Source organism: Bacillus sp. RHFS10 (genome assembly GCF_016757475.1).
Classification (GTDB): Bacteria; Bacillota; Bacilli; order Bacillales; family Bacillaceae; genus Bacillus; species Bacillus subtilis_G.
Window position 1 is genome coordinate 1 of record NZ_JAESPO010000004.1, and the last position, 114,495, is coordinate 114,495.

Below are 114,495 nucleotides of genomic sequence, written 5' to 3' on the forward strand. Positions count from 1 at the left end.
ATACCTAGCCAAGCAGGGCTAGGTATGTGGGAGCTCTTTTTCTGCTTTTGAAATCAGCTGAATATCTAAAGAAACATTACAAAACAAAAAAGCTTGTAGAAAAAACATCGTTTTCTCTACAAGCTGAAAGAGCCTTCCGGGCTCTTTCTTTTTTAGTCAAATAGCGTGTTTTTTTCTGGATGGCGCATAAAGTCAAACAGCATGCAAAGCTGTGAGGGTGTGTTTCGTTTTGGAGAAAGCGGCGGGAGCCTGTCCTCCGGAAAAAAAGCGGCATGGTTCGTCTCAATTCCCGTTTCCCCCTGCCCGCCCGTTATGCTGCATGCAATGAAAATTTTATAGTAATGATACGGCTGAGGCGGATGGGGATGCTTTTGGCTGTCCAACACGGCCAGCAATCGGGACGGTTCTGTATCGTACCCCGACTCTTCTTTGATTTCCTTGACCACGTTTTCAGCCGGTGATAAGCCAATCTCGCAAAACCCGCCCGGCAGTGACCACAGCTCATCATGCTTCTCCCGAACAAGCAAAATCTGATGATCTCGGAATACTGCGCCACGAACATCCGCTTTCGGTGTCGGATAGCCTTTCTCGCCCTTCCATAAATCAGTGATCACCTCAATTTCCGTTTGCGTGTAATCCGCCATCATCTCTGCGCTTAGCTTCATCAGCTCTTCGTACCTTTCCCTGTCATACACATCCTTTGAAAAAGCGAGTCCCGCCTGCGCGATCGCCCGAATCCGCAGCGCCCGTTCCAGCCATTTGGTTTGCACTTTATCACTCATCCTTTCACATTATTTTCCGCTATAAAAAAAGCACGTTTCCCACTGATGAAAACGTGCAACTGTAAATCTATTTCTAATCTAACTTCACCAAATAATCAATATTGTCCTTCACTCTCTCTTCAATATTACTGGTTGTGATATCAGCTAAAAACGGATTATATACCAGTGTGTAATGTTTTTGTTCCCCTTTAGGAATGACATAACTAAGTACACCTGTAACCTTTTTCCCTGATATTAGTGTTCCTCCCATAAGTATTCTGCCCTGCTCTTCTATAGAAAAAACTGGCCGGACTGATTGATCATTCTTGTCTTTTAAGTCTAACCCAGTGAAATTGTAGCTTATCGAGTCTTTCCCTATATTTTCTATCGTAACTTCTATAATGAGCCGTTCCTCATGATCTTTTATTGTTTTTGTCTTCGCATTTTCAGCCCCGCCAATATTCGTATATTCACCTTTTTGCACTCTATCAACTTTATTCACTGTAAAATTCGTATGTCCTGCTTTAAACGTTTCTCCTATTTTATGTATTTGATCATCTTGTTTAATCTTCGGCTCACCGTGTTTTTTCAATTCCTTATCAATTTCCTTTTTAAGCTCTTCTTCCGATTTTTTCTCTTTCGGTTTTTCTTTTACTGACGCATCGCTCGATTGGCTGCACGCGGAAAGCGCAAGCCCGATCGTCAGGGCAAATAATAGTATTAAGACTTTTTTCACGACTGTTCCCCCATCTAAAGTAATCGATTTCTATTATAATCAGATTTTACCTTTTCCTTACAGGTAATAAAGTAACAATTTTATTTATTTTATCTATTACCAACTGACTCTTTTCTAGTGTTTGAACATTTTTCACTAGTTCATTAGTCCTTTTCATCAAAAAAACCCGAGCTGGCAGCAGCCGGCTCGGGCAGGTAGTCAATCTCGCTTATTCATATCCCTTTTCTCTCTCGGTTCCTGTTGTTGTTTTTGGTGCTCCGGAGGCTGCGTCGTGCGTTCCATCTCCTTTGTATCTTGTCCCATTCCCTTTAAAAACGAGAAAAGCAGTGTAATTGATTTGTTGATTTCCGGGTCTTTGAGCGAACGAATGATATCGAAATAACCTGTTTTCTCTTCGCTGTCCTTCTGTTCCACCGCGTTTGCCACCCCCGCATTCACTTTCAAAATGAGGGGCTCCAGCTGTTTCACATCCAGCATGCCGAGCGTTCCAAACAGAAGAAGCAGATTTTTCAGCGTATTGGCCGTTTCCTCTGTATCTGCTTTTTTGACTAGGATATCAAGGACTTTATCCCCTTGGCCAAAAAGGCCGCGGAGCAATGGCAGGACGCCGCGCTCGTTCATGTGGCCGAGCATTTGCAGCGTTTCTAGAATGACTGCCTTATTTTCAACTAATGCATCTTCAATTTCTTTCATATCACGCTTACGCTGATCCTCTTCGGTTACTTGGATTTTCTGGATTTGTTTAATTGCTTTAGCCATTACGCCCAATCCCCCTTTTCACTGCGTCACCAGGGAAAATATAATCCTTCCGCGCCCATTTCTTTTGCACTTGCACACCGATTTGCGGCTGCGGGTTGCCGTTGCGGTGATTGATTTTAGGGAGCGGGTTGGTTCCGTCCCGTTTCAAAATTTCCATTTTGGCTGACGTTTCTTTGTATGCCGGCGTATCGGTATCCTTATCGGCATGGCTGCCTGTTAACAGGTTGATCGCTGCTTCCCCTGAATCGTTCATTGGCAAATATACTTCCTTCCCTTTGACACGATCAGTGATCAGGCATTTCACTTTGACATTTCCGAAAGGCGAGGTGAGTCTGACAAGTGTTCCATCCTGAATTCCCCGTTCTGCCGCTAGCTCAGGAGAAATTTCTAAGAATACTTCCGGTGTTTTCTCCGAAATCCCTTTTGATTTGTAGGTTAAGTTTCCTTCGTGGAAATGTTCTAAGAGCCGCCCATTGTTGACGTGGATATCATATTCCTCACCGAACTCATCAGGCTCCGTCCACTGAACAGGATAAAGAATGGCTTTGCCGTCCGGAAAAGGAAAGCGCTCTGTAAAGAGTAAAGGCGAATCCTTTCCATCGGCGCTTACAGGCCATTGAAGAGAATTGTAGCCTCGAAGACGTTCATAGGTAACACCGGCATAAATCGGCGACAGCATGGCTGCTTCCTCCATAATGTCACTAGGGTGTTCATAGCGCCAGCCAGCGCCAAGCTTATTGGCTACTTCCATAATAATTTGCCAATCAGGCTTTGATTCGCCCAACGGTTCAAACACCTGATACAATCGCTGAATACGACGTTCTGTGTTTGTGAAAGTACCCTCTTTTTCAAGGCTTGGGCTCGCAGGAAGAACAACATCGGCATACTCTGCTGTTCGTGAAAAGAAAATGTCCTGCACCACAAAGAAATCAAGCTTTTCATATGCGGCGTGCACATGATTGATGTTGGAATCAACCAGCCCCATTTCTTCCCCTTTTACATACATCGCTTTCAGCTGGCCGGAATGGATTTTTTCAATCATTTCGTGATTGGTCATGCCCGGCTCCTTCGGCATCGGCACCCCCCACGCCCGCTCGTATTTTTGGCGGACTTGTTCATCCGTTACATTTTCATAGCCAGGCAGTTTGTTAGGCATGCTTCCGAAGTCACTTGCCCCCTGCACGTTGTTATGACCGCGCAACGGATAAGAGCCTGTTCCCGGTTTTCCATAGTTTCCTGTCACAAGCAGCAGATTCGAGATCGCCGTGCTCGTGTCGCTTCCGCCAATATGCTGCGTCACACCCATCGCCCATAATGCACACACACTGTCAGCCTGACCGATCATCTCGGCCATTTCGATGAGAGTTTCTCGATCTATTCCGGTTTTCTCCTCGGCATATTCGAGTGTGTATGGCGCCAGGCTTTTTACGTATTCATCCCGTCCGTTCACTTTTTCTTGTAAAAAGCGTTCATCAGCCTTGCCGTTTTCAATCAAATATTTGGCGATGGCATTCAGCCAGACGATATCTGAACCCGCACGCGGCTGGACAAATAAATCAGAGCGCTCTGCCATTTCGTGTTTTCTGATATCCGCTACGATCACTTTCTGTCCTCTCAGCTTATGAGCCCGTTTAATGCGAGTGGACAAGACTGGATGGGACTCAGACGTATTCGAACCGATAATCAACACAAGGTCTGCTTGCGCGATATCTGTAATTGACCCTGAATCACCGCCATAGCCGACTGTTCGGAACAGGCCGGCAGTCGCAGGAGATTGACAATAGCGCGAGCAGTTGTCCACGTTATTTGTGCCGATGATCCCTCTTGCCAGTTTTTGCATGAGGTAGGATTCCTCGTTTGTACATTTAGAAGATGTAATAAAGGCAAGTGAATCAGAGCCAAACTCGTCTTTCAAATCGGTGAACTTGTTGGCGATCAGCGTTAACGCTTCCTCCCATTCCGCTTCCCGGAAATGGTCGCCTTCGCGGATCAGCGGCTTTGTCAGGCGCTCCTCGCTGTTTACGAAATCCCAGCCGAACTTTCCTTTTACACAAGTAGAAATGCCGTTGGCTGGCGCTTCCTCCTGCGGCTCCACTTTCAGAATGTCTCTTCCCTTTGTCCAGACATCAAAGCTGCAGCCCACGCCGCAGTATGTGCAGACGGTTTTCGTTTTCTTGATCCGTTCATCACGCATGGCGGATTCCATATCAGAAATGGCGAGAATCGAGCCGTACCCTGTTTCTACGCCTTTTGTGATCTCGATCATCGGACGGAGCGTTTCGTGATCAATGCCTGTTAAATATCCGGCTTCCCCTTCCATTCCTTTTTCCATCATCGCGTTACACGGACAGACCGTTGAACAGTGGCCGCATGACACACAAGACGACTCATTGATCGGCACATCGTTATCCCAAATGACGCGCGGGCGTTTCCGCTCCCAGTCAATGGTCAGGGTTTCAGTCACCTGAACGTCTTGGCAAGCTTCAACACAACGGCCGCACAAAATACATTGGTCTGGATCGTACCGGTAAAACGGATGAGATTCATCCTTATGATAAGGCTTATGGTCAAACGGGATGCTTTGGTGATTGACTTTCATTTCTTTCACCGTATTATGTATTTCACACCCCCCGTTGTTGTAATCGCAAACTGTACAATAAAGCTCATGATTATATAAAATCTTGTCCATCCCGATGACCTGCGCTTTTTTGACATCAGGCGAAAGCGTATCAATGACATCCCCATCCTTTACTTCAGCGGAGCACGATCTCTTTAGCTCACCATTGATGCTGACGATGCACGTATCACATGTTTCAATCGGCCCTAAGCTGGGATGATAGCAAACTTGCGGCACTTCAATCGAACTGTTGTTCAAAAGCTGCAGCAGCGTTTGATCTTCGGAGGCTTCCATTTCAACGCCGTTTATTGTGATTTTTTTCTGTTGAGCCATCTCCATTCCCCTTTCTTGCCAGTGTATATACCGAATTACCCATTTCTCTTCCCTTACAAGAGATCAATAAAACATACAAAACGCACTCAAATGTTTTAGCACATTCACACCGGGAAACGAGGTGGTAGATGAAAAAGGAGGGATATCATGAACAAAACAATGTCTGTTCTAACCGCGACAGCCGCACTGACAGCCTCTCTTTCCAGCTTTGGCGCAGCACCTTTTCCAACCCCTGTAAAGGCCGAAACTCAAGCAACAACGCTCTCCGAAGATACGAATCAATCCGCCGCCGAGCTTGTCAAAAACCTCTACAACACCGCCTACACAGGGGAAATGCCTCAGCAGGCGCAAGGCCTTACCATTAACAAAAGCACGAAAGGCGATGTCCATGCTAAATTAGGGGAACCGGAACGGCCGTCCGGAGGAGACAATCGGTTTGATTTATATCACTGGAATATGGGGAACCCGGGCTACGGATTTTCCTATCATCAAGACATGACCATTTCAGAAATCCGCTACTTTGGAACCGGCGTGGAACGGCAGCTGAATTTAGGAGGGGTTACCCCGGAAGTGCTGCGAAATGAATTAGGCGCCGCTAATCGAGTGTTAACCGTCCCGTTTACCGATGAAATAGATTATGTATATAATACAGGCCGATATGAACTCCATTTTGTAATTGGCAAGGACCAGACCGCCGACCATGTAAACCTTAAAGCGAAATAATCACATCATGCGGCTGTTCAGCCGCTTTTTTTATTGGACAAATAGAGGGTATATTCCTTACAATACATGGGAGTTGAAACAGAGACGGGGTATCAATTCTCAATGAAGCGAAATCGATGGATATATGCAGCTGTCACCATGATGATCATAGCGATGGGGCTGGGATCCAGAGCATTCTCAAGTGTTCTGCCGGATGCCGTCAATCCTTATCTGGGGGACTCGCTGTGGGCGGCCATGATCTATATGGGATGCGGGTTTCTATTTCGGAAAATGAAGACAATGATGACGGGCATGATCAGTCTTTCTTTCTGTTTTTTCATTGAAATCAGCCAGCTGTATCACTCAGATTGGATCGACCGGATCAGAGACACTTCTCTTGGCGGCCTTGTACTGGGGTACGGTTTTTTATGGAGCGATATCGAAGCGTATACGATCGGAATTGCACTCTGTGCAGCCATAGAACTGCTCGTCCTAGGAATCAAAGAGCGCCACAAAATGTGACGCTTTTTTCATATAGAAAACAACTTTTCATATTGCTCAAAGGTTTTTTCCATTACAAGATTCATCCTGATTTCCCCCTTGTTAAAAACATACGGTATGCCGCAGCGTAAGGGTCAACATGGAAAATTAAGCCCTTTTGCACTGTAAAATCATCCAAACCCGCCGATAGGTAAGGCATAGGAGGTGGAACGATGGATATTCCCGCTTTATCAGTTGCTATGCATCAAGCATCACTTGCCCAAAATGTTGATATCGCTTTAACGAAAAAAGTGTTGGACACGGCCCAGCAAAATGCCGATCAAACCTTAAAGATGATTCAGCATCCGACACTCGGACAAACCATTGATATAAAAGCTTAATCACACACCAAAGGCGGCCAAGGACTCCATCCTCCCGGCCGCCTTTATTGTTCACAAAAGAGCATGCATGTTTTGACTGTTCCTCCGTATGATGTATTGTTTGCCATATGAAGGAGGTTATTAAAAGACATGAAAAGATTGTTTACGAAAGCTTCATTGATATTATTCGCAGTTGTATTTATTTTCGCCGTCAAAGGGACGCCCGCCAACGCCGAAACCCATGCCTACGATGGAAAAAGCCCTTATTACAATGATTGTGCATCCAGCGGCTCTACAAAAAAATCCTCAAACTTAGTGAATGCCAACAATCAAGTCATCGGGGTGGTCGAGCTCAAATTCAGCAGTGCATGTAAAACGGCTTGGGCAAAAATCACGATGAATCATACATTGACGTCAGGCTATGAAGCAAATGCGGAGATTACCCGGAACACGGACGGAAAGAGATATAACTGTGATTCTGCAGGCGGCAATGGAAAAGCGGTGGCCGGCCAAAAATCTTGTTATACACCGATGGTATATGATTTGGATCCACGGACTTCTTACGCTTTCGGTAAGTATTCAGGACCGAATCTGAATGTTTGGGCCACTACAGGCTCTTACTAAAAAGAAAAAAGGCTGTCCAAACGGGCAATATCCGCGGCAGCCTTTTCGTATTAATTCGCTTCTCTTTGTTTTTTAACCTCTTCAAGCTGAGAGACCGTCACCAATTGATAGCCTTGATCGGTGAGCTTTTTGATAATTTCATCGGCCGCGTCAGCAGAGGTGCGGTAAATGTCGTGAATCAAGATGGTTCTTCCATCTCCCGCCTGACTCATGACCCGGTCAACGATTGTTTTTTTGTTGCGTTCTTTCCAATCTTCCGGGTCAATATCCCATAATGCGACATCCATTTTCAATTGACTCCGCAGCTCATCATTAATGCCGCCGTATGGAGGTCTTACAAGCGTCGGACGGTATCCGCTTATTTTTTCAATAATATCCTGCGTGTCGTTGATCTGCTTTAACGCTTCTTTTACTGAAAGCCTTGTGAGAAGCGGGTGGCTCCATGAATGGTTCCCCACCTCATGTCCTTCTTTCAGCATCCTTTTAAGCGTTTCCGGATAATATTGCACCCTGCTCCCGAGAACAAAAAACGTGGCATGCCCCTTATGTTGCTTCAAGGAGTCCAAAATTTGATTTGTTGTCGCAGGATTCGGGCCGTCATCGAAAGTAAGCGCAATGACTTTTTGATTTGGATCAACCGTTTCCTCTTTAGGCAATGAAATCACTTCATGCTTCGGCTTTTGCTCTTTGATTTTATTTTTGTTTTTTGCTTTATCAATATATTGTTCTTTCACAATGTCTTTCAAGAGGCTTTTCTTAATCGCAATCGATTGCTCCCCAAGATAGCCTGCTGCGACCTGATATGTATCGAAATAAAATTCGATATAATCTTGCTTGATGGCAAAGCGGCTGAAATTTTCTTTTTTCGGTGCCGTTCCTTCCTTTAACAGCGCTTCGTCAGCAGCAATGTCCTTATCTTTTTTCAGTTCATGATAAGCGATTAACGAAAGCTTATGTAAATAGTCAGCGTCCTCTTTGAAAATATCATCAATCGAAAGAAAAGCTTGTTTACTAAAATCATAGTTAAACGTTTTTTTCACGGTTTGCCCGTGTGCACCGCCGATATATTTATATTCATTAAATACAATCGCTACTGTCTGTTTGGCGTAATGGGCAATTTTATAATCAACATTTAATTCGTTGCGTTTTGTCGTATGCTCCTGATCAACGTCTTTTGTTTCCTTTTGAAATTGGCGAACCTCTTTCTCTGCGAAACTCTTTAATGCCGCATCCATTTTTTTATTTTTAAAAACTGGATAATTGACTGCGTAATTGAACGTTTTCCCGTCGTTCACAAGCGTTGCGATCTCCACGTTCCCATACTGAGAATCAGTTTTCACTTTAGTCATAACCGTTTCTTTTTGTAATGAATTATGGAAAAAGCCAATAAGGCCCGCCACACATACAACTGCTAATAAGATATGAAACCATTTGATTCTTTTTGCCAACAACCCAAATTCCTTCTTTCATAACCATTTCGATTTATCCTTATCAGTTAGAACTGTATCTTTTTAGAAATATTCTTGTAATATTACAGTAACATTTATTTCACATTTGTAATACTATGAGATTTAGTAGTTCTTGTCAATCCTTTTTCAGGGATTTCATCATAAAAAAATCGATTTCACGAATGTACATACACCCAACTCACACATCAAGAATATGGTAAAAGGAATAAAAAAAACATGGGAGGTTTTCCTCTTGGATTATCCTTTGAATGAACAGACATTTGAACAAATGACACCTTATGATGAAAGACAGCCTTATTATTATCCGCGCCCGAGACCGCCATTTTACCCGCCTTATTATTACCCTAGACCGTTCTATCCGTTTTATCCGCGTCCGCCTTACTATTACCCGCGCCCGAGACCGCGCCCACGACCGCCTTACTACCCTTGGTCCGGTTATGGCGGCGGTTTCGGCGGCGGATACGGAGGAGGTTACGGCGGAGGTTACGGCGGAGGTTACGGATACTAGGCGTCGTTTACCAAAATGGGGGCAGTCCAGCTCCCTATTTTTTTGTTTTAAAAATGACAATATCATGACAAATATAGGAAATGATTGTAATTCTCATAGCCGTCTTGTTACGATAACAATAGCATGCAGTTTTGGGGGAGGCGTCTATTTTTGGAGAATACAAGTGATTCTGCAGCTATATCTGAAACGAAATACATAAAACCTTCAAATCGGGTAACAATTTACGATTTTATCAAACTTGCAAAACCCGGCATTATCATATCAAACTCGATAGCAGCCTTCGGCGGATTTTGGATCGCATTTGCAAGCGCAGAAAAACCATTAACCGGAATGGCTTTTTTGATGACAATGGTGACAGCAATGTTTGGAACCGCGTTTGTTATGGCTTCCGGAACTGTCTATAACAACTATTTTGATCGGCATATGGACGCAAAAATGGCACGCACCCGCAGCAGAGCCTCGGTCACAGGGAAAATGCCGCCAGCTATGCTCTTAACGTATGGCTCTGTTTTAGGAATCACCGGTCTTGCGATGCTCTATTCCCTCAATCCATTAACTGCCCTTCTCGGACTGGCCGCTTTTATTTTTTATGCGATTATCTATACGATATGGGTGAAACGAACTTCTGTGTGGAGTACATTTGTCGGGAGCTTCCCCGGAGCTGCGCCGCCATTGATGGGGTATTGCGCGGTAACCGGAGACATCAGTATGACTGCAGTGCTGTTGTACGCGATCATGTTTCTGTGGCAGCCCCCGCATTTTTGGGCGATTGGGATCAGACGCAAAGAGGAGTATCGGGCAGCGGGCGTTCCGCTCTTGCCTGTTGTAAGAGGAAATCATGTAACAAAAATAAAAATGATTCAATATCTTGCAGTTTTGGTGCCGGTCACGTTATTATTTCCTTTTACTCTCGCCAGCGGCCATATCAGTCCATTTTATTTCTTAGCTGCCCTGGTTCTCGGAGGCATATGGATCAAAAAAAGCATCCAGGGATTCAAAACAGATGATGACGTGAAGTGGGCAAAGGATATGTTTGTCTACTCGCTCATTTATTTTTGCTTGCTGTTTTTGATTATGATGGTTGATTCATTTGTGATGTTTTTGATCAGATAATAGTTATGCAAAAAGAGTCACACATTAATGCGACTCTTTTTTGTTTGGAAACACAGCATCTAATAGAAATGTCATGATCAAAAACACAGCCATGCAAATCAAAAATCGTACGATCTCACTCAAAATCCAGCTATCAGCAATACGCATACCATCGGTTTCTCGTAGGCTTGCATATATTGAAAAAATCATGAGTATGTTTTTTAGGGTTTCTTTGTTCATGTCATACCATCGCTTTCTTGAAATGATTACTGTAATGCAAAAATAAAAGATGAGGCAAAATCCATCCGCTTAAAAACATATCCGCATCACTGCATGTTTTGATTGTATGAAATCCTTGTTGTTTCAGCCAGCCATTTGCAAAGTTCAGGCAAACAGATAAAAAACAATAGACACTTGTAAGACTTCTCCCTTTCTTAAAGGCTTTATTTCAGTTTAGATACAAATTTTACTTTCAGGCCTTATCCAAGGTTTACGAAACTTCTTGCTCGAACTACCGTATAGCTTATCAGGAGGGATCAAACGATGAAAGAGTATAAATTCGTAAGAGTTGAACTGAGTACGATGAGAAGAAGGCCTAAAGAAGACTACCAGCAAATCATCCATGACTATGCGAAAAGAGGCTGGACATTGATTCAGATTTTCGCTCCCAGTATCGATGGGTATGGAGCGGCTGCTTATTTTGAAATCATATTTGAAAGAGATGCGGAAAAAGCTTAGTCTATGTGTCTAAGCTTTTTTATTTACCCTTTGTATCCCAATCTCGTTGCGGGCCATCTATACAATTTCTGCAAATGCAGCATCACATGCTTTTGCTAAATCTCGCGGCGCTAGCTTTAGCTGCATACCGATTTTCCCTGCACTGACAATGATAAAATCAAATGTTTCAGCGGCCGCATCAATATAGGTCGGGAACCATTTTTTCATGCCAATTGGTGAGCAGCCGCCGCGAAGATAGCCAGTTACCCTTAATAGCTCCTTCATAGCAATCATGTCTATTTTCTTTTCACCTATTACCTTTGCCGCCTTTTTTACATCTAATTCCTTTGCAACAGGTACAACAAAGACGTAGTAATGATGGGCTCCCGCTGTTGCCACCAATGTTTTATATACATACTCCAAAGGATATCCGATTTTTTCCGAAACAGAGACGCCATCTACCGGCTGGCCCCCTTCTGTTTTGTAGCCTAATAACTCATAGGAGATGTTCTGCTGTTCGATCAGACGAACCGCATTCGTTTTTGCCATTTTTTTCGCCATCCTTTTCCCCCACTATCAAAAAAATTCCTGAATTCCTGTATGTCTACTTTATTACAGTCAATATAAATACTAACACTAGAGATATCCATATTCCACCAAGCTGCATGTCCAACTCCCAAAACACAGTCATTGTCCTCACACCTTTCGTTCTATTCTTAGTTAACATGAAATAAATCAGGAATGAACGAAATAAACCCACATACAATTTGTATGAATGTAAAATGAAGGAGTGGTTGCTTTGTATCCTTACTTTCATAGTCCTCCGTCAATTCCTTACTTTACACCTACTCATAACTCTCAGAGAAATCCAGACTTTACAGAAAGACAGCGAAGAAGACAAATCACATTGAATGTAGATGGCGTTGTACCACCCTCTTCCTATGAGGATCTCGGAGACGGGTTTTATTCTTACGCATGGACGAACCAACAGGTCATAAATCCGGGTGAATACCTTGTTTGCCACCTTGAAGGAAGGGATATAAAAGTGATGAATGGCGGGTTTACTTCACGCGATACTGCTCCATTGTATGCGATCGCAAGCTTTCCAAGGAGAAGAAACCAATGGGTTATTACGCTTCATAATCCTGTTCAAACCCAAAGAGCCATATCGCTTTATCTGATTGCGAAAAGGTGATACGAAATGTCCTCAAAAAGCATTCAGGTGGCTTAATGGTCCTTCTTGAAACGAACAGTTACGATAAGGATGAACCTTCTTGATACCGCATCTAAACGAGATCGGTGAATAACTTTTTATGAATCAACACCTTATTTCCGTAAGAATGGACAAAAGAATTTGACTCATGGATTATTTTAAAGAAGGATAATCAGGAAATTGTTAGAGGAACCATTTTTAGGTGACCATTTAAAACAATAAAAAAAGCAGGCATTCCGTCTGCTTTTTTGAAGGGCGTGTAAAGAGTTAAAACCCTTCCTCTAAACTGAGAGCGGGTTTAAACAATGATTTATGAAGTTTCCTTACTCATCTTTTTTATCTTTGTCGGTATCTTCAGGATCCTCAACTGGATCTTCGGGATCAGGGTCATTATCGTTTTCATCATCTTTATTGATGGTATCATCCTCGTCGACACCTGGAACGTTGTTATTGTCAGTATCTTGGTTGTTGCCGTTTTGATCTTGATCGTTCTCCTCGACGTCTGGAGCATTGTTATCATTATCATTATTATCTTGACCAGTATTACAGCCCATTAATACAAAACTGGATAGGAACAACGCACTTATGATTTGCAGCCATTTTTTCATATCCACCCTCCTTTCTTCTTTTTAATCCCTATCAGTTTGTCCAGCATGTTTACTTTCATTCGTTTGCATTCTTATATTTCTTTCTTTAAAACTAAGTAACGAAACAAATATTATGAAAGGACATGGCTCGAAGATGAATCATTTCCGATAGATAACTGTCCTTATCTGGCAATTATAGGAGCCAGCATAGCTAACAGCATGAGGGAGGGGGCTAAAATAAAGGGATCAGATCACTCCCTTTTAATTCAATCAAAAAACCCTTCAATTCGAAGAAGGGTTTTTCCATTCATCAACACCTTAGTCTGCTACAGTCAACAGTCAAGACCAGCATGAATTGGCGCACTTGTTATCTTGATCGTGTCATAGATGAGAGACGATACACTCTGCCTGCCCCTCCAGTTTAAATTCTCCAAACCCGTAAGGCAGCAACATATGATCTCCTTTTTTGAAGCGATTGACACTCCCATCGGAGATGATACGGCCTTCTCCTTCAATCACACTGACAAGAAGGAATGGTTTTTGCTGCTTTAAGCTTACATATCCTGATAAACTCCACTTTTCCACTGAAAAGTAAGCGCATTCAATAAACGTGGTTGTAAGCAAATCATCTGTTTGCTCATAATGAACAGATTGCCGATCTGGAATGGATGGAACCTCTATGACTTCTATGCTCTTTTCCAGATGAAGCTCTCGCATATTGCCTTCTGCATCTTTTCGCTCATAATCATATATTCTATACGTTGTATCTGAATTCTGCTGCGTCTCTAAAACGAGAATGCCTTTTCCAATCGCATGAACGGTACCGCTTGGCACATAGAAGAAATCCCCCGGCTTTACCTTTACGCGGCGCAAGAGCTCATCCCATTCTCCAACCTCTATCATCGAGATCAGTTCTTCCTTTGTTTTTGCATTGTGGCCGTAAATGATCTCTGCATCTTTCTCGCAATCAATGATGTACCAGCATTCAGTCTTTCCTAGCTCTCCGTTTTCACGTGTATTGGCAAAATCATCATTCGGATGCACCTGAACGGACAAGTCTTGGTCTGCATCTAATACTTTTGTAAGAAGAGGAAAACGGTCACCTTCAAGATGTCCGAATAAATATCTGTGATGCTCCCATAATTCGTTAAGTGTTAATCCCTTATACATTCCGTTTTGAACAACGCTTTGACCATTTTGATGCGCGGCAAAAGCCCAGCACTCCCCTGTTCGTTCTGACGGAATGTGATAGCCGAAATCAGCTAAAGCGGTGCCGCCCCAAATCCTCTCTTTGAAAACAGGCTTGAAAAATAACGGTTCAGTCATCATGAAAATCCCCCCGCGTTACACGATTTCATCCAACAGTTTGTATGCTTCTTCTGTTGTTTGCACGGAGAGCAGCCGCTTCCTATAGCTGTCATCCATTAGTTTCCGTGATAACATCTGCAATATTTTCAGATGCTGGTTCCCTCCGCTCTCTTTCGGTACAGCAATCATAAAGATTAATTTAGCATCTGATCCATCCAGGCTGTTCCAGCCAACACCTGATCGTTTGATCCCAAAGGCAACACTCGGCTTCCTGACCGCCTCAGACTTTCCGTGCGGAATCGCGATATTCATGCCAATCGCCGTTGTTCCTTGTTGCTCACGATTCAAAATGGCTTGTTTAAACCCGCTCTCTGAAAGCAGCATACCTCCGCGGGACAATGTTTGAATCATTTCATCAATGATGTCATCTCTCGTTTCCCCGGATAAATGTGGCTCTATCAACTCTGGACTGATAATGTCTGTCAGTTTTTTGATATCCGTCATCTCGGCTTCCGGGCTTTCAGCTTGAATTGGCCGCGGTATTTCTTTTGCTGCAGCAGCTTCACTTGGCGGTGCAGTTTCGCTGAGCACAGGGGACGCTCCCGTAATATCCTTTTTTAATACATTGACGAACAGAGCAGTGACAAGAGATCCTGCAATCACAGCAATAAAAAACATCATGACATGATCAACTGCACCAAGCACTGCAACGATAGGTCCGCCGTGCGCCACTCTGTCTCCCACATTGCCAATCATCGCTATGACAGAACCAGTCATAGAACCTGCCATAATACTTGGAATGACGCGAAGAGGATCCTGCGCCGCAAATGGAATCGCTCCTTCAGTGATGCCGAAGAGTCCCATCGTAAATGCCGCTTTCCCCATTTCTCTTTGCGGCGCCTCGAATTTTCTTTTTCCAAAAAACGTCGCGATGCCGAGGCCAATCGGCGGTATACAAATGGCAACTGCAATTGGGCCCATGATTTCGTAATTTCCCTCACCAATCATGGCCGACCCGAACAGAAATGCCACTTTGTTTACGGGGCCGCCCATATCAAATGAGATCATCGCGCCTAAAATCAATGCCAGAAGGATCGAGCTCGAACCTTGCATCCCCGCCAGCCAAACCGTTAAAGTTGTGAAAATTCGAGCTACAGGTGCGCCAATCAAAAACACAAACGCTAACCCTACAATCAGTGATGCAAACACCGGAATAATAATAATCGGCATGATCGGTTGGATTGCTTTTGGAACTTTTAATTTTTTGATCCCAAGTGCCGCGTATCCAGCCAAAAATCCGGCAATGATACCGCCGAGGAAACCGGCGCCGCTTGCGCTGTCATAAAAACTTCCAGCCGCTGCAATATATCCGCCAATCATTCCTGGCACAAGTCCCGGCTTATCAGCGATGCTATATGCGATATATCCGGCTAATATCGGGATCATGAATGAAAATGAAGCACTGCCGATCTGTTCAATCGTTTTCCAGAAGGAATCATCCGGAATAACTAATCCTTTAGGTGTTTTTTCGCCCCCAAGCGTTAATGCAACCGCTATCAATAATCCGCCGACGACAATGAAAGGAACCATAAAAGAAACGCCGTTCATTAAATGACGGTAAATCGGATTTTGCTTCTTCTCCTGTTGACTGCCGGATTCCGATTTTGAAGCGGAATGATAGACCGGTATATCCCCGCTAAGTGCTTTTCGAATCAATTCTTCCGGTTTGCGGATGCCGTCCTGAACCCCGACAGACAGCAGTTTTTTCCCTATAAACCGATCTTTGTTTACGGAGCGGTCTGCCGCAATAATGATCGCGTCTGCCTCCTGAATTTCCTCAGCGGTTAGCTCATTTTCTACCCCGATTCCGCCCTGGGTCTCAACTTTAATGCGAACGCCTAATCTATCAGCAGCTTTTTGCAGATTTTCCGCTGCCATATACGTATGGGCAATTCCATTCGGACAAGAGGTTATCGCTAACAGTTTCATATAAATCCTCCTTTAAACTATGAATCGTAAGATCTTGACTCAACTGTATACTGAAATCAGGCCGTAAAAATCGTTTTATTTTACCGTTAATTCCGGAAATAAAGGCATTTTTCGCTATAAACAAAAAAAGCAAGGTTTCAACCCTGCTTTTAATATTCCAAATGAGATAAAAATGTCATGACGTCTGTTTCTTTCGTCAGCTTCTGGACGATGGCCGGCTGCTCACTCAGGTATGAAAGCTCACTAAACAGCTGCTTTGTCATATTTTGATCCTCATGTTTGACAGCCAGCATAAAAACAAGCGATACTTTCTCATTTCCCCAATCAAGCGGCTCTTTTAATGTAGCAATTGCAATGGCTGATTGTTTAATGTATTTAGCGTTTGCATGAGGAATGGCTATGCCTGCCCCAATGTTTGTCGCCGCCATTTTTTCCCGCATAACCGCATGAACCGCATATTCCTTTTCAACATAGCCTTTCTCATACAAAGCTGTCGCCAGCTGTTCAATCAACTTGTAGCGGTGCTCTGCCTCTTGCTGCAAAAAAACCAAAAAAGGAGTCGTATTGTTCAGCATATGAAAGGTTTTTCGTTTTTGGCGGTGCGATTCCCCCAGCTGACGTATAAATGCACTTAATTTCTTCTCTTCACCAGGCTCTAAAAGCGGAGATACAACAACATGAGGGATCGTTACATGTTCCAGCGCAATGGTAGAAATGACAAGATCGATATCCTCATGCTTTTTTATATAGTCCTTTAAATCAGCCTTTGCAATACAGGCCATTACAGCGATTTGATGATATTTCCGTTCAATTTTTGTCCGCAGCAATTGAGACATTCCAATGCCCATGTGGCAGACGATAACCGCCTTTTTATGTGTCTCGCTGCTGTGGTGCAGCCGTTCGATCGCTGCCTGAAAATGCAGCGTCAAATATGCTGCCTCTTCCTCAGGGATATAAAGATCAAACGATTGATTGATGTCTTCCAGAACGTCAATGATCAGATGAAACAAATAAGGGTACATCTTTTTGATGTCATTGAGCATAGGATTTGATACAGAAAGATCGTAGCTCAGCCGTTGTAGCACAGTATTGAGATGAATGTTCAATCCGTTGACCAAATCCTGATCTTTATGAAAATCCAGCATTTTCAGCTCTGAAACACGATTGATTAAATGCCCTACAACCTTTGGAAGCACTGCATTTTCAAGGTTATTTGTCTCTTCTTTCTGTAATGGATAACGAACTTTCCCGCCCAATATATGTAATGTTAAATACACAGCTTCTTCTTCAGGAAAGCGGATGGCAAAAACCGGCTCAAGCCGTTGTAAACAAGCAAAAGTCCATTGGTATTCTTTCTTCTTTTTTACTGCCGCCAGTTCTCTTGGAGATATCGAGATCGGCTGCTTCAATTTGATTCGGCGGATCATTAACAATGTATGCAGCAGCAAACTCTCAAACGTCTCATCTGTGAAATAGAGAGAATGCTTTTTTTGTAATGATTTGATTTCTTTCATCACAAAATCGACTTCATGACGTAAGAACTTACTTTTAATAAATTGGCTAGTAAACTCCGTGTTATCAATCAAATCAGATATTCTTGCCAATGCTTTTCTTTTATTTTTTTCGTTCCCTTCAACCTTCAAACCAATCCGCTGCTTCGAAACCAACGTGATCTCATACCGCTTCAGCCACTCTTCTAGCGCACATAATTCCTTTTTAATGGAAGAGCGATTCACAAAATGCTGAGCGGCTATTTCTTTTGCGGAAACAGGCTTTGCATTCATTAATAAATCATAAGCAATATGCAGCATTCTCTCTTCATCGGTCCGCTGCCTAGAATGAAAATGTTCAGTATATAATTGTTGGCTTAACCAGGTCCTTTCCTGTTCTTCTATATTTAGATAGACACCAAATCCTGGCTTCCGAATGAGCTGCGCATGAGAATGTTCATTGAGATAATCCTCAATCGCTTTCAAATCATTCCTGATCGTTTTTTCAGAACACTGTACCCTGTCTGCGAAATCTTGCACAACTAAATAGTCATCAGGTTCAGATAACAACAGATACAAAATCTCTTTTTGTCTTGTATTCATGTATTTCATCTGTTTTTCTATCCTTCCTGTCAGTATCCACTTGAACAAATTAATAGTATAAGTATACTATAAATGAAACCGTTTACATCATAACGTAAAATGATAGAGTCAAAAGTTTCATTTTTTACCGAAGCTTCCGGAAAAAAGGTTTTTTTATGTTGTTAGAGGTTCTATGCTCCAGTACGTTACCCACTCCCCATTCCAATTTAATAGAACAAGAAACGAGACACGGTAATGGTCCACCTCTATCCTGCGCCTTAAAAACCTAATCATCGACTAAGTCAACGCAATAAAAAACGGCTAGAAACGTTGATATAACGTCTCTAACCGCCGTGTATGATTCCAACTGGCTCGAACCAGCGACTTCAACCCTGTCTGCCTTTTGAACAAGTATATTCGATTCTGACCAGCCCTATTAACTTCAAGGCCTATTGAATTGTACTTCTGATGACTTCTGAATGAAAATGATGAAAGTTGATAGCTTTAGACAACAACTGCCAACTTTATCTCTCTTTTTAAGAAGCCTTTTAATCATTCACATTGCTTTTCATTAACCATTCAACTTCCGTTAATTCCTGTTTTTGAACATCTTTTGTGTGTTTTTTCGTGAAATGGGCTTTAACAGCTTCTTCGTTTTCCCAAATCTCCCAAAGCATTATTTTGCGTTCCGATGGTTCAAGCGGATAAGCATGGAATGTGATACACCCTTCTTCTTTGTTCGTTTCTTCCTCAAGTTTTTTGAATTCCTTCATTATCTCACTAAGGTCTTTATCACTGATAATTTTTAAGCATGCCGTTATGTAATGCATCGAAATTCCCCCTCTTCACATTATTTTATGGCTTTTCATTATAACATTTTCTTGAAAATTATAATCTATAAATCATTAAACGACATTGGGAGCCTTTTAGACCAACTTTCTATAAATTCTAAAGCAGCTAAAGGGTACGTATCAGACGATTTGGTCCTTATTTATGCTTATTCTGACCTTTGTTTTGGCCCAAATAGAAAGATTTTTCAAAAAAATGATTCTATTAGAGGGTGCCCTTGGTGGTATAATATTAAATATATGTAAATAAAAGGAGGTATTCGATTGTCTGTTTCGGATTTAATCCCATATCATTACGTAACTACAGACATTAATCATTGGTATGTTGTAATAAAGCAGGGTCGAGTTGAGAAAGCAAAAGAAATGAAACAACAAGTTGAAAAAGAATTTGATATGATGGAGAAAAATGAAAAGGTAGCAGTCTATCTTCAGTTATTAAAGCTACGGCACGAAATAATGCTGTCTTATCTCGAGCCTGACTCTGTTAAAAATATAGATGGTGTTTATTCTGATCTCAAAAAGACACGGGAAAGTATGGCTCCTGAATCTCTTACGAATACAATTGAGTTCTATTATCACTTTTTCACCGGTATGTATCATTTCAGAACAAGAGATTTAGTTATTGCTTTAACATATTATCGAGAAGCTGAAAAATATCTTGATTTATTAGACGATAACGCAAATACAGATAAAGCAGAGTTCTATTTCAAAGTGTCAGAGGTCTATTACTATATGAAAGAGACTCATTTCTCCATGAATTATGCTCAGCGTGCATACTCTATATTTAAAGAGCAAAAAGACGCTCAGGGTCATCTTACATATGGCAAAGAAATGGTCCAATGTCAGTTTGTTATTTTTGGAAACTGGCTAGATAAAATGTGTTATGATGATGCTTTAAAAACAGCTAAAAAGGCTTTAAATGATGCTTTAAAAATAGGGGAACAACATTTAATTGGTTCAGCTCATTTTAATGTGGGTTTATGTTATAATAACCTTGAAGAACTTGACAATGCTGAGAAACATTTTCAAATCGCCTATGAAATCCATAGGGATCGCAAACACATTTATGAGTCTAAAGCGATTTTTAATCTAGCATATGTCAAAGCAAAGAAGAATGATTTAAAGGCTGCTTTAGAATTATACCAGGAAGGTCAGAAGGTTGCTGCCAGACACAACAACCAGGAAGTAACGGAGAAATTAAAACTGGTTAAAGGTCTTTATTTATCATTCGACTTACAAACACTTAGAGAAGTGTTCAAGTTCTTCAAAGATAAAAACCTTTATGGTGATATGGAAGAATACGCTGTTGCTGTTGCTGATTTTTTGACCAACAAAGAAGATAGACATGATGCGGTCGATTTTTATCAAATGGCAATTGAAGCACGCAAACAAATTCAAAGGGGGAAACATTTAAATGAAAAAATGTAAAATTGCAATTTGTTTAGCGCTCTTGCTTGGCATTGTTGGAGTATCTAGCGCTTCATACGCTCTTTCTGAGCAGTCCACTTATAAGGTCGCAGATAGAGCAGCAACTTAATATGATATTAAGAAAAAAACCCATTTTGGACTTTGAAGTGCACCCCAAATTTTAGACACAGTCTAAAATTTGGAGGTGCTTTTTCTTTTATTAACACATCTGTTCTTTAGTGAAGGAACATAACATATTCTTCCACTATACACTTTTGGTTCTGCTGGATAAGGAAAACATCATTGCTTATACCATTAGACATATTACGGATTGCTTAATTTTTATATAACTGTTTGAAACGGTTTTTCCGTCTGCGATAAATAAATAAGAGGTGAAATCAATGAATGGTATAGAATTTTTAGAATCCGTGTCGCAACTGGGACAAATAATTTTATTGTTCTCCGGCTACGCCCTTTATTGGAGATTAGGCAAATGAAACTTTTCTTAGGTCCTTTGTAATGTTCGGCATATTTGCATGGGCGCTTTCGTTTCTTGCATTGCATTTGTGGTAACAATCTTCTAAAGGAATTAGATGATTCGATTTAGACCAAATTTCTAAGTTAATGTTAATACTACAATACGGTTGCCTAAGAGCAACCGCAATTCTACTATTAGCTTAAACGTAAAAAGCACCTGTTTTCAGGTGCCCCAAACAACTATGATATTCTCCTCAATCTATTCGCGCCGAATCCACTGCTTTGGTATGTTTTGACGAGATCGCCCAATCGTACCGAAAAGCCCAAGATGCCGCTTCCCCTGTTCGTTCCACGTGGTACATCATACCATTTTCCGCTTAATTCCACCGCCCCACTCCAATCGTAACTCACTTCCCCTTCAAACACATTGGTCCAATTATGACCACTGCCGTTGTCGCTTAATCCTACCCACCAGATCTTATTGTTATCCAGGTGCCGGATGTAGTAAATGCCTCCATCGTCGCCTCGCCAGGTTCCTGTCAAATCGTACGCAGGTTGCCTCCAATGAGTTAGTATAGGTACCTGATTGTAGTACATAAGCAGCACTCCTCTATTGGAATTTTTATTCGTTACAGCATAAGTCCACAACAAACAGCTGGCTTTACCATCGAAGTCGTTGCCATGTAGTCGCGGCAATTCCACCGGTTACCTTGGTCAACCGGTCTCCACTACGGGCGACGACCAAGGTACCGCTTCCCCTGTTCGTTCCACGTGGTACATCCGCCCAATTTCCAGAGATCACCTCTGATCCAGTCTCATCAAACATCCGCATTCCATGAAACACGTGTGTCCAGTGTTGCCCCCTGCCATTGTCGCTAAAGCCTGCCCACCAGACATGGGGGTCATCATGCCGGATGTAGTACACTCCTCCATCGTTGCCTCGCCAGATTCCTGTCATATCCGTTTCCTGCCGAGTCGCTTGTGCATCAACAAAATACTCCCGATCATGCATATGCCTCCAATGAGTTAGCATAGGAACCTGATTGTAGTACATAAATAGCACTCCTCTATTGGAATTTTTTGGTTTTATACGTAACATATGCTGAAACAAAACAATTGAACCTAGGCAAATGCTGATTTAAGATTAGAAATCTCAATATGATCTGATTCGAATAGCAGGTAAAATGACATACATCGTATTGATCATTTCGCCCTTTAAAATCACATTATATTCTGCTTCTTCTTTTTCCCATGGTAAAATCTCGTTGGAACTATTCAAACGATAGGATATAAACATGAAAGTATTTGAAGCCAAGACGTTGCTTTCTGAAGCAGATAAACGTGCAAAAGAATACAAAGAATTAAGAAGTCAGATGGTCAATCTAAAAAAAGCCTTCAAAGCTGTAGCTGATTTAGATGACAGTGAGTTTTCCGGCAAAGGCGCCGATAATATTAAAGCATTTTATCAAGATCATGCCGGAGTTGCTGACAATTGGATTGATCTAATTGATATGAAAATTGCTTTTTTGGCAAGCATTTCAGGCGCTTTAGAGGACGCCAGCTTAGCCGATGCATACATAGAAGAATCCTTTTTAGAACATGAGCTGGCTAACGCCTACACAAAATCAAAATCTATTATGTCAGAACAAAAGAAAGCCATGAAGGATATCTTAAATGATATTGACGATGTCCTTCCGCTTGATTTGTTCTCGACAGAAAACTTCAAAGACGAACTCGCCGATGCCGAGAACCAACGCAAAAAAACCGTCAATAAAATAGACAGCGTGGACGAAGCACTTGTTACTGAATATGCCCAGTCAGAGCCTAACGAGCAATTCATCAAGAAGGACTTCCAAAAGCTTGAGGAATCCACAGGCAAAGGCAAAAATGCTTCCCCTATCCAGTACAATGCCAAAGCGTATCGAGAAAGTGACATACATAAGAAAAAAGGCGATATCTCGAAACAGACTGAAGCCTATTTGAAGATCAAGAAAGATGAAGCGAAAGAACGAGAAATCAAAGAGCTGAAAAAGAAGCTAGCTGACGGAGTGACGGATCCGGATGAATACTTAGACATTGCCAAGAAAGTCGGATATGAGAATCTAACCCCTGAACAGCTCCAATACGCAGTGCAGCTTGAACAAGCAAAACAGCTGAAGTCCGTCGGTGAAAGTATAATCAATGCCGGCAAGACAGTAATTGATTTCGTTGAGGGAGTTGATGATGGTATTGACGATGTGATTGACGATACCATATATGGCATTAAAGACTTGGCTGTGGGCGCATGGGAATATTCACAGCTCCCTATCGAACTGAAACTGACAAAAACAGTTACAACCATTTTGAGCGTACCTTCTTATTCTAAAATCATCTGGACAAACCTTGTCGACTCATGGAATGATAAAATGATAAATGGTAGTGCATACGAAAAAGGGCATTATATCAGTTATGTGCTAGGAAATATCGTTGGCACAAAAGGTGCGGGTTCCGCAGTGCAAACCACGACCAAATTTTCTAAAGTAGGTAAAGTGGTTGAAGCTGGAACAGCCGCTGCTCATGTCAATAAAGGGCTTTTAAAAGGAAAAGACTTTATTAATCCTTTATTAAAAAATAAATATGAACCTGCACTTGTAGGGATAGCTCAAGATATAGAGAATACCTACAATGTGAAAAATACATCTATATTAAAAAAAGAGATTCAATCAAAACAAGATCAATTCGTCCAAGCTGCACCATATACACATAAAGATGCATTCGGTAACACCGTCACAACCAACTTAAAAAATGGACATTTAAAAAATGATGTTCATCCTGTAACCGGAGTACCTTATGATAAAGATGGCTTCCCGATTTTCGAACCAGTTACCGAAGTAAAGATTGATAGATCATTATATCTACAGAAAGATACTGCACAATTTAAAAAAGCCACTGAACTATTACAGCAAGAAATTAATAAAAATCCAGAGTTAAAAAAACATTTTACAGAAATGCAGTTAAAGCAGATTTCAAAAGGCAAAAAACCAAAAGGTTTTACATGGCACCACCATCAAAATGAAGGTATAATGCAGCTAGTAGATGCAGATATTCATGGCAAGACAGGACATACTGGAGGAAGAAACATATGGTGCGGAGGTTCCAAATACAGATAAAAGGAGTTTATTAAAATGGTTGAATGGGATTTCGGAGAGCATCCTGTTAGTAACGAGGAAATTACTGAAGTAGAAAACATGTTACAAGTCAAGTTTCCAAAAGATTATTTAAAATATGTCAAAATCTATTCCGGTGCTACCCCCTCTCCCGAAACTTTTGATCTTGAAGATAGGGAAGGAATTGCATTCGGATACTTACATAGCTTCCATAAAGAAAGCGAGTCATACATAGTTAACGTTTCTAATCGTTATCGAGATGGTAGAATGCCCGCCAAAGTAATACCGATTGCGGATGATGTGTTTGGCAATGAAATCTGCTACGATTTTCGAAAAGTAATCAGTAGTCCTTCTATTGTTTTTTGGGATCATGAAATTGCATATGAAAATCCTGATGGAGCATTGAGTCATATATGTGATTCATTTACCGAGTTGGTTAATAAACTATACGAGGAATAACGGATAACTCCCTTCTCATTACGAGAAGGGATTCTCTTATTTTAATAGAGATTCAAGCTTCGCTTTCGTTTTCGGTCCAAATGCCGTCAGGATTTAGTCCATTCATCAACTTGAACCGTCTGCTGGTGTCGGCGATGAAAAAGGAGATAAAGCAAAGAAATATTATATACCTTTTAACGGAAACGAAGATACTTATAAATCCCTTTAAAACATTTAAATAAACAGGAAGTGTTAATATGACTTTATACGAAGAATGTCTAGAAGCTCTTGGAAATAACAAAGAAGTCCTCACTATTTCTGAGACACGTAAATATCATGAACAACTTGGCGAAAGTTTCCCCTTCACATCATGGGGAAGAATTAAATGGGATGAAGTAACTTCTCACAGATCTATTGATTACGCTGAAGATATTGATGAATGGTTAATTGAGAATAAAATAGATGATAAAACTGTTATTCTCCTTTGGGCTTACGGTGATTACCCAGCTGTAAAAACCAGCTTAGACAACGCCTTAAACGTAATTGATGATGTAACTGCTGTAGGTTCAGATACTTTCATGTTCAGCGAATCTGGTTATGTGATTGAATTTTTCCATGATTGAGATGTAACAATAGGAAAGGCAATATGAAAATATTAGCCCTTCTTAGTTAAGAGGATCAATATGAATTTAGAGAAAAAAATGGAAGCTATATTAATTAAAAGAAAAGAACTTAATCTTAATGATGACTATGGAATTCAAAAGAGTTGGGATGAAATAATTAAAGTGCTCTCAGAAAATGAGGAAAATACAATTAGCTATCTAGAAAATTGTAATAAAGAAGATTTATATTGGATCAGTGAAGTATTTGAAGATTTAGCTGAAAGTTTGCAAAGTAAAGAACTTATTCATTGTTTAAGAAAATTAGATGAAAAGTACCCTGACTTAGAAATGACAAACGATATTGATATAGCAGAAAGTTATATAGAATAGATACGTACCATTTCTCAGATTTGAAGTTAACATTTCTTGGTGGTGATAAGTAATGATTGAAATCAAAGTTTCTGATCCTGTGTTTAGATTCCTTGGTGGGTATTTCCATCAGGATATTGATTCTCCAGAATCAGCACTGGACGAATACTTAGAAGAGATTCCAAAAGAAGAGCAAGAAACTAATATAGTAGCATTAAAAGATTTTATTAACAGTGATTATACGGATGAAGAAAAGAATGATTTTATCGATGAAGCTGCTGACGGAGTGGACATTCTTAGTTACGGAGCATCTCCATTAGTATGGCTCGAACAAGTTATTCAAAAAATAGAAAAGAATATTGAAACTTTATAATCCATGAAACCTAGCACAAAAACAGAGTTGATTTTGAATTCCCCTTCAAAATCAACTCAAAAAATAATTTCGTCCCCAATTCGTCCCCAACTCGATGAATGATGACAAAATCAATAAATAAGCAAAGTAAAAAACCCTTGCTACGCAAGGGTTTAAGCTATGATTCCTACTGGGCTCGAACCAGCGACCTCTACCCTGTCAAGGACGAGACACGTATTCTGACTAATCTTTAACAATCCTAAATAATTGCCCAAACCCTTGTCATATCAGGCCTCATGGGATTTAGTTTCCTGATTGATATTTGTTGTTACCAAATGGTTTTTAAAGTTTTTGTGACTCCATGTGACACAAGAACATAGAGACTGCCTACATCTTATAGATACCTTCACTAAACGACTCATTCACTCTGATAGCGATAATATTACATTTAGATGTCCTCGAAAATGAAAGTCCATTTATGACTGCTCCCGTAATGAAAACAATGCGTTTAAAGCTTTATAATCTTTTTCTTCAAAAGAAACCGTAACTCTGTCTACTATCTCAGTGTCCGATAACATAAAGGTTGTTTGGCGAAATTTAATTTCTCTAGGCCCAATTATGTTAAGTATACAGTCAAGAACTTTAAAACAGTCGATATCTATCCCAATTTCTGAATGGTTTTTGACACTGACAATTATAAAGCCGTCGTTTTTTGTAAATCTTATTTTTTGAGGTGACATATTATGTCGCTTACAGTATGACTTAATAGCTGCTTTAAAGTAATCTTCCAAATCCATTGGTGCCCCTTCTTCTCTCCCCCTTGTGATAACAAAACACCCACCCATATTTTAACACACGGCATAAAAGACCCCCAGCTAAAGGGAGTCTAATTATATTTTGAATCACTTAAAAACGGGGAATATTTATTTTAATCTTCTTTTCCATAGCCATGACGTTTGAAAAATTTGCTTACCTTTATAATTCATAAAATAGTTATCAGATTTACGTGAATATTGACCTTTCTTAGCATTGAGCAACCTAAAGTCATACCTACTCCATGTAATCGTGGTTTTTACACTACTTATACTGCTAAGAATTCCAGCTGCAGCTGTTACAGCACCAGCCCTGCCAGCTGTTTTCATACAAGTTGCCAATAAAACACCGGCAAAAACTCCTACACTTGCGGAAATTCCATTGAAACTACCCTTGCTGACATTATAGCCTTCCCAATGATCTCTCAAAATTCCAGCAGATGTATCATTTTTATTAGCCAATTGCTCTACTGGTGATGAAGTTTGTTCAAAATTCACTACTTCTCCATTAACTTTAAGCTTATCGTTATTTTGGTCATATTGAATCTTGTCTGTTCTTTTCCCATCATTTACAATAATCTCGACTACATCATTAACAGTTCTTTCTGAAAAAGTGTATGTAGTTCCGTTATAATCTACAGACTCAGTATTATATGATGGTTCTACATTCTGGACAACTGAACTTGAAGCTTGAAGTTCTTTTGCATCTGAAACAGGACTAAAAATTGTAACAGCAGTCAACACAGCAACACTTGAAAGGACAATCTTTTTCATGATAAATTAAAACCTCCTTTTGTTATACATTTACAATTCTGGAGGTTTGTAGATTGAAATTCAACCCATTAATTGTATTTTAAGGAGAATTTAAACTAGGGGGGGTTATAATGACTAGTCTTACATTCAAACTTTTCCACTACACAACACTAGCATTGGTTCTTTTATTTATCATACTGGGCTTTACCTTAAAAGGAGTTTTCTTTTATTGGTCACTAATATTAGTCGGTCTTAATTATCTAATCAGAGGAATACTAACATCTAAATCAGAAAATAAAAAAAACGGAACGTTTATTACAGTTTGTGGAGCAATTATAATCCTTGCAGGTTTATTTAACTTATTAATCCGTTAGAAAGATAATGGTTCAGAGGGCGCTTAATTTTGAAACGCCCTTTTTTCATTCCTCAATTTTGCAGAGTGGACAGAGCTTCATCATGTATCTCTGTCTCATTCCCCATTTCTAGAGAAGCGATGGTTCATCATGAACTGTCGTTTGTTGTCTTCATTTATGTAAATAGATCATAACCATATATACTTAACCAAAGGGTCTGGTTGGAAAATTTAACCCAGAAAGAGAATAAAGTGTATGAGGCTAAAATAAACATCATTTATGCACTTCTTCAAGATAATCAAAACGAAACCATTGAGCAATGTTGGAGTTACATTCATTTCCTTCAAGAAAAGAATGACTTAGACAGTGTTCTTGATCTTTCCTTGATTATCTCTCAGTACTGCGAGGAGAAAGATTGTTATAAGGATGCTCTTGAATTTTCTAAGCGAGCTATTTTAGCCGAAAAGAAAATGAGGCAGTTGGAGGGAATAGGATGAAAAGATTAATACTTCGTGTGTCTGTTACAGCTATTATCTTAAGTGGGTTAGCTGCTGGCGCTAGTTTGTTTACTCAGTCAGACATTCAATTTAGTGAAAAACCAGTCGGAACTGATATTCAAATTGCAGAGAGACCAGTTGGAACTTAATAAGAAGTGAGGGGCATAAGATGACAAAAGGCGTTAAAATAACGTTATGGAGCATCCTAGCCGCATTCATCGTGTTAGCAATAATAGGAGTTGTATCTTATTATCAGACGCCGTCAGCGTAAGAAAGCATATCTCTAAAATACAGCCCTATAATGGGCTTTTTTTGTATTGGGTAAGAACTAAGCTACTAAGTGTGAGGTGAAAAAGATGAGCAAAGAAATAAATACAAAAGAACTTGATGAGGAACAAAAAGAGTGCTCAAAATGTTTGATAATGTATTAGAGGTTTATGAACAGCATGACGGTGAACCAGATATTAAGCCTGGTGTAACTTGCCCTTCATGTCTAAAATAATCAACTAATTATGTTTGTAACTGGAATGGGAACAAGCATGTACACTTTATTTGCGAGTGTGGCTGTCGAGTGCATCAATAAAAATTATAAAAATAAAACACTACCCTAATTAGGATAGTGTTTTATTCAGGCTGTCGAGAAAATCTCGACAGCCTTTATTTTTTTGCTTAAAATATCCATTCTCCTGTAATAAAATAAAAGAAAGACTTAAAAGGACGGTGTCTTTCTCATGTTCCATACAAGAAACTCTTCTCAAAACGCTGCCGACACTACCCTAATTAGGATAGTGTTTTATTTTTTTTGTTCAATACATCTTTTGCTTGATTTAACAGTGAACTCATCTGTCTGTGTTTTTGAACCTTGTCAAATATTAATTTTTCTTCCACTCCTAATTTTTTTAAAACCACAAAGATTAGAATTAATTTCATTCTATATATATTGAAAAATTTTTCAAAAGGTTCCTTTAAAATCATTGTTTTTTTAGACATATCATAATGAGTTAAATAATTTCTTGTTTCAACTGTTTTTTGAATAAATCGATCCCTATTTTCGCTATTTCCTATTAAAAAACTTTTAACTTCAGAAGACAATCCATTTATTAGTTCTTTTAATCTTTTCCCTAAGTTATATTCATTACCGTGTTTAAATTTACCTAAAAAGAACGACTTTACCTCTTCATTATCTATATTGTCCTCTATATACCGCTTTATTTTTTCTGCATTTTCAATATACAAATCCTGTTCAATAGTGTTTCCTTCGTAAAATCTCCTATGAAAAATCTCTAATGCTTGCACAGCGTTAATATACTTAGAATCAATATATAGATTTTCAAAATTATGCAAGTGAAATGTTAATATTGTTATTAATTTATCTTCTTTTTCAAACCAACTATTCATTATCTCTCCAAATTTTTCTTTTAAATCTTCATAATCAAAAAGAAACTGTACATTTCCTTTTTTCTTCTTTTTAACCTCTTTTATGCTTTCAAAATATTTGTATTCCAAGTATCTATTTTCTTCACTCTTAAATACTCTAAGTATAATATTTTCATCTGTTGTTGTATAATCAATTAATAAATTTAGAAATCCTTTAAATGAGCGTATAACTTTTAGAAACCAATCAATGTCTCTACTTTGTTCAGGTATTATTTTAAACCATGATGTATGTCTTGCCTTAACTTCTATATTGGATAAATAATCCATCCTTGTATTCCCCATAAAAGTTTCCTCAATAATGCTATTAAGACTTTCAATATTGTATTTCCGTGTTTCAGGGACGGAATATTCTATTTTATAGTAGTTGTCCCTTGGTATTCTTGTTTCTTCAAACACCTGTGGGGCTATCCACTGAGTTAAATAATCTGCATTATATAGAATGTTATCAAAGTTTTCCGGGAACTCTTCTGTATAATTACCTACAAGAAAGCTCCTTACACTATATGTTTCCCCAGGTATGCCAGGAGAAGGAGTTGAAGCACTAATTCTTGATAACACATTAATTTTAAAACTTTCCCCATTAACTGAAACCCCGTATATTTCATTGGGAACTTCTCTATCAAAATTGAAAAGGTCACCTTCATCACATAAAACACCAACTAATTCTAATGTAATACTTTCAGGAGTGTACTTTAATGTGCCAAATACTGAATCTTCCGGGATATCTTTCTTCCACCATTTCCCCATAATATCAAAAGTATCAATTCTACTTAGCTTCCTTACTTTCATGATATTAGCCCCCTTTTAATAATTTTTTCCTTAACTAATAATACATTATCAAGCATTATGAACCAGAAATAAACAAAAAAAAGCGTACTTTCCAATCGAAAAATGAATGGAAGTACACCACTGTTACCCAATATTAAAATTAAGCCCCTTGTTTTTGAGCCCATTTGTGATCTCTTTATAAACTAAGTTTGCTGTCTCTTTAGCATTGTTGGCTTCAGTTATTGTAAATTGGAGTTTTACATCATTATTAACCGTTGAGTTTTCAGTGTTATTGTTCACTATGGAATTTGGAACATTCGTCTTTATATTTGCATTTAGGTTTGGCAATCCAAGTTTCCCAGCTGCAAACGATACAGAACTTAGAATATCTTTGTACTTGCTTAGGTCGGGTTTAACTTGCTTCTCAGCTTCTAAATCACTATTAGATAGCTTACGTACTTCTTTTACAGCTTGAAGCATGTTCTCTGTATCTGTCTTATTTAAAATAAGTTCTTTGTCATGCAGGAATGCAAGCTTACCAGCACCTAAGCCTGTTCCAGTGTACCCGCCTGTATCAAATGACGATACTTTTTTACCGGTTGTGTTCCCCTTAACTACTGTGGAGAGGGCATTTGAAGCCTCTTTTAGCTTATCAATCAGGTTGTTTGAAATGCTCTTACCGATAGACTCCATATTGCTGTTAATAAACTTTGAAAACTCGTTCAATTGCTTGGTGATATCAGTTATCTTTCCATTCATGAGTTTGTCTTCAATCTTCTTAAATGCTCTTTCGTCATTCGTTAAATTGTCGTACTTATCATTTATGGCGTCCTGATCTTTTTCAAGCTGATCTTGTAGAGCTTCTTTCCGTTTTGTGTTGCTACGATCTTTAATGAATTCATCTAATGCTTCCTGTTGTTCTTGAAGCTGTTTTTCCAAGTCTTTGACTTGAGCTTTCGCTTCGTCAGAATCCACTGAAAGTTTATAAACTTTATCTTTGATATTTAGCTTCATCATCTTCTTTGTGGATTTCATCTATCTTATCTTGAGTAGGTTTTTGATGCGCTTCTAACTCAATATCATGCATTATATTAGAACCTGAAATCTTGCTGGATTACTGAGTCACGCCGGTAATCGAACTACATTCGATAGTATTGTTATTGCCATGCAACAATAAAATCAGTTGATAAGACAGCTTATCTTTTCAACAATTTGTCCTTAAAAAAGAGAGACGGTCAATAGATTTCGAAGCCAAAAAATCAAGTTCGCCAACAACTTGCAAATTTGATAATCCGACTTTATTAATGAAAAGTAAAAAACCCTTGCTACGCAAGGGTTTAAGCTATGATTCCGACTGGGCTCGAACCAGCGACCTCTACCCTGTCAAGGTAGCGCTCTCCCAGCTGAGCTACGGAATCATGATATGTATGTGTTACTGGGTATGTTGTTGTCTTTCTGACATGTTTTATTATATAACCTTCTCCTCTATTCGTCAACCGCTTTTTCAGAAAAACTTTTTTTCGGACTTGCTGTTCTGTTCCTCGGCTATTATAATATGTTTTAATTTTCTAACAATAGAGGTGATGGGGTTTTGCATTCTTTGATTTCTTCTGATGATGTTTGGGTATTGTGGGGGTTTATTGCGGTGTGGGCGGCAGTGAGCATCGGGCTGGAGCAGCGTTTTAAGTGGGCGTCCGCTGTGTCTGGCGCTATCATTGCGCTTGTAGGTGCTATGGTGTTTACAAATATAGGAGTGCTTCCTGTTGAGTCGCCTGTATATGATACTGTGTGGTCTTATGTGGTGCCGCTGGCGATTCCCCTTTTGCTGTTTCAGATCAATGTGCGGCAGATTTTTAAGGAAAGCAGGCGTTTGCTCTTTATTTTTCTGATTAGCTCTGCTGGCACTGTGCTTGGGAGCGTCTTCGCTTTTTTTCTTTTCAAACAGCATATTCCTTATCTCGATAAAATCGGCGGGATGATCAGCGCCTCTTATATCGGCGGCGGGGTCAACTTCGCGGCGATGGCGGCGAAATTTGAGACGCCTGGGGAATATGTGTCGGCTGCTGTTGTGGCTGATAATGTTATGATGGCGCTTTTGTTTTTTATCTTAATCAGTATTCCTGCGGTTAAATGGTTTCAGCGGCATTATGCTATGCCGTTTGAAGAAAAAGTACAAGCCGATGGAAAGAGCGGAAACAGTGCAGAAAGCTATTGGAAACGGAAGGACATTTCCTTAAAGGATATCGCTTTTAATGCCGGTGCTGCTTTTGCGCTTGTTGCAGTTAGCGTGAAGATTTCCAGCTTTTTCAAAAGCCTTTTTTCTCATCCTCTTTTGACCGGAACGCTTGGCGATCAGTATCTGATGCTCACGTCTTTAACTGTTCTTATCATTTTTCTATTCCCGCGTTTTTTTGAAAGGCTTAATGGATCTCAAGAGCTTGGAACCTTTTTGATATATTTGTTTTTTGTGGTGATCGGCATTCCTGCAGATCTGCGCTTAATCGTCACCAAGGCGCCTCTTATTCTCTTATTTGTCTTAGTTATTGCAATCATCAATGTAGCGGTTTCCTTAGCCGTCGGAAAATTGTTCCGCGTGCGGCTTGAAGAAATTTTGCTGGCTGTCAACGCTGCTGTCGGAGGGCCGACGACAGCGGCTGCGATGGCAATTGCCAAGGGGTGGCGGGAGCTTGTCGCCCCGATTATGCTTGTCGGTACACTCGGCTACTTAATTGGGAACTATGTCGGCACCTTTATGGGAAATTGGTTTTCTTCCTTTTTATAAAAAGGATATTTGCAGTTTCTTCAGAATAATGTAAGAGATATGCTGACATGAGAACGGAGAGATCACTGTATGTTAAAAGGAAAAAACATCTATGTAAGACCTTTAGAAGTAAAGGATGCGGAAGAAAATCTGCGGCTGCAAAGCGAAAATCGGGACTTTTTTGAACAGTTCTCCATGATTCGCGCGGACGATTACTATACGGTTGAGGGGCAAAGACAACGAATAAGCGAGTATCAGCAAAGACTGGAGAAAGATGAAGAGTATCATTTTGGCATTTTTACTGCGTCAGACGATACATTAATTGGGACGGTTTCGCTCTTTCAAATCATTCGCGGAGCGCTGCAAACGGCGTTCATCGGGTATTTTTTAGACAAAGCCCATAATGGAAAGGGCCTTATGACAGAGGCCGTCAGATTGATTGTTGATTTTGCGTTTCACGAATTGAAACTGCACCGTATTGAAGCCGGTGTGATGCCCCGCAATCTCGGGTCCATGCGTGTATTGGAAAAAGCGGGATTTCATAAAGAGGGCATCGCCCAAAAAAATGTGAAAATCAACGGCGTTTGGGAGGATCATCAAGTCCTCGCGATTCTGAATCCTGATGATGAACAATAAAAGAAGCCGGGCCATCCCCGGCTTCTTTTTTAACGAACCGCCACTGCCGCGATTTCTTTCAGCGCTTGTTCGAAATCACGTTCTAAATCGTCTGCGTTTTCGACACCGACACTAAGACGGAGCAGGCCGTCTGTGATGCCGCGTTTTTCCCGCTCTTCCTTAGGCATTGCCGCGTGAGACATCGTTGCCGGATAGGACAAAATCGATTCCACGGCGCCAAGGCTCACAGCAAAGACCGGAAGTGATACATTCTCTACTAACTTCTTAACGGCCTCTTTGCTTTCAAGCTCAAAAGATAGCACAGCCCCCGCTCCCGTTGACTGGCTTTTATGGGTTTCAGCGCCCGGGTGATCAGCCAGCCCCGGATAATAGACGCGTTTCACAGATGGATGTTTCTGAAAAAACTCCGCAAGCCGCTGCGCTGTTTGGCTTGCTTTCTCCAAACGGATCTGCAATGTTTTTAATCCGCGCAGCACAAGCCAGCAATCTTGCACGCCAAGGACGGCGCCGAACGCGTTTTGCAGCTTATACAGCTGTTTCCCAAGCTCTTCATCCTTGACAGCAGCCAGGCCTGAGAGCACATCGCTGTGCCCGCTCAGGAATTTTGTTGCGCTGTGAAGCACAATATCCACGCCGAGATCAAGCGGACGCTGCAGAGCAGGAGTCATGAAAGTATTGTCCAGAAAGGTCAAACAGCCGTTTTCTTTCGCAAGCTGAACAACCGCTTTAATATCAGTAATGCCAAGTGTCGGATTTGACGGTGTCTCCATATAAATGACCTTTGTATTCGGCTTGATATTCCGCGCCACTTCGTTAATATCAGTCATGTCGACAAACGTATGCTCAATGCCAAACCGGGTCAGCACCTCTGTTACCATGCGGAAGGTTCCGCCGTATACATCTTCTGTTACAAGAACATGGTCGCCCTGTGAGAGAAGTAAAAATGCTGTAGAGATCGCAGCCATGCCTGAACTGAAAGCAAATCCTCTCGTCCCTCCTTCAAGTGCGGCAATGGTTTCTTCGAGAGCTGTTCTTGTCGGCGTGCCTGAGCGGCTGTAGTCATATGCGCCGAACTCTTCAAATGAAGTTTGATGAAATGTCGATGCGTGCTGAATCGGCACACTGACCGCCCCGGTTGCGCCGTCTGTTTTAAATGGATTGTGCACGAGCTGGGTTTCCAGCGTCCAATTGTGATTACTCAAATGAAACAGCTCCCTCTTTAACGTGACATAACGCTTGTTTTACGTCTTCTTTTAAATCTTCCACATGTTCAATTCCGACCGAAAAGCGCAGCAGACGATTGCAGACCCCGTTTGCGATGCGGATCTCTTCAGGAATATCCATGTGCGTCTGTGTGGCAGGGTATGTAATAAAACTCTCCACCCCGCCGAGGCTTTCCGCAAAACAAATGGTCTTCAGCGCTTTTAAAAACGGGTTCACCCACTCTTCTTTTTGAAGACGGAAGGACAGCATGCCGCCTTTTCCCGGATACAGCACATCCGCAATTTCTTCCTGCTTTTCTAAAAACGCCGCTAACTCCTGCGCGTTTGTCTGGTGCTGGCGCATTCTGAGGCTGAGCGTCTTCATTCCTCTCATCAGAAGCCATGAATCAAACGGAGGCAGGACCGCGCCAATGGCATTTTGGTGTTGAAACATTTCCTCTCCAAGCTTTTCATCTTTCACAACGACAAGCCCCGCAAGCAGGTCGTTATGCCCGCCTAAATACTTGGTTGCGCTGTGAATCACAATGTCAGCCCCCAGCTCAAGCGGTCGCTGCAAGACCGGTGTATAAAATGTATTATCTACGATCAGCAGAAGACCGTGCTCTTTTGTCATCCGGGCGATTTTTTCAATGTCCGCCTCCTGCATGAGCGGATTTGTCGGTGTTTCCACAAACACCGCTTTTGTATTCGGCGTAATCTTAGAGCGTAAACAGTCTTCGTCGCTGAAATCATCATAATGAAAGGTCAAGCCGTATTTTTTCCATTCATTTTCAAACAATCGGTACGTGCCGCCATATAGGTCCGATGAAACGATCAGTTCATCTCCGCTTTTAAACAGCGCCATAATCGTTTGGATGGCTGCCATTCCCGAACTGAAGGCAAGCCCTCTCGCTCCGTTTTCTAAGCTGGCGATCGCGTCCTCCACAAGCTGGCGTGTCGGGTTTTTTGTGCGGACATAATCAAATCCGGTTGATTCTCCGATCCCTCTGTGGCGGTATGCTGTTGATAAATAAATAGGAGGACTCACCGTTCCCGTTGCTTCGTCGCTTCGGTTCCCGATTTGGGCTAATTTCGTTTCAACATGCTGTGACATATAGCAGACACCTTCCCTTTTCAAAATAAAAAACCCCTTCTTCATAAGAAGAAGGGGTTTAAACTTCTTCTTATCTTCCAAGCATAAAACGCTTGCTGGATTTAGCACCTTGGCGCTTTGCACATACGCAAAACAAGCCGGTTGCTGAGGTTTCTAAGGGCCAGTCCCTCCACCTCTCACGATAAGAAATATCGATTTCAATTTTCTGATTGTTTTATATTAACGCAATTCGCAGTTAATTTCAACACTTTTTTCTTCGGGTTCCGAACAGTTTAAAGAGAGAAATTTCTAATAATTCATGGTACAATAATGGAAAACGCAAGAAAGTCTAGTGATGTCCTGGAGGAATGCATTATGGCACCGAAAAACGGCACAGTGCAAGAAAAGAAAGTCTTTTCGAAAGAGCTTAACGAGGAAATGACCTTGCTCGTTTATCTGCCGTCCAACTACTCCCCTCTTTATAAATACCATGTCATTATCGCGCAGGACGGCCACGATTATTTCAGGCTGGGGAGAATTGGCAGACAGGTCGAGGAATTGCTGTCCAAACGGGAAATTGACCGGAGCATTATTATCGGTGTTCCTTATAAGGATGTTCATGAGCGCAGAAAAACCTACCATCCGGAAGGCTCTAAATTTTCGGCGTATAAACGGTTCATCGCCCATGAGCTCGTACCATTTGCGGATGACGAGTATCCTACCTATCAGGTCGGCTACGGACGAACGCTGATCGGGGACTCGCTGGGAGCGACCATATCTCTTATGACAGCGCTTGATTATCCGAATATGTTCGGAAACATCATCATGCAGTCTCCCTATGTTGACAAACATGTATTGGATGCCGTGAAGCAATCGGACAATATCGAACACCTCTCTATTTATCACCAAATCGGCACAAAAGAAACTGACGTCCACACGACAGACGGGAACATTCTGGACTTTACAGAACCGAACCGGGCGCTGAAACAGCTGCTGGAGAAGAAGCTTTCCGATTATGATTATGAGCCATTTGACGGAGACCACAAATGGACATACTGGCAGCCGCTTATCACGCCGGCGCTGAAAAAAATGCTTTAATACTATATCATACTTTATTTCCAGGAGGGACATAATATGAAATACGGAATCGTTTTATTTCCATCAAAAAAACTTCAAGACCTTGCGAACTCTTACAGAAAGCGCTATGATCCAAGCTATTCCCTGATCCCGCCCCATTTGACGCTGAGATCATCGCTTGAATTAACGGAGGAGAAAGCGGATCAGCTTGTATCACATCTGAGAAACATCGCGAAGGAGTCCCATCCGGTCGTTCTCAAATTGACAAAATACAGTTCATTTGCGCCTGTCAATAATGTCATTTACATCAAAGCAGAGCCGACGGAAGAATTAAAAACACTCAATGAAAAGCTATACACCGGTGTGCTGGCCGGTGAACAGGAATACGCTTTTGTCCCGCATGTGACGGTCGGCCAAAATCTTTCCGACGATGAGCATTCGGATGTACTGGGACAATTAAAAATGCAGGAAGTGTCGCATGAAGAAATCATTGATCGTTTCCATTTGCTTTATCAGCTTGAAAACGGATCATGGACAGTATATGAAACCTTTTTGCTAGGCAAAGGAGAATAGTGTTTGGAAGCAGTTATCGCAAAAAATGAAGAACAAATGAAAGACGCATTTTATGTAAGAGAAGAAGTTTTTATCAAAGAACAAAACGTACCTGCTGAAGAAGAAATTGACGAGCTTGAAAATGAATCGGAGCATATCGTCGTGTATGACGGCGAAAAGCCTGTCGGCGCCGGAAGATGGCGTATGAAGGACGGCTACGGCAAATTAGAGCGAATTTGCGTATTGAAAAGCCACCGCTCCTCCGGTGTCGGCGGCATCATTATGAAAGCTCTCGAAAAAGCGGCGGCAAACGGCGGCGCTTCGGGCTTCATTTTAAACGCGCAAACGCAGGCTGTGCCGTTTTACAAGAAACACGGGTATCGCGTGCTTTCTGAAAAAGAATTTCTCGATGCAGGCATTCCGCACTTACAAATGATGAAAGACTAAACAGCATCCGGGTCTATTTAGATCCGGATCTTTTTTTGCATAAAAAAAACCGTTCTCTGGATGTGAACGGTTTTTTATACATATCGATTAATATATGTGCCCATCCCTTTTTCTCGCAACCTCTTATAAAGAGAGCGCTTACGTTTCACCTCGTTTACTTTTCTTTCAGCGGCCGTTTGATTCTCCTGCTGCTTTTCCAGTTCCTTGTATACCCGCTGAAACGGGACATAGCTGATTTTTTCGGTTCCGGCGTAATCCTGCTTATATCCCATCGTTCTATTTGCATATTGAGCGTATTGCTGGTTTTGAATTTGACCTGCATATATCATACGATACCCACCCTTCTGCTATCTCTTTTCCCTTAAACTTACTTTTTGAAACACGTTTCTTTTGATATGATAGTCTTTGTCTGTAATGAACACCTTTTTTTGATTGGGAGGACCCCTTTTTGAAATGCGCCCGACTGAATGATCGAACGATACATTTACATACATATTCGAGAGAACATTATCAATTCCTCTTTGAAGAAGGAATAAAAGGACATTTATTTTGTTCTCATTGCGGAAAACCCGTTTTGTTAAGGCTCAACATCGCTGATCCGCCGGAGTTTATCCACCGCCAGCCAGGCCACTTTCCAGCATGTGAGGAGGCCTGCGAAACGAAGCCCGCTAAAGAGGAGAAAAAAGAAGAGTATCAGGAATCCGGTGTCTTTCGTTTGCCCAAGGGAAAAGCAATTGCTGCTGACTCGTCTCTTGCTGTCACGGAATGGCAGCGGCCGAGAAGCATTAAACCCAAAACACCATTTGTGCAAAAAACAATAGAACCTGATACGAGCCTTTTCCCGTCTGTCGGCTTGAACACGGATCAGCTGAAAGCTGTCACGGAAACGGAAGGCCCGCTGCTTGTGCTTGCAGGTGCGGGAAGCGGAAAAACACGCGTGCTGACGGCTCGTGCCGCCCACATGATCGAACACTTAGGCATACCGCCGGAAAACATGCTGCTTGTCACCTTTACGACAAAAGCTGTCGCCGAAATGAAAGAGCGGATGGCAAAGCAGTACGGATTACAGCCGGCAAAAGTCAGAAGACTTGTCACCGGAACATTCCACAGCTTATTTTATAAAATCTTATATCACGATGATCCTGCTAAATGGAACGGCGAGCATTTGCTGAAAATGGAGTGGCAGCGGGAACAATATATCAAAAAAGCACTCTATGAAGAAGGGATAGATGAAAAAGAGTTCCCCGTAGATCAGGCCTTGCAGCAAATCGGTTTTTGGAAAAACACATATGTGCCGAACGAACGCATCCCTTTGCAAGATGAGTGGGAAAAACAAGTCTATCGATTATATGAACATTATGAACGCCAGAAAAAAGAACACAACCAATTTGATTTTGATGACATGGCTTCTGCCTGCTACGAATTGTTTATCGATCGGCCGGGCCTTCTGGAACAGTATCAATCCCGGTTTACTTATATATTGATTGATGAGTTTCAGGACATTAACCCCGTTCAATATAAAATCATGCAAATGCTGGCAAGCCCGGAACAAAACCTGTGCTGTGTCGGGGACGACGATCAGTCCATCTACGCGTTTCGCGGAAGCAATCCATCTTTTATTCTTGATTTTCAGAAGGATTATCCCGGAGCGAAGACGATTTATTTAACCGCGAACTACAGGTCCACGCACCCGATCGTCTCCAGCGCTGATATCGTGGTGAAAAAGAACAAAAACAGGTATGCCAAAATGCTTGAAGCGGCGCGTGATGACGTCCAGGTCCCTATGCTGTTTTATCCTTATGACGAAGAGGAAGAGGCCACAATGGTCGTTTCCGATATCAAAGAAAAAATTCAAAACGGGGCAAATCCTGAAGACTTTGCGGTTCTCTACCGCACAAACAGCGGAGGCCGCGCCATATACGAAAGGCTTCATCATTCGTCAATTCCGTATACAGCTGACCGCGGCGTCCAATCGTTTTACAGCAGACGGATTGTCCGCCAGATTCTCGCATACTTGTACGCCAGCCAAAATGAGGATGATACTGAGGCGATTAAGCACTTGCTGCCCGCCTTGTTCTTAAAGCAGTCCGCTTTGAACACGCTGAAGGCGCTCTCGATTACCGAGGACTGTTCAATGATTAAAGCGCTGGCCAAACTGCCTGATCTGAAGCCGTTCCAGCTCAATAAAATCAAGAAGATCGTGCCACTTTTTGCAAGCATCCGCACGATGAAGCCGGTGGAAGCGATCACCTTCGCCGAAGGAAAAATGGGCTTCTCCGAGTATTTAAAAAAACGGGGAAATGAAGGCAACAAACTGGAAAAAGGCTCCGATGACCTGCGTGACATCAAGGTCGTCGCCAAAAAATTCAAATCAATTCCTGACTTTCTCGCCCACGTAGACCATATGAGGGCCGCTGAGAAAAACAAAACGGATGAAAACGGTGTTCAGCTGATGACCATTCACCGCTCAAAAGGCCTTGAATTCAAAACCGTTTACGTGATAGGCGCGGTAGACGGCTCGATACCGCACGATTTCTCATTAGAAACAGCGAGAAAAGGCGATGAAGCTCCCCTCGAGGAAGAAAGACGCCTTTTGTATGTAGCCATGACCCGGGCCAAACAGCACTTATATTTGTCTTGTCCCGCCAACAGGCGCGGCAAAACGGCCCACGGTTCAAGATTTTTGTATCCCTTATTACGGCAAGTAAGACAGCCCTTGCATAGCTAACAGCCCGGCAGATCACTGCCGGGTCTTTTCTGTAAAAAAGGCCCGCTGTCAAAAGTCAGCCAGGCCATCCGATTATTTATTATCCAGCATTTTAGAAATCGTCCCAAAATCAAGCTTTTCTTTACCGCTTGTAATGGACTGGACAATTTTATCCTCTAATTCTTTCGGCACGCGTCTGTTTGCCAGCTGTGCTACGCGGCTAATAACACTGCGTACTGTGTTTTCGTCTTTAAAATTGGCGTTTTGAAGAGAGCCGGCAAGATTCATAACATCCTGCATATTGACGCCTGTTTTCTTTTCGATGTTCTTAAAAAATTGATTATCCATAATGCGCCTCCTTTTGGCGGAGTAATACGGTATTATATGAACACTAATGAGTGATGTGCCTATCTTATTACATTTGTTTCCTCGAATGGTTTTCAGACTGCAAGGAAGCGCGGATTTCCCGCACTTCCTCTAAAGTTTTAGCAGAAATAAGATGCACCTACAATGATTAGGAGAATGAACAATACGACTAAAAGAACAAATGTTGAACCATAGCCGCCGCCGTAACCACCGGCATAACCGCCGCTATAGCCGCCACAGCCGCCGTAGCCGCCTCCGAATCCGTATCCAAAGCCCATAGATAAGCACCTCCTTTACTCTCTATACACTATGTGAGCCATTTGATTCGGCTTGGATATTCGCATAGGGCGTTTGCGGATTTACGATGGATCATACTGAGCCTGATTTTTTTGAAGTAACGATTCCGTTTTTTCAGCAAGCTCTTCAATCTCCTCTTCAAACGCCACACCGGCTTCATCAAATGCTTCCAAGTCTTTTCCGATGCTGCTCATGATATCTTCATGTTCTTTTTTCTTTTGTTCGTGAGGTTCATATCTTCTGTCTATCCATTTTTCGAACTCATCCATTGGTATCCCCCCACTCATGATATATGCTGAGCGAGACCGCTCCGTTAAAAAAACAAAAACCGGAGATCTCCGGTTTCGTTGTCAGGCTATTGAGGCTTTTTCTTTTTATTTCCGCACCCGCAGCCTTTCTTTTTGATCTTTTTTGATTGATATGATGAATCTGTATATGGAGTTTTTTGGGAAGGTTTATTGAATTGATTCATTTAGTTCCCTTCCTTTCCTTATGTCATATATGCTACTTTATGCGTATTCTGGCAGAAAGTTGCTGGTGATAGCGCCTCATTCTTGCAGCCATTTTGATACGAGTGTTTCTATAATGCCGGCAAGACCGGCTATCGCCAATAGTAAAATCAGCCACTGCGCCGCTTGAGGGAGCAAGGCCTGGCATAAAATCAAAAAGCCGGCGCACCACACGCCTGTACACCAATAGCAGCTCAGCAATTCACCAATAAACGCCCTTACCCCCGTTCCCTTAATCACGATATACGTTTCAATGTTCCCGTCCGCATCCTTTTCTTCCTTCTCTTCATGAAACAGGCTGCGAAGCGGCGCCATAATCGTATCAAACACCAGCAGCCGAGCGAGCCGGAAAACCGCAAGCGAAAGAAGAACAATTGTCAGCCCATTGATAACCACTTGTTCACTCCTTTCAACATCCCCTTTACATATATGCAAAAACCCTATACTTCATGAGTTGCATCTTGTCCCCATGAAATTTGGTTATTTTTCTTATTCCGCTCTGTACCCTTTTTGCATTATATAAAGTATGGATAAGAAAGGAGTGAAGGTTATGTCGATTGATGAAAAAGTTGCCTCCCTACAACCTGCAATATATGAGCAATTGACAAATGAATTTATTCAGCAGATTGAAATCATTGATTGCGAAAATATAATCATTGATACGACGCATCTTACATCCGCCCTTTCTATACAAGCGACACTATCGGCAATGCTCTTTTTGGCTATACAACTTGTCGTCACCGATGAAGACTTGGCTGATACAATCGCAAGCGAATTACTCATTCTTGACAAAAGTCAAATCAAAAAAAGAACAACAATAAAAATCATAAACAGCCGAAATATCAGAGTCACTCTTCTTTCAGATCAAACAATAACCTTTATTCAAATGTTAACTCAGGTAATCGACACTTTTCTCATTGCATCCGGCATCCTTTAACTCTTTCTTTTTCACAAACTACAAAACGAGGTGAAAACAAATGTCAGATAATGAAAAACTGAAAGAAGAACTTTCAAAACTTCCAGCGATGGATCCAATGACTAAAATGCTTGTAGACAATGTTCTGAAAAAGCATGGTGTTACAAAAGATAAAATGAAGAAATTATCGGATGAAGAAAAAGAAATGTTCTTGAAAATGCTCAACGATGTTAAAGAAAAAGCACAGGCTTTAGCAGATAATCAAAATAAAAATAAAACAGTTACAGAAAAAACGAACCAAAGAACCGAAAAACAAAATACCCGCAGAGAACAATTAATTCAGCAACTAAAGCAGAAACGCCAAAATAAAAAAGAACAATAAAAATAGTGATATGAACCAAGATGAATGCCCCAATCAAAATGAATCTATCTTTCATTTAATAAAAGTAAAAGAAAAGGAGGAATAAAAATGGAAAGCAGACCATATTCATGGGTAGCATTAGATCCAGACTGTGATCACCCAAGAGAAATAAAAGAAGAGAAAAAATGCGATGGTTGCTGTAACTTAAAAGGCTTCGGTTTTAATGACGCCTTTGTAGATCAAGATGTTATTCAAGCTCACCTCAACAGACAAATCTCTGAAGAAATGATTGTGATTAGAGACTCTTGCGATGTTAATGTTCAATCAGTTGATCAACAAGCATTAACTTCAGTATTTGTTTCTATCAATGCCTTAGTTGTCATCGTTACATTGGCAGTTATTACAGATGAGACGCTTGCTGAACTGGTTGCTCAAGATTTATTACAGCTTACAGAAAGTAAACAATTGAACCGTCAAAAGATTCTTATCGACAACTCACGCTGCGTAAACGTTACTACACTCGATCAAGATGCTGCGACCCTCGTTACAGTCTTAATCAATGCCCTTGTAGCAATTTTCGGAGTTTTGATTCTCATCTGATCTCTAAAAGCAGAGCTAAAAAACGCTCTGCTTTTTCTTATTTTCCAAGCATATGATGAATATATAGACGTTCACCCACACCAAGTGGGGCACCAGTACATATGTTGTTAAGGACTAAAGTCAAATACCCTATAAAGAAGGAGCTGAAATCAATGAGCTGCGGAAAAACCCATGGCCGGCATGAGAACTGTGTATGCGATGCAGTGGAAAAGATTTTAGCAGAGCAGGAGGCAGTTGAGGAACAGTGTCCTACTGGCTGCTATACAAACCTTTTGAATCCGACGATTGCAGGTAAAGACACAATTCCGTTTCTCTTGTTTGATAAAAAAGGCGGATTGTTCTCCACATTCGGAAACGTGGGGGGATTTGTGGATGATATGCAATGCTTTGAGTCCATTTTCTTCCGCGTTGAAAAATTATGCGATTGCTGCGCAACACTGTCTATTTTACGCCCGGTGGATGTCAAAGGCGATACCTTAAGCGTTTGCCACCCTTGCGACCCGGATTTCTTCGGGCTTGAAAAAACAGATTTTTGCATTGAAGTGGATCTCGGATGCTTCTGCGCCATTCAGTGCCTGTCGCCAGAGCTGGTTGACAGAACATCCCCTAACAGAGATAAAAAGCATCATCACAATGGATAAACACTTGTAAAGAGGAATCCCCTTCCAAACTCTATTACAGGTGCAAATTATTCAGCTGCTTCCGGCGTGAGGCAGCTGACTCTCCATCATTTCGCCAGTCTCAAGAAATTTATAAGGCAGGAGGGATAATAATATGAGCCAGAAAACATCAAGCTGCGTGCGTGAAGCTGTAGAAAATATTGAAGATCTGCAAAACGCTGTTGAAGAGGACTGCCCGACTAGCTGCCATTCAAAGCTTTTGTCACCAACTCATTCGCTAGGCGATACAGTGCCTTTCGTGCTGTTTACATCAAAATCAAATCCTCTGGTCGCTTTCGGCAATGTTGGCGAACTGGAAAACGGACCTTGCTTTAATACTGTATTTTTCAGAGTGGAAAAAGTTCATGGCAGCTGTGCGACACTGTCATTATTAATCGCATTTGACGAACACAAGCACATTTTGGACTTCACCGATAAAGATACGGTTTGTGAAGCGTTTCGACTGGAAAAAACAAACTACTGTATTGAAGTGGACTTAGACTGCTTCTGCGCAATCAACTGCTTAAATCCTCGGTTAATCAATCGCACGCATCATCATCATTAATGATAAGGCGGAAAAGCTTGCAGGCCTGCAGGCTTTTCTCTATGAAAATAAGCTGCCGGGAACATCTGCCGGGCAGCTTTTTCATTTCCATTAAAAACCGAGCGGGTGCAAGGAGGTGATTTCATCAATCGCCAGTTCAGTCGGTGCGCCGTTTCCGGTCGTGCGGAGCAGGACGGAATCGTTTCTTCTGCCGACAATCACGCCTCTGTATGTTCTTCCATTGGCTTCAATCAAACAAAGCGCTCTCGGCATGTTATGAGGCAGCTTTGTTAAAAAATCAATTTTTTCGTGGATCGTCATCTTGCTCATCGGTTTTTTCACTTTTCTTGCCGGCGGTGCTTTTTCCTCCGCTTTAGCGGCATTATGGACAGCTTCCGGTTCTTTTTCAGGTTTATGCGCCTTAAGTGCAGGCTCTTCCTTTTTTTCCGCTTTCGGAGGCTCGTGTTCGATGGTTTCTTCGACGGTTTCTTCAACGGCTTGCAGCTCTGCTTCCTGTTCCTGCTGCTTCTTTGTATTCTCTGGCTCTCTCACCTCTTGTATTTGCTGGCTCACTGGCTCAGCGGCAGGCTTATCGTCTGCTTGCTGGACATCTATTGCCACGGCTTCCTCCTGCTGTTTCTCATGGTAGTCCGGCTGTTCTTCTGCTTTAGGCGGAGCGGGTTTGTTGGTCTTTTTTTTAATAACAATCTCCTGCATGGATGACCTTGTTGTTTCTGCATAATCCGGCTGAACAATATACATGAGCGGTTTTTTATCCGCGTTTCTTTTCTTATTAGACATCTTCATCCCTCCGATTGTGTCATGTTCTATCTATATGACAGAAAGCTGAAAATCAGAAGAAATAAAAAAGCAATCCCTGTTCGGGATTGCTTGACATAGGTCCTGCTTAGCGGGCAGTGATATGGAAACCTGAATCAACGTGAAGATTTTCACCTGTAATGCCTCGGGACATATCGCTGAATAAGAACGCAGCTGTATCGCCCACTTCTTCAGGTGTTGTCGTGCGGCGAAGCGGCGCACGCTCTTCGATGTCTTTTAAGATAGAATTGAAATCGCTGATGCCTTTAGCAGATAATGTTCTGATCGGGCCTGCAGAAATGCTGTTCACGCGGATATTTTCTTTTCCTAAGTCGGAAGCTAAGTATTTCACACTTGCATCAAGAGAAGCTTTCGCTACACCCATGACATTGTAGTTTGGCATCACAAGCTCTCCGCCAAGGTAAGTCAAAGTGACAATGCTTCCGCCTTCAGTCATGATCGGACGTGCCGCTTTGACAACAGCTGTCAGAGAGTATGAGCTGATGTTATGAGCCAAAAGGAAACCGTCACGATTTGTGTTTAAGTATTCGCCGACAAGCTCTTCTTTGTTGGCAAACGCGATACAATGCGCGATACCGTGGACCACACCGACCTGCTCCTTAATGCTTGCAAAGCAAGTTTCGATTTCCGCGTCGTTTGTGACGTCGCAAGGAAGAATAATGGAGTCATTGCGTTCTAATGTTCCGGCAAGCTCTTGAACTGATTTCTCCAGGCGTTCTCCTGCGTATGTGAAAATCAAGCGTGCTCCCGCTTCATGCAGAGAGCGCGCAATTCCCCATGCGATACTGCGTTTGTTGGCAACCCCCATCACGACAATGTTGCGGCCTTCAAGTGAAAAATTCATATGTATAAAGCCTCCTATATTTAATAAAGACATAGTATTAGTACCTGATCTTAATTGATATCATATCATAACCTTGTCCAGATGAAAAGCGCAGACACCGACAAACGTGAAAGAGACCACCATCAGCTGGTGATCTCATCGGCTTGTTTTTAAGCTGTTTCGTTTAAAAGCGAAATGGTTTGTCGGCCCGTGGCCCGATCCGATGCCAAGCGTATTTTCCACCGCTTCGCGGACAAAGTTGGCCGCTATCTCGAATGCCTGATGGATACTGTCACCTTTAGCGGTTTGAGCTGTTAATGCCGCTGCAAAGGTGCATCCTGTGCCATGCGTATGTTTCGTATCGATATAGGGATGGCTGATTTGCATAAACATGCTCCCATCGAAAAGAAGGTCAGTAATGTGATTGTCCTTAGGCTGGTGCCCGCCTTTGATAATCACGTTCTGCGCCCCCATCTCGACGAGCTGTTCCGCTGCTTTTTTCCGGTCATCCAGCGAGCGGATTGTCATTCCAGTCAGCGTTTCTGCTTCCGGCACATTCGGCGTAATCGTGTAGCTTCTCGGAATAAGCAGCTCTTTTAAGGCGGCAACTGATTCATCACGCAGCAAGGATGCACCTCCCTTTGCGATCATAACCGGATCAACAATCACACGGTTAAACCCGTACTCGTCAATTTTTCTCGCCACTTCTTCAATCATTTCAGAATTCCAGAGCATTCCCGTTTTTATGGCGTCCGGTCTCAAATCCTCGGCAACAGCGTCAATTTGCTGTCTCAGCGCCTCTACAGACAGCGGATACACCCCATGGACGCCCAGCGTATTTTGAGCGGTTACCGCCGTAAGCGCAGACATTCCGAACACATCGAGCTCTTGAAAGGTTTTAATATCTGCCTGTATCCCTGCGCCGCCGCCTGAATCAGAGCCGGCGATTGTCAATGCTTTATATATACTCATTACACTACACTCCTTTGATTACCCGATCCATTTATGATAAATGGATTTTGCCCGGGCAATATCATTCGTTCCATGGATCAATGCTCTGCCGTCCCGGAACAGCACCATTTTCATATCAGCCGAACGGCAGGAAATCAAATACGGGTTCGCGGCTACATCAAGCCCGGCTTGCTTCAGTTGACCCGCCAGCACTTCAAGATCCGTTTCTTTTGTAAAGGATGATCTGATTTGCACGGTGTTCCTGCCGCACAATACAGCCGCTTTTGTTTGATTTTCATAAGACAAAAACGGAAAATCCTTTGTGCCGCAGCTTGGGCATGCGTTCTGTTTGAGACCCGCCGCTTTCACCTCTGACCGCTCATTTTTCCATAGGTCAAAGGAGCGCAGCACTGGCTCGCAATTCTCTCCCGTCAGCAGCTTCAGCGCGTCTGTCACCTGAAAGACCGCTACCTGCAATACAGCCGGACTGATGATGCCGGCTGTGTCACATGTCGCTCCGGCAATCGGAAGTGTATCGAGCAAGCAATGCAGGCAGGGAGTCGATCCCGGCACTACAGTAAAAGTGAGGCCGTAGCTCCCTACACAGGCACCGTAAAGAAAAGGAATCCCTTCTTTGACCGCAGCATCATTTACGATCAGGCGGGTTTCAAAATTATCAGCCGCATCCACAATGATCGAAGCGCCCTTAATCAGCTCGAAGATATTTTCCACTGTCACATCCAACACAAGGCCAGTCACATCAACATCGCTGTTAATTGAACGGAGACGATGCTCAGCAGCGGCCGCTTTCGGCATTTCTTTTTTGACATCATCTTCTGTATACAGCTGCTGGCGCTGCAGGTTGCTCCATTCAACGTAATCTCTGTCGGCAATCTTCACAGAGCCGACACCCGCTCTGACCAGCATTTCTGCACTGGCTGTTCCGAGCGCACCGGCACCGATAATCACGGCGCGCGCTTCTTTCAATTTCTTCTGGCCGGCTGGGCCGATTGGAGCAAACAGCTCCTGTCTGGAGTACCTGTCCGTCATACAGGAAGACCTTCTCCCGGACTGCTTGCCGTTCCGTACTGCTTCCGCGGAATACGTCCCGCCTCATAAGAAAGGCGTCCTGCTTCCACCGCGAGCTTCATGGCATGAGCCATTTTCACAGGGTCATTCGCACCTGATACAGCCGTATTGAGGAGTACGCCGTCAGCTCCAAGCTCCATTGCGTATGCCGCGTCTTTTGGCGATCCGATGCCGGCGTCCACGATAACCGGCACTTTCGCTTGTTCAATAATAAATGACAGATTCAAAGGATTTAAGATTCCTTGCCCAGATCCGATCGGAGATGCCCCCGGCATGATGGCATGAACGCCAAGCTCCTCCAGTTTTCTTGCCAGCACAACATCATCCGACGTGTAAGGGAGCACGATAAATCCTTCTTCAAGAAGCTGTTCGGACGCCTTTAATGTTTCAACAGGATCAGGCAGCAAGGAACGGCTGCATCCGATGACTTCGACTTTAATCATGTCACAAAGCCCTGACGCTTTCGCCAGCCTTGCAATCCGAACCGCCTCTTCAGCGGTCTCGGCGCCCGCTGTATTCGGCAGAAGCGTGTATTTAGATAAATCAAGCTGTTCCAGAAAATTAGGCTGAGACGCTTCAAAAATGTTCATTCTCCGCACAGCAAATGTTAAAATATCAGACTCGGAAACGGCCACCGCTTCCTTTTGGATGTCAAACGATGGGTATTTCCCCGTACCCAGCAGCAATCTTGATTGAAATGATTTCCCGCCAATAGTTAACATGCTCATCCGCCTCCTACAAAATGGACAATTTCAATGACATCGCGATCACAAAGCTCAACCTCGTGATAGTGTTCTTTGCCGATAATTTCTTTATTTCTTTCAACGATAACGATTTTATTTTCAAGCTGATAGGACGCCAGCAGATCTTGAATTGTACCTGTGTCTTTTTCCCACTTCACGTCTTTACCGTTCAGCTGTAGCATCATATCTGAACCGCCTCCTTGCGATCAATTCGGAATGCGTGCAGCCAGTCCTGATTGACCCCTTTATTCATGATGAGGTCACTGATCAAAGCCCCCGTTGCCGGAGCAAGCAGAATCCCATTTCTAAAATGGCCCGCCGCAAATAAAATACGGCTGTCCTCAGGGTGTCTGCCGATGTACGGTTTCCCATCCTTTGTTCCCGGCCGCAGTCCTGCCCAAAAACGATCCACCTTCATATTCTGAATGGCCGGCAGCATCGTTTTTGCTTTTTTCATAACAGATTCCAGTCCGCCAAGATCCGGTGTTTCACTCCAATCACCCGGCTTCATTGTGGCGCCGACAACCAGTCTGCCGCTTTTTCTCGGCACGATATAGCAATGATCATGGTAAAGTGTTTTTGTCAGCGGGATTTCATCATTCCAAACAGACAGGCATTCCCCTTTTACAGGGAAAAATGAGTTGTTCAGCCCGAGCTGTTTAAAAAACATTCCGCTCCACACCCCGCTGGCAACCGCGACATAATCCGCCGATACGTTACCATTCGGTGTCTCGATGGACAGCGCTTCACCGTCACGGTCGACATGCATGACGGGAGTATGCTCAAAAATCTCCGCGCCAAGCGCTTTCGCTGCTTTCGCATATGCCTTGCAAACGAAATAAGGCTCAACATGCACATCATCCTGAATAAAGGATGCCCCGGAAATGTCACCGGACGTATACGGCTCTATTTCTAAAACTTCTTCTTTTGTATGCCAGCTGACTGATTCCAAATCATCCATCTTCCTCAGCCGCAGCACGTCTTCTTCAGAAAACGCCAGCTTAAACATACCGCCGTTATGTCGCCTGATATCAATACCGGATAATGGGTAAAGCTCTTCTCCAAGACCTTTGTACAGACGCTGGCTGTGCATGGCGAAGTCAAAAAACGCGTCACGTTCCTCGCACTCGGCATGAGCGCCCAGCATTCCGGCAGCGGCACTTGTTGTTCTGCCGCCCATTGTCCCGCTTTCAAACAATGCGATTGTTTTGTTTTCCTTTGCTAAATGATAAGCAATCGCGGAACCAATAATCCCGCCTCCAATGACTACTGCATCATAATGCCTTTTCATAGCGCATCTCCTTTAGCTTACGGGAATATCGTCTGGCAGCTTCCAAAGGGTCAGCGGAAGAGAAAATTCCTGACATGACAGCGATGCCGTCTGCTTCCGCTTGTTTTACGTCTCTTAATCTGTCCGGTGTCATGCCGCCGATGGCCATAATCGGGATGGACATCCGCTGTTTGATTTCTGACAGCAAGGACACACCTCTGCCTTCAAGACCCTTTTTGCAATCCGTTTCAAACACATGGCCGAACAATACGTAGTCCGCATCTTCCTTTTCTGCTTGAACGGCTTCCTCCAGTGAATGCACCGACCGCCCGATATGAAGGTGAGGAAATCTGGCTCTGACCTGCTTCGGTGAAAAGCTGTTGCTCGGCAGCTGCACGCGATGAATAGATGAAAAAAGTGCAATATCCACTCGCCCATTCATGACCAATTTTCGTTTATCTCCCCCGCCTTCAGAAACAAGCTCAAGCAGTTTCAAAATGTCAGCCGCCGATTTAGACCGTTCTCGAATGTGAATGTAATCAACTTCATTCTGAATCGCTATGATGACTCTCGCTAACGTTTCAACCGGCTTGCAGTCATCAGTTATGGCGTGAAGCTCCAAATTCCTCCACCTCTTTTATGCCGCGGTCGGACCAGCCTTCTTTTCGATTGGCCATTCCCCAAAATTGATACTCATAGAAGCTTGAAATAACAAAATTCTCTTTCATCTTGGCACGCACTTCCTCCGTGCTGTTTTCCGCCAGCTCATCAAAGCGGTTGATTTGCTCTTCGACCTGCTGTCTGAACCAGTCACCGCCGTATGTGCTGATCCACTTCTGATAAATCGGATGCCCCGGATCACATGTCAGCAATTTCTCGCCAACCTCGTAATACAGCCAGTAGCATGGCAGCAGGGCCGCTAAGATCTCAGCAAAATTCCCACTCAAAACCGAACGGTACATATGGGATGTATAAGAGTACGCTGTAGGAGACGGCTTAAACGCCTTACGCTCTGCCTCACTAATCTCCAACAGCTCCGCAAACTCGCGGTGAAGCGCCATTTCCGCCTCATATGTACCTTGGGCGTGGCTTGCCATGCGGCCCGTTGTATAAAGGTCCTTCGCATAAGCGGCACCGAACGATTGTACCTTTGCAAAATGCGTTAAATAATAAGAATCCTGAAGCACATAGTATTTAAAACGGTCAATCGGAAGCGTTCCGTCACCGATTCCCTGAACGAAAGGATGGACAAAGCTCCCTTCCCACCATTCTGCGGCTGCGTTACGGCATTCTTCTGAAAAATTCACACGTCATTCCCCCTGTCTGATAATTAAAAAAAACCACTTTCCCGCAAGGAAAAGTGGTTTGGAATTGGCATAGTAAACTAACACAAATACCGCTCCACTTCCCTACGCAGGTCTGAACCTGTTCAAGTTATGAGGGTCTAAAAGTCACACTTTTATCTCAGCCCTTATGAAGGACACCCCTAGTGGTTATACGAATACATATTGAATTGTTGTTGCACCTCTATATTAACACGAATCCCTATTTGGTCAAGGTTTATCCTTCTAATGTTTTCTTAAGTTCCATTACATACACCCTAGACCCGGTGACAATTAAGCGGTCTCCCAGTTTCAGCCTTGTATCCCCATGAGGAACGATGCTGTCCACACCTCTAAAAATCCTGACAAAGATGACGTCTCCTGTAAAAGGGAATTCCCGTAAAATCACACCGTCGTACGTGCTGTTTTCCATATTAATTTGATACAGAGAAGACTCTTCGTTCGTGAGCAGCTTCATGACACCAGGCGCTTCTATTAGCGCGCGAAGCAGTGTTTTTGTCGACAGCAGCATAGAAAAGATGTTAATTCCCTGCGCCTTCAAAGTTGCTTCATTCTCGGGTGATCCAACGCTGGCAATGACTCTTTCTGTTCCTTTTTCTTTTGCAAGTAACGCAATGTCCGCATTCATGTCTTCATTCCCAGTCGCGACAACCAGGATATCTGCATCAAAAATGCCGAGTGATTCAAGCGTCTGGTGTTCATAGTCAGAGATGGCTTCAACGGTAAATACTGATTCTGACAGTTTTTCCTCCGCATTCTCTTGATAGACATGCACAACACGCACGTCATACTCCTCTTCCGGCAGTTCAAGAGTAACAGGCAATGTCATTTGGTTTGCGCCGATAAACGTAATTGTCTTTTTCTCCTCCGGTTGCTCTTCCCGTGTGTATAATTTTTTAAATAAGACCGGCGAAAAAATACTGGCAATGACGGCTACTAACGTCAGCGCTCCTGACATATTTGCGCTGATCACGTGAAGCTGCTGTCCGATTGTCGCAGCGGCAATCACGAGCGAGAGCGTTGATGTCAGCAGGAAACCAGACGCCAAAATGGTTCGTTTATCATACCACTTCTTCAAGTACAGGACAGGAATGATTTTGCTGACTAACAGCGCCAAAAGCAGAAGCGGGATCATGATTAAAATTTTCGGATCTTGGAAAAGGGTCCAAATATCGAGCTTCACACCGACCATTACAAAGAAAATCGGAATTAAGAACCCGTAGCCGAATGAATCCAGCTGCTGAACAAGTTCTTTGTTTGGCGAAAGAAGGGAAACGAGAACCCCCGCTAAGAAAGCGCCGAGAATATTTTCCGCCCCAAGTGATTCAGACAGGGCAACGAGTACGATAATTAACGTAAAAATGGCACGCGTCCCGATCTGAATCGTCCCTTTTGACATCGACTCAACAAATGAGCGATGTTTAAAGACCCGGCCGAAAAAGTAAAGCACCACTCCGGCTGCAAACAGGATCATCAAGAGCCACATGTTCCCGCTGTCTTCTCCGTACAGAGAAGAAAACACAGCAAGAAGAATCATCGTGACCAAATCAGCAATCACGGCAACAAGCAAAATAATCTGCCCGATATTTGAATTCATAATCCGTTCTTCTTTTAACGTTGGAACGACAACACCTAACGAAATCGTTGAAATAATTAGCGTCATTAAAAACGCATTTTCGATAAATCCTGCCAAGACGAACCCATAGGACAGCAGCAATGATAAAATAAATATACCGGCAAAAATAATGGACGCCGTAGCAAACGTATTAGGCGCCGCTTTGCCGTTCGGCAGGAGCTGCTTTTTCTTTCCTTTCTCAAACGATGAAAAATCAATTTCAAGCCCGCTTAAAAACATTAAAAAGATAAATCCGAGCAAAGAAAGCGTCTCAAGCCATGTATCACCCTCGACAACTAAATTAAGACCGCTTTTTCCGATAATCAGCCCCATAATGATTTCCGCAACAACAACCGGGATCGTCAGTTTAAAGCGGTGCAAAAGGATGGGTGTTAAAAATGCAACGATAAGTACAACAACTAAAGATGCGACAGATGAATGCGCCATAATCAGAACCTCCTTTTTAGGTCAGGGTTATTTCAGTTCTCAATTAAAGAACAAAACCTCATTTTTAAAAAACATAACGCGATTTTAACAAGGATGATGATAAAAAATAAAGTAAAAAGGTCTTATTCCTGTTTAGAAAATAATTCTTCTATAATTTGCACATAAAAGCCTGTGATGACTCACAGCACTTTGCTCCATAATAAATAAAACAATCGGCAAGGAGGATCACGCATGGCTTACGATATAATCAGCGATATGCATGGCTGCTATGATGAAATGATGGCATTAATCCAAAAGCTTGGCTATACAATGAAAAATGGAGTGCCTGTCCACGAAGAAGGCAGGGTGCTTGTTTTTGCCGGAGATTTAACTGATAGAGGACCGAAATCAATAGAGGTCATCCGCTTTGTAGCCGGCGCTTACGAAAAAGGCGCTGTACGTTATGTTCCGGGAAATCATTGCAATAAGCTGTACCGCTACTTAAAAGGAAACCCCGTCAAAGTGATGCATGGCCTCGAAACAACAGCGGCAGAGCTTGAAGAACTTTCTACAGAAGAAAGAAAAACAGTCAGCGAACAGTTTATGAAGCTGTACGAAACGGCGCCGCTTTACGACATCTTACATAACGGAGAATTAGTTGTCGCCCATGCTGGCATAAAGGCTGACGATATCGGCAAATTCACCCGCAGAGTGAAAGACTTTGTGCTTTACGGCGATGTGACGGGTGAAACGTATCCGGACGGCAGACCTGTCAGACGTGACTGGGCTGCATCCTATAGTGGAAGCGCTTGGGTGGTATACGGCCATACCCCTGTGAAAGAGCCCCGGAAAGTCAATCGCACCATCAACATTGATACAGGCTGCGTATTCGGAAATAAACTGACAGGCTTTCGCTTTCCAGAACTAGAGACCGTCTCTGTTCCAAGCTCCCTGCCTTATGACGAATCAAGATTTCGCCCAATATAAAAGGAGAGAATTACGGATTCTCTCCTTTTATCAGTTCTTTCATATCTTGAGGCAGTGCAGCATGAAACACCATGTTCTCCTGTGTCAGCGGATGGATAAACGAAAGCTGCTCGCTGTGCAGAGCCTGCCGGCCAATTTCCCGTCTCGTTCCGCCATACAGTGTATCACCGCACAGCGGGTGCCCGAGGTAGCTCATATGTACACGAATTTGATGGGTCCGGCCTGTCTCAAGCTGCAATGTCACCGATGTGATCTCGTCAGTTGCGTGTGTGACATGAAAATGGGTAACAGCCTTCTGGCCGTCCGGTGTCACGGTCCGTTCAATAATACTGTCAGGATGTCTGCCAATCGGAGCATCGACTGTTCCTTCCACCTGTGTCATCCGCCCGTGGACCACTGCCGCGTACCGGCGTTTCACAAGCCCGCTTTTTTGCGCTGACGATAAAATCGAGTGGGCAAAGCGATGCTTGGCAACAAGCATAAGACCTGATGTATCCCGGTCCAGCCGGGTGACAAGATGAACTGTCGCCCGCACTCCGTTTTTTTGATAATGATGGATCATTCCATTCGCAATGCTGCCGGATGGGTGCTCTCTCGAAGGAATTGATGATACATAAGGCTGCTTGTTGATCACAAGCACATGCTCATCCTCATACAGGATATCAAGCGGAACATGTTCTGCCAATAACGTGTCGCTCACCTGTTCCTCGGGAAACTTCACGACAAGAAAATCTCCCTCTCGCAAAACGTATTTGACCGTTACATGTTCACCGTTGATCAGCAGGTCACCCCCGGCAAACTTGATGTCGGTTAACAGACGTTTCGAAATCCCCAGTTTACCCGCGTATTCTTTTACAGTCATTCCGTCTTCAGCGGAAGTGATATTCTTTCTGATAAAAAATGGTTCCACGATACGTCCTCTTTCTATTCACCTTTTCCGATAAACGAATCCTGGACTCTTTTCCAAAATGGAAACGGACGAAATCTCGCAAACCTCACATTTTCGGATGCAACCTGGCAGCGGATCGACTTCACGTCCTTATGAAGAAGGGTTAAATGGTCAATCGTCACTTGAAAGTCAACTTCGTTTCTCGGTTTAATCATGCAATCATGATGGGAAGGCAGAAGCAGCGGCGATCCGACCGTCCTGAAGACACGGTTATTAATAGAAGCCATTTCCGCGAGCTGGATCGCTCTGATAGACGGATGGATAATCGCTCCGCCCAGCGCCTTATTGTAGGCTGTGCTGCCGGATGGCGTTGACAGGCAAAGGCCGTCGCCCCGGAAGGTTTCAAAGAGCTGCCCCTTGATTTCCACATCAGCCACAAGGCTTCCTTCTATGCTTTTAATTGTACATTCATTCAATGCTAAATATCTTTCTTCCCGCTCATTTTCGTGATAGGTCACAATCACTTCGAGAAGCGGATATTCGACTGTATGATACGGCGTTTTCGCAATCGCAAGAACAAGCTTTTCAATTTCATGAGGAACCCAGTCGGCATAAAACCCCAGATGACCCGTGTGAACGCCGACGAATGCTGTTTTGTCCAAGCGGTCGCTGTATCTGTGAAAAGCATACAAAAGCGTTCCGTCGCCTCCGACTGAAATGACGATTTCCGGCTCATTTTCATCCAGTTCCATATCAAAATCCAATAAATACGCCTGTATTTTGCTTTTCAGCGTATCAGAAACTTGATCTCCTTTTGATGATACGGCAAATTTCATGCTTTTCTTCCCCTTTACTATTGTTGCTCGCTTCCTTTTTTCTTTCTTGAAAAGGCAGCTTGAGCTTCCTGTATTTCACCCCTGATCTCCGACATCTCTTCATCAAGCCGGGAAGCTGCTTCAGAAGCACGCTGAAGCCTTAGTTTTACTTTTTCAGGAATGTTTCCGCTGTATTTATAGTTCAATGAATGCTCAATGGTCGCCCAAAAATTCATCGCCAGCGTACGGATCTGTATTTCCACGAGAACATGCTTTTCTCCGGATACCGTCTGTAAGGGATAAAGCACGACAAGATGGTATGACCGGTATCCGCTCTCTTTATGTTCCGCAATATAATCCCTCTGATCCACAACGGTGAAATCTTTTCTGGCGAAAAGCATCTCTTTTACGATTTGGATGTCATCGACAAATTGGCACATGATTCTAAGGCCTGCGATATCCTGCATGGTTTCAATTTCATGCAGCGGTATGCTTTTCTTTCTCGCTTTTTCAAGTATGCTTGCCACAGGCTTGACGCGTCCAGTCACAAATTCGATCGGCGAATGGACATCCTCGTATTCATATAGTGTGCGAACCCCCTTGAGCTTCACTTTCAACTCTTCGACAGCCTGGCGGTACGGCACTAAAAAACGCTCCCATTGTTTGTCATCCATCATACATCCCCCAATTCGAACCAGTTTCTATAAAAATACGCGTTTCACTTTATCTTCCATTTCTTCTCCGTAGTTCACATTATCTTTAATATTTTCTAAAAGATATTCCAGTTCCTCATGCAGGCCAGCCAGTTCTATTGATTCGTCTCCCGCCTCTAAAACAACCGGAATTCTTTGTGCATGGGCCCGCTTCAGTTCCGGCCATACATGTTCCTTTATAATGACATATTCAAAAGAATCTGCTAATTCAAGTATGTATACAAAAGCAAAGTGGTCAGAATCAACAAGCATTTGACCTGACGGCTTGCGTTCCGCTTCATTTCCTTCTGCCTCACAGGCAAGGCGAAGCTGATCATCCGATAATATTGCGTTTAAGATTTCGATTCTGTTTTGCATAATGCTCTCCTTTTTCAAAAAAGTACAGATTCATTTTATCATATCAAGCTCAATATTGATAAACGTAACATCTAAAGAGATAATAGTAAAAATAAGATTTACAGGGCGGAAAGGAAGAACAATATGAGCCAAGAAATTGAAATAGAATTTAAAAACATGCTGACCCAACATGAATTTGAGAAAATAACTTCAGCACTCAAGCTGACAGAAAAAGATTTTACAGACCAAAACAATCACTATTTTGACACAGACAGCTTTTCGCTGAAACAAAAACACGCTGCGCTTCGAATCCGCAGAAAAAACGGTGAATATGTCCTGACATTAAAAGAACCTGCAGATGTGGGGCTTCTGGAAACGCACCAGCGGCTTTCAGAGATATCAGATCTTGCTGGCTTTTCAGTTCCCGAAGGCCCTGTGAAGGACCAGCTGCACAAGCTTGAGATTAACACAGACGCCATTCAATACTTTGGATCTTTAGCAACAAACCGTGCTGAAAAAGAAACAGAAAAAGGCTTAATAGTTTTAGACCACAGCCGATATTTAAATAAAGAGGACTTTGAAATCGAATTTGAGGCGGCAGACTGGCATGAGGGCCAACAAGCCTTTGAGAAGCTGCTTCAGCAATACAGCATTCCTCAGCGCGAAACCAAAAATAAAATTTTGCGTTTTTATGAAGAAAAACGAAAGTCTATATAAGGTGGAATGACATCGTGAACGTAACGAATTGGGCATCTTTACTTCAGCTTCAGGCATTACAGTCCATATCTAATGCGCGCAGCACAGGCACTCAAAATGATGCGGAAAGCCCGCTCTCAAGCTTCAGCTCTTTGCTCAGCCAATATACAAACGGACTAACGAATCAGCAATCACCAGCATCTTCTGCATCGTCAAACCCGCTCAGCCTGCTGAACAGCGCTTCTTCAACAGCGCCGTCACTGCTTTCAGCTTATGGGCTTCACTCATATACAAACAGCCATTCGGGTTATATCACAAAAGCGGCAGAGAGCACAGAAACAGCTGCTGCAGAATTATCTTCAAACAAACAAGAAACAAAACAGATCAGTTCGGGAGACTTCTCCATTGACAGCGCGATTAAAAAAGCCGCTGATAAATATGGTGTCGATGAAAAACTAATCCGTGCCGTCATCAAGCAGGAATCAGGCTTTAATACAAAAGCTGTCAGCGGAGCAGGGGCGCTTGGCTTAATGCAGCTGATGCCATCAACGGCAAGCTCACTTGGCGTTTCCAATCCACTGGATCCGCAGCAAAATGTGGAGGGCGGAACGAAATATTTAAAACAAATGCTGAATAAATACGACGGCAATGTGTCTATGGCATTAGCGGCTTACAACGCCGGACCGGGAAATGTTGACCGATACGGAGGCATTCCTCCCTTCAAAGAAACGCAAAACTATGTAAAAAAAATAACTTCAGCTTATTACGCGTAACCAGAGCGGCTCTTGCCCTCTGGTTTTTTTGCGAAGTGAAATCCTACGCATTCCTGATTTTTATGTGATATGATATGAAATACAAACCTCGGCTGTAAGCCGAAACTTGTTAACAAACGCATAAAAGGCAGTTTGTTTGTAGAAATGATGCCTTGTTGCTAAAATAAATCATAGATGAAATGATGTACTATATAAAATTACTTTTTGCAATAGGATTTATGATTCCTATTAGCCATATTTAAAGGAGTAGTCAACATGGGACAATCGTTTAACGCACCTTATGAAGCGATTGGAGAGGAACTTCTATCGCAACTTGTTGATACTTTTTATGAGCGTGTCGCGTCTCATCCTTTGCTGAAGCCGATTTTTCCGAGCGATTTAACAGAAACCGCCAGGAAACAGAAGCAATTTTTGACTCAGTATCTAGGCGGTCCTCCGCTTTATACTGAGGAACACGGCCACCCCATGCTCAGAGCAAGGCATCTTCCCTTTCCAATTACAAACGAGAGAGCTGATGCGTGGCTCAGCTGTATGAATGACGCAATGGACCATGTAGGGCTCGAGGGCGATATTCGTGAGTTTTTGTTTGGCCGGCTGGAATTGACCGCAAGGCATATGGTGAATCAAACGGAAGCGGAGGATCGATCATCTTGACAAACTTTCAGCATGAGCAATACTTCGCCCATTGTCACGGCCATCCAAAAAAACCGCTTGAAATTTATATGTTTGTAGACCCTTTATGTCCAGAATGCTGGTCCTTAGAGCCCGTCATGAAAAAGCTAAAAATCAGATACGGACGTTTTTTCACCTTACGCATTATCGCTTCAGCAAGCCTTACCGCGTTAAATAAGAAACGGAAAAAGCATCTTCTTGCAGAGGCTTGGGAAAAGATCGCGAGCCGCTCCGGCATGTCGTGTGACGGCAATGTCTGGCTCGAGCAAGACCACCCTCTTTCATCGCCTTATATGGCTGCTCTCGCTTTTAAAGCAGCCGAACTGCAAGGAAGAAAAGCCGGCATGCAATTTCTGAGAAATATGCAGGAGAGTCTGTTTGTTTCAAAGAAAAATATTACGAATGAAAACGTGCTTTTGGAAATTGCGGAAAAAACGAGTCTCGATCTTGAAGAATTCAAAAACGATCTACATTCTCAAAGCGCGGTCAAGGCGCTTCAATGCGACATGAAAATCGCCGCTGAGATGGATGTTTCCGTTAATCCGACACTGACGTTTTTCAATACGCAGCATGAGGACGAAGGACTTAAAGTACCCGGCAGCTATTCGTATAATGTATATGAAGAAATCTTATTTGAGATGCTTGGCGACGAGCCGAAGCCATCGGAAACACCGCCTCTGGAATGTTTTATTGAATATTTCCGCTTCGTTGCCTCAAAGGAGATTGCTCTGGTATATGACCTGAGCCTTGAAGAGGTGGAAAAAGAAATGAAAAAATTGGCGTTTGCTAAAAAGGTTGCCAAAGTGGAGGCCAAACACGGAATGTTTTGGAAGTCTCTCAGCACTTATTCTGATGAATATCAATCATGTGAAAAATAGCCGCAGGCGTATATATGCTTGAGGCTGTTTTTTTGCGCCCTTAACCAAACGTACGTTCTATTCATAACACTAAAGAAACCGCGCCGGGATAAGCGCGGTTTCATATGTCTTAACGACAACAAAGGGGATGGGAGAAATTTTTCACGGTCAAACAAAGGGGTAATGTTTGTTTGTGATCAATTTCACATCCTTATGATAACAAAAGATGTCGAACTTTGGCAACCTCTATGCTTAATGTTCATATTTTTGTCACAAAACATAACGGAGTACATTCACTCATATCCTAATAAGGAAAAAGGACGAGGAGGAACGCTATCATGTATACTGTTATCTCAATTGTGTGCATAGCCATTTTTTTCTGTTTGAATATACTAGGTATGATGCAGATGCTGCCGCTTTATATTACCTCTCCTCTGCTGTTTCTGTCTATTTTGTTTACCCTCTACCGCCTGAACCACCGTAAAACCTTTAAAGGGTTTTAAAAAAGCCTGTGCATATTTCTGCACAGGCTTCTTTTTTAAGACTGCTTGACTTTCATCAGCAGCTCTTCCATTTCATCAAGTTTTTCTTCAAACATTTTGCACGCAGCTTCGATTGGCTCTGGAGATGTCATATCAACGCCCGCTTTTTTCAGAACATCAATCGGGTATTGTGAGCTTCCCGCTTTCAGGAAGTCAATATAACGGTCAACCGCCGGCTTTCCTTCCTTCAAAATCTGGCTGCTTAACGCTTGGGCAGCGCTGTATCCCGTCGCGTACTGATACACATAGTAATTGTAATAGAAGTGCGGAATCCGCGACCATTCAAGGCCGATTTCCTTATCAATCACCATGCCGTCTCCGAAATACTTTTTATTCAGGTCGTAATAAACATTCGTCAGAAGCTCAGGGGTAAGCGGCTCCCCTTCTTGCGCCTTTGTATGGATCAGATGTTCAAATTCAGCAAACATCGTTTGTCTGAAGACCGTTCCTCTGAAGCCTTCAAGCATATGGTTGAGAATATATAAGCGCTGTTTTTCATCGTCTAAATTGTTCAGCAGATATTCGCCAAGAAGCGCTTCGTTTGTCGTAGATGCAACTTCCGCGACAAAGATGCTGTAATTGCCGTATGGATATGGCTGATGCTTTCTCGTATAGTAGCTGTGTACGGAATGGCCGAACTCGTGCACGAGCGTAAAGAGATTATTGACGTTATCATGCCAGTTCATCAAAATATACGGATTCGTTCCGTAAGATCCAGATGAATAAGCGCCATTGCGTTTGCCTTTATTTTCATAAATGTCGACCCAGCGGTTTTCCAGCCCTTCTTTTAAAATGGAGGCGTATTCTTCTCCTAAAGGCGCCAGACCTTTCAGCATGTAATCTTTTGCTTCCTCGTACGTGACCTTCATCCCCGCATCCTTCACAAGCGGTGTATACAGATCATAGATATGCACTTCATCAAGCTCAAGCACTTTCTTTCTCAGCGCGATATAACGGTGCAGGAGCGGCAAATGCTTATCAATCGTTTTGATGAGGTTGTCGTATACTTCCTCAGGAATACTGTTGTTAGAAAGCGCAGCTTCACGCGCTGACTTGTACTTCTTCACTCTCGCGTAGAAGTTGTCCTTTTTCACAGTGCCGCTTAGCGTCGTGGCCATTGTGTTTTTATATTGTCCGTATGTTTTATATACTGCGTCAAATGCATTTTTGCGGACTTCACGGTTTTCACTTTCTAAGAAATTAATAAAATTGCCGTGAGTAATCTGCTTTTCATTTCCCTCTTCATCTTTAATGGACGGAAATGTAATCTCGGCATTATTTAACACGCTGAACGTATTGGAAGATGAACCTAGTACATCAGAAGCTTCAGCAAGCAGCGCTTCTTCCTTCTCGCTCAGCACGTGCGGGCGTTCCTTTGTAATCTCCTCAATCGCATGGGAGTACAATTTCAGTTCTTCTTTTTCAAGAATAAACTGCTGCAGTTTGTCTTCTTCTATGGATAAAATTTCCGGAACCAAATAAGCTGTTGCGCTTGCGGCCTGTGTATACAGGTTTCCCGCCTTGTCATTCAGCCCCTGATAAAAGGAATTCCCGGTATCTTGGTCAGAGCGCATATGCGCATATGTGTACAGCCTGCCCAGCCGCTCCATCACTTTATCTTGAAACGTAAGAGCCTCGTATAAATGATCGGCTGAATCTGCCAGCTTCCCTTTATACTTAGATAAATTCGGAATTAATTCTTTTACAGCTTGAAATTCTTTATTCCAGGCCTCATCATTAGGAAAAATATCCTCTAGTCTCCATGTGTCTTCTGCCTTTACCTCACTTCTGTCAGGCAGTTGGTTTGCTTTTTTTTCCTCAGCCATGGTGATCCCCCTTGTTTTCTTTGATTCAAGCCAATTGAAAAAACCGCTGTTTCTCAATAAACTTGCGTTGTGAATATCTTCCGGTTTTTCACTGCCTTTTGTCAAATCATATGCAGTAATGAAGAGAACGAATGCCAAAAAAGCAATAAAAACTCGAAAAACCTTTCCTTTTGTGCCTCTCAAAGCCAGCCCACCACCTTTTGTCTTAGGGTGAGCCAAATGAGACAAACTCATTCTATAAAACAGCTGCGGTCTCTTTCTAAGAGTTCCTGTAATGAGCGTCCGCCCTCTGCAGGCTGATTCAGCATATATACTTCTTTCTGAGTCTCCCTTAAAAATCCCTTCTTGCACAAAAAATCAATGTACTGTTTAACGGCTTCAGAAAGACAATCTTCGCTGCATTCGTATCTGAGCGCAATGTTCTGTTTATGAATGTGCAGTTTGCACTGCTGTAAAACGGCTGAAAAGCGAATTGGCGCGCGTTTATGCCCTAGATCTGTTATAAACAGATAAAGAAACCCCTGCCACACAAAAACAGGACTTCTAAAAACGGCCCCTTTTGTAACAGGGACAAACACTTCAGTCGGAAGAAAAGAAAGGGGCGTCTGCCGTTTCTCATAAAACAGCAGCCTGAGGCGATTTGTTTCTTTTGAGATGAAGCGATGGGGTTTATGGCGAAAACGATGAATAGCCTTCATCCAGTTGTCATAACGCAATGAGGATTTAGATTCAGCAAAAAAGAGATCTCCTGCAGATGCCTGGTGGATAGGAATAGTTTGTACGGAGCAAAAAGAATGGTTGGTGTAAAACGGTATACTAGAGCTGAGCTGGTGAAAAAAGCGTGTTTCGGGGCAATAAAATAAAAGCTCGCGGTGAGGATGGTCATGAATAAACTGCCAATGGAAAGCGGTTAGCTGATAAAAGGATGGCGATGTTCTTTTTAAGCGGCTGCCTCCAACAATCCACTGCGGAATGATCCCTGCTTGTTTGAAGCCCTCTGTCCGCTTTTGAAAGACATCTTGAGCAAGAGTGGCACATTGATACTCAACAGCAAGCATGCGCCTCTTGATCTTTGCCATGATGTCGGGTCGTTGATTGATGTTCTTAAGATACGGTTCTAATACTGGAGATGCCTGTTGCGTTTTCAGCCATACATATAGCTGTCTTTTTCCTTCTAAGTGGTAGGCGCTTTCCGGTTCTGCTTCTATCGAACAGGACTTGTTCTGTTTATGAGCGAAATGCGGCGCTTTTTGAAGTCCAAGCTTTACATCAAGCTCTCCCCCGCATACCGGGCAGAAGAATCGTCCCCGCTTTAATTTCTGGCTTCGCTGAGCGCCTAGAAGGTGAAACATTTGGCCATCTTCAGTCACAGCACTAAACAATTGTCATCTCTCCTTTCCAGATGAGGTATACTTTCTGGAAATATTGACCTACTCCTGCTCGCTGTCTGTTTCACACGTATGCCAGTTTTTCGATTTCACATCTCAAAAATGGCATATCAGCGCATAAAAAAACCGATTTCTGAAAAGAAATCGGTTTTTTATGATGCAAAGTGTTTTTTTATCGTTTCTAGAGCATGCTCTGAAATAATCAGCTTGCCGTATTCTTCAAGACGGTGTATGCTGATTGAGGATTCAGTTGCGTACTCCAACAGGATGCTTAGCTGATTTTCAACCTCTTCATCAGTCATATTGCCAAAATCCACATATAAATAATATCGGTTCTCAAACGAATATAAAGTCGTTTTGCTTCCGTTAACGTTTAATTTAGATAGAGAAATAACATCCTCAAAATCGCCAAACCGCAAGACAAATTGAAGCTTTTGCTCCTTCTCTTCCTGATTGACGTCTTGCTCTTCTTTCTGGAAATCATCCAGCAAGGCGTCCAGATCTTCAGATGCTGGTTCTTGCTTTTTATCCTCAGGAATCGGCAGTTCGAGCTTTTGTCCGTCTTTGGAAAGCTGGGCTTTTGTGACGATAATTTCCAATCCTTTGTCCAGTGCCTGCACTTGAATCCAAAGAGGGCCTTCCACAGCGAATTCCTCTTCCTCATGAACTTCATCCATGACTTCCCAGAAAAGTTCTTCACTGCGCTCACGGTTATACCAAATTTCTTCTCTGTCAAAACCGCGATCTTCAATATCTCCGTAAGACATATAAAATTTTACTGTATGCTCGTTAATTCTTTCAATTTCCATTTGCCAACCTTCCCTTCTATATAAGATGTTGAAGGGACATCTAAGCTCCCGATTAATAGTACTTTACTACACTTTACCCATTCCGTCCACATCTTAACCTTGAAGCAAGGCCAGTGTGAATTCCTTTGTCTTTCTATTTTATGATAAAACCGCCGCAAAAGAAATAAAAATGCACCTTTGCCCAAAAAACGGCATATCTGCGGCTGATATCATAAAATACAACCCGTCTCATATAGTAGTAGTACAAGCGATGGAACGAAAGCGAGGTGCCGATTCATGGAGCATGACTATCTGATTTCTCTGCTTGTCATTGTGGGGATCGACCTGATCCTGGGCGGAGATAATGCGGTCGTCATTGCTATGGCCAGCAGAAATTTGCCGGACAAGCAAAGACAGCAAGCCATTCTTCTCGGAACATTTATCGCCGTTGCCATGAGAATCGGATTAACAAGCGCAGCGGTATATCTTTTGAACATTCCTTTCTTGCAGTGCGCCGGCGGCATTTTCCTGCTGTATTTAGGATATCAGCTGCTGATTGAAAAAAAAGACACGCAGCACATCAAAAGCAGCACCTCCCTGTGGAGAGCGATACGAACGATTGTGCTTGCAGATCTCTTTATGTCGCTGGACAACGTCATAGCAGTTGCAGGAGCGTCACACGGTGAATTTTCTCTCGTGATCATAGGTTTGTGTGTATCGGTGCCGGTTATTATTTGGGGCAGCAAACTCATCCACATTGCACTTGAGAAAATACCGCTCCTGATTTACGCGGGAAGCGGGCTGCTTGCTTATACAGGCGGAGAAATGATTGTCAGGGACAAAAAGCTGTCCTTTTTTATGGCGCAGCACGGGGCAATCGAAACGCTCCTCCCCATTTTAACGGTCGCGTTTGTCATTCTTGCGAGTATTTATTATCAGCAGGTTGAAAAATAAAAGAAGGCTGATGACTCAGCCTTCTTTTGATGATATGATCTATTAGTTTGCCAAACGCTGCGCTTCTCTTAATTGGAAAGAGCGGACTTTTCTTGGCAGAAAACGTCTGATTTCATCTTCATTGTATCCGACTTGCAAACGTTTTTCGTCAATGATGATCGGACGGCGAAGCAAACCTGGGTGCTCGTTGATCAAGCTGTACAAATCTTGCAGCGGCATAGATTCAACGTTCACATTCAGTTTTTGGAATACTTTTGAACGGGTGGAGATGATTTCATCTGTTCCGTCCTCAGTCATTCGCAGAATTTGTTTTATTTCATCAATTGATAAAGGTTCAGAGAAAATGTTTCTTTCTTCAAATGGAATATCGTGCTCCTCCAGCCACGCTCTCGCCTTTCTGCATGAAGTACAGCTTGGTGATGTATATAGTGTAACCATTCATCTTCACTCCTCTAATTAGTAGGATGAACATCTATTTTATTCTTAAATTGAAATTACTCTAAAAAAGGAATCTTTATAGGTATTATACTATAAAAAAGTAAGTGTGAACAGTATCCTAAGAAAAAAATGTGTCAATCCAGCAAATTTTTAATTTCAATGATATGTTCTGATTCTCAATTAGTCTAACTGATCGAAAATATTTTTTTGTTTTTCTTCATCAATGAGTTCCAGGACCTCATCCGTTTTTTCGTATGATTCCCCGTACCATTTCTCATCTTTATAAGTATGAATGTTTTCATATGTCTGTTTCATGGCTTCAAGAATTTCTTCTTCTGATTCTGTTTTCGGTGACCAGTACAGAATCTCCATCTTGTTTACTTCATTCGTAGCCAACGACCGGCGCCGGTACCCAATTGACTGAGCATGGTTGAAATGCTCTCTTTGATAAAATCTCAGGCGTTTTTCTGTATCAGCATCATCTTCATCCACAGGCTCCACCTCAAGCAATATCGGCTTATTTTTCTTTTTCAGCTTCGCGATCAATTTGCCGCCAAGCCCCTGCCCTCTTGCATCCTTAGACACATACAGATAATCAACGAAGATAAAAGAATCGAATTCCGCAAACATTAAGATATGATGTTTGCCTTCATCTTTATGATAAACATCGCTCCGCTCTTTCAAAAGAGCTTCCATATGCGCTTTTGATTTCATTTCTTCAATTGGAAAGTACTCGCTAAGCTTTTCATACCAGTTCATTGATTTGCTCCTTATGAGTTCATTGTCTTCATACTTTTAGATATACCCCATTTCTTCTTGTTTAAACAGCTTTACATCTATAAAGACGTACGAACTTCCGCCTTGGTTTCATTTTTTTTCAGCCAGGTGCTCGGTTCATGGTGAAGGGTATGCAAAAAGGTCTCATGGAGTGCGGGTTTCTCTCTTATAATGAAGCAGCCGGGGCTGCGCCAATGCGATAAAAAAGGTCATGCCATATAGTGCGGCAGCTGTGATAAAAACCGTTTTCGCACCAGCCGCATCAGCCATGAGCCCCATAATGGAGTAGGTGACGCCTGACCAAGGAGTCAAAATCGCATTTTTGGCAGCCATGATCCCGATACGCTTCTGTTCCGGGATGACCTCCTGCAGCACGGTTTCCTGGCCAATATCACGCACCTGATAAAAAGGCCCCATTGCAGCACAAGCGAGAGCGCATAAAAACGGGATGGGAGAAAATGAGAACAAAAGGGTCAGCACCGACATGACTAGCGAGCTGAACATAATGGCAAACCCCATTTTCCGCTCAAAAAAAGCAGAAAAGCGAATGGCAATCACGCTGCCCACAATGGCACCTATAAAATAAGAAGCGTTAAACATCCCCCACCACACCTCTGTTTCATGCAAAACAGCCGCAGTAAATGCGAGGAGAATAGCAGATGACCAAACAGAACCCGCCAAAGCTTCTATTATGTCCATTAGAGTAATGTCTCTTACAATAGGAATGACCATTACATCCTTCCATATACTTCTGGCAGATGCTGATTCAGCTGTGCCATTAGCCGCTTCTTCATTTACTTGTAGCAAACAAATCGAAGCCCCCGAAAGAACAAACAGGCAAATAGCTGCACCGACAACGAGTTCAAAAGGTACGGCATACGTCAGAAGGCCTCCCAGCCCCCAGCCTGCTGTTAGAAACAACTGGTTTGAGAGGGAGATCACGCCATTCGCTTTCACATATTGCTCTTTTGGCACGATCATCGGCAGCAGCGCAAATCTTGCCGGCTGAAAAAAGGCGCCCGCGAAAGAAAAAAAGAACACAAACAGCAGCGTTATCCAAAAGAAAACCTGCCCGTGATGACTGACGCTAAAAGCCATCAGTATCGCAAAGACCGCTCTCAGCAGATTTGCGCCCGCAAGCACCTTTTTAAAACCGAGATTGCGAAGCACCGCAGAGATGCAAAAGCTTGCTGCTATACTCGCAAACGACATGAACGATAAAACAAGGCCCGCCAAAAAGACGGAATCGGTCATTTGATAGACCCGGACCATTAAAACGATTGTGACAAGGACTCCTGCTAAAGATTGAAGAGATTGAGACAGCAGCAGCGCAAAAACATTTTTGTTATGCAGAAATTGAATCGTATTTCGCCTCCGCTTTTTCCTCTAATTGTAAATGTTATGATTCTCACTTTCTATGATTGCGCAAAAAATCCTTCAAGAGATTTCTCTTGAAGGATTGATGAATCATGAATACGTTTTAAATTCCGCTTCCGTGCACATCACAAAATGTCCCGGTTTAACTTCACGGAATTCCATCGTTTCCCCATCTTTTAATTGATGGACAGACGGATCGTATTTCTGGCGGGCGCGATTTCTCTCGTAATCCGGATCGGGAAGCGGAATCGCCGAAAGCAATGACTTTGTATATGGGTGAAGCGGATTTTCATAAAGCTCATCTGCCGGCGCAAGCTCAACAAGTTTGCCGAAATACATCACTCCGATGCGGTCGCTGATGTATTTGACCATCGATAAATCGTGGGCAATAAACAGATATGTGAGCCCTTTTTCTTTTTGCAGTTCTTTCATTAAATTCACGACCTGCGCCTGAATGGATACATCCAAAGCAGAAATCGGCTCATCCGCGATAATAAATTCCGGATCAACGGCAAGAGCTCTGGCAATCCCGATTCTTTGGCGCTGGCCGCCGGAAAATTCATGAGGGTAGCGGTTTGCGTGCTCCTTGTTTAATCCGACTGTTTCCAAGAGCTCGTGAACCCGCTCCATCCGCTCTTTTTTCGTTTTCGCCAGCTTATGAATATCGAGGCCTTCAGCAATAATATCAGCAACTGTCATTCTCGGATTCAGGGATGCATATGGGTCTTGGAAAATCATCTGCATTTTGCGGTTGAATTCCAGCAGCTTTTTCCGTGATTTTTTCCCGTGCACATTTTCGCCATTAAACAGCACCTCGCCATCGGTTGCCTCGTACAGCCGGATAATACTTCGGCCTGTTGTCGATTTACCGCAGCCAGATTCACCAACCAGCCCTAACGTTTCACCTTTATAGATATCAAATGACAAATCGTCTACAGCCTTAACCGTTCCTTTTGGCGTGACAAAGTGCTGTTTTAAATGATTGATTTCTAATAGTTTCTCAGTCAATTTATTCACCTTCTCTCACTAAGACAGGTTTTTCATACGTATTTGCCAGCTTACGCATTTTCGCTTTTACCGCTTCAGGCGGCTCTACCTTTGGCGCGTCGGGATGAAGCAGCCAAGATTTGACATAATGAGTATCGGACACCTTAAACATTGGCGGCTCCTGTTCAAAATCGATTTTCATCGCGTAAGAGCTCCGCAGCGCAAAAGCATCTCCTTTTGGAGGGTTTGTTAAATCAGGCGGCGTGCCCGGGATTGCAGTCAGCTGTTCTTCTCCTGAACTATCCAGTGTTGGCATAGATGCAAGAAGCCCCCACGTATACGGATGTCTCGGATCGTAGAAAATCTCGTCGACCGTACCGGTTTCTACAATCTGTCCCGCATACATGACAGCGACCCGGTCAGCAACGTTGGCCACAACACCAAGATCGTGTGTGATAAAGATGATGGATGTGTCAATTTTCTCTTGCAAATCCTTCATCAATTCGAGAATTTGCGCTTGTATCGTTACATCAAGAGCGGTTGTCGGCTCATCGGCGATCAGAAGCTTCGGATTCGCCGCAAGGGCCATGGCAATGACAACCCGCTGTCTCATTCCGCCTGAAAATTCGTGCGGAAATTGATTGACCCGTTTTTCCGGCATCGGGATACCGACTAACTCCAGCAGTTCGATTGCGCGTTTTTTCGCCGCTTCCTTGGAAATCTTATCGTGTTTAAACAGCACTTCGGTAATTTGTTTGCCAACTTTCATCGTCGGATTTAAAGAGGTCATCGGATCCTGGAATATCATCCCGATATCTTTTCCACGGACATTCTGCATCTCTTTTTCGGAAAGCGGCACCAGATCCTTTCCGTCAAACAAGATCTCACCGCGCTTAAAATAACCCGGAGGCATTGGAATCAGCTTCATGATCGCTTGAGAGGTCACACTTTTTCCGGAACCTGATTCTCCGACGATAGCCAGTGTCTCTCCCTTATTCAGATGGAAATTCACCCCGCGGATCGCCTGAACCTCTCCGCCATATGTTTTAAATGAAATCGCTAAATCTTTTACTTCTAATAGGCGTGTCACCCGTATCACTCCCTTATTTACGTAACTTAGGATCCAATGCGTCTCTTAATCCGTCGCCGACCACGTTAAAGCCAAACATCGTAATGCAGATGAAACCGGCAGGGAAGAATAAACGCCACGGATAATAGGTCAATGCAGGCAATCCGTCAGAAGCCATCGTTCCCCAGCTTGCCAGCGGAGCCGGAACACCAAGTCCCAAATAGCTTAAAAAGGCTTCTGTAAAAATCGCAGTCGGAACTGTCAATGTCATCGTAACCAAAATGGAACCCATCGCGTTTGGCACGATATGTTTAAACAGCAGACGGGATGTTTTTGCGCCGAGTGTCTGTGAAGCAAGCACATACTCCTGATTTTTCAGCTGGAGCACTTGACCGCGTACGATTCTGGCCATATTAATCCAGCCCGTAATGGTCATGGCAATAATAATGGTTAACAGCCCTTTCGGCAGAACAACCATCAGTAAGATGACCATTAATAATGAAGGAACTGCCCAAAGGATATCGGCGATACGCATCATAATTTCATCCGTTCTGCCTCCGCGGAAGCCTGAAATGCTTCCCCAAATCACGCCGATCAGCAAATCAAGAACAGCGGCCGCTACACCGATAAAGATCGAGATTCGCGCACCTACCCATGTACGGACGAAAATGTCCCGTCCAAGGTCATCTGTTCCGAACCAATGGTCTTTTGAAGGCGGCTTATCCGCATTTAAGAGATTAGTAGTCGAATAATCATACTTTGAGAACAGCGGCGCAAAAATCGCCATAAGGATAATGAGAACAATAATGATAAGCCCGACCATTGCAAGCTTATTGCTGCGGAAGCGAAGCATCGCATCTTTCCAGAGGGAAAGGCTCTTTTTACTGATTTTTTCTGCATCGCCGGCATTCGCTGCGGCTGGTTCAAACAGGTTTTTCGGAATGTTTTGCATGGCCTAGGCTCCTTTCTTTGCTTTGGAAAGCTTGATTCTTGGATCAATAATGCCGTATAGCACATCCACAATTAATACACACAATAGCAAGATGACACTGAAGAATACCGTTACACCCATAATGACTGTATAATCGCGGTTTGTAATACTGTTTACGAAGTGTGACCCCAGCCCTGGGATCCCAAAAATCGTTTCAATAATAAAGCTCCCCGTTAAGACCTGCGCGGCCATCGGGCCCATGTATGTAACGACTGGCAAAAGCGCGTTTCGGATGGCGTGCCGCACTGTAACTGCTGGACGGGACAGCCCTTTTGCTTTCGCTGTGCGAATATAATCACTGTTTAACACTTCAATCATGCTTGAACGGGAAAGTCTGGCAATAAACGCCATCGGCATGGAAGCAAGTGCGATTGAAGGCAAAAAGGTGTATGCCCAGGACTCCCAGCCCGCAACAGGAAACAGATCAAGCTTCATGGAGAACACATATTGCAGAACAGCCGCCATGATAAAGCTCGGAACTGAGATACCGAATATCGTTAAAATCGCGACGGTATAATCCTGCCACTTATTATGGTAAAGAGCTGCTATGACCCCAAACAATACACCAAACGCTAAAGCGAGGAGAATAGCCTCTGCTCCGAGAGTGAATGAAACGGGGAAACCTGAACTGATCAGGTCGTTAACACTCTGACCTTTATATTTAAATGACGGTCCGAAATCCCACATTGCAACTGATTTCAAATAACTGGCGTATTGTACAAACAGCGGCTTGTCCAAACCGTAATGCGCATTTAAGTTTGCTTCAATTTCAGGCGGAAGCTTTTTCTCACCTGAAAATGGCCCGCCCGGTGCTGCCTGCATTAAGAAGAATGTCACAGTTACAATCACAAATAATGTGATAATCATATAGACTAAGCGTCTTCCGATATATTTTAGCAAGGGGGAACACCTCCATGGTTTTTACATTTTTATACTCTTTCAGTAAGAAAGGTATATGGGAAATAGGTCCCCATATACCTTGAGGTTATTGTTTTCACAAATAAGACTTATTGAAAGTACGCGTTTCTGAAATAAATTTCTCCGGTTCCAGTAAGGATGGTTCCTTTCAGATTTTCGTCTTGCACCCAAGGAATCGTATAAAAATAAACTGGCGCAACCGGCATTTCATCAATGAAAATACCTTCTGCTTTTTTCAGCAGCTCTGCACGTTTTGTTGGATCTGTTTCAGTTTGTGACTGATTCAGAAGCTTTTTGAATTCTGGATTTTCCCAGCCAGTATCGTTATTGCCTCCGTCTTTGTCACGGAACAATTCAAGGAAGTTAATAGGATCATTGAAGTCGCCGAGCCAGCCCATACGGCCGATTTGATAATCTTGGGTATGAAGCTTATCAATATATACATTCCATTCTGAGTTATCAAGCTCAACATTCACGCCTAAATCTTTCTTCCACATTTCTTGTACGGCTTGAGCGATTTTCGCATGCGCGTCATCAGTGTTATAAGACAATTTGATTTTCGGCAGGTCAGATGCCTTGCTTAAGCCCATTTCTTTCAGGCCTTTTTCAAGGTATTCTTTTGCCGTTTTGACATCGTTGTCTTTGAAGTAGCCTTCTTTGTTATCTTCAAACCCCTTCATTGTCGGCGGCACCGCAGCCATTGCCGGGATTTGTTCACCTTGTGTAATGTTTTTAACAATTGATTGGCGGTTAATCGCATAAGATAATGCTTTACGGATATTGACGTTGTCTAACGGCTTCGCTTCAGTATTGAATTTGTACCAATACACACCTGCCATCGGCTCAACATGTAAAGAACCATCTTTTTTCAAAGTAGGGAGCGATTCAGTCGGAAGCTGTCCGAGCGGCAAACCAGCCCAATCAAGTTCACCAGCTTGGAATTTTTTCAGTTCTGTATTGTTATTGTTGATCATAACCATTTTAATTTTCTTCAGTTTGACTTTGTCTTGTTCCCAATACTGGTCATTTTTCTCAAGAGTAATAGATCCGCTGTGTTTCCATGCCGTCATTTTGAACGGCCCGTTTGAAACATAATTTTCTCCGGCATTTGTGTTCCACTTATCATTTTTCTCTGCAATTTTCTTGTTGATCGGCATATACGTATAGAACGCCGTTAATTCAGTGAAATATGGAGTTGGGTTATTTAATTCAACCTTCAGCGTTTTGTCATTTACAGCTTTTACTGCCACATCATCAAGACTGCCTTTGCCGGTATTCGCCGCTTCAGCACCTTTTATGTAGTAAAGCTGGTAAGCATATTGTGATTCGTTATTAGGATTAAGCGCCCATTTCCAAGCATATTCAAAATCTTGTGCTGTTACAGGGTCACCATTAGACCATTTCACGCCATCACGAATAGTGAACGTATATGTCTTTCCATCTTTGCTCGTTTCAATTTTAGAAGCCATGCCTTCTTCAGGCTCTCCTTCTGCATTGATGCGTGTCAATCCTTCAAAAGTCTGACGGATGACACCGCCTGATACTGAATCATTTGCCAATCCCGGATGTAAGGAGAACGGCTCAGTTTTAATATTAATGTTAAGTGTCGTCTTTCCTTTACTGTCCTTTTTTCCTTCACCGTTTGATCCGCTGCCGCCAAAGCCGCAAGCGCTCAGCACGAGAGTGAAAATGAGCATCAACGTGACAATCGACCAACGTTTTTTCATATTCGCAAACCCCCTAATATAATTTTTTCAGCTCATTACGGCTAAATCCTCAGAAATATCAGACAAATGAACCTGTGTTTCCATAACTTTTATTCTGTTCCGTCTTTTCTGATTATTTTTGTAAAAAAGCTGTAACAATAGAGTGAACAAGTTCATTATAATGAAACAAATAATTTATTGCAATATTATTTTATCAATTTAAAATATTTGAACTTCGTTAGTTTTTCTTCCACGAACATAATATCCTTCTACCATTTAAAGCATAAATTGATTAAAAACTATTTAATCATTTTTCTTCCCATATTGCTTTTTACATATAATATCTAGCTGTTTTCACGCTGATAGCAGTTATCATTTAGGGATTTGCCTGCGCGTCCGTGATTTTTATATCATTACCATGTTACTGGGAAAAGAATGTTTTTTCATGATGACAATTGGTTATAATTGATTTATAATGAAGCAATCAAAAGAAAAGCGTGCTATGAAAAAGAGTAGTACACATTTCACCTGTTTGAAGAGAGTCTGCGGTGCTGGGAGCAGATAACGGGCAATGTGGAATGGACTTTGGAGCAGCTGACCGAATCCTAAAAAGTAGGCTCAGCCGGAGCAGTCTCCGTTAAAAACGTCAGAGTGATTCCATTTTAATGGAATAATCAGGGTGGCACCACGGTTCATTCGTCCCTTTTTTTACAGGGGAAGAATGAGCCTTTTTATTATGTTTTAAGAAATGAGGTAGATGTTTTCATGAAACAAACGATTTTTTCAGGTATTCAGCCAAGCGGATCTGTTACGCTCGGCAACTATATCGGTGCAATGAAGCAATTTGTCGAACTGCAAAATGATTATAACAGCTATTTTTGCATCGTGGATCAGCATGCGATCACCGTGCCTCAAGACCGGATTCAGCTCAGAAAGAATATCCGCAGTCTGGCGGCGCTATACTTAGCTGTCGGGCTTAATCCAGAAAAAGCAACATTGTTTATTCAATCAGAGGTTCCCGCGCATGCGCAGGCCGGATGGATGATGCAGTGTGTCGCGTATATCGGCGAGCTTGAACGGATGACTCAATTTAAAGACAAGTCCAAAGGCAATGAAGCTGTCGTCTCCGGCCTGCTAACGTACCCGCCGCTGATGGCCGCCGATATTCTGCTGTATGGAACGGATCTTGTGCCTGTCGGCGAGGATCAAAAGCAGCATCTTGAGCTGACGCGGAATCTCGCAGAACGCTTCAACAAAAAATATAACGACATCTTTACGGTTCCGGAAGTGAAAATTCCAAAAGTCGGCGCACGCATCATGTCTCTGAATGATCCGCTGAAGAAAATGAGCAAATCCGATCCGAACCAGAAATCTTATATTACCTTGCTGGATGAACCAAAGCTTCTTGAAAAGAAAATCAAAAGCGCTGTGACAGATTCTGAGGGCATTGTGACATTTGATAAGGAAAATAAACCGGGCGTTTCCAACCTTCTTACAATTTATTCAATCCTCGGCAATACGACGATTCAAGAGCTTGAAGCTAAGTACGAAGGGAAAGGCTACGGCGAGTTTAAAGGGGATTTGGCAGAAGTCGTGGTTAACGCATTAAAATCGATTCAGGATCGCTATCATGAACTGATTGAATCTGATGAATTAGACCGTATTCTTGATGAAGGCGCGGAACGTGCGAACCGGACAGCGAACAAAATGCTGAAAAAAATGGAGAACGCCATGGGTCTTGGCCGAAAAAGACGCTAATTCAAAAAACCGCTCTTGGCAAAGAGCGGTTTTTCAGATTGTAGACAAAGTCCTAAAACGGTTTTCGTTTTAGGACTTTGTCGTCTTTTCAGCGTGATTGAAAACCCTTGAAGTCTAGGAAGGGCGAGCATCGGAGCACAGCGAATGTAGGAATTCGTGAGCACCGACGCGCAGGCCTGACAACGAATGCGAGGGTTTGTCGACACGCTGAACCACTCTTGGCAATGAGCAGTTTTTTTCAGTTTACCTTTGATTCGTTTTCCATTTCCCATAGCTTTTCGAAAAAAGGCTGTCCTTTTATCAGGTTTTCGCAAAAAGCTAAATGCTTGTCCGACCAGCCTTCAATTGTTTCGTTATACAGCATGTCCCAAATCTCTTCAAAGCTCATCCGTTTGATTTGTTCATACATATGCGGGTTCCATTCTGTGTACCAGTAGCCGATTTCAGCGCGGTTTTCCAGCCCTTTTAATTGGTCCAGCGCCATAAACATCAACTGCTTGATTTGCCGTTCTTTTCTTGTCAGCCCTCTGACGTGCTCTGGTGCTAATGATAAAATATGATATTCTTTGGAGGATTCGAGCTTCTTTGGCTCAAATTCATATGTTTCAGGCTCTACATCTTTTACCATTTCATAAACGAGCTGCTCCTGCCTTGGGATCAGACGGCTTTTTCTGACAGGGATCGTGTAGCCGATTGTGTCAACAGCCAAAATGCCGATTCCGTCTGTTACGACAAAACAATACTCAAGCTTTGTCCGCTCATGATTTTTCCGAATGTACGATTTCTGATGTATATCTTCAAGTAAATCTTTAGGAAGCTCAGATAAATCGTTTTCTATGTAATGAAACAGTACCGACGGCACCCTTAACAGCGGCACCTGATCCAAAAGCTCAACCGTATCTTCCTTGCGCCATTCGTGAAAGTGGCAAACATTGTAGCCATTTTCTTCCCCTTCAAACCAATTGACCCACACATCATGAAGAAATAACATCTCTAACCCCTCACTTTTATAAAAACTGTTGTCCACAGTATAGGCAAGGGACAGAGAAATTATTCCAAAGAAGTTGAGGAAATCTGGAATCGCTGGGTTAATATCAGAATCACAAAAAGCAGATCTCTTTGTAGATTTTCTGACAAAAAGAGACCTGCTTTTCTTCTATTTTCGTTACATTTTGTAACAAATATTGTTTTCATTTTTATTTAATATTTTTTGGATCCAATGCATCTCGCAGGCCATCACCGACAAAGTTGAAGCATAAAACGGTCATTAAAATAAATAGCCCGGGAAATAATGGGTACCACCATGCCTGAATCATCACTGTGAAATTTTGTGCGTCTTGAAGCATATTTCCCCAGCTTGCGATTGGCGGCTGAATCCCGAAGCCTAAGTAGCTCAGCGCTGACTCAGCGAGAATAACTGAACCTACCTTTAATGTTGCTGACACAATAATCGGTCCTAACGCATTGGGGAGAATATGTGAAAAGATAATTTTGTGAGTCTTCGTTCCGATTGTTTTAGCAGCCAGAACGTATTCCCTTGAACGAAGCGATAGAAACTCTCCTCTTACCAATCGTGCCGTTGTTGTCCAGCCGGTGAGACAGAAAATTAAAATCAGTTTGTCCACACCGGGCTTGAAGATGGTAACTAGCGTGATCAGCAAGAAGATATCAGGAATGGATAATACAATGTCGACCAGACGCATAATGACAGCATCGACTATTCCTCTGAAATATCCCGCTAACGCCCCTAAAACCGTTCCGATCAAAATCGAACCGACTACTGACGCAAAACCAACCAATAAAGAGACACGCGCCCCATACAAGATTCGGCTGAAAATATCTCGGCCGAATTTATCTGTTCCCATCAGATGTTCAAGGCCCGGCGCCTTATATTTATCAAGCAGGCTTTGCTGCTCTTGGGGATAAGGCGCAATTAAAGGAGCGAAAACAGCCGACATAATAATGATAAACAGAATGACGGCACCTAGAATGGCCAGTTTGTTTTTCGAGAATTTTTCCCAGAAAATCTTGGTCATCGTCTCTGGTTTTTTCGAAATATTTTCTTTCAGCCTGATCTCCGGCGAGGGAGTTGTTTGCAGCTCTGACATCTCTGTTTCCCTCCTTTTAATATTCGATCCGCGGATCAACAATCGCGTAAAGGATGTCTGCAATGAGGTTTCCGACAACGACAAGAACCGCCGAGATCACAGTCATTGCCATGATAACCGGATAATCGCGCTGGAATGCCGAATCGACAAACAGCTTTCCTAGCCCCGGCCAAGTGAAAATCTGCTCTACGACAACCGCTCCGCCGATAAAGGAGGGAATCATTAAACCGAAGATCGTAATAACAGGCAATAGCGCATTCCGCAAGCCATGCTTAAACAATACTCGATTCTCTTTGAAACCTTTTGATCTGGCAGTCCGGATATAGTCTTGGTTTAAAACATCGATCATATTGGATCTTGTATACCTCGTTAAGCCTGCCATATCAGCTGTCGCCAGCACAAAAGCGGGTAAAAGCAAATGATGAATCCGGTCTACATAACTAAAATCCGCATTAAGCGTTGCAACTCCCCCGGTCGGGAACCAGCCGAGATTCACGGCAAACACCATAATTAAAATCAGTCCGAACCAAAAATTCGGGATCGCCAAACCGATAAATGAAGTAAACGTAATACCGTAGTCCAGCTTCGAATAAGGTTTTTTTGCAGAAATGACTCCGAATGGGATGGAAATGATCAGCGCCAATATCGTTGACACCAGCATCAAGAGGAGTGTGTTGGGCAGCCGTGCTAAAATCAGTTCTGAAACAGGCGTCCCTTTTCTGATGATGGACGTGCCGAAATCCCCTTGAACCATATTGCCGAGCCATTTTAAATATTGAACGTACTCAGGATCGTTGAGGCCGTATTTTTCAATAAACTGCGCCCTGTCTGCCTGGCTGATCGTCGGGTCCATCATAAGCGTCATCGGGTCTCCTGGAGCGGCTTTCATAATAACGAAAGACAAAATTGTAATTCCCAATAAAATAGGAATCGAAGATAGCGTTCTTCGAATGATATATGTAACCATATTCTTGTCCCCTTCGTTGTTCTTTTTCAAAATTAAAGGGGAAGGAAACGCGCTCCCTCCCCTGCAAGGGAAATTTATTGGGCAAGCCACCATTTTTCAATTTGGTACAGCTCGCGTTTCGGATGATACACATAACCCTCTAAATTAGCCGGCATCGCCATATGGTTGTTCGGATAATAAAGGAAGGTGTACGGCTGGTCTTCAGCAAGCTTTTGATAAATTTTTTCATAGGCTTTAGAATATTCCTTACGGTCACTGATTGATTTTGCATCTTTGAGAAGCTTATCAACTTCAGGGTTTTTGTACCACATATTATTCAAGCCGTTTTTAGACTGGCTTGAATGGAAGATATCGTAATGATCCGGGAACGTGGACAAACTCCACCCTAAAACCATTGCGTCATAGTCCCAGTTAGGGGCACTTGTCTGTTCGACTAACGCGCTCCATTCCACGATTTGCGGCGTTACTTTAATACCGACTTTCTTCAGCTGTTCTTGGACAACAACTGCAATGTCTTCACGGACTTTGTTCCCTTGGTTCGTTTTCAGTGTAAACTCGAATTTTTTACCGTCTTTATCTAAGAAACCGTCACCGTCAGTATCTTCCCAGCCGGCTTCTTTCAGCAACTTCTTCGCTTTTTTCACATTGTATTCAAATTTAGGAACCTCTACATCTTTCGGGTAATTCCATGAAGCAGGGCTTTCAGGAATGTAAGCGACCTCACCGTCCCCATCCAATACGGTTTGCACCATTGTTTCACGGTCTAAAGCTGTCGTAAGCGCCTGGCGAACTTTTTTGTCTTTAAACAGCTCGTTTTTCTCATTCCAGCCGATATACGCGTAGCTCAGCGCCAAATCTGTAACGACTTTGACATTATTAAACGATTCCGCTGTCTTATAGTCCGTTGAAGGCACGTTAAAGAAATCGATATCTCCCGCTTGAAGCTGGGCAACCGCAGCATTGGCGTCAGGAATGATTTTATACGTGACACTGTCTAAATACGGACGGCCGTCATAGTAGTCATCATTAGCAACAAGCTTGACGTATTGCCCGTCTTTCCATTCCTTAAATTTGAAAGGACCCGAGCCGATTGGATTTTTTCTATTAAAGTCATTATCCTCAAGCTCTGCAACCGGTACATCTTTTAAAATGTGCTCCGGCAGAATTCCGTAGCTGTCTAACGTGTTGTTATAGAAGTTAGGGTCTTTGTACTTCAGTGTAAATAAAACCTCGTAATCTCCCTTTTTCTCTACCGATTTCAGCATTTCAAAGTTCGAGCCGCGCTCTCCTTTGTAATCCTTGTTCAATGGAATGTTGTACGTAAAGACCACATCATCGGCAGTAAGCTCTTCTCCGTCATGGAACTTAACACCTTTTTTGATTTTCACATCATATTTCAGTCCGCCATCCAGCTCTTTCACACTTTCGGCCAGTGACATTTTGACATTTAAGTTTTCATCTGTTTTTGTTAAAAAGCTGTAAATCATTTGTTCAATATCTGTGCTCGATTCATCAGTTGAATATAGTGAGTTGAAAAGTGTTGGCGCTCCGATTGAACCAACAACCAAATCCCCGCCTTGCTGCGGTTTTCCGTTTGATTTTTTCTCACTGCTGTTGCTCGATTTTGATCCCGAGCAGGCCGATAAAAAGATGGCCAGAACCATCAATACACTTAGCATCATCAGTGCGGTTTTCCGTCTTTTCATTCAATATTCCCCCTCTTGAAATGTTCGTTCTTCTCAGCTGTTGTTTATGTAGTGTGCATACCCCCTCTCAAAGCTGTGCGGGCAACATTAGCTATAAAGGTGACAAGCCACAAAGTGGCTGGGAGCAGCTTCTTTGAATGCTGGTATTTGTTCCTTGCATATCGGCTTTGCAACAGGGCATCTCGTATGGAAAACGCAGCCTTTTGGCGGATTAGCCGGACTTGGCAGTTCTCCCTTCAGGACGATGCGTTCACGTTTGACAGAGCCTATTCTTCTTGTAACCGGAACGGATGATAGAAGAGCTTGGGTGTAAGGGTGTAGCGGATGGTCGTAAAGCTCATGCTTGCCGGTCAGTTCCATCATTTTGCCAAGATACATCACTCCGACTCTGTCGCTGATATGGCGGACGACACTTAGATCATGAGAGATAAATAGATACGTCAGATTAAATTCTTCCTGTAATTCTTCCATTAAGTTAATCACTTGGGCCTGAATGGATACATCAAGTGCGGAAACCGGCTCATCTGCGATGATCAGTTCCGGATTCAAAGTGAGCGCTCTGGCGATGCCGATCCGCTGACGCTGGCCGCCGGAAAATTCATGGGGATAACGGCTGGCAAACGACGGGTGGAGGCCTACTCTCGCAAGCAGTTCTTCGACTTTTTCGTTTCGTTCACGCATCGTATACATGTGGTGCGTATGTAACGGCTCCTTAATGATAGAACGCAGCGTTTTTCTTGGATTCAAAGAAGCAAACGGATCTTGGAAAACCATTTGAATATTTTTGCGGACACTTTTCCGTAGCTTCTCCTCTGACAAATTGGAGATATCCTGCCCTTTAAAAAGGATTTGGCCTTCTGTCGGTTTGTACAGCCTGATCATCGTCCTGCCGGCAGTCGATTTTCCGCAGCCCGACTCACCAACGATCCCGAGTGTTTCTCCTTTTTTTAACGAAAATGAAACACCGTCCACCGCTTTTACATCGCCGACTTTTCTTTGAAAAAAGCCTGAGCGGATTGGGAAGTATTTTTTTACGTCACGTAGCTCTAAGATTGTTTCTTGATTAGCTGCAGTCATGATTGTTCGGCACCCTCTTCCTCATATAAAAAGCATCTCACCGTTCTTCCGCTTTTGTGCGTCAAAAGCGAAGGCTGATTTGTCCAGCATTTATCCATGACTTTCGGGCACCTTGGGGCAAAACGGCACCCCGGCGGCAGGTTATCCGGTGTCGGCACGCTGCCTTTAATCGCATTTAATTTATCAATCTCCCCATCTATGACGGGAATCGACGTCAGCAGGCCTTCTGTGTAAGGATGAAGCGGCTCTAAAAATAAGTCGTCGACGGTGGCGTTTTCCACGACTTGTCCGCAGTACATGACAATTACTCTGTCAGCTGCTTCCGACACGACACCTAAGTCGTGTGTGATGAGAAGAATTGACGTGTTGAACTTCTGACAAAGATCTTTCATGAGTTCCAAAACTTGGGATTGTATTGTCACATCCAGCGCTGTCGTCGGTTCATCGGCAATGAGCAGTTTAGGATTGCAGCTGAGTGCGATGGCAATCATTACCCTCTGCCTCATTCCGCCGGACAGCCGGTGCGGATACTCCTTCATCATTTGCTCTGCCCGGGAGAAACCGACCATCTGCAAAAGTTCAACAGCTTTTTGGCGGGCTTCTTTTTTCTTCATGTTTTTATGGTAAATCAGCACTTCGGTAATTTGGTCTCCGATTGTTAACACCGGATTAAGGGAGGTCATTGGTTCCTGAAAGATCATAGATACTTCGTTTCCGCGGATTTTGCAATAGTCATTTTCAGTGAATGAGGTGAGGTCTCTGTCTTCGAGTTTAATAGAGCCGTCCATGATTTTTCCGCCTGAGCTTTGGACGAGGCCCATAATGGATAAAGAAGTAATGCTTTTTCCGGAGCCCGATTCACCTACAAGCGCTACGGTTTCGCCTTTGCTGATGTGAAAATCGACTCCGTCAACCGCAGGGATCGGCTCCTTTTTCCTAAAAAAATAAGTCTTTAAATTATTCACTTCTAAAAGTGTGCCCATGCTAGCTCCCCTTTCCCCCTCTTGTTGTCAAACATTTTCAAGAGAAAGCAATCCCTTTATTCAGAAATAATAAATAATAATGAATTATCGAAAAATTTTATAGTTGTATATTATTACAATCATTTTGCAAAATCAAGAATTTTTTAGGATAAATGTAATATTATTAACAAAATTCCATTATTTTATTCTTTTAAAGCGTTGCATTCAAAAAGGTTTCAGCAGGAATGGACAGTCCGTCTGCCGTGTTTGCTTTGTTGGCTGTTAAATATTTTTTTACTATATTGAATCCGACTGCGTATCCAAGCATTTTGGGCTGATATCCTTTGCCGAATAACAGCTGTGAGAATAATCGATTGTCCCGTTTGATATCCTGGTTGGGTGCAATTTTTTTCTCGTATAAAGCCTGCAGCTGCTCCGGGGTATACCAAGATGCCCATTCAGCCGTTTGACTTCGGCCGAACCTCTCATAAACAGCATATTCTGCAAGCCCTTCCATGATGATTGTATCAAGTAATGTGACATCTTTTTCATCTTTTGTCAGACGATCTAACCTGCAAACGTGATGATATTCATGTGTCATCAGGGCAGAAACTGACGCAAAATCCAACTCTGACGAGAGAAAGAGGAACATTTTGTCTTGAAAAGCGAGTCCTGATTTTGATCCGAATTCTAAACGGATTCTCCTGTTTCGTTCGTCAACCGGCAGTGTGACAATCGGCACATCGGGACCTTGCCATTTGTTTTTAAGGTACTGTTCTTCTTTTTGAATATGCTCAAAAAAACCTTTTTCTTTCAGCTCGGAAGCAGTATGGATGCCCTCTTTTATGTTTTTAAACATTCCATGATGCTGAAGGTGCCCCAGAATGCCTTTCCAGTTCTTTTTCTCCACACCTGAAAAAAGCGGGACAATGTAATGCGCCAAATCATCTATTGACGCGGCCTTCCCGAGCCAGCTGTATGTTTGTTCCACACTCATATGTGATCGCCTCCTCTTTTTATCCTATGCGCACACAAAAAAACCGGCTACCCTTTAGGGCAGCCGGTGTGGCGTGATCATGATTGGTATTTCTTAAAGATTAATGTTGCATTGTGTCCGCCGAATCCCAATGAGTTGCTTAGAACATAATTGAGATCCTGTCTGCGGGCTTCATCAGGCACATAATCTAAATCGCATTCTTCGTCTGGTGTTTGAATATTGATTGTCGGCGGGATCACACCTTCTTTAATGGCAAGCACAGAGAAAATCGCTTCAATTCCGCCAGCTGCTCCTAAGAGGTGGCCTGTCATCGATTTTGTAGAGCTTACCGCAAGTTTATGGGCATGCTCGCCGAAAACGGTTTTAATCGCCATTGTTTCGTATTTGTCATTGTAATACGTGCTTGTCCCGTGAGCATTGATATAATCAATGTCTTCAGGAGAAACGGCCGCATCTCTAATGGCTTCTTGCATTGCTCTCGCTCCGCCTTCACCGTCTTGGGCCGGCGCTGTGATATGATAAGCGTCTCCCGTTGAGCCGTAGCCTACAATTTCTCCGTAAATCTTAGCGCCGCGGGCCAGAGCATGTTCAAGTTCTTCAAGAACAACAATCCCTGCACCTTCACCCATGACAAAGCCATCTCGGTTTTTATCGAACGGGCGGCTTGCTGTTTTCGGATCTGGATTAGTAGACAGCGCTTTGTTGGCGCTGAAGCCCGCGAATGACATTCTTGTCAGCGGCGCTTCTGTTCCGCCTGTGACCATAACATCTGCATCACCGCGCTGAATGACTTTAAACGCGTCACCGATGGAGTTCGTTCCTGTAGCGCATGCTGTAACCGTACAAGAGTTAACCCCTTTTGCTCCTAATGCGATGGAAATCTGCCCTGTCGCCATATCCGGAATCATCATTGGCACGAAAAACGGGCTTACTCGTCTCGGGCCTTTCGTTAAGAAGATTTCAAATTGAGACTCTAGTGTTTCAAGTCCTCCAATACCGGAGCCTACCCAAACGCCGACTCTCGGCGCGATCTCATCGGTAATGTTAAGATCCGCGTCTTCAACCGCCATTTTCGCAGCTACGACCGCATATTGTGTGAAGCGGTCCATTTTTCTGGCTTCTTTTTTATCCATATAATCTTCAACATTGAAGTCTTTTAATTCAGCAGCTACTTTTGCCGGATATTCTTCAGCATCAACACGAGTGATCGGACCGATTCCGGACACACCGTTGATTGCGTTATTCCAACTTGTATCAACGTCGTTGCCAAGCGGAGATAATGCTCCAAGTCCTGTAACAACTACTCTTTTTTTACTCATCTAGTGTGCACCTCACCTTTTTTTAGCGGCCCCAGCGAATTGCAATGGCGCCCCATGTTAATCCTCCGCCGAACCCTACCATGACGACCACATCGCCGTCTTTGATTTTACCGGCTTCCAATTCTTCTACAAGAGAGATCGGAATGGATGCGGCAGAAGTATTTCCATATTTATGAACGGTTTTAGACATCTTTTCGACAGGAAGCTCTAAACGCTCGCGAGCGGCTTCCATAATGCGGATGTTCGCCTGATGCGGAATCAAAAAGTCGACGTCCTCTTTTGAGAGTCCGGCTTTTTCAATGACATTTACGCATGATTCTCCCATTTGGCGGACTGCAAATTTGAAAACTTCTCGTCCATGCATGATTGTATGTCCTTTTTCATTCAGATACAAGTGCTGACCGCCTGTGCCGTCTGCTCCTAGTTCAAATGAAAGAATTCCTCTGTCATCACTGACTGGTCCGACTACCGCAGCGCCTGCTCCGTCTCCAAACAGAACTGCTGTATTTCGGTCTTCCCAGTCTGTAATGCTTGAGAGCTTTTCTACACCGACAACAAGAACATGCTTATAGGTTCCGGATTCAATAAATTGTTTACCGGTTATAACCCCGTACATGAAGCCCGCACAAGCCGCGCTGATATCCATAGCGCACGCTTTCTTCGCGCCTAGCTCTTCTTGAATCATACAAGAGACCGTAGGGAATGACTGATCAGGTGTAACAGTTGCCACCAGGATCATATCCAGATCCTCTGCCGCGACTTCAGCTTGTTCCAGCGCCTTTTTCGCTGCTGCAACAGCCATATGTGATGAATACACATCATCTGCGGCAATTCTTCTTTCTTCTATTCCTGTTCTGGTACGAATCCACTCATCAGAAGTTTCAACCATTTTTTCAAGATCATGATTTGTTAAAACCTTCTCAGGAATGTAACGACCAACACCAAGTATTCCAGCTTTCATAAGGGAAGACTCCTTTATATTGTAAATTTAGAAGATCAATCAGTTGTGATCAATTATTAGTATCAGGTACTAATTCTATCCTATTTTTTTTCACATGGCAATATATTCGTCTAAACTATCAGTTCATCTTAATCATAGAGTATTGTATATAGAAAGGAGGCGTATGCAGTTGGATGTGTTTTCAAAGATGATGTTCGGCGATTCCGCAAAACAAACAGCAGAGAAGGAAGAACAGCAAGAGGAGGTTTCCCAGGCAAACGAAGAAGAGACGAATCATTACATGCATATTATGGACCAAATCGGTTCAATTATGAACTCTGTTGATCAAATCAAGCCCGCTTTAAAGGAGCTTGCGCCTATGATTTCCGCTATTAAAAAGAAAATCATGTGAAAAGCCACTTTCACAAAAGTGGCTTCTTCTTATTCGGTTTCAGATTTTGCGTCAGACTTGCCAAGCTCATAAGCTTCAGCCATTACCGTGGTAAAAAGATTCATAAACGGCTGTATGGCCTCCATTGACAGCTCAATGCCTGATTTTTCAAGCTGTTCTTTCGCTTCAGGAAGATATTTCATGGCAATTTGCAAGAACTCCAGTGATTTTTCATGCTGCATATGACGTCACTCCATTACTCGTTTTTTGGCAGTTCGCCTGTTTTGTTGTACGTTTTGATCAGCTTGGCGATTCTATGCTGAAAGTCTTTATCGACTAGCGGGCTGAATGTTCCCATTTCAACAACTCCGGTTTTCAGGTCGTAGTAATGATCGCCGCCTTCAAGGGAGCCTTTGTTGAATTGCTCAGCGATGATTTCATAGGCCTTGTCCACATTTTGCACAGTGCTGGTTAATACGGTATTCTCACCCAGTTCTGATTGATCTGTGACGTAGCCGATGGCATAGAGGCCGTCTTTTTTGATTTGCTGAATGACAGGAACATTATACCCGTCTCCAGCGGGATACACAACATCCGCGCCTTCGTTCTTCATTTTTTGATAAAGCTTTACTGCCGTCGTATCATCATCCCAATGAGCCGTATATTTCGTGTTTACTTCTATATCCGGATTTTCATATTTGGCCCCTTTGATAAAACCGTCAACCTCTGGCTGCCACGTAAAGGAAGCAATGACGCCGACCTGATTTGTTTTCGACATATGGGCAGCTGTCATTCCTCCAAAAAAGCCCATTGCTTCGCCGCTGAAATGGACACTCGTCACATTATCGCCTTTCGCTTTCGCATTGGAAATGACGAATTCCATATCCGGATAATCTTCGCTGACCAAGTTAAACACTTCTGCATATTCACTCCCGTGGCCATAGAGAAGATTGACGCCCCGCTTATGAAAATCCTCAATCGCATTTATGATATCTTCATCTGTTTTTACGCCTTCTTTATAGTAGACGTCCACATTGTATTTTGATTGTATATTCAGTAATCCTTTATACCCTTTTGTGCCCCATACGAGATCGTTAATCGTATCAGGAAAGAGCATGCCGACCTTCTCAATTTTTCCTTTAAACGGAGTTTGTCCACATCCGCTTAATAAAAGGAGGACAGAAAAGATCATGACAAGCCTTGTGATCAAGTCATGTTCAACTCCTTTTGACAAGCTATAACATGTATCATTTTTATACGTTTATTGTATCTAGAAAACTCGAAACATGGAAGGTTTTTCTTAATATTTGTCGAAAATTGATGAAAATTGTCTTTTCCACTCGATTATTTTTGTTTTTGCTTCTTCTTTTGTGGTTTTTTCTGTGACTTGCAAATCGAAAATCTGATCTTTGCTTTTTTCGAGGCTTGGTTCAAGCAGGAACCTCAGCAGCTCCTCAGCGACATCGTCTGTGTAACAGCCGTCTTCTTCGGTTTCTTCTTTCCACGGTCCATACATTTTCGGCAGGATCACCGCTTTTTCTGAGCCTGCCTTTTCACGTTTTTCCCATTCTTTTCGGTCTTGTTCATATACTAATATATAGGGGGAATCAAATTGGTCTAAAGGCAAAAAGCCGCCGAACTGGATACAAATTGTATCATATTTTTGATCTCCAATGCGTTCAAGCTGGCGAAAGAGTCCATTTCTCCCAAGCCACAAGAGTCTTTCTTCTAAGTACATTTGTCTATTTTCATCTTCTGTTTCCGCCAGAATAACGTCAACATGTATGCCTTCATCCATCATTCGCTCGCATAATGAAAGGCCGAAAAATTCGTCCGCACCTACAATCAGCGTTGATTCCATTGCATCTGCCGCCTTTCCGGTTTTTCATTTCCAAAGCAAAACAGCCTCCGCAAAAGAGAAGGCTGTTGTTATTGTATTCTCTATAACTCTTTTTCATGACTGTGAAAGAATTTGCAGATTGATGCATAAATTCTGCTTGGATGCTCAAATAAGTGAAATGTCATGTCGACTGGTGAACCTCGCTTTTGCTGTTGTTCCTTGAATGCTTCCGCATGTACGCTGTATGGATAGGGCGCTCCGGTCATTCGCTGCCATATATGAACCGGCACGCCGCTCGGATAGCTTTCAATTGTTTTGTAACGGAACGCTTCCGCTTCTTTTTCAGTTATTCCGCAGCTTTCCGATACCTCTTTCAAAAATTGCTTATAGAAAAATTTATTTTCTTTCTCTGATTCATAATGAGCCTGAAGATCGAGACAAGGATTCAACATTGCGGCTGAACGGATATGATCCGGGGAAAAACGAAGTAGTTCATCGGCCACGAGAGCACCCATTCCTTCTGCTAAAATATGAATCTTCGGATTGAGTATTTCCTGCTTCAGAACGGAATGTATCAGCTGTTTGGCATAGGCGACCGCTTTTTTCGCGCCCCAATGCCTTCCGTAGAGATTGCTGTTAAAAAGAGTGTATCCTTCATTCCTTAGCATGTTCAGAAGCTGATTTCTGCCGTAATGCTGCAGCCAAAAGCTTGAATCATTTCCGACAAAGTGGGTTCTGTCCCCCAAGATAAAGATGCCAAAGCCGTTTGGGCGATAGGGCAGATGAATCACATTCTGCTCCGTTCCCAATTGAAAGTACCTTTCCGTTATTCCCATCGCTTGCCCGCCTCCTTTCACACTTCATCTCACGCTATCTTATGTAAAAAGAAAAGAAACGAATAAGGTAAAGTCCTAGCCTTTATGAGTTTTGGCTATTATACCATTCGATGTTTTTTGTTTTATTTAAAGTGTATCGAATCAGACTCTTTTGTCACCTCATTTTTCTTCTAAAATTGGATTCCCCCTTCGCTTTTTGTATGGTATGATAGCTTTTAGAATAGAATGAGAAGGACGAGGTGGAAACGTGCGATATATTATTGCCTTTATTTGGACGTTCCTTTTATCACATATGGCATGCTACTTGGTTGCCAGCATGAACAGCGTTGCGTATCAATTCAAAACATCATCTGTCATTGCTGTAGTACTGTATGTCTTGATCATGGTTTTAGCAGAAATCATGCCTATGAACAAAAATGCAAGCCAGCATTAAAACGCCAAAAACCCAAAACATTTCATTGTTTTGGGTTTTTTCTTGATCACGGCTTTCTTTTATATGTCCACAGCCGGTTGTGATTTGATGTCTCAGGAAACATATCCCCTGCTGACAAATGGATCTTTTGCGGGTTTTTAACCATACTACCTGTCTCGCCGATTTCAACGTAGACGCCATTGTTGGGCGCCTTCTGTCCCGGACGGAATTGATGCTGCTGACCCACTGTTTTTCCTCCTTTTCCTTTTTGCTGTAGTATGCGCCTATTCGCCTGTCAATATGTTTCCATCAAAAAAACTGCTGAGCTCAGCAGTTTTTCGATGATTCCCCTCTGTATAAAACGGCCTTCAGCAGTGCTTTTTGCACGTGAAGACGGTTTTCCGCCTGCTGAAATACCGCCGAATTCGGCCCGTCAATAATCTCAGCTGTCACTTCCTCCTCACGGTGCGCAGGGAGGCAATGTAAAAAAGTATAATCAGGCTTGGCATGGCTGACCAGCGCCGCATTCACCTGATAAGGGGCAAATACAGTGAGACGCTCTTGTTCTTCCGCTTCCTGCCCCATGCTTGTAAACACATCAGAATAAATCACGTCCGCGTCTTTTACAGCTTCAACCGGATCAGCTGTAAGCGTGATAGAAGCGCCCGATTGACGTGCAGATGTTTTTGCCGCTTCAACTGCTTCATCTAACACTTCGTATCCCTTTGGCGAAGCGATCGAGACATCACAGCCCATTTTCGCGCAGCCGATCATTAATGAATGCGCCACGTTATTTCCGTCCCCGATGTACGCGACTTTCACGCCTTTAATATTCCCTTTTATTTCCTTTATCGTCAACAGATCCGCCAGCGCTTGGCATGGATGGTATTTATCCGTAAGTCCGTTGATGACCGGAATGTCGGCTTCTTTGGCAAGCTCCTCCACTTTCTCATGCTCAAAGGTCCGGATCATAATGGCATCGACATAGCCTGACAGCACTTTTGCCGTATCAGCGACGGTTTCACCGCGCCCCAGCTGCAGATCTTTCTGGCTTAAGAAGAGAGCGCTCCCGCCCAGCTGCGCCATGCCTGCTTCAAATGAAACACGGGTCCGCGTTGATGATTTTTCAAAAATCATTGCCAAGGTTTTGCCTTGGAAAATAGGCTGAATTTTGTTTTGTTTCAGTTCACCGGCTTCTGCGAGCAAGGCGTTTATATCCTGTTCACTAAGATCCTGTAACGTTAATAAATCTTTTCCGTATAAACTGGTTTCCGTCACTGTGTGCATGATGCCACTTCCTTTTTATAGAGATCTTTGAGAGATACAGGCTGCGGATGGCCTGAACCGCTTTGTAAAAACGCCCGCACGGTTTCTTCTTCTGTAAAGACGGTGATGCCGTGCGTCATGGCTTCTAAACGTTCTTTGCGCGCTTCTTCAGAGCCGCTCAAATTGATGTGGATCGCTTTTCCTTCCAGCTCCATCCATGAGGCAAATGTCCCTTCATGTACCGTAAAACCGGCGTTTTCCGCTAATTCCTTGATATCGTCCGGCCCATTTTGGAAATAAATGCTTCCTTTTTGATTCCAGACACGTGTATAGATTTTTTTCAAGGCGCTGTCGGCATCGTATGCAACACACATGCCTTCTCCCGTTGATTTCATTTCCGGCCCAAGCTTGACATCTACATCTTGAATCGCATGTGATGAAAAGACCGGGAACTTTACAGCAACGCCGTGGTGATTTTGAACTGCGGGGTTTACATCTTTTAAAGACGCCCCCGCCAGCAGCCGTGTGGCGAGCGGAATCATCGGAACGCCCATTACTTTGCTGACGACAGGAACCGTGCGGCTCGCTCTCGGATTCACTTCAAGGACGAGAATGTTTCCACTGTCGATCACAAATTGAATGTTCATGATGCCTTTAAATGAAAGCTTTCGGGCAATTTTTTGCGCGGCATCTTTTATGTCTTGCTGCAGCCCGCTTGTGATGGACGGTCCGGGAAGGATGGCAAAGCTGTCTCCCGAATGGACCCCTGCCCGTTCAATATGCTCGGTATATGTCGGGATAAAGACATCCTCACCGTCGGATATCAAATCAATTTCGACTTCCTTACCTGACACATACTGATCAATTAAAATCGGGTACGGCATGCTGTCCTCTCCGTTCAGCAGCTGAGAAAGCTGAGTTTGCGAGTCAACAATGATCATGCCCATTCCGCCGATGACATAAGACGGACGGATTAACACCGGATAGCCGATCTCATCAGCTTTTTCAGCCGCCTCTTCTTTTGTATAAGCGATTTCTCCCTTTGCGTGCTTCAAGCCAAGCTCATCAAGAAGCTGATAAAATTGATCCCGATCCTCTAACACGTCGAGCGTTTCAAACGAGGTTCCGAGAAGGGTAATGCCGGCTTTTTCGAGCGCTTCAGCAGCATTGATCGCGGTTTGGCCGCCGAATTGCACGATTGCAAAATCGATGTTTTCCTGCTCCGCCACGTTTAAAATGTGCTCCGTAGTCATCGGTTCAAAATACAGGCGGTCCGCAATTTCATAATCTGTGCTGACCGTTTCTGGGTTGTTGTTCATCATGATGGTTTCGAACCCAAGCTCTTGCAGTGTCAGCACGCCATGAACGGCACTGTAATCGAATTCAACTCCTTGGCCGATGCGAATAGGTCCCGATCCGATAATCAGCGCGCGTTTTTTCTCTTTTCGGCTGATGTCACCATCTGTCTCTCCGAAATATGTCGAGTAAAAGTAGTTTGTTTTCGCATCAAATTCAGCCGCGCATGTATCGACAATTTTGAAGGAAGGTGTAATGCCCATCTCCTTGCGAAGCGCGCGCACCTCTTCTTCTGTTTTGCCGATCAGCGAGGCAATCGTTGCGTCTGAAAATCCCTTCTCCTTTGCTTTTTTCAATAAGTCAAAAGAGAGATCGCTTCCCGCCTCCATCAAGCGGTTTTCCAGTTTGATGATGTTGTCAAAGGTATGGAGGAAAAACGGATCAATTTTTGTTTTCGCATGAATGTCTTCAATCGTCACGCTGCGGCTCAACAGCTCCATGACAACGAAAAATCTGCGGTCGTCAGGAGTGACTGCCAATTCCCATAGCGCTTCAATCGACAAGCCGCTGAGCTCTGGAAGATGCGTACCGATGTTTTTCAGTTCAAGGGACGCTGCCGCCTTTTGTATCGCCGCTTCTAAATTCCGTTCAATCGCCATCACTTCACCGGTGGCTTTCATTTTTGTGCCAAGCTTGCGGTCTGCGTTTTTGAATTTATCAAACGGCCAGCGCGGAAATTTGACGATCACATAGTCAAGCGCCGGTTCAAAGCTTGCGTAAGTTGACCCTGTGAGCGGGTTTTTCAGCTCATCAAGGGTATATCCGACCGCCAGTTTCGCAGCCATCTTGGCAATCGGATAACCGGTTGCTTTAGACGCGAGAGCCGATGACCGGCTTACCCGCGGATTGACTTCAATGACGTAATATTGCTTGCTGAATGGATCAAGCGCGAATTGAATGTTGCAGCCGCCTACGACATCAAGCGCTGAGATGATCGTCAGACTAGCCGTCCGCAGCATTTGATAGTCTTCATCCGTCAATGTTTGTGACGGCGCCACAACGATGGAGTCACCTGTATGCACACCGACCGGATCGATGTTTTCCATATTACACACGGTAATGCATGTGTTATTGCGGTCACGCATGACTTCATATTCGATTTCTTTAAATCCGGCTATGCTTTTTTCTACAAGGCATTGATTGATCGGGCTTGCTAACAGCGCCTGTTTAATCATGGCTGTAAAGGCCTCTTTATTAGGGGCGATGCCTCCGCCCTTTCCTCCTAATGTGTAAGCAGGTCTGATAATGACAGGAAAACCGATGGATTCCGCAAAACGGAGGGCGTCCGCCTCGTTATCTACAATTTCACTATCCGGCACGGGCTGGTTCAATTCATTCATTAACGAACGGAATTTTTCCCGGTCTTCACCTTTTTGTATGGTTTCAACGGATGTGCCGAGCAGTTTGACGCCGTGCTCTTTTAAAACACCCGTTTCTTCAAGCTCCACCGCTAAATTCAACGCGGTCTGCCCGCCTAAATTGGCAAGAAGCCCATCAGGCTGTTCTTTCTTAATGATATTTGTCAGGCTTTCTGCTGTCAGCGGCTCAAAATAAATGTCATCAGCGAAGGCTTCATCGGTCATAATGGTCGCCGGATTATTGTTGACGAGGATCACCCGATAGCCTTCCTCCTTCAGCGCGATGCACCCTTGAGTGCCTGAATAATCAAATTCCGCTGCCTGCCCGATGATGATCGGGCCAGAGCCGATTACTAATATGCTTGAAATACTGGTGTTTTTAGGCATGCGCGATTTCTCTCCTTGCTGGTATCACATTCTTTAGATAATCATCAAAAACCCATTCGCTTTCCGCCGGTCCGGGATGCGCTTCCGGGTGGAATTGCACACTCATGACAGGCCATTTTTTATGGGAGAGCCCTTCAACTGACGTATCATTAACGTGATGAAACCTGATCGTGAGCTCTGCTTCATTAATAGACTGTTCATCAACCACATAGCTGTGGTTTTGGCTAGTCATGAAGACACGTTTCGTTTCACGGTCGATGACCGGATGGTTTGCGCCCCTGTGTCCGAACGGAAGCTTAAATGTATTCCCTCCGAACGCAAGCGCGATCAGCTGATGTCCGAGACAGATGCCGAGCGTCGGATAACGGCTGACGATGCTTTTGATTTTTCCTAAATAAGGCTGAATGGCTTTCGGGTCTCCGGGTCCGTTCGATAACACAATGCCGTCCGGCTTTATATCGTATACAGCTTCCATTTGCTGATACGGCACAACGGTGACCTTGCAGCCCCGTTTCACGAGTGATGACGCGATGGACTTTTTATAGCCGAAATCAATGAGGGCGATATGTTTATGGCCGTCGCCGAATGTGCTGATTTCCTGCGCGGATGCCTGCTCTGCCACGTTTTCTGGCTGAAAGGCGATCTCAGCGGATTCTATAGAGCCTGTAACAGTCGCACCCATCGTTCCGTTTGCGCGGATTTTTTTCACGACAGCCCTTGTATCAACATGGGTCAACAACGGAATGTTCCATTTTTGTAAATACTCCTTGAGGCTGTATACGGCTTCATGATGAGAAAAATGATCACACGCCTCGTAGACAACCGCGGCTTTCACTTGCGGTTTCTTGCTTTCAAAATCCTTTTCATTAATGCCGTAGTTGCCAATCAGCGGGTAGGTAAATACGATAATCTGTCCTTTATATGATGGATCTGTAAGCACTTCCTGGTAGCCTGTCATTCCTGTAAAAAAAACAGCTTCTCCCGTGCAGCTTCCATGACCGTCCAGCTCGCCGCTGAACGCTGTTCCATCTTCTAACACTAAATAACCTTCCATCTAACAGCCCACCTCTTGATGAATAATTAATTATAAAAATGAATTTTTATACCTCGATGCCGAAAAAAAATTACTGGTTTACAGCGGAATGCTGAGCGATTGCCTGTTTCAGCTTGCTGACGGCTTCTGCTATTTCATCCTTTGTCACGGTGAGCGGCGGCAGCAGCCGAATGACGTTCGGGCCGGCCGGCAATACAAGCAAGCCTAATGTCTGCAATTCAGTAATGATGTCAGCAACCGGTCCATCACATTCAATTCCAAGCATTAATCCTTTACCGCGGATTTGTTTGACAAAAGGATTCTTTAGCTCAGCCTCGAGCTGTTCTTTTAATAATGACCCTTTGTCAGCAGCCTCTTGCAGAAAGTCAAGTTGGAATACAGTTTGCAGTGTGGCATTCACAGCAGCCATCGCCAGCATATTTCCTCCGAAAGTCGTTCCGTGAGAACCGGGGGTAAACGCTTCTCCCAGCTGTTTTTTGCCGATGACAGCACCGACTGGAAAGCCGTTTCCCAATCCTTTTGCGACTGTGATGATATCAGGTGAGAGTCCAAAATGCTCGTAGGCGAAGCCCTTTCCTGTCCGTCCGATGCCGGTCTGGATTTCATCAACGATTAAAAGAGCTTCCTTTTCCTTGCAAAACGACTGTACGGCTGTTAAAAATTCAGCGCTTGCCGGATTGACTCCGCCTTCTCCCTGCACTGTCTCAAGCATCACAGCGGCAATGCCGGCTTCCTCGCCAAAAGCCTCAAAAGCGGACGGATCGTTGTACGGAAGGTAGTAAAAGCCTTCCAGCATCGGGCCGAAGCCTTTTTTGATTTTATCCTGTCCGGTCGCGGCCATCCCTGCGTACGTGCGGCCATGGAACGACTGAAGAAAAGTGATGATTTTTGTTTTTCCAGTTGCTTTTCGGGCGAGCTTTATCGCGCCTTCATTCGCTTCCGCGCCGCTGTTGCAGAAAAAAACGAGGTCTCCCGCACTGTGCGCCGCCAACTTTTGTGCCGCTTGCTCTTGGAGACTGTTTTGAAACAGGTTGGATACGTGCCATACGCTGTCGAGCTGTTTTTTGACTGCTGCCGTCACCGCTTCATGGCAGTGGCCTAGATTAGACACCGCAATCCCCTGAATGAAATCGAGGTAGGTTTTGCCGTTTTGATCCTCAACGTACGTTCCCTTTGCTTTTTTGATGTCAATATCCCAGCGTCCGTAGGTTTGAAACAAGCTGCTCATGAAACAGCCTCCTTTGCTTTGACAATTTTTGTTCCTTGAAAGGTTTGTTCTGTGAAGAATGATCCTTTTCCGTTTACGATCATGACTTCAGACACCTGATCTGATAAAGCCGACAAGGCTGAATTGACCTTCGGAATCATCCCCCCTGTGATCACTTCCTGTTTGATCAGCATTTGAATCTCCTCAGGGGTCAGGACGTCGAGACGCTGCTTTTCTTTCAAGATTCCATCGACATCTGTGACGAACATCAGCTTATCGGCTTCAAGCGCTCCGGCGACTGCTGAAGCAGCCAGATCGGCATTCACATTCAGCGTCTTGCAGTCACTCGTCATAGACAGCGGGGCGATAACAGGAATGATGCCCTTTTCCATCAGCGCGTTCACCATGGATACGTCGACCTTTTTGATTTCTCCGACTTCCCCGTATGTTTCCGGATCGAGATAATCCGCCTCCAGAAGACCGCCGTCCTTACCGGAGATGCCCGCGGCACGCAGTCCGTGTTTGGCAAGCTCGGCAACGAAAAATTTATTCACCGAGCCGGATAAAACCATCTCAGCCACTTCCAGCACCGGCTTCGTGGTTTTGCGCTGTCCACCTGAAAACTCTGTTTTGATATTTAACCGTTTCAGCATATTTGTGATTTCCGGGCCGCCGCCATGAACGATCGCCGGTTTCCATCCTGACGCCATCAGTTCTTTCAGGTTATGAAAAAATTCCTCCGACAGCTCACGGATGACACTTCCCCCGCATTTAAAAACGATTGTTTTCTTCATCATGCTCCCCTTTATTATGTGCGATAGCTCGCGTTAATTTTGATATAGTCATAGGTCAGGTCACAGCCCCACGCTCTTCCGTTCCCGTCACCTTCATCCATCTTGATGATAATGGTGATTTCATCTCCTTCAAGATATTCCTTGGCGAGAGATTCAGAGAATGCCTGAGGTTCATTATGCTTAAACAGGCATTGGCCCCCGAGATAAACCTCTACTTCTTCCGCCGTCACCTGAGCTGTGCTGTGCCCGATGGCACCGATGATGCGCCCCCAGTTGGCATCTGTTCCGTAGACTGCCGTTTTCACGAGATTTGAACCGACTATTTTTTTCGCAATCACGTTCGCGTCAAGATTATTTTTCGCTCCCTGCACTTGAGCTTCGATTAGTTTTGTCGCGCCTTCTCCGTCTCTCGCAATCTCTTTAGCCAAATCCTCGCAAGTTAGCAAGAGCGCTTTTTTAAAGACCGGCCAGTCTGGGTGATCTTCCGTCAGGCACTCATTTTCGGCGCAGCCGTTTGCCATGACCAATACCATGTCGTTCGTGGATGTTTCACCATCAACTGTGATTTGGTTAAATGAAACATCAGTGATGTCGCGAAGCGCCTTTTGCAGCGCTTTTTCTTCAATTGCCGCGTCTGTCGTCACAAATCCCAGCATCGTGGCCATGTTCGGATGAATCATTCCCGAGCCTTTAGCCGCTCCGCCGATCGTGACTGTTTTGCCGCCGATTGTCAGCTCATAGCACGTCTGCTTGATCACCGTATCGGTTGTTAAGATCGCTTCCTCAAAATCTCCCGATCCCGCGGGTGTTTGTGTCAGCAGTTTGATGCCTGCCTGAATTTTTTCCATGTCTAAATACTCGCCGATGACGCCCGTTGATGAAACGGCGACAAACTCCGGCTCCATACCCAGCTGTGCGGCAAGACTCTCCCGCATTGTGTATGCGTCCTCTATGCCCTGTTCTCCCGTGCAGGCATTGGCAATGGCGCTGTTAACGATGACAGCTTTCAATGCTGACCCATGCTTTAAGCTGTCTTGTGTGACTTTGATCGGAGCGGCCTGAAAGTGGCTTTGGGTATAAACCGCCGCACTTACGGCCGGTGTCTCGCTGATAATGGCGCCAAGGTCTTTTTTCGAGTAGCGCAGCCCGCAATGCACGCCCTTTGCCTGAAATCCTTTTGGCGAGGATACATCACCTGTTACTTTTATAATTTGCTCTTCACTTAACTGAATCATGGTTCGATTCTCTCCCGTTCTATGGATAAATTGGCGTCATGGTGAGCCCGGTTTCTTCATTCCAGCCATTCATCAAATTAAAGTTTTGCACAGCCTGACCGGCGGCACCCTTCATTAAATTATCGATTACCGAGACGATCGTGACTCTGTTCGTTCTCTCGTCCAGGGTAACGGCGATATCACAGAAATTACTGCCGCACACTTCCTTCGTTTGCGGATACTGCCCTTTTGGCCTTATTCTCACAAAATATGAATCTTGGTAAAATTCCGAATATAAATGATGCAGGTCATCTGCTGATAGGCCAGAGGTTAATTGCGTATACATCGTTGCCATGATGCCCCTTGTCATCGGAACCAAGTGAGACGAAAATGTAATAGGCCCCAGCCCTGGCTGCCATTCTTGCAGCGCCTGTTCAATTTCCGGCGTGTGCTGATGTTCATTGACTTTATAAATTTTAAAATTGTCGTTCAGCTCAGAAAAATGAGTTCCCATGGATGCTTTTCTTCCCGCTCCGGAAACACCGGTCTTCGCGTCAACGATAACGAAGGATTCATTGAGCAGTTTCTGTTGAGCCAATGGCGCGAGGCCAAGCAAAACAGCAGTTGGAAAACAGCCCGGATTGGCAATGAGTTTCGCCTGTTGGATTTGCTTTTGATTCAGTTCTGCCAGGCCGTAAACCGCCTCATGAATCACTTCCAACGGTGCCGATTTCCGTTTATACCATCTTTCATATTCAGCGGGCTCTTGTATCCTCAGATCACCTGACAGATCAATCACCGGAATTCCCGCATCTGCCAGCTGCGGAGTCAATTCACTCGATACCCCGGGCGGTGCAGCAAGAAACATGATATCTATTTCGTGTTTGATCGTATTCATTTCAATCGGCTTCAGCTTCTGTTCGGCTAAGCCGGTAAGATGAGGATAAACCTCGCTATAGACATTCCCTTCACCGCTGGATGAATAAAGTATACATTCCTCTGCATGAGGATGATGCGAGAGAATCCGGACAAGTTCGGTGCCTCCATAGCCTGTAGCGCCTACAATTCCTATTTTCAAAACAAGTTCACCTTCTTGGTCTTTGTGAAATTATTTAACATTATAACATGAATAAAAATTAATTCAATCGTATATTTAATATTTTTATTCATTTGTACATTTTCTGTTCAATGAAAAATCCGCTCAAAAAAAGTAACGTTGTTGCACCAGAAAACGTTGATCTGCCGCTTTTTTAACTGAATAAAAAAACAGGCTGACGCGCTCAGCCTGTTTTCATCATCATCAATCCGCTTAAAAAATACAGAATAGAGCTTGCATAAAAAATCATTTGCACCGTAAAAAAATCGGCGAGAAAGCCGCCGAGCATAATGGCTGCTGCTGAAAAGACAGCTGTCCAAAAATGGTAATTCCCAATCTTTTTTCCCCGCTCTCCGCTGTCTGTAAAATCGGCGATCAGCACTTTTTCTCCGTGCTTTTGCATCGCACCAAAGAGCCCTAACAGCACTTGGACGATATACATTTGAACAACGCTTCCGATATGCGGGACATACAAAAGCAGCACGGCCATACCCCAAGAGTTTGCAAGCAGAAAATAACGGTTGTCAAGCCTCTCAGACAGCCGTCCGAGGAGCGGATAAATGAGCGCTCCGCTCAGCCCGAATAATCCGTAGGAAAAACCGAACTGCGTGTAGCTTGAGCCGATATTTTTCACAAACAAAATATAAAACGGAAAGATTAAGCTGCTTGCGAAAAACACGCTGCTTTGTGATAATGTCAGCCATTTTAATTTGTTTTTCCCCATTATTTATACCTCTGATAAAAATAATTCATAAAGCGCTCATCCGGGACATACGTTCGTTTTTTCTGAAAAAACGCTTCGCATTTCGGATACGCCTGCCTCATTTGCGCTTTTGTCTGGTACGTCATATACGGCAAATAATAGCTGCCGCCGTGCTTGATGGCAACATCTGTCATGCGCCTGATGATCCGGGCAGTGTCTGCCTGGGCTTCTTTTGAAAATCCCTCGTTTATTAAAAGCACGAGCGAAAACATATCATCCTTCGCATAGGAAAGGTCGGCTTTTTCATTTTTCTGCACGTAGCGGATGGTAATGTTCACAAGGTTCAAATCTTCGTCCGACAGCGTTTGTCTCAGGTCGTCAATATAGGACGCATACTCCTTCACCGGCACAAAGTATTCTTGCAGAACATCTGTGTTGTCATTGTTTTCATATTCGAGAAATGTTGATTCGGACCGCATGACGTTATTGCGTGAGATCTTTGTGCCGTTTTGGCTCTGGAAATAGGATTCCTGCGTGTTCCACAGCCAATTTCTGCCCCATTCATACCGTCTCGACAAGCCGAGTGCAAACTTTGTGATCCCGGTATACTCATCTTCTTTAAGATCGCTGTATGATGACAGCCGATCTTGATCATTTGCCAATTCATAATTCGTGACATACATGTCGTCCAGAAAACCTTTTTTCGCTGTTGAAATTCGCGCCAAATGCATTCGGACATCCGGATTTCCTTTTACGTGCTTTGTAAAATAGTCTGCGTATCCGCTGTAATTCATTTTTTCAGTCTGCATGACATATAGCTCATCATCCGTCAGCTCAAGCGTTACATCAAGAATCACGCCAAAAAGACCGTACCCTCCGATGACTGCTGTAAACAAGTCATCTTTTGGAGTAACGGTGACGATCGTTCCGTCCGCTTTTAAAAGCCGAAATGATTTGACAGTATCAATCAGCGAGCCGTAGCGGATATCACGTCCGTGGGCATTGGCGCTGAGAGATCCTCCAATGGTGAAAATATTTTGTGACTGCATGACTTTTACCGCGAGTCCGTATGGATTCACGTATTTCTGGATGTCATTCCACGTCGCGCCGCTTTGGACTCTGATGATTTTTTTCTCTTGATCGAACGACAAGATTTTATTGTAGCCTGTCATGTCGAGAACGATGCCGTCCTCATAATATGTATGGCCGCCCATGGAATGCTGGGCTCCGGCGATTGAGATCTTTATGTTTTTTCGATTTGCTTCTTTGATCGTGTCAATGAGCGTTTCCTCTTCCTGCCCTTTTACTGTCTGCTTAATTTTCACCGGCATCAGTCGGCTGACATCCGTCATCTCGCTTGTGTCTGTTTTTTGATCTGAGTGCACAGAGTACGCAAACAGGGCCGCATACGCGCCTGTACAAAGCGCGAATGCAAGCAATTTCTTTTTCATGGCGCTCTCCCTGCTGTTTTTTATGACCATTATACCAGGTCTGCGCCCTCATTTTTCCAGGCTATCTCCTTGCCCGTTTTTCGGCGCGGCGGTCGGCAACGATAAAACAGGCGTGAATCGCGCCCGGCAGCCAAAAGATACAGGTCAATATGAGATTCAGCAATGCCTGAACCGGTTTTCCCGAAAACAAAACTGCGAGCGGCGGGCATAGGACAGCCAGCAGATACATCATTTCCTTCACTCCTTCCAGCTGTAAAAAAGGACAGCCTCATATGTCAGGCTGCCCTCTTTTGTTTTATTGAATGCCAAGCGCGATTTTCGCGTATCTGGACATTTTATCTCTTGTCCAAGGCGGATTCCACACAATGTGAACCTCCGTCTCTTTCACTTCGGGAATGTCCGCTAACGCTTTTTTCACTTCATCCACGATAACCGGCGCTAAAGGGCACCCCATTGATGTCAATGTCATTGTAACGTGTGTTAAACCGTCGTCATCCATATCAACATCATATACCAAACCAAGGTTCACGATATCAACGCCAAGCTCAGGATCGACAACCTGCTCCAGGGCGCCCATGATGTTTTCTTTTAATGCTTCTTCCACGTTCCCTCACTCCTTTTTTTCTACAGTATAACGTAAATCCTGCCCTTGTTAACACCTTTGTGCTTTATAAGTGTGTCTCAAACCATTCAATCGTTTTTAACACAGCTGTTCGCGGGACTTTATGATCGGCGTGTTCATCTCCGATAAATTGAAGGCGTTCCGGCTGCTCGCTGTAATCGGACTTGATCGTGTCATAAAATTTCCGGGTCGGCGCGTAAGGCACGACTTTATCTTTTGCGCCGTGCCAAAATAATAGCGGGCGCTGGCGCAGTTTCTCTGGCTGAAGGCTGAGATCCCGCAACTCGAGACGCTTCATCAGCTCCTCTACCTTTTCTTCCGGCACGTCGATATCGATGCCCTGAGATTGAATATGGTCAATCTGCTGCTGAAACAACTCCACGTAATTCGGGCTTCCCATCAGGCTGACGCCGGCTTTTATCCAATCATAAGCAGTCAGTGCGCCAAGCGTTGTGATGCCGCCCATTGACGTGCCTGCGAGGCCGATGCGGCCGCCGTCTATCAGGCCCTCTTTTTCAAAATGGGTTTTGAGTGCGCCGATCTCTTCAATCTCGTTGAGGACGATGTCCCAAAAATGGACGGCCAGTTCTTCAACAGCCATTTGCTCTCCCCGTTGGCCATGGTGCAGAGCCTCCGGCAGAACGGCTCTGAAGCCCTTCTCCGCAAGCAGATAAGCAATATGAAGGTTATGTTCCTTCGCGCTCGTAAAACCATGTATAAAGATCACGAGAGGAACAGCGCGGTGCCTGTTCTCTTCCTTTACAATATGTAAAAACGGAATACCGGAAACGGTTTGATTTTCAATTTGAATCACAGTGTGCCCCTCCTTAGGATAACCATAATCATAAGTGTAACATGTAGACAATAAAGATGGTAAAAAGCTACACTGTAATTAAGGCAAAACAAGCAAACTCTAAGGTTAAAGGAGCTTTTCATGGAGACAAAACCCTATTTAATCGCATTAGATTTAGATGGAACGTTATTAAAGGATGATAAAACCATATCAGAAAACACCCTTCGGACGATACAGCACCTAAAAGATGACAGGCATTATGTCTGCATCTCAACAGGACGTCCGTACCGTTCAAGTTCCATGTACTACCAGCAGATGGAGCTGACTACGCCAATTGTCAATTTTAACGGAGCGTTTGTCCATCATCCGCAGGACGACAGCTGGGGACGGTACCATACCTCGTTGCCGCTTGATGTTGTGAAACAGCTGGTGGATATCAGCGAGAGCTACAACGTACATAATGTGCTCGCTGAAGTCATTGACGACGTGTACTTTCATTACCATGATGAGCACTTGATTGATGCTTTTAACATGAATACAACAAACGTGACGGTCGGAGACTTGCGGGAAAATCTTGGCGAGGATGTCACATCCGTTCTCATTCACGCAAAAGAAGAAGATGTGCCGGCCATACGCTCCTATTTATCGAATGTGCACGCCGAGGTGATCGACCATAGAAGATGGGCCGCGCCGTGGCATGTCATAGAAATTATTAAAAGCGGCATGAATAAAGCGGTCGGCCTGAAGAAAATCAGCGATTATTACGGCGTGCCGCAGGAGCGGATCATTGCTTTCGGGGATGAGGATAACGATTTGGAAATGCTTGAATTCGCCGGCTGCGGCGTTGCGATGGGAAATGGAATTGACGCGGTCAAGCAGGTTGCCAACCGAACAACCGTTACAAATGAAGAAGACGGCGTGGCAAGATTTTTGAAAGAATATTTTTCACTTTAAAGGCCGGCCCGTATTAATATTTTCCCATTCATAAACATGACTTCGCCCCACCATACTATTGAAGACGACTCATCTCGTCAAAGTATGGAAGGGGGCAGTCTCAAAATGGGTAAACGAAGCAAATCCAGAAGGTTTATTCACCAGGGTAAAGACTCCGTCGGGCTACACGCCGCAAAATTTCCATATCGGTCTACTTTAGAAGAAGCTCACCAGCATGCCGCGGCACGAGACTCGGCGGAAAGGCAGTATGAATATTAAATGAGAAATGAACTGTTTCAGCAGGCAAAATCATTCGTTCAACAGGCTGTCATGGTGACAAACGGCTTTGAGGAAGGCGATCAGGATCAAGCGATTCTGAGAGCCAAAAATGCTGTGTCTTCTGCGTACGCCAACTCGACAGATGCAGAACGTCGCCAGCTCCATCAATTTCAGGATCAGCTGGAGAAACTTCAGTAAAAAAAGGCTATGGCGATTTGCCATAGCCTCTTATTTCACTTCAAACTGCTGAACAGCCTGAACCTGTTTGAGATTTTCCGCTCTGCCTTTAAATGTCACCTTCACCTCGTAGGTTCCCGGCTCAGGGACTTCCTTCCACACATCAGAAAAATCATAGGTTTCTCCAGATTCAAGTGTCAGATTTTGAAAAGCTTGCGTAAACATTTTGTCTTTCGAATAACGGTATCTTTCTTTGTGCTCAGAATCATACACGACAAGTTCAAATTTTTGTCCTGTGCTGAATTGAAACTCGATAGCACGTTCACTTTGGTTCTTCAGCGACATGTTAAACTTGATTTGTTCAGGCTCCTGAATTGCGTCAACAGATAAAACAACCTCTTGATTCTCCATTCCGCCTGATACCTCCTTATCGGGTTCAGTCTGCTCATCTTTCCCGCAGCCTATTAAAAGCAGCACGGGCAAGAGCAGCACAAGCAGCCGTTTCACGACTTCCACCTGCTTTCGTCAGTCTTTTCTAAAGAAACCAAAAATCCCAGTCGTTTGAACAATGTTTGTAAATGCTTTCGGATCGACTTCTTTGACAATCTTCTCTAAATCGTACAGTTCATACCTTGTGATGACAATAATCATCATCTCTTTCTGTTCGTTCGTAAAGGCTCCTTTAGCCGGAACAGTGGTGATGCCGCGCACCATTTTTCCATAAATGGCTTCTTTGATTTCGTCCGCTTTTTTCGTCACGATCATCGCCGTGAGCTTCATGTGGCGGGTGTGAATGGCGTCGATCACCCTCGTTGTCACATACAGTGTAACCAGGGTATATAATGCTTTCTCCCAACCTTGCAATAATCCTGCCGTCAAGATGATAATCCCATTGAGAATGAAGAAATACGTGCCGATGGGTTTATCCTTCCACTTTGCAAGCACCATGGCAACGATATCGAGCCCGCCTGTGGAAGCACCGTATTTTAACGTTAAGCCGATACCGACCGCGGAAATGACGCCGCCGAACACCGCGTTCAGCAAAATGTCATGTGACAGGCTTGTTTCCGGCAGGATTCCCATAAACAATGTAGTCAGCCCGACACTTAAAATACTGTACACCGTAAACGATTTGCCGACCTTCATCCATCCTAAAATACCGACCGGAATGTTTAAGAGGAACAAGAGCGTTCCCGTCGATATATAAAAGGGGGCATATTCAACAATGACGCTTGATAAAAGCTGGGCGACTCCCGTAAATCCGCTGGCATATACGTCTGCCGGGATCAAAAATAAGTTCAGCCCGGCCGCATTGAGTAAAGCGCCGATGATGACGACGAGTAATTTTTTTGTTTGATCTAGTACCATGGCTTGTTCCTCCGCTCTTTCTTCTTTATTATGTTTTCCCTTAAAACAAATATTTGAACACGATTTTGGCAAATTAATATGATATAGTTGGCTTAACTCTTATGATAACGAGCGATAACAGAAAGAAGGGAAGCAATATGACAGTTCATCTCATCGCTGACAGCGCCGCCGATCTGCCCCGTTCTTACTTTGAAGAAAACGGCATTGGCTTTATTCCGCTAAGGGTTTCTCTCGGCGATAAAGAATTCGAAGATGCAGTCACGATTGATGCGGATCAAATATTTGAAGCGATGCAAAAAGGAGAAACGCCTAAGACGTCCCAAGCCTCACCGCAAACGATTAAAAATGTATTTTTGCAATATGCCAAAACAGGTGATCCCGCTCTTTACATTGCCTTTTCCTCAGGCCTTTCCGGCACGTATCAGACAGCTGTGATGATGGCCAATGAAGTGAAAGAGGAATTTCCCGATTTCGATTTGCGGGTCATTGATTCTAAATGCGCTTCATTAGGATACGGTCTGGCCGTCCGGCATGCCGCCGATCTCTGTATCAACGGGAATACAATACAAGAAATTGAAACGTCTGTAAAGAACTTTTGCGAACAGATTGATCACATATTTACCGTGGATGATCTCACCTATCTTGCACGAGGCGGCCGCATCTCCAAAACATCCGCTTTTGTCGGAGGTCTGCTGAATATTAAACCGCTGCTTCAAATGGAGGACGGCAAGCTGGTGCCTCTGGAAAAAATCCGCGGACAGAAGAAACTTTTTAAACGGATCATCGAACTCATGAAAGAGCGCGGTGATGATTGGAGCAATCAAACCGTCGGGATCAGCTATGCCGCGGATGAAGAAAAAGCCATTGGCATGAAACACTTGATAGAGGATGAGTTCAAGCCGAAAGAGATCATCATGCATTCGATCGGTTCTGCGGTTGGCTCACACGCCGGCCCCGGCACATTGGCGATATTCTTTTTAAGAAAATAAGCAAATAAAAACAGTCAGGCTCAAATGTCCTGACTGTTTTTGTTTGCTCATTGAATTCCGACAGCTTTATACGCTTTTTCGACTGAGGCTGATTGCTTCGAGCCTTCACCGTATAAATCATTGGCCGCTTCGATTGCCGCTTGCTTCATCATACTGAAATCTGTAGACGGTGTTACATAATATGTTAAAGCCCGATAGTAAATTTGTTCACATGCTTCACGCCCAATCCCTTCAACCTGTACATCGTGGTGCACGCCTCCTTCTGCCAGAAGGTAAGCTGCTTTATTGTGGATGGACGAATTGATATGGACTCCGCCATAATCCTCTGTTCCTGTGTAACGGTTCGAGTAATGATCGGGATTTCCCTGCTTGGATGGGTCCTCTAGTGATCGTAATGAATCTCCCGCCATATCCGGGGTATAAACATCCTCGCCGATTTCCCAATCATCACGGTCTGCCATCGCCCCCATAATGTCGGAAATGGACTCGTTTAATGCACCGGGTTCTCCTTGATATAAAAGACCGGCGGAATACTGCGTGACTGCGTGTGTGATTTCATGTGCGACAATGTCGAGTGATCCGGACAGCGGCTTAAATGTTGAGCCGTCTCCATCACCGTATACCATCTGCACACCGTTCCACGCCGCATTGTTCCATTTTTTGCCGACATGCACGGTAGACGTAATCCTTGCTCCGTTTTGATCAAAAGAATCTCGGCCAAATGTCTGGCTGTAATAGTCGTAAACGGCTTGCGCATTTGCATGCGCGTCCACAGCCGCCGGTTCTTTAAATACCGGCGTGCCGCTGACTATTTCTTTGCCCGTATACCCGATCAATTGAGACAAAAGCGTAAACAAGGTTTCATTCAGGTTCTCCGCATCAAACGTATTGATCCCTTTTCCCCTTGTTTCGTCCGCCAAATAATAGCGCCCATTCTGTTCTGTGACTTCAAAGCTTTTTTCATCACCTGAGACGCCGATTCCTGTACCTGCCGCTTCATGAATGGCGTTAAAAGACTCAATGACCTTTCCGCTTTTGGCATCGATGAAATAGTGCCAATAGCCAGGCTCAGGTTCAGATGTCGAGATTCTCACAAGGTAGGCAAGATCATATGCCCCGTCGTGCGGATAGATATATAATTCGCCTTTCGGTTCCCCATCAATATATTCGATTTTCCCTATGGAAGCCTCGAGCTCACGCCGCGCTGTACGTATTGCTTTTTCTTCAGAAATAGACGGTGTGACGGATACGTCTTTTATTTGCGGATGCACCTTTCCAAAGAAACTTTTCACCTGTTTGTTTTCCTTCATTGCGACCGCTTGTTCAAAGCCGTAAATCGGAATTCCTTTGTAAACTTCCGTTAATTTAAATAACGTTTGTTTTGTCTTTGGATCCTTTATTGTTTTCGAAATGCGAAAATGGCTGTTCGCATCCCCTTTGAGCTTAAAATGCGTTTGATGCTTGTTAAGATAGGAAAATAGTGATTCTTTTTGGGTTGTGTTTTGTGCTTGCTTCGGTGATGATTTTTCGATGATGTATGAAGGGGTTTGATACGTATTGTCATATTTGATGCTTTGATCAGCTGAGGCCTGTGTTACAAAAACCATTTGGGCCGCCGTGCATAAGCCGGCTAGCAATAGAGACTTCTTGGCTAGGTTGCGCAAAACACCACATCCTTCCTGTTTTGGAATCTATCATTTTTCTTCATCCTATCAAAAAAACAAAAACTTGTATGTGGTGCATCGTTCTTATTTTCCAAAAAAAAGAAGGGCAGAGATATTTCGCTCTGCCCTTCTTTTGCTACTCTACTAATTTTTTATTGACATAAATAATAACCCCTGCTCCATATGCCAAAATAAGCGGCGGAATGAGCTGCTCCTGGCCTTGAAACGAGATAAAGCTATTCAGCAAAATGAACAAACCGGAATTCAAGAAAAAGTAGCCTGCTATTCTGGCCAGCCGATCTTTATCCCGGATACGGGCCTCATTAAATCCGGCCAGCATCCACGTTTGTTTTTTGATCCCGACAAAATAGGCAACTACAAAAAATAAAAGCGCGATGACAATTAACAGATAATTGATGCCGATTTCCATATTTGAGCCTCCTACAACATTACTTGACGTTTAGAAAAAGAAAAAAAGCGGCGCAGCTTACTGCAATCAGCAGCAGGACGACGGATGCATTGAGGAACGGCTGCAAAAGAAGCAGCACAGCCAAAAACAGCAAATAAGCCGCACCCACTCGCGAAATCGTGACAATCTCCTTTTGAGAGCGTAATTTGTTTTTTCTGACGCCAGCAAACATCATCAGTTTTTTCCGCTTCCACACATATCCGGCGAGCACCGTTAAATAAACAACCAGCGGCAGATATCTGTAATCGGGCGGCAGCAGCGGCAGGGCGATAATCACGGCAAGGAGAAGGACCGAAAGCCAGCTTTTGCCCAATAAAGACCCCCTCCTTTTCGCCTCTCCCCCATCACACCTCATCGCTTCGGCAAGCTCCTTCGGATGAGAAAATTCGGTTTCAACAGCTTCCAGCAGTTCCTCTTCACTAAGGCCGGCTTTGATTCTGTCTTGTACGAAAGCGGTTATATGCCCCTTTAATTCGCAGATGGCGTTTTCTCTCTCTACATCAGGCATATTCGCCAGCTCTGCATTTAGTTCCTCCATGTACCTGTCAATGATGTGCTGTGCATTCATAGCAAATCCTCCGATAAAGACAGTAAGGCTTGATGGGTTTCCAGGTATTTCTCCAGCCGTTCTTTTAACATTTCTTCTCCTTTTTGCGTCATTTTATAATACTTTCTTTTCGGGCCGTCCAGCGAATCCTCCCAAAAAAATTCGATCCATCCCTTCTCGGTCATTCGTTTCAGAATCGGATAAATCGCTCCCTCTGAAATAGCCAGTGCCGAGGTCGTTTTTAAGGATGACGTCAGCTCATAACCGTACATCGGTTTAGAGCGCAGCAGGGAAAGGAGGGCCAGCTCGAAAATCCCTTTTCGAAATTGAACAATCCAGCGGTCATTAATTTGATTCGTTTTCATGGTTTAAATATATCGAAAAAACCACTATATATCAATCACATATAGCAGTGAAAAAGGTCCTGTTTTTTCTTTTAACAAAAATGGAATTTCTCATACTTTTTAACCTTTTTATTACATAAATGTTTTTATATTATGAAAAGTGAAAAAACGATTCTTGAGGTTAAAAGGAGCAGTCGAATGCAGAAATCGATATCATTTTTTGTCATTTTTTCAGTCCTTTGGGGTTCGTTATTTCTGTTTTCTATTATTGGCAGCTTAGGGACAACCCCGATTCCGCTGACAAAGGACGCCAAATTTCTCATGTCCAGCGTCATTCCTCAGGGCTGGGGCTTTTTTAGCAAAAATCCCCGTGATACTGCGATCGGATTATATGAGGATGGCGAAGAAAGCGCCAAGGTCAGCTGGCCCAATATGAGGGCTGATAATCTATTCGGCCTGTATCGGTATGGGAGATCTCAAGGCGTTGAAATGGGCGTCATCTACAGCCAAGTCGGCAAGGAACAGTGGACAGCATGTAAAGAAAATGACCTCGGCGCCTGCAAAAGCAAAGCCAAAACCGTGCAATTAAAAACACCCGCTCCCCGCCCGCTGCTTTGCGGCAGCTACTTTTTGACGAAAGAGGATATTGTTCCTTGGAGCTATTCTAAATACACCCCTTCGTCTTATCAGGTAAAAAGCATAGTCAAGGTTGTGATCTCATGCTCGAAAACATAAAACAGACCATCACCGGATGGGACGAAAGAAACCCGTGGACAAATGTATACGGCCTCGCGCGAAGCATTATTGCGCTATCCAGCCTGCTGACGCTGCTCGTCAATCATCCGAGTCTCATCATGAAGCCAGCGAGCGGAATCAGCAGTTATCCTGCCTGTAAAATGAATCTCAGTCTCTTTTGCCTCGGCGAAAATAACTATATGATGTTAAATCTTCTCAGATGGGTCTGCATTGTCATTCTGGTGCTTGTCGTGATTGGCTGGCGCCCTAGAATCACGGGGGTTCTCCATTGGTATGTGAGTTACAGCTTGCAGTCATCGTTAATCGTCATCGACGGAGGCGAGCAGGCAGCAGCTGTCATGACCTTTTTATTGCTCCCCATCACGCTGACCGATCCGAGAAAATGGCATTGGAGCACGAGTCCTCTAGAAGGCAAAAGAACACTTGGAAAAATTACAGCTTTTATTTCTTATTTTGTGATCAGAATCCAAGTGGCGGTGCTTTATTTTCACTCTACCGTCGCTAAGCTGTCTCAGCAGGAATGGGTGGACGGAACAGCCGTCTATTATTTCGCCCAGGAAAAAACCATCGGCTTTAACGGCTTTTTTCAGGCGTTAACGAAGCCGTTTGTGACAAGTCCATTCGTGGTGATTCCGACATGGGGGACGCTGTTGGTTCAGATTGTCATCTTTGCGGCGCTGTTCGCGCCGAAGAAGCATTGGAGATTGATTTTGATTATCGCTGTTTTTATGCATGAGATTTTTGCAGTCATGCTGGGCCTCATCAGTTTCTCGCTTATCATGGCCGGCATTTTGATATTGTATCTCACTCCTATCGATTCCACGATTCAATTTACATATATTCGCAGACTGTTGTGGAATAAAAAACAAAAGAAGGGAGAGGTTTCAGTTTGAAGAAGGCGTTTCTAGTGTTTTTGTCGGTTGTATTGGTGACGACTGTGTTTTTGGTGAAGCAGCAAGAAAGTGTGGCACAGGCAAAGCAGCTCGAGTATTCAGGTGAGGAAATTTTTAAAGGGTTTGTATTTGCTCAGGGGGAAGTAGGCAAACAGCTTCCAGAGGTCTTCAATAAAGCCATGACTGACAAACTCAACACAAAAGAGGCAAAGGCATTTGCCAATCAGGTTGTTGCTGATATTAAAAAAGAGGATGCTGACTTCTTTGATAACCTGAAGAAAGCTGTTTACAGCAAAGATGCATTGAAAGTGGATGAACTGCTGAAAAAAGCGGGTCAAATCGTTGAAGAAAAAGTGGAAGCCGCAAAGGAAATCGCCGCTTCCAAGGATGATACGTCCAGAGTTCAGGCCGAGCTCGTCAACACGGTCGATACCGCTAACTATTTCTATTATGTTTCTTATGTTGCTGCAGCCGGCGCCCTGATTCTGATCATTCTTGCCATTGATATTACGCCGATTGCGATTTCAGACAATGTCGATCGCGAAATGGCAATCAGAACGCTGGTTGATGAATTAAACTAGAAATAAAAAAAGGCTCGCTTTGCACTCCTGCTGCAGGCGAGCCTTTTTCATGCTATTTTTTCTCGTATGTCCATCCGTCTTCCTGATACACTTTTCCATTTTTCATTAAATGGCCGAGCGCGCGTTTAAAAGCGGCCTTGCTCATGTTAAAACGTTCTCTGATATCGTCAGGCTGGCTTTTGTCGCCGTAAGGCATAGCGCCGTTTCTTGTTCTTATATACGTCAGAATGTACTCGGCATCTACAGACAATGCATCCTGTTTTCTCGGAAGCAGCGACATATTGACTGAACCGTCTTCTTTTACTTGAATCACCCGTCCCGTGATTCTTGAACCGAGTCTTGGCTCCTCTTTTCTTTCTGACGGATGGATAAAACCGCGGATACCGTCGTCCGTGATAATGAATGAACCTGTTGCGATCAGTCTATACACCGTACCTGTCAGCTCTTTATTCATCAGATCCTCTGAGGCATCGGTAAACAGTTCGCTGATGATGTCTTCCGGCGCTGGTTTGGCAAACATGCGCCCCCGGTTCGTCACTTTCAGCATACAGTAGAGCTTGTCGCCTTTTTGCGGCCACACATCTTCGTATGGCGGCAAATGCTCAGTTGCAACAAGCGCGTCCTTAGATAAACCGACATCAACGAATACACCCATATCTTCCACTTTATCCACCACTTCGACCCAGCCGTACTCATCCGCGCTGATGACCGGAATTCTCATCGTGGCCGCAAGCCTTTCCTGCTGATCGACGTATATAAAAACCTCTACTTCGTCTCTGTCCTCGATATCCTCAGTTATTTCACTGTTATGTAAGAGAATCGTGTCTTCTCCGTCGGTTAAAAAGTAACCGAAGTCCGTTTGGTGATCTATACTCAAGGTTAATTGCTGCCCTGGTCTCATGCTATCGTCCTTCCTGTTCCGCTTATTTTTCTGCGGATGCTGTTAACATTTTTTCCAATCATCACAAATTGATTCTTTGTTCTGTTGGAAGTTTCTCTTTATTCTACTATAATCAACACATAAGTTAAATGTTATGGAGGTTTTCATATGGCAAAAGAAAGTTCATTTGATATTGTATCCAAGGTGGAATTGCCTGAGGTGCAAAACGCGATCCAAATCGCATTGAAGGAAATCAGCACACGCTATGACTTTAAAGGAAGCAAAAGCGACATTTCTTTAGATAAAGAGGAGCTTGTCCTTGTTTCCGATGACGAATTCAAATTAAGCCAGCTGAAAGATGTGCTGGTCAGTAAATTGATTAAACGAAACGTGCCGACAAAAAACATTGATTACGGCAAGATTGAAAACGCGTTCGGCGGAACGGTGCGCCAGCGCGCAAAGCTTGTTCAAGGCATTGACAAAGATAATGCCAAAAAAGTCAATATGATCATCAAAAACTCCGGACTGAAAGTAAAGTCTCAAGTGCAGGATGATCAAGTGCGCGTCACCGGAAAAAACAAGGATGACCTGCAGCAGATTATCTCAGCTGTGCGGGACGCAGATCTGCCGATTGACGTTCAATTTATAAATTTCAGATAAATTTTCTGAATCCTATTGATTATTGTCTTTATTTTCGGTAAATTTGGAGAAAGGGAAAAAGCCCGGAATCTTTTGGCATTTCCTGAACACGAAAACTTCATATCCGTTCTTATCAAGAGAAGCAGAGGGACTGGCCCGACGAAGCTTCAGCAACCGGTGTAATGGCGATCAGCCATGACCAAGGTGCTAAATCCAGCAAGCTCGAACAGCTTGGAAGATAAGAAGAGACAAAATCACTGACAAAGTCTTCTTCTTAAGAGGACTTTTTTTATTTCTCTTTTTTCCTTGCTGAATGTGAATAAAGGAGGCAGACAATGGGACTTTTAGAAGATTTGCAAAAACAGGTGTTAATCGGTGACGGCGCCATGGGAACGCTCCTCTACTCCTATGGCATTGACAGATGTTTCGA

The 114,495-nt window shown here is 43.5% G+C and carries 126 protein-coding genes, 1 tRNA gene, 3 pseudogenes, 3 riboswitches and 1 other annotated feature (1 of these 134 only partly in view); of the genes and pseudogenes, 47 read left to right on the plus strand and 83 right to left on the minus strand.

The features are described 5' to 3' along the window. Positions 1–152: 152 nt before the first annotated feature. From JMN17_RS14390 to fdhF, 4 genes are all read right to left on the minus strand, one after another. Entirely contained in the window at positions 153–782 is a 630-nt protein-coding gene (locus tag JMN17_RS14390; RefSeq protein WP_202328415.1) for an NUDIX hydrolase, read from the minus strand. Between the two features lie 73 nt (positions 783–855). Then, positions 856–1,497 carry a DUF4352 domain-containing protein gene (locus tag JMN17_RS14395; RefSeq protein WP_202328416.1) on the minus strand — a complete coding sequence of 214 codons (642 nt, stop codon included), beginning with the start codon at positions 1,495–1,497 and terminating at the stop codon, positions 856–858. Positions 1,498–1,695: 198 nt separating this feature from the next. Continuing rightward, on the minus strand, positions 1,696–2,256 hold the full coding sequence (locus JMN17_RS14400; protein WP_087990844.1) for a DUF1641 domain-containing protein: 561 nt from the start codon (positions 2,254–2,256) through the stop codon (positions 1,696–1,698). Further along, a complete protein-coding gene (fdhF, locus tag JMN17_RS14405) occupies positions 2,249–5,206 on the minus strand; it encodes a formate dehydrogenase subunit alpha (protein WP_202328417.1) in 2,958 nt (985 codons plus the stop codon). The genes JMN17_RS14400 and fdhF overlap by 8 nt, the downstream gene beginning before the upstream one ends. Positions 5,207–5,353: 147 nt before the next feature. Here fdhF and JMN17_RS14410 point away from each other — a divergent pair, with 147 nt between their 5' ends. From JMN17_RS14410 to JMN17_RS14425, 4 genes are all read left to right on the plus strand, one after another. Then, positions 5,354–5,929 (plus strand): YjgB family protein, encoded by a 576-nt coding sequence (locus JMN17_RS14410; protein ID WP_087990842.1) that lies wholly within the window; start codon positions 5,354–5,356, stop codon positions 5,927–5,929. A gap of 102 nt (positions 5,930–6,031) precedes the next feature. Further along, a complete protein-coding gene (locus JMN17_RS14415) occupies positions 6,032–6,430 on the plus strand; it encodes a ribosomal maturation YjgA family protein (protein ID WP_087991037.1) in 399 nt (132 codons plus the stop codon). A gap of 191 nt (positions 6,431–6,621) precedes the next feature. Further along, a complete protein-coding gene (locus JMN17_RS14420) occupies positions 6,622–6,789 on the plus strand; it encodes a YjfB family protein (protein WP_087990841.1) in 168 nt (55 codons plus the stop codon). 129 nt (positions 6,790–6,918) lie between these two features. Then, positions 6,919–7,392 carry a YjfA family protein gene (locus tag JMN17_RS14425; RefSeq protein WP_087990840.1) on the plus strand — a complete coding sequence of 158 codons (474 nt, stop codon included), beginning with the start codon at positions 6,919–6,921 and terminating at the stop codon, positions 7,390–7,392. 50 nt (positions 7,393–7,442) lie between these two features. Here the strand turns inward: JMN17_RS14425 and pdaC are convergent, their stop codons facing one another. After that, on the minus strand, positions 7,443–8,843 hold the full coding sequence (gene pdaC / locus JMN17_RS14430; RefSeq protein ID WP_087990839.1) for a peptidoglycan-N-acetylmuramic acid deacetylase PdaC: 1,401 nt from the start codon (positions 8,841–8,843) through the stop codon (positions 7,443–7,445). A 250-nt stretch (positions 8,844–9,093) separates the two neighbouring features. On the opposite strand from pdaC, the gene JMN17_RS14435 reads away from it, so the two are divergent. The 3 genes from JMN17_RS14435 to JMN17_RS14445 all read left to right on the plus strand — a co-directional run bounded on the left by JMN17_RS14435 (position 9,094) and on the right by JMN17_RS14445 (position 11,199). Then, on the plus strand, positions 9,094–9,369 hold the full coding sequence (locus JMN17_RS14435) for a spore coat protein (RefSeq protein ID WP_202328418.1): 276 nt from the start codon (positions 9,094–9,096) through the stop codon (positions 9,367–9,369). Positions 9,370–9,492: 123 nt separating this feature from the next. After that, entirely contained in the window at positions 9,493–10,482 is a 990-nt protein-coding gene (cyoE, locus tag JMN17_RS14440; RefSeq protein WP_087990838.1) for a heme o synthase, read from the plus strand. A 522-nt stretch (positions 10,483–11,004) separates the two neighbouring features. Further along, positions 11,005–11,199 carry a DUF4177 domain-containing protein gene (locus tag JMN17_RS14445; protein ID WP_202328419.1) on the plus strand — a complete coding sequence of 65 codons (195 nt, stop codon included), beginning with the start codon at positions 11,005–11,007 and terminating at the stop codon, positions 11,197–11,199. A 57-nt stretch (positions 11,200–11,256) separates the two neighbouring features. On the opposite strand, the gene ybaK is transcribed toward JMN17_RS14445, so the two are convergent. Beyond that, positions 11,257–11,739, minus strand: coding sequence for a Cys-tRNA(Pro) deacylase (gene ybaK, locus JMN17_RS14450; protein WP_087990835.1), 483 nt, complete (start codon positions 11,737–11,739; stop codon positions 11,257–11,259). A 238-nt stretch (positions 11,740–11,977) separates the two neighbouring features. Between ybaK and JMN17_RS14455 the strand changes: the two genes are divergently transcribed. Further along, entirely contained in the window at positions 11,978–12,373 is a 396-nt protein-coding gene (locus JMN17_RS14455; protein WP_202328420.1) for a hypothetical protein, read from the plus strand. Between the two features lie 341 nt (positions 12,374–12,714). Here JMN17_RS14455 and JMN17_RS14460 read toward each other — a convergent pair whose 3' ends face one another. The 5 genes from JMN17_RS14460 to JMN17_RS14480 all read right to left on the minus strand — a co-directional run bounded on the left by JMN17_RS14460 (position 12,715) and on the right by JMN17_RS14480 (position 19,177). After that, positions 12,715–12,999: a hypothetical protein gene (locus JMN17_RS14460; RefSeq protein ID WP_202328421.1), complete on the minus strand. Its 285-nt coding sequence runs from the start codon at positions 12,997–12,999 to the stop codon at positions 12,715–12,717. 360 nt (positions 13,000–13,359) lie between these two features. After that, the gene (gene manA / locus JMN17_RS14465) at positions 13,360–14,307 is read right to left on the minus strand and encodes a mannose-6-phosphate isomerase, class I (protein WP_202328422.1); all 948 of its coding nucleotides are present in this window, start codon (positions 14,305–14,307) and stop codon (positions 13,360–13,362) included. Between the two features lie 15 nt (positions 14,308–14,322). Beyond that, on the minus strand, positions 14,323–16,275 hold the full coding sequence (locus JMN17_RS14470; RefSeq protein ID WP_202328423.1) for a fructose-specific PTS transporter subunit EIIC: 1,953 nt from the start codon (positions 16,273–16,275) through the stop codon (positions 14,323–14,325). Positions 16,276–16,424: 149 nt separating this feature from the next. Then, positions 16,425–18,377, minus strand: a complete 1,953-nt coding sequence (locus JMN17_RS14475; RefSeq protein ID WP_202328424.1) for a BglG family transcription antiterminator — start codon at positions 18,375–18,377, stop codon at positions 16,425–16,427. A gap of 518 nt (positions 18,378–18,895) precedes the next feature. After that, positions 18,896–19,177, minus strand: coding sequence for a putative quinol monooxygenase (locus tag JMN17_RS14480; protein WP_087990829.1), 282 nt, complete (start codon positions 19,175–19,177; stop codon positions 18,896–18,898). Positions 19,178–19,459: 282 nt separating this feature from the next. Here JMN17_RS14480 and JMN17_RS14485 point away from each other — a divergent pair, with 282 nt between their 5' ends. The 3 genes from JMN17_RS14485 to JMN17_RS14495 all read left to right on the plus strand — a co-directional run bounded on the left by JMN17_RS14485 (position 19,460) and on the right by JMN17_RS14495 (position 24,684). Beyond that, positions 19,460–20,623, plus strand: coding sequence for a response regulator aspartate phosphatase (locus tag JMN17_RS14485; protein WP_087990828.1), 1,164 nt, complete (start codon positions 19,460–19,462; stop codon positions 20,621–20,623). 1,751 nt (positions 20,624–22,374) lie between these two features. Then, entirely contained in the window at positions 22,375–24,228 is a 1,854-nt protein-coding gene (locus JMN17_RS14490; RefSeq protein ID WP_202328425.1) for a T7SS effector LXG polymorphic toxin, read from the plus strand. Positions 24,229–24,243: 15 nt separating this feature from the next. Next, positions 24,244–24,684, plus strand: a complete 441-nt coding sequence (locus tag JMN17_RS14495; protein WP_202328426.1) for an SMI1/KNR4 family protein — start codon at positions 24,244–24,246, stop codon at positions 24,682–24,684. Positions 24,685–24,720: 36 nt separating this feature from the next. Here the strand turns inward: JMN17_RS14495 and JMN17_RS22165 are convergent. Continuing rightward, positions 24,721–24,802: pseudogene (locus JMN17_RS22165) on the minus strand (peptidoglycan-binding domain-containing protein); the annotation flags it as partial. 118 nt (positions 24,803–24,920) lie between these two features. Between JMN17_RS22165 and JMN17_RS14500 the strand changes: the two are divergent. From JMN17_RS14500 to JMN17_RS14510, 3 genes are read left to right on the plus strand one after another with little or no spacing between them, the layout of a single operon-like run. Continuing rightward, on the plus strand, positions 24,921–25,286 hold the full coding sequence (locus JMN17_RS14500) for a CDI toxin immunity protein (protein WP_087990822.1): 366 nt from the start codon (positions 24,921–24,923) through the stop codon (positions 25,284–25,286). 60 nt (positions 25,287–25,346) lie between these two features. Then, positions 25,347–25,655, plus strand: coding sequence for a hypothetical protein (locus JMN17_RS14505; RefSeq protein ID WP_202328427.1), 309 nt, complete (start codon positions 25,347–25,349; stop codon positions 25,653–25,655). Positions 25,656–25,707: 52 nt separating this feature from the next. After that, the gene (locus JMN17_RS14510; protein ID WP_202328428.1) at positions 25,708–26,007 is read left to right on the plus strand and encodes a contact-dependent growth inhibition system immunity protein; all 300 of its coding nucleotides are present in this window, start codon (positions 25,708–25,710) and stop codon (positions 26,005–26,007) included. Positions 26,008–26,462: 455 nt separating this feature from the next. On the opposite strand, the gene JMN17_RS14515 is transcribed toward JMN17_RS14510, so the two are convergent. Together JMN17_RS14515 and JMN17_RS14520 are read right to left on the minus strand one after the other, a co-directional pair. Further along, positions 26,463–26,783 carry a hypothetical protein gene (locus tag JMN17_RS14515; RefSeq protein WP_202328429.1) on the minus strand — a complete coding sequence of 107 codons (321 nt, stop codon included), beginning with the start codon at positions 26,781–26,783 and terminating at the stop codon, positions 26,463–26,465. A 126-nt stretch (positions 26,784–26,909) separates the two neighbouring features. After that, a complete protein-coding gene (locus tag JMN17_RS14520) occupies positions 26,910–27,572 on the minus strand; it encodes a hypothetical protein (protein ID WP_202328430.1) in 663 nt (220 codons plus the stop codon). A gap of 110 nt (positions 27,573–27,682) precedes the next feature. Between JMN17_RS14520 and JMN17_RS14525 the strand changes: the two genes are divergently transcribed. The 3 genes from JMN17_RS14525 (at position 27,683) to JMN17_RS14535 (ending at position 28,550) form a co-directional block, all read left to right on the plus strand. Further along, positions 27,683–27,925, plus strand: coding sequence for a hypothetical protein (locus JMN17_RS14525; RefSeq protein WP_202328431.1), 243 nt, complete (start codon positions 27,683–27,685; stop codon positions 27,923–27,925). Positions 27,926–28,125: 200 nt separating this feature from the next. Next, positions 28,126–28,401 (plus strand): hypothetical protein, encoded by a 276-nt coding sequence (locus tag JMN17_RS14530; protein WP_242519912.1) that lies wholly within the window; start codon positions 28,126–28,128, stop codon positions 28,399–28,401. Beyond that, a complete protein-coding gene (locus tag JMN17_RS14535; RefSeq protein ID WP_014479495.1) occupies positions 28,398–28,550 on the plus strand; it encodes a PhrK family phosphatase-inhibitory pheromone in 153 nt (50 codons plus the stop codon). Before JMN17_RS14530 ends, JMN17_RS14535 begins: the two co-directional genes overlap by 4 nt. 631 nt (positions 28,551–29,181) lie before the next feature. Here JMN17_RS14535 and JMN17_RS14540 read toward each other — a convergent pair. From JMN17_RS14540 to JMN17_RS14550, 3 genes and pseudogenes are all read right to left on the minus strand, one after another. Next, the gene (locus JMN17_RS14540; protein WP_202328432.1) at positions 29,182–30,627 is read right to left on the minus strand and encodes an ApeA N-terminal domain 1-containing protein; all 1,446 of its coding nucleotides are present in this window, start codon (positions 30,625–30,627) and stop codon (positions 29,182–29,184) included. A 123-nt stretch (positions 30,628–30,750) separates the two neighbouring features. Then, a pseudogene (locus JMN17_RS14545) lies at positions 30,751–31,693 on the minus strand (phage tail tape measure protein); the annotation flags it as partial. A 258-nt stretch (positions 31,694–31,951) separates the two neighbouring features. Next, a tRNA-Val gene (locus tag JMN17_RS14550) sits at positions 31,952–32,024 on the minus strand. A 173-nt stretch (positions 32,025–32,197) separates the two neighbouring features. On the opposite strand from JMN17_RS14550, the gene JMN17_RS14555 reads away from it, so the two are divergent. Both JMN17_RS14555 and JMN17_RS14560 read left to right on the plus strand, forming a co-directional pair. Continuing rightward, positions 32,198–33,388 carry a DUF819 family protein gene (locus tag JMN17_RS14555; RefSeq protein WP_202328433.1) on the plus strand — a complete coding sequence of 397 codons (1,191 nt, stop codon included), beginning with the start codon at positions 32,198–32,200 and terminating at the stop codon, positions 33,386–33,388. A gap of 69 nt (positions 33,389–33,457) precedes the next feature. Continuing rightward, positions 33,458–34,003 carry a GNAT family N-acetyltransferase gene (locus JMN17_RS14560; RefSeq protein ID WP_087993922.1) on the plus strand — a complete coding sequence of 182 codons (546 nt, stop codon included), beginning with the start codon at positions 33,458–33,460 and terminating at the stop codon, positions 34,001–34,003. Between the two features lie 29 nt (positions 34,004–34,032). On the opposite strand, the gene metC is transcribed toward JMN17_RS14560, so the two are convergent. Both metC and metI read right to left on the minus strand, forming a co-directional pair. After that, the gene (gene metC / locus JMN17_RS14565; protein ID WP_202328434.1) at positions 34,033–35,205 is read right to left on the minus strand and encodes a cystathionine beta-lyase; all 1,173 of its coding nucleotides are present in this window, start codon (positions 35,203–35,205) and stop codon (positions 34,033–34,035) included. Then, positions 35,198–36,319, minus strand: a complete 1,122-nt coding sequence (metI, locus tag JMN17_RS14570; protein WP_202328435.1) for a cystathionine gamma-synthase/O-acetylhomoserine thiolyase — start codon at positions 36,317–36,319, stop codon at positions 35,198–35,200. Before metI ends, metC begins: the two co-directional genes overlap by 8 nt. Positions 36,320–36,386: 67 nt before the next feature. Then, positions 36,387–36,507: riboswitch (SAM riboswitch) on the minus strand. A gap of 166 nt (positions 36,508–36,673) precedes the next feature. Between metI and JMN17_RS14575 the strand changes: the two genes are divergently transcribed. Genes JMN17_RS14575 through JMN17_RS14585 form a run of 3 tightly spaced genes read left to right on the plus strand, consistent with a single transcriptional unit; the run spans position 36,674 to position 38,374 of the window. Next, a complete protein-coding gene (locus JMN17_RS14575; protein ID WP_202328436.1) occupies positions 36,674–37,396 on the plus strand; it encodes an esterase family protein in 723 nt (240 codons plus the stop codon). 36 nt (positions 37,397–37,432) lie between these two features. Next, positions 37,433–37,948, plus strand: coding sequence for a YjcG family protein (locus JMN17_RS14580; protein WP_087993925.1), 516 nt, complete (start codon positions 37,433–37,435; stop codon positions 37,946–37,948). A 3-nt stretch (positions 37,949–37,951) separates the two neighbouring features. Further along, on the plus strand, positions 37,952–38,374 hold the full coding sequence (locus tag JMN17_RS14585) for a GNAT family N-acetyltransferase (RefSeq protein ID WP_202328437.1): 423 nt from the start codon (positions 37,952–37,954) through the stop codon (positions 38,372–38,374). Between the two features lie 74 nt (positions 38,375–38,448). Here JMN17_RS14585 and JMN17_RS14590 read toward each other — a convergent pair whose 3' ends face one another. Further along, on the minus strand, positions 38,449–38,703 hold the full coding sequence (locus JMN17_RS14590; RefSeq protein ID WP_087993927.1) for a hypothetical protein: 255 nt from the start codon (positions 38,701–38,703) through the stop codon (positions 38,449–38,451). A gap of 119 nt (positions 38,704–38,822) precedes the next feature. On the opposite strand from JMN17_RS14590, the gene JMN17_RS14595 reads away from it, so the two are divergent. Next, positions 38,823–41,102, plus strand: a complete 2,280-nt coding sequence (locus tag JMN17_RS14595; RefSeq protein WP_202328438.1) for an ATP-dependent helicase — start codon at positions 38,823–38,825, stop codon at positions 41,100–41,102. A 72-nt stretch (positions 41,103–41,174) separates the two neighbouring features. On the opposite strand, the gene spoVIF is transcribed toward JMN17_RS14595, so the two are convergent. From spoVIF to yjcA, 4 genes are all read right to left on the minus strand, one after another. After that, positions 41,175–41,429, minus strand: a complete 255-nt coding sequence (gene spoVIF / locus JMN17_RS14600; RefSeq protein ID WP_019714009.1) for a sporulation-specific transcription regulator SopVIF — start codon at positions 41,427–41,429, stop codon at positions 41,175–41,177. Positions 41,430–41,566: 137 nt separating this feature from the next. Further along, positions 41,567–41,725 carry a YjcZ family sporulation protein gene (locus JMN17_RS14605; protein ID WP_202328439.1) on the minus strand — a complete coding sequence of 53 codons (159 nt, stop codon included), beginning with the start codon at positions 41,723–41,725 and terminating at the stop codon, positions 41,567–41,569. 81 nt (positions 41,726–41,806) lie between these two features. Next, positions 41,807–42,013 carry a hypothetical protein gene (locus JMN17_RS14610; protein ID WP_087993929.1) on the minus strand — a complete coding sequence of 69 codons (207 nt, stop codon included), beginning with the start codon at positions 42,011–42,013 and terminating at the stop codon, positions 41,807–41,809. A gap of 279 nt (positions 42,014–42,292) precedes the next feature. Then, positions 42,293–42,649: a sporulation protein YjcA gene (gene yjcA, locus JMN17_RS14615; protein WP_087993930.1), complete on the minus strand. Its 357-nt coding sequence runs from the start codon at positions 42,647–42,649 to the stop codon at positions 42,293–42,295. A 154-nt stretch (positions 42,650–42,803) separates the two neighbouring features. Between yjcA and JMN17_RS14620 the strand changes: the two genes are divergently transcribed. The 5 genes from JMN17_RS14620 (at position 42,804) to cotZ (ending at position 45,354) form a co-directional block, all read left to right on the plus strand. Then, positions 42,804–43,190 carry a spore coat protein gene (locus tag JMN17_RS14620; protein ID WP_202328440.1) on the plus strand — a complete coding sequence of 129 codons (387 nt, stop codon included), beginning with the start codon at positions 42,804–42,806 and terminating at the stop codon, positions 43,188–43,190. A 40-nt stretch (positions 43,191–43,230) separates the two neighbouring features. Then, positions 43,231–43,551 (plus strand): spore coat protein, encoded by a 321-nt coding sequence (locus JMN17_RS14625; protein WP_087993932.1) that lies wholly within the window; start codon positions 43,231–43,233, stop codon positions 43,549–43,551. Between the two features lie 87 nt (positions 43,552–43,638). Next, positions 43,639–44,130, plus strand: a complete 492-nt coding sequence (locus JMN17_RS14630) for a spore coat protein (protein WP_087993412.1) — start codon at positions 43,639–43,641, stop codon at positions 44,128–44,130. A 152-nt stretch (positions 44,131–44,282) separates the two neighbouring features. After that, positions 44,283–44,771: a spore coat protein CotY gene (gene cotY / locus JMN17_RS14635; protein WP_010329406.1), complete on the plus strand. Its 489-nt coding sequence runs from the start codon at positions 44,283–44,285 to the stop codon at positions 44,769–44,771. 133 nt (positions 44,772–44,904) lie between these two features. Further along, the gene (cotZ, locus tag JMN17_RS14640) at positions 44,905–45,354 is read left to right on the plus strand and encodes a spore coat protein CotZ (RefSeq protein WP_087993413.1); all 450 of its coding nucleotides are present in this window, start codon (positions 44,905–44,907) and stop codon (positions 45,352–45,354) included. Between the two features lie 90 nt (positions 45,355–45,444). On the opposite strand, the gene cotO is transcribed toward cotZ, so the two are convergent. The 10 genes from cotO to JMN17_RS14690 form a co-directional block, all read right to left on the minus strand. Continuing rightward, positions 45,445–46,140, minus strand: coding sequence for a spore coat protein CotO (cotO, locus tag JMN17_RS14645; protein WP_202328441.1), 696 nt, complete (start codon positions 46,138–46,140; stop codon positions 45,445–45,447). Between the two features lie 100 nt (positions 46,141–46,240). Next, positions 46,241–47,017, minus strand: a complete 777-nt coding sequence (gene fabI / locus JMN17_RS14650; protein WP_087993415.1) for an enoyl-ACP reductase FabI — start codon at positions 47,015–47,017, stop codon at positions 46,241–46,243. Between the two features lie 135 nt (positions 47,018–47,152). Beyond that, a complete protein-coding gene (thiD, locus tag JMN17_RS14655) occupies positions 47,153–47,968 on the minus strand; it encodes a bifunctional hydroxymethylpyrimidine kinase/phosphomethylpyrimidine kinase (protein WP_202328442.1) in 816 nt (271 codons plus the stop codon). An 18-nt stretch (positions 47,969–47,986) separates the two neighbouring features. Continuing rightward, positions 47,987–48,997 (minus strand): thiazole biosynthesis adenylyltransferase ThiF, encoded by a 1,011-nt coding sequence (gene thiF / locus JMN17_RS14660; protein ID WP_087993417.1) that lies wholly within the window; start codon positions 48,995–48,997, stop codon positions 47,987–47,989. After that, positions 48,994–49,764, minus strand: a complete 771-nt coding sequence (gene thiG / locus JMN17_RS14665; protein WP_202328443.1) for a thiazole synthase — start codon at positions 49,762–49,764, stop codon at positions 48,994–48,996. Before thiG ends, thiF begins: the two co-directional genes overlap by 4 nt. Next, on the minus strand, positions 49,761–49,961 hold the full coding sequence (thiS, locus tag JMN17_RS14670) for a sulfur carrier protein ThiS (protein WP_072182824.1): 201 nt from the start codon (positions 49,959–49,961) through the stop codon (positions 49,761–49,763). The genes thiG and thiS overlap by 4 nt, the downstream gene beginning before the upstream one ends. Then, positions 49,961–51,070 (minus strand): glycine oxidase ThiO, encoded by a 1,110-nt coding sequence (thiO, locus tag JMN17_RS14675; protein WP_087993419.1) that lies wholly within the window; start codon positions 51,068–51,070, stop codon positions 49,961–49,963. Before thiO ends, thiS begins: the two co-directional genes overlap by 1 nt. After that, complete coding sequence (gene tenI, locus JMN17_RS14680; protein ID WP_202328444.1) at positions 51,054–51,671, minus strand: thiazole tautomerase TenI; 618 nt, start codon at positions 51,669–51,671, stop codon at positions 51,054–51,056. Before tenI ends, thiO begins: the two co-directional genes overlap by 17 nt. Continuing rightward, positions 51,649–52,356: a thiaminase II gene (gene tenA / locus JMN17_RS14685; protein WP_087993421.1), complete on the minus strand. Its 708-nt coding sequence runs from the start codon at positions 52,354–52,356 to the stop codon at positions 51,649–51,651. The genes tenI and tenA overlap by 23 nt, the downstream gene beginning before the upstream one ends. 82 nt (positions 52,357–52,438) lie before the next feature. Continuing rightward, a riboswitch (TPP riboswitch) is annotated at positions 52,439–52,547 on the minus strand. Positions 52,548–52,609: 62 nt separating this feature from the next. Then, a complete protein-coding gene (locus JMN17_RS14690) occupies positions 52,610–54,454 on the minus strand; it encodes a monovalent cation:proton antiporter family protein (protein WP_087993422.1) in 1,845 nt (614 codons plus the stop codon). A gap of 231 nt (positions 54,455–54,685) precedes the next feature. On the opposite strand from JMN17_RS14690, the gene prpE reads away from it, so the two are divergent. Then, positions 54,686–55,420 (plus strand): bis(5'-nucleosyl)-tetraphosphatase PrpE, encoded by a 735-nt coding sequence (gene prpE, locus JMN17_RS14695; RefSeq protein ID WP_087993423.1) that lies wholly within the window; start codon positions 54,686–54,688, stop codon positions 55,418–55,420. A gap of 10 nt (positions 55,421–55,430) precedes the next feature. Here the strand turns inward: prpE and JMN17_RS14700 are convergent, their stop codons facing one another. The 4 genes from JMN17_RS14700 to JMN17_RS14715 are packed head-to-tail and all read right to left on the minus strand — an operon-like array spanning position 55,431 to position 58,194. Then, complete coding sequence (locus JMN17_RS14700; protein WP_176365308.1) at positions 55,431–56,330, minus strand: RluA family pseudouridine synthase; 900 nt, start codon at positions 56,328–56,330, stop codon at positions 55,431–55,433. 14 nt (positions 56,331–56,344) lie between these two features. Beyond that, positions 56,345–57,145: an NAD kinase gene (locus tag JMN17_RS14705; RefSeq protein WP_003224622.1), complete on the minus strand. Its 801-nt coding sequence runs from the start codon at positions 57,143–57,145 to the stop codon at positions 56,345–56,347. 17 nt (positions 57,146–57,162) lie between these two features. Further along, a complete protein-coding gene (gene yjbM / locus JMN17_RS14710) occupies positions 57,163–57,798 on the minus strand; it encodes a GTP diphosphokinase (protein WP_087993424.1) in 636 nt (211 codons plus the stop codon). 27 nt (positions 57,799–57,825) lie between these two features. After that, positions 57,826–58,194, minus strand: a complete 369-nt coding sequence (locus tag JMN17_RS14715) for a UPF0738 family protein (protein ID WP_087993425.1) — start codon at positions 58,192–58,194, stop codon at positions 57,826–57,828. 123 nt (positions 58,195–58,317) lie between these two features. On the opposite strand from JMN17_RS14715, the gene JMN17_RS14720 reads away from it, so the two are divergent. From JMN17_RS14720 to JMN17_RS14740, 5 genes are all read left to right on the plus strand, one after another. Then, positions 58,318–58,890 (plus strand): CYTH domain-containing protein, encoded by a 573-nt coding sequence (locus JMN17_RS14720; protein ID WP_087993426.1) that lies wholly within the window; start codon positions 58,318–58,320, stop codon positions 58,888–58,890. A 14-nt stretch (positions 58,891–58,904) separates the two neighbouring features. Beyond that, complete coding sequence (locus tag JMN17_RS14725; RefSeq protein WP_250621914.1) at positions 58,905–59,642, plus strand: lytic transglycosylase domain-containing protein; 738 nt, start codon at positions 58,905–58,907, stop codon at positions 59,640–59,642. Between the two features lie 255 nt (positions 59,643–59,897). Next, positions 59,898–60,296, plus strand: a complete 399-nt coding sequence (locus JMN17_RS14730) for a globin domain-containing protein (protein WP_003239269.1) — start codon at positions 59,898–59,900, stop codon at positions 60,294–60,296. Further along, entirely contained in the window at positions 60,293–61,192 is a 900-nt protein-coding gene (gene spxH, locus JMN17_RS14735; RefSeq protein WP_087993427.1) for a protease adaptor protein SpxH, read from the plus strand. Before JMN17_RS14730 ends, spxH begins: the two co-directional genes overlap by 4 nt. A gap of 314 nt (positions 61,193–61,506) precedes the next feature. Next, on the plus strand, positions 61,507–61,674 hold the full coding sequence (locus tag JMN17_RS14740; RefSeq protein WP_087993428.1) for a hypothetical protein: 168 nt from the start codon (positions 61,507–61,509) through the stop codon (positions 61,672–61,674). Positions 61,675–61,709: 35 nt separating this feature from the next. Here the strand turns inward: JMN17_RS14740 and pepF are convergent, their stop codons facing one another. The 4 genes from pepF to JMN17_RS14760 all read right to left on the minus strand — a co-directional run bounded on the left by pepF (position 61,710) and on the right by JMN17_RS14760 (position 65,828). After that, the gene (gene pepF / locus JMN17_RS14745; protein ID WP_202328445.1) at positions 61,710–63,539 is read right to left on the minus strand and encodes an oligoendopeptidase F; all 1,830 of its coding nucleotides are present in this window, start codon (positions 63,537–63,539) and stop codon (positions 61,710–61,712) included. Positions 63,540–63,769: 230 nt separating this feature from the next. Then, entirely contained in the window at positions 63,770–64,921 is a 1,152-nt protein-coding gene (locus JMN17_RS14750) for a competence protein CoiA family protein (RefSeq protein ID WP_202328446.1), read from the minus strand. A gap of 158 nt (positions 64,922–65,079) precedes the next feature. After that, a complete protein-coding gene (gene mecA / locus JMN17_RS14755; protein ID WP_087993430.1) occupies positions 65,080–65,736 on the minus strand; it encodes an adaptor protein MecA in 657 nt (218 codons plus the stop codon). Further along, on the minus strand, positions 65,703–65,828 hold the full coding sequence (locus JMN17_RS14760; RefSeq protein ID WP_120698858.1) for a hypothetical protein: 126 nt from the start codon (positions 65,826–65,828) through the stop codon (positions 65,703–65,705). Before JMN17_RS14760 ends, mecA begins: the two co-directional genes overlap by 34 nt. A gap of 184 nt (positions 65,829–66,012) precedes the next feature. On the opposite strand from JMN17_RS14760, the gene JMN17_RS14765 reads away from it, so the two are divergent. Continuing rightward, positions 66,013–66,669: a TerC family protein gene (locus JMN17_RS14765; RefSeq protein WP_087993431.1), complete on the plus strand. Its 657-nt coding sequence runs from the start codon at positions 66,013–66,015 to the stop codon at positions 66,667–66,669. 42 nt (positions 66,670–66,711) lie between these two features. On the opposite strand, the gene spx is transcribed toward JMN17_RS14765, so the two are convergent. The 8 genes from spx to oppA form a co-directional block, all read right to left on the minus strand. Next, entirely contained in the window at positions 66,712–67,107 is a 396-nt protein-coding gene (spx, locus tag JMN17_RS14770; protein ID WP_087993432.1) for a transcriptional regulator Spx, read from the minus strand. A gap of 180 nt (positions 67,108–67,287) precedes the next feature. Continuing rightward, positions 67,288–67,866, minus strand: a complete 579-nt coding sequence (locus JMN17_RS14775; RefSeq protein ID WP_087993433.1) for a GNAT family N-acetyltransferase — start codon at positions 67,864–67,866, stop codon at positions 67,288–67,290. A 162-nt stretch (positions 67,867–68,028) separates the two neighbouring features. Then, positions 68,029–69,246: an MFS transporter gene (locus JMN17_RS14780; RefSeq protein WP_202328535.1), complete on the minus strand. Its 1,218-nt coding sequence runs from the start codon at positions 69,244–69,246 to the stop codon at positions 68,029–68,031. Between the two features lie 105 nt (positions 69,247–69,351). Further along, positions 69,352–70,269 carry an oligopeptide ABC transporter ATP-binding protein OppF gene (gene oppF / locus JMN17_RS14785; RefSeq protein ID WP_087993435.1) on the minus strand — a complete coding sequence of 306 codons (918 nt, stop codon included), beginning with the start codon at positions 70,267–70,269 and terminating at the stop codon, positions 69,352–69,354. 1 nt (position 70,270) lies between these two features. After that, positions 70,271–71,347, minus strand: coding sequence for an oligopeptide ABC transporter ATP-binding protein OppD (gene oppD / locus JMN17_RS14790; protein ID WP_087993436.1), 1,077 nt, complete (start codon positions 71,345–71,347; stop codon positions 70,271–70,273). Between the two features lie 4 nt (positions 71,348–71,351). Further along, positions 71,352–72,269, minus strand: coding sequence for an oligopeptide ABC transporter permease OppC (gene oppC / locus JMN17_RS14795; protein ID WP_087993437.1), 918 nt, complete (start codon positions 72,267–72,269; stop codon positions 71,352–71,354). 3 nt (positions 72,270–72,272) lie between these two features. After that, a complete protein-coding gene (gene oppB, locus JMN17_RS14800) occupies positions 72,273–73,208 on the minus strand; it encodes an oligopeptide ABC transporter permease OppB (protein WP_087993438.1) in 936 nt (311 codons plus the stop codon). 107 nt (positions 73,209–73,315) lie between these two features. Next, on the minus strand, positions 73,316–74,953 hold the full coding sequence (gene oppA / locus JMN17_RS14805) for an oligopeptide ABC transporter substrate-binding protein OppA (protein WP_202328447.1): 1,638 nt from the start codon (positions 74,951–74,953) through the stop codon (positions 73,316–73,318). Positions 74,954–75,425: 472 nt separating this feature from the next. After that, positions 75,426–75,639 (plus strand) — a binding site (T-box leader). Between the two features lie 58 nt (positions 75,640–75,697). Here oppA and trpS point away from each other — a divergent pair. Beyond that, on the plus strand, positions 75,698–76,690 hold the full coding sequence (gene trpS / locus JMN17_RS14810; RefSeq protein ID WP_202328448.1) for a tryptophan--tRNA ligase: 993 nt from the start codon (positions 75,698–75,700) through the stop codon (positions 76,688–76,690). Between the two features lie 238 nt (positions 76,691–76,928). On the opposite strand, the gene JMN17_RS14815 is transcribed toward trpS, so the two are convergent. The 9 genes from JMN17_RS14815 to fabH form a co-directional block, all read right to left on the minus strand. Continuing rightward, on the minus strand, positions 76,929–77,681 hold the full coding sequence (locus JMN17_RS14815; RefSeq protein WP_087993441.1) for a YjbA family protein: 753 nt from the start codon (positions 77,679–77,681) through the stop codon (positions 76,929–76,931). 205 nt (positions 77,682–77,886) lie between these two features. Then, the gene (gene appC / locus JMN17_RS14820; RefSeq protein WP_087993442.1) at positions 77,887–78,798 is read right to left on the minus strand and encodes an oligopeptide ABC transporter permease AppC; all 912 of its coding nucleotides are present in this window, start codon (positions 78,796–78,798) and stop codon (positions 77,887–77,889) included. A 16-nt stretch (positions 78,799–78,814) separates the two neighbouring features. After that, positions 78,815–79,765 (minus strand): ABC transporter permease, encoded by a 951-nt coding sequence (locus JMN17_RS14825; RefSeq protein WP_087993443.1) that lies wholly within the window; start codon positions 79,763–79,765, stop codon positions 78,815–78,817. 74 nt (positions 79,766–79,839) lie between these two features. Continuing rightward, positions 79,840–81,471, minus strand: a complete 1,632-nt coding sequence (locus JMN17_RS14830; protein WP_202328449.1) for a peptide-binding protein — start codon at positions 81,469–81,471, stop codon at positions 79,840–79,842. 87 nt (positions 81,472–81,558) lie between these two features. Continuing rightward, entirely contained in the window at positions 81,559–82,548 is a 990-nt protein-coding gene (gene appF / locus JMN17_RS14835; RefSeq protein WP_087993444.1) for an oligopeptide ABC transporter ATP-binding protein AppF, read from the minus strand. Beyond that, on the minus strand, positions 82,545–83,531 hold the full coding sequence (appD, locus tag JMN17_RS14840) for an oligopeptide ABC transporter ATP-binding protein AppD (RefSeq protein ID WP_202328450.1): 987 nt from the start codon (positions 83,529–83,531) through the stop codon (positions 82,545–82,547). The genes appF and appD overlap by 4 nt, the downstream gene beginning before the upstream one ends. 190 nt (positions 83,532–83,721) lie before the next feature. Next, positions 83,722–84,507, minus strand: a complete 786-nt coding sequence (locus JMN17_RS14845) for a DUF2268 domain-containing protein (RefSeq protein ID WP_087993446.1) — start codon at positions 84,505–84,507, stop codon at positions 83,722–83,724. A 77-nt stretch (positions 84,508–84,584) separates the two neighbouring features. Then, positions 84,585–85,826 (minus strand): beta-ketoacyl-ACP synthase II, encoded by a 1,242-nt coding sequence (fabF, locus tag JMN17_RS14850; protein ID WP_087993447.1) that lies wholly within the window; start codon positions 85,824–85,826, stop codon positions 84,585–84,587. A 22-nt stretch (positions 85,827–85,848) separates the two neighbouring features. Next, the gene (fabH, locus tag JMN17_RS14855; RefSeq protein WP_087993448.1) at positions 85,849–86,787 is read right to left on the minus strand and encodes a beta-ketoacyl-ACP synthase III; all 939 of its coding nucleotides are present in this window, start codon (positions 86,785–86,787) and stop codon (positions 85,849–85,851) included. 163 nt (positions 86,788–86,950) lie between these two features. On the opposite strand from fabH, the gene JMN17_RS14860 reads away from it, so the two are divergent. Further along, positions 86,951–87,178, plus strand: coding sequence for a hypothetical protein (locus JMN17_RS14860; protein ID WP_087993449.1), 228 nt, complete (start codon positions 86,951–86,953; stop codon positions 87,176–87,178). 29 nt (positions 87,179–87,207) lie between these two features. Here the strand turns inward: JMN17_RS14860 and comZ are convergent, their stop codons facing one another. The 4 genes from comZ to JMN17_RS14880 form a co-directional block, all read right to left on the minus strand. Further along, entirely contained in the window at positions 87,208–87,399 is a 192-nt protein-coding gene (gene comZ, locus JMN17_RS14865) for a ComG operon transcriptional repressor ComZ (protein WP_003224559.1), read from the minus strand. 14 nt (positions 87,400–87,413) lie between these two features. Further along, positions 87,414–88,367 (minus strand): transcriptional regulator Med, encoded by a 954-nt coding sequence (med, locus tag JMN17_RS14870; protein ID WP_087993451.1) that lies wholly within the window; start codon positions 88,365–88,367, stop codon positions 87,414–87,416. A gap of 90 nt (positions 88,368–88,457) precedes the next feature. Beyond that, entirely contained in the window at positions 88,458–89,018 is a 561-nt protein-coding gene (locus tag JMN17_RS14875) for a hypothetical protein (RefSeq protein ID WP_087993452.1), read from the minus strand. Positions 89,019–89,098: 80 nt separating this feature from the next. Further along, complete coding sequence (locus JMN17_RS14880) at positions 89,099–89,833, minus strand: hypothetical protein (RefSeq protein ID WP_202328451.1); 735 nt, start codon at positions 89,831–89,833, stop codon at positions 89,099–89,101. A gap of 247 nt (positions 89,834–90,080) precedes the next feature. Here JMN17_RS14880 and JMN17_RS14885 point away from each other — a divergent pair, with 247 nt between their 5' ends. Then, positions 90,081–90,266, plus strand: a complete 186-nt coding sequence (locus JMN17_RS14885) for a YjzD family protein (protein ID WP_087993454.1) — start codon at positions 90,081–90,083, stop codon at positions 90,264–90,266. Positions 90,267–90,312: 46 nt separating this feature from the next. Here JMN17_RS14885 and JMN17_RS14890 read toward each other — a convergent pair whose 3' ends face one another. The 13 genes from JMN17_RS14890 to JMN17_RS14950 form a co-directional block, all read right to left on the minus strand. Beyond that, entirely contained in the window at positions 90,313–90,492 is a 180-nt protein-coding gene (locus JMN17_RS14890; protein WP_087993455.1) for a YjzC family protein, read from the minus strand. A gap of 80 nt (positions 90,493–90,572) precedes the next feature. Continuing rightward, on the minus strand, positions 90,573–91,532 hold the full coding sequence (gene argF, locus JMN17_RS14895) for an ornithine carbamoyltransferase (protein ID WP_202328452.1): 960 nt from the start codon (positions 91,530–91,532) through the stop codon (positions 90,573–90,575). Beyond that, positions 91,520–94,612, minus strand: coding sequence for a carbamoyl phosphate synthase large subunit (locus JMN17_RS14900; RefSeq protein ID WP_202328453.1), 3,093 nt, complete (start codon positions 94,610–94,612; stop codon positions 91,520–91,522). The genes argF and JMN17_RS14900 overlap by 13 nt, the downstream gene beginning before the upstream one ends. Then, complete coding sequence (locus JMN17_RS14905) at positions 94,605–95,666, minus strand: carbamoyl phosphate synthase small subunit (protein WP_202328454.1); 1,062 nt, start codon at positions 95,664–95,666, stop codon at positions 94,605–94,607. Before JMN17_RS14905 ends, JMN17_RS14900 begins: the two co-directional genes overlap by 8 nt. 70 nt (positions 95,667–95,736) lie before the next feature. Beyond that, a complete protein-coding gene (locus tag JMN17_RS14910; RefSeq protein WP_202328455.1) occupies positions 95,737–96,894 on the minus strand; it encodes an acetylornithine transaminase in 1,158 nt (385 codons plus the stop codon). Continuing rightward, entirely contained in the window at positions 96,891–97,667 is a 777-nt protein-coding gene (gene argB / locus JMN17_RS14915; protein ID WP_202328456.1) for an acetylglutamate kinase, read from the minus strand. Before argB ends, JMN17_RS14910 begins: the two co-directional genes overlap by 4 nt. A gap of 14 nt (positions 97,668–97,681) precedes the next feature. After that, positions 97,682–98,902, minus strand: a complete 1,221-nt coding sequence (argJ, locus tag JMN17_RS14920; protein WP_202328457.1) for a bifunctional ornithine acetyltransferase/N-acetylglutamate synthase — start codon at positions 98,900–98,902, stop codon at positions 97,682–97,684. A 19-nt stretch (positions 98,903–98,921) separates the two neighbouring features. Then, positions 98,922–99,959, minus strand: a complete 1,038-nt coding sequence (gene argC / locus JMN17_RS14925) for an N-acetyl-gamma-glutamyl-phosphate reductase (protein ID WP_202328458.1) — start codon at positions 99,957–99,959, stop codon at positions 98,922–98,924. Positions 99,960–100,161: 202 nt separating this feature from the next. Continuing rightward, entirely contained in the window at positions 100,162–100,701 is a 540-nt protein-coding gene (locus tag JMN17_RS14930) for an MFS transporter (protein ID WP_207194306.1), read from the minus strand. Beyond that, positions 100,701–102,131 carry an FAD-binding oxidoreductase gene (locus JMN17_RS14935; protein ID WP_202328459.1) on the minus strand — a complete coding sequence of 477 codons (1,431 nt, stop codon included), beginning with the start codon at positions 102,129–102,131 and terminating at the stop codon, positions 100,701–100,703. The genes JMN17_RS14930 and JMN17_RS14935 overlap by 1 nt, the downstream gene beginning before the upstream one ends. 61 nt (positions 102,132–102,192) lie before the next feature. Then, on the minus strand, positions 102,193–102,363 hold the full coding sequence (locus JMN17_RS14940; RefSeq protein ID WP_087993463.1) for a YqaE/Pmp3 family membrane protein: 171 nt from the start codon (positions 102,361–102,363) through the stop codon (positions 102,193–102,195). Between the two features lie 63 nt (positions 102,364–102,426). Then, positions 102,427–102,735 (minus strand): metal-sulfur cluster assembly factor, encoded by a 309-nt coding sequence (locus tag JMN17_RS14945; protein WP_148964266.1) that lies wholly within the window; start codon positions 102,733–102,735, stop codon positions 102,427–102,429. A 64-nt stretch (positions 102,736–102,799) separates the two neighbouring features. Continuing rightward, a complete protein-coding gene (locus tag JMN17_RS14950) occupies positions 102,800–103,567 on the minus strand; it encodes a prolyl oligopeptidase family serine peptidase (RefSeq protein ID WP_148964265.1) in 768 nt (255 codons plus the stop codon). A gap of 120 nt (positions 103,568–103,687) precedes the next feature. Between JMN17_RS14950 and yitU the strand changes: the two genes are divergently transcribed. From yitU to JMN17_RS14965, 3 genes are all read left to right on the plus strand, one after another. Continuing rightward, positions 103,688–104,500: a 5-amino-6-(5-phospho-D-ribitylamino)uracil phosphatase YitU gene (gene yitU, locus JMN17_RS14955; RefSeq protein WP_087993466.1), complete on the plus strand. Its 813-nt coding sequence runs from the start codon at positions 103,688–103,690 to the stop codon at positions 104,498–104,500. Positions 104,501–104,605: 105 nt separating this feature from the next. Next, positions 104,606–104,758, plus strand: a complete 153-nt coding sequence (locus tag JMN17_RS14960; RefSeq protein WP_176365310.1) for a hypothetical protein — start codon at positions 104,606–104,608, stop codon at positions 104,756–104,758. Beyond that, a complete protein-coding gene (locus JMN17_RS14965) occupies positions 104,759–104,956 on the plus strand; it encodes a DUF3813 domain-containing protein (RefSeq protein WP_087993467.1) in 198 nt (65 codons plus the stop codon). A 30-nt stretch (positions 104,957–104,986) separates the two neighbouring features. Here the strand turns inward: JMN17_RS14965 and JMN17_RS14970 are convergent, their stop codons facing one another. Both JMN17_RS14970 and JMN17_RS14975 read right to left on the minus strand, forming a co-directional pair. Further along, a complete protein-coding gene (locus JMN17_RS14970) occupies positions 104,987–105,442 on the minus strand; it encodes a BsuPI-related putative proteinase inhibitor (RefSeq protein ID WP_313886384.1) in 456 nt (151 codons plus the stop codon). An 18-nt stretch (positions 105,443–105,460) separates the two neighbouring features. Then, complete coding sequence (locus JMN17_RS14975) at positions 105,461–106,303, minus strand: YitT family protein (RefSeq protein WP_087993468.1); 843 nt, start codon at positions 106,301–106,303, stop codon at positions 105,461–105,463. A gap of 137 nt (positions 106,304–106,440) precedes the next feature. On the opposite strand from JMN17_RS14975, the gene JMN17_RS14980 reads away from it, so the two are divergent. Then, complete coding sequence (locus JMN17_RS14980; protein ID WP_087993469.1) at positions 106,441–107,292, plus strand: DegV family protein; 852 nt, start codon at positions 106,441–106,443, stop codon at positions 107,290–107,292. A gap of 47 nt (positions 107,293–107,339) precedes the next feature. On the opposite strand, the gene JMN17_RS14985 is transcribed toward JMN17_RS14980, so the two are convergent. From JMN17_RS14985 to JMN17_RS15000, 4 genes are all read right to left on the minus strand, one after another. Beyond that, positions 107,340–108,956 carry a M4 family metallopeptidase gene (locus tag JMN17_RS14985; protein WP_087993470.1) on the minus strand — a complete coding sequence of 539 codons (1,617 nt, stop codon included), beginning with the start codon at positions 108,954–108,956 and terminating at the stop codon, positions 107,340–107,342. 136 nt (positions 108,957–109,092) lie between these two features. Continuing rightward, positions 109,093–109,386 carry a DUF3784 domain-containing protein gene (locus tag JMN17_RS14990; protein ID WP_003239356.1) on the minus strand — a complete coding sequence of 98 codons (294 nt, stop codon included), beginning with the start codon at positions 109,384–109,386 and terminating at the stop codon, positions 109,093–109,095. A 19-nt stretch (positions 109,387–109,405) separates the two neighbouring features. Beyond that, a complete protein-coding gene (locus tag JMN17_RS14995; protein ID WP_087993603.1) occupies positions 109,406–109,993 on the minus strand; it encodes an HAAS signaling domain-containing protein in 588 nt (195 codons plus the stop codon). Continuing rightward, positions 109,990–110,337: a PadR family transcriptional regulator gene (locus JMN17_RS15000; protein WP_087993604.1), complete on the minus strand. Its 348-nt coding sequence runs from the start codon at positions 110,335–110,337 to the stop codon at positions 109,990–109,992. The genes JMN17_RS14995 and JMN17_RS15000 overlap by 4 nt, the downstream gene beginning before the upstream one ends. Before the next feature lie 177 nt (positions 110,338–110,514). Here JMN17_RS15000 and JMN17_RS15005 point away from each other — a divergent pair, with 177 nt between their 5' ends. The 3 genes from JMN17_RS15005 to JMN17_RS15015 are packed head-to-tail and all read left to right on the plus strand — an operon-like array spanning position 110,515 to position 112,546. Beyond that, positions 110,515–111,051 (plus strand): SdpA family antimicrobial peptide system protein, encoded by a 537-nt coding sequence (locus JMN17_RS15005; protein WP_087993605.1) that lies wholly within the window; start codon positions 110,515–110,517, stop codon positions 111,049–111,051. After that, positions 111,036–111,965: a sporulation-delaying protein SdpB family protein gene (locus tag JMN17_RS15010; protein WP_019258031.1), complete on the plus strand. Its 930-nt coding sequence runs from the start codon at positions 111,036–111,038 to the stop codon at positions 111,963–111,965. Before JMN17_RS15005 ends, JMN17_RS15010 begins: the two co-directional genes overlap by 16 nt. Next, positions 111,962–112,546 (plus strand): sporulation delaying protein family toxin, encoded by a 585-nt coding sequence (locus JMN17_RS15015; protein ID WP_003239365.1) that lies wholly within the window; start codon positions 111,962–111,964, stop codon positions 112,544–112,546. The genes JMN17_RS15010 and JMN17_RS15015 overlap by 4 nt, the downstream gene beginning before the upstream one ends. A 52-nt stretch (positions 112,547–112,598) precedes the next feature. On the opposite strand, the pseudogene JMN17_RS15020 reads toward JMN17_RS15015, so the two are convergent. After that, positions 112,599–113,496: pseudogene (locus tag JMN17_RS15020) on the minus strand (CvfB family protein). A 98-nt stretch (positions 113,497–113,594) separates the two neighbouring features. Here JMN17_RS15020 and JMN17_RS15025 point away from each other — a divergent pair. Both JMN17_RS15025 and JMN17_RS15030 read left to right on the plus strand, forming a co-directional pair. After that, positions 113,595–114,086 (plus strand): YajQ family cyclic di-GMP-binding protein, encoded by a 492-nt coding sequence (locus JMN17_RS15025; protein ID WP_087993607.1) that lies wholly within the window; start codon positions 113,595–113,597, stop codon positions 114,084–114,086. 106 nt (positions 114,087–114,192) lie between these two features. Further along, positions 114,193–114,310: riboswitch (SAM riboswitch) on the plus strand. Between the two features lie 90 nt (positions 114,311–114,400). After that, a protein-coding gene (locus tag JMN17_RS15030; protein WP_087993608.1) for a bifunctional homocysteine S-methyltransferase/methylenetetrahydrofolate reductase crosses the window boundary here: on the plus strand, positions 114,401–114,495 show its 5' portion. It continues 1,744 nt past the right edge of the window; the window shows 95 of its 1,839 coding nt (coding positions 1–95); its start codon is at positions 114,401–114,403; the stop codon falls past the right edge of the window.

Bases quoted from the DNA above. Each gene is read 5' to 3' on its own strand.
- JMN17_RS14390 (WP_202328415.1), bottom strand. From the start codon at position 782: ATGAGTGATAAAGTGCAAACCAAATGGCTGGAACGGGCGCTGCGGATT.
- JMN17_RS14400 (WP_087990844.1), bottom strand. From the start codon at position 2,256: ATGGCTAAAGCAATTAAACAAATCCAGAAAATCCAAGTAACCGAAGAG.
- fdhF (WP_202328417.1), bottom strand. From the start codon at position 5,206: ATGGCTCAACAGAAAAAAATCACAATAAACGGCGTTGAAATGGAAGCC.
- JMN17_RS14410 (WP_087990842.1), top strand. From the start codon at position 5,354: ATGAACAAAACAATGTCTGTTCTAACCGCGACAGCCGCACTGACAGCC.
- JMN17_RS14415 (WP_087991037.1), top strand. From the start codon at position 6,032: ATGAAGCGAAATCGATGGATATATGCAGCTGTCACCATGATGATCATA.
- JMN17_RS14420 (WP_087990841.1), top strand. From the start codon at position 6,622: ATGGATATTCCCGCTTTATCAGTTGCTATGCATCAAGCATCACTTGCC.
- JMN17_RS14425 (WP_087990840.1), top strand. From the start codon at position 6,919: ATGAAAAGATTGTTTACGAAAGCTTCATTGATATTATTCGCAGTTGTA.
- cyoE (WP_087990838.1), top strand. From the start codon at position 9,493: ATGCAGTTTTGGGGGAGGCGTCTATTTTTGGAGAATACAAGTGATTCT.
- JMN17_RS14445 (WP_202328419.1), top strand. From the start codon at position 11,005: ATGAAAGAGTATAAATTCGTAAGAGTTGAACTGAGTACGATGAGAAGA.
- ybaK (WP_087990835.1), bottom strand. From the start codon at position 11,739: ATGGCGAAAAAAATGGCAAAAACGAATGCGGTTCGTCTGATCGAACAG.
- JMN17_RS14460 (WP_202328421.1), bottom strand. From the start codon at position 12,999: ATGAAAAAATGGCTGCAAATCATAAGTGCGTTGTTCCTATCCAGTTTT.
- manA (WP_202328422.1), bottom strand. From the start codon at position 14,307: ATGATGACTGAACCGTTATTTTTCAAGCCTGTTTTCAAAGAGAGGATT.
- JMN17_RS14470 (WP_202328423.1), bottom strand. From the start codon at position 16,275: ATGAAACTGTTAGCGATAACCTCTTGTCCGAATGGAATTGCCCATACG.
- JMN17_RS14475 (WP_202328424.1), bottom strand. From the start codon at position 18,377: ATGAAATACATGAATACAAGACAAAAAGAGATTTTGTATCTGTTGTTA.
- JMN17_RS14480 (WP_087990829.1), bottom strand. From the start codon at position 19,177: ATGCATTACATAACGGCATGCTTAAAAATTATCAGTGATAAAGACCTT.
- JMN17_RS14490 (WP_202328425.1), top strand. From the start codon at position 22,375: ATGAAAGTATTTGAAGCCAAGACGTTGCTTTCTGAAGCAGATAAACGT.
- JMN17_RS14495 (WP_202328426.1), top strand. From the start codon at position 24,244: ATGGTTGAATGGGATTTCGGAGAGCATCCTGTTAGTAACGAGGAAATT.
- JMN17_RS14500 (WP_087990822.1), top strand. From the start codon at position 24,921: ATGACTTTATACGAAGAATGTCTAGAAGCTCTTGGAAATAACAAAGAA.
- JMN17_RS14505 (WP_202328427.1), top strand. From the start codon at position 25,347: ATGAATTTAGAGAAAAAAATGGAAGCTATATTAATTAAAAGAAAAGAA.
- JMN17_RS14510 (WP_202328428.1), top strand. From the start codon at position 25,708: ATGATTGAAATCAAAGTTTCTGATCCTGTGTTTAGATTCCTTGGTGGG.
- JMN17_RS14515 (WP_202328429.1), bottom strand. From the start codon at position 26,783: ATGGATTTGGAAGATTACTTTAAAGCAGCTATTAAGTCATACTGTAAG.
- JMN17_RS14520 (WP_202328430.1), bottom strand. From the start codon at position 27,572: ATGAAAAAGATTGTCCTTTCAAGTGTTGCTGTGTTGACTGCTGTTACA.
- JMN17_RS14525 (WP_202328431.1), top strand. From the start codon at position 27,683: ATGACTAGTCTTACATTCAAACTTTTCCACTACACAACACTAGCATTG.
- JMN17_RS14535 (WP_014479495.1), top strand. From the start codon at position 28,398: ATGAAAAGATTAATACTTCGTGTGTCTGTTACAGCTATTATCTTAAGT.
- JMN17_RS14540 (WP_202328432.1), bottom strand. From the start codon at position 30,627: ATGAAAGTAAGGAAGCTAAGTAGAATTGATACTTTTGATATTATGGGG.
- JMN17_RS14560 (WP_087993922.1), top strand. From the start codon at position 33,458: ATGTTAAAAGGAAAAAACATCTATGTAAGACCTTTAGAAGTAAAGGAT.
- metI (WP_202328435.1), bottom strand. From the start codon at position 36,319: ATGTCACAGCATGTTGAAACGAAATTAGCCCAAATCGGGAACCGAAGC.
- JMN17_RS14575 (WP_202328436.1), top strand. From the start codon at position 36,674: ATGGCACCGAAAAACGGCACAGTGCAAGAAAAGAAAGTCTTTTCGAAA.
- JMN17_RS14580 (WP_087993925.1), top strand. From the start codon at position 37,433: ATGAAATACGGAATCGTTTTATTTCCATCAAAAAAACTTCAAGACCTT.
- JMN17_RS14590 (WP_087993927.1), bottom strand. From the start codon at position 38,703: ATGATATATGCAGGTCAAATTCAAAACCAGCAATACGCTCAATATGCA.
- spoVIF (WP_019714009.1), bottom strand. From the start codon at position 41,429: ATGGATAATCAATTTTTTAAGAACATCGAAAAGAAAACAGGCGTCAAT.
- JMN17_RS14605 (WP_202328439.1), bottom strand. From the start codon at position 41,725: ATGGGCTTTGGATACGGATTCGGAGGCGGCTACGGCGGCTGTGGCGGC.
- JMN17_RS14610 (WP_087993929.1), bottom strand. From the start codon at position 42,013: ATGGATGAGTTCGAAAAATGGATAGACAGAAGATATGAACCTCACGAA.
- JMN17_RS14620 (WP_202328440.1), top strand. From the start codon at position 42,804: ATGTCGATTGATGAAAAAGTTGCCTCCCTACAACCTGCAATATATGAG.
- JMN17_RS14625 (WP_087993932.1), top strand. From the start codon at position 43,231: ATGTCAGATAATGAAAAACTGAAAGAAGAACTTTCAAAACTTCCAGCG.
- JMN17_RS14630 (WP_087993412.1), top strand. From the start codon at position 43,639: ATGGAAAGCAGACCATATTCATGGGTAGCATTAGATCCAGACTGTGAT.
- cotY (WP_010329406.1), top strand. From the start codon at position 44,283: ATGAGCTGCGGAAAAACCCATGGCCGGCATGAGAACTGTGTATGCGAT.
- cotZ (WP_087993413.1), top strand. From the start codon at position 44,905: ATGAGCCAGAAAACATCAAGCTGCGTGCGTGAAGCTGTAGAAAATATT.
- cotO (WP_202328441.1), bottom strand. From the start codon at position 46,140: ATGAAGATGTCTAATAAGAAAAGAAACGCGGATAAAAAACCGCTCATG.
- fabI (WP_087993415.1), bottom strand. From the start codon at position 47,017: ATGAATTTTTCACTTGAAGGCCGCAACATTGTCGTGATGGGGGTTGCC.
- thiD (WP_202328442.1), bottom strand. From the start codon at position 47,968: ATGAGTATATATAAAGCATTGACAATCGCCGGCTCTGATTCAGGCGGC.
- thiF (WP_087993417.1), bottom strand. From the start codon at position 48,997: ATGACGGACAGGTACTCCAGACAGGAGCTGTTTGCTCCAATCGGCCCA.
- thiG (WP_202328443.1), bottom strand. From the start codon at position 49,764: ATGAGCATGTTAACTATTGGCGGGAAATCATTTCAATCAAGATTGCTG.
- thiS (WP_072182824.1), bottom strand. From the start codon at position 49,961: ATGCTACAGCTGAACGGTAAAGACGTGAAGTGGGAAAAAGACACAGGT.
- thiO (WP_087993419.1), bottom strand. From the start codon at position 51,070: ATGAAAAGGCATTATGATGCAGTAGTCATTGGAGGCGGGATTATTGGT.
- JMN17_RS14690 (WP_087993422.1), bottom strand. From the start codon at position 54,454: ATGGCGCATTCATCTGTCGCATCTTTAGTTGTTGTACTTATCGTTGCA.
- prpE (WP_087993423.1), top strand. From the start codon at position 54,686: ATGGCTTACGATATAATCAGCGATATGCATGGCTGCTATGATGAAATG.
- JMN17_RS14705 (WP_003224622.1), bottom strand. From the start codon at position 57,145: ATGAAATTTGCCGTATCATCAAAAGGAGATCAAGTTTCTGATACGCTG.
- yjbM (WP_087993424.1), bottom strand. From the start codon at position 57,798: ATGGATGACAAACAATGGGAGCGTTTTTTAGTGCCGTACCGCCAGGCT.
- JMN17_RS14715 (WP_087993425.1), bottom strand. From the start codon at position 58,194: ATGCAAAACAGAATCGAAATCTTAAACGCAATATTATCGGATGATCAG.
- JMN17_RS14720 (WP_087993426.1), top strand. From the start codon at position 58,318: ATGAGCCAAGAAATTGAAATAGAATTTAAAAACATGCTGACCCAACAT.
- JMN17_RS14730 (WP_003239269.1), top strand. From the start codon at position 59,898: ATGGGACAATCGTTTAACGCACCTTATGAAGCGATTGGAGAGGAACTT.
- pepF (WP_202328445.1), bottom strand. From the start codon at position 63,539: ATGGCTGAGGAAAAAAAAGCAAACCAACTGCCTGACAGAAGTGAGGTA.
- mecA (WP_087993430.1), bottom strand. From the start codon at position 65,736: ATGGAAATTGAAAGAATTAACGAGCATACAGTAAAATTTTATATGTCT.
- JMN17_RS14760 (WP_120698858.1), bottom strand. From the start codon at position 65,828: ATGTGGACGGAATGGGTAAAGTGTAGTAAAGTACTATTAATCGGGAGC.
- JMN17_RS14765 (WP_087993431.1), top strand. From the start codon at position 66,013: ATGGAGCATGACTATCTGATTTCTCTGCTTGTCATTGTGGGGATCGAC.
- spx (WP_087993432.1), bottom strand. From the start codon at position 67,107: ATGGTTACACTATATACATCACCAAGCTGTACTTCATGCAGAAAGGCG.
- JMN17_RS14775 (WP_087993433.1), bottom strand. From the start codon at position 67,866: ATGAACTGGTATGAAAAGCTTAGCGAGTACTTTCCAATTGAAGAAATG.
- oppC (WP_087993437.1), bottom strand. From the start codon at position 72,269: ATGCAAAACATTCCGAAAAACCTGTTTGAACCAGCCGCAGCGAATGCC.
- oppA (WP_202328447.1), bottom strand. From the start codon at position 74,953: ATGAAAAAACGTTGGTCGATTGTCACGTTGATGCTCATTTTCACTCTC.
- trpS (WP_202328448.1), top strand. From the start codon at position 75,698: ATGAAACAAACGATTTTTTCAGGTATTCAGCCAAGCGGATCTGTTACG.
- JMN17_RS14815 (WP_087993441.1), bottom strand. From the start codon at position 77,681: ATGTTATTTCTTCATGATGTGTGGGTCAATTGGTTTGAAGGGGAAGAA.
- appC (WP_087993442.1), bottom strand. From the start codon at position 78,798: ATGTCAGAGCTGCAAACAACTCCCTCGCCGGAGATCAGGCTGAAAGAA.
- JMN17_RS14825 (WP_087993443.1), bottom strand. From the start codon at position 79,765: ATGGTTACATATATCATTCGAAGAACGCTATCTTCGATTCCTATTTTA.
- JMN17_RS14830 (WP_202328449.1), bottom strand. From the start codon at position 81,471: ATGAAAAGACGGAAAACCGCACTGATGATGCTAAGTGTATTGATGGTT.
- appF (WP_087993444.1), bottom strand. From the start codon at position 82,548: ATGACTGCAGCTAATCAAGAAACAATCTTAGAGCTACGTGACGTAAAA.
- appD (WP_202328450.1), bottom strand. From the start codon at position 83,531: ATGGGCACACTTTTAGAAGTGAATAATTTAAAGACTTATTTTTTTAGG.
- JMN17_RS14845 (WP_087993446.1), bottom strand. From the start codon at position 84,507: ATGAGTGTGGAACAAACATACAGCTGGCTCGGGAAGGCCGCGTCAATA.
- fabF (WP_087993447.1), bottom strand. From the start codon at position 85,826: ATGAGTAAAAAAAGAGTAGTTGTTACAGGACTTGGAGCATTATCTCCG.
- fabH (WP_087993448.1), bottom strand. From the start codon at position 86,787: ATGAAAGCTGGAATACTTGGTGTTGGTCGTTACATTCCTGAGAAGGTT.
- JMN17_RS14860 (WP_087993449.1), top strand. From the start codon at position 86,951: ATGCAGTTGGATGTGTTTTCAAAGATGATGTTCGGCGATTCCGCAAAA.
- comZ (WP_003224559.1), bottom strand. From the start codon at position 87,399: ATGCAGCATGAAAAATCACTGGAGTTCTTGCAAATTGCCATGAAATAT.
- JMN17_RS14875 (WP_087993452.1), bottom strand. From the start codon at position 89,018: ATGGAATCAACGCTGATTGTAGGTGCGGACGAATTTTTCGGCCTTTCA.
- JMN17_RS14880 (WP_202328451.1), bottom strand. From the start codon at position 89,833: ATGGGAATAACGGAAAGGTACTTTCAATTGGGAACGGAGCAGAATGTG.
- argF (WP_202328452.1), bottom strand. From the start codon at position 91,532: ATGCACACAGTGACGGAAACCAGTTTATACGGAAAAGATTTATTAACG.
- JMN17_RS14900 (WP_202328453.1), bottom strand. From the start codon at position 94,612: ATGCCTAAAAACACCAGTATTTCAAGCATATTAGTAATCGGCTCTGGC.
- JMN17_RS14905 (WP_202328454.1), bottom strand. From the start codon at position 95,666: ATGGAAGGTTATTTAGTGTTAGAAGATGGAACAGCGTTCAGCGGCGAG.
- JMN17_RS14910 (WP_202328455.1), bottom strand. From the start codon at position 96,894: ATGAGCAGCTTGTTTCAAACCTACGGACGCTGGGATATTGACATCAAA.
- argB (WP_202328456.1), bottom strand. From the start codon at position 97,667: ATGAAGAAAACAATCGTTTTTAAATGCGGGGGAAGTGTCATCCGTGAG.
- argJ (WP_202328457.1), bottom strand. From the start codon at position 98,902: ATGATTCAGTTAAGTGAAGAGCAAATTATAAAAGTAACAGGTGATGTA.
- JMN17_RS14930 (WP_207194306.1), bottom strand. From the start codon at position 100,701: ATGGGGAAAAACAAATTAAAATGGCTGACATTATCACAAAGCAGCGTG.
- JMN17_RS14935 (WP_202328459.1), bottom strand. From the start codon at position 102,131: ATGAAAAAGAAATTGCTTGCATTCGCGCTTTGTACAGGCGCGTATGCG.
- JMN17_RS14940 (WP_087993463.1), bottom strand. From the start codon at position 102,363: ATGATGTATCTGCTGGCTGTCCTATGCCCGCCGCTCGCAGTTTTGTTT.
- yitU (WP_087993466.1), top strand. From the start codon at position 103,688: ATGGAGACAAAACCCTATTTAATCGCATTAGATTTAGATGGAACGTTA.
- JMN17_RS14960 (WP_176365310.1), top strand. From the start codon at position 104,606: ATGGGTAAACGAAGCAAATCCAGAAGGTTTATTCACCAGGGTAAAGAC.
- JMN17_RS14965 (WP_087993467.1), top strand. From the start codon at position 104,759: ATGAGAAATGAACTGTTTCAGCAGGCAAAATCATTCGTTCAACAGGCT.
- JMN17_RS14975 (WP_087993468.1), bottom strand. From the start codon at position 106,303: ATGGTACTAGATCAAACAAAAAAATTACTCGTCGTCATCATCGGCGCT.
- JMN17_RS14980 (WP_087993469.1), top strand. From the start codon at position 106,441: ATGACAGTTCATCTCATCGCTGACAGCGCCGCCGATCTGCCCCGTTCT.
- JMN17_RS14990 (WP_003239356.1), bottom strand. From the start codon at position 109,386: ATGGAAATCGGCATCAATTATCTGTTAATTGTCATCGCGCTTTTATTT.
- JMN17_RS14995 (WP_087993603.1), bottom strand. From the start codon at position 109,993: ATGAATGCACAGCACATCATTGACAGGTACATGGAGGAACTAAATGCA.
- JMN17_RS15000 (WP_087993604.1), bottom strand. From the start codon at position 110,337: ATGAAAACGAATCAAATTAATGACCGCTGGATTGTTCAATTTCGAAAA.
- JMN17_RS15005 (WP_087993605.1), top strand. From the start codon at position 110,515: ATGCAGAAATCGATATCATTTTTTGTCATTTTTTCAGTCCTTTGGGGT.
- JMN17_RS15010 (WP_019258031.1), top strand. From the start codon at position 111,036: ATGCTCGAAAACATAAAACAGACCATCACCGGATGGGACGAAAGAAAC.
- JMN17_RS15025 (WP_087993607.1), top strand. From the start codon at position 113,595: ATGGCAAAAGAAAGTTCATTTGATATTGTATCCAAGGTGGAATTGCCT.